Annotated in this window: 108 protein-coding genes (1 of these 108 cut by a window edge); 80 read left to right on the forward strand and 28 right to left on the reverse strand. The window is 43.8% G+C overall.

Features of this window, described 5'->3' with window-relative positions:
* Positions 1 to 342 precede the first annotated feature (342 nt).
* The gene (locus AC04QZ_RS00340) at positions 343 to 1,089 is read right to left on the reverse strand and encodes a hypothetical protein (protein ID WP_478356081.1); all 747 of its coding nucleotides are present in this window, start codon (positions 1,087 to 1,089) and stop codon (positions 343 to 345) included.
* Positions 1,090 to 1,099: 10 nt separating this feature from the next.
* Positions 1,100 to 2,602 (reverse strand): hypothetical protein, encoded by a 1,503-nt coding sequence (locus AC04QZ_RS00345; protein WP_478356082.1) that lies wholly within the window; start codon positions 2,600 to 2,602, stop codon positions 1,100 to 1,102.
* 667 nt (positions 2,603 to 3,269) lie between these two features.
* Here AC04QZ_RS00345 and AC04QZ_RS00350 point away from each other — a divergent pair.
* The 18 genes from AC04QZ_RS00350 to AC04QZ_RS00435 all read left to right on the forward strand — a co-directional run bounded on the left by AC04QZ_RS00350 (position 3,270) and on the right by AC04QZ_RS00435 (position 19,695).
* Positions 3,270 to 3,635, forward strand: a complete 366-nt coding sequence (locus AC04QZ_RS00350; protein ID WP_478356083.1) for a cupin domain-containing protein — start codon at positions 3,270 to 3,272, stop codon at positions 3,633 to 3,635.
* Positions 3,636 to 3,892: 257 nt separating this feature from the next.
* Entirely contained in the window at positions 3,893 to 4,792 is a 900-nt protein-coding gene (locus AC04QZ_RS00355; protein WP_478356084.1) for a YwqG family protein, read from the forward strand.
* Between the two features lie 22 nt (positions 4,793 to 4,814).
* A complete protein-coding gene (locus tag AC04QZ_RS00360; protein ID WP_478356085.1) occupies positions 4,815 to 6,257 on the forward strand; it encodes a ligand-binding sensor domain-containing protein in 1,443 nt (480 codons plus the stop codon).
* 410 nt (positions 6,258 to 6,667) lie between these two features.
* Entirely contained in the window at positions 6,668 to 7,363 is a 696-nt protein-coding gene (locus AC04QZ_RS00365) for a hypothetical protein (RefSeq protein WP_478356086.1), read from the forward strand.
* A gap of 339 nt (positions 7,364 to 7,702) precedes the next feature.
* Positions 7,703 to 7,975 (forward strand): DUF4134 domain-containing protein, encoded by a 273-nt coding sequence (locus AC04QZ_RS00370; RefSeq protein WP_478357411.1) that lies wholly within the window; start codon positions 7,703 to 7,705, stop codon positions 7,973 to 7,975.
* A 2-nt stretch (positions 7,976 to 7,977) separates the two neighbouring features.
* Positions 7,978 to 8,301, forward strand: coding sequence for a DUF4133 domain-containing protein (locus AC04QZ_RS00375; RefSeq protein WP_478356087.1), 324 nt, complete (start codon positions 7,978 to 7,980; stop codon positions 8,299 to 8,301).
* 250 nt (positions 8,302 to 8,551) lie between these two features.
* Entirely contained in the window at positions 8,552 to 11,029 is a 2,478-nt protein-coding gene (locus AC04QZ_RS00380) for a TraG family conjugative transposon ATPase (protein WP_478356088.1), read from the forward strand.
* Between the two features lie 356 nt (positions 11,030 to 11,385).
* Entirely contained in the window at positions 11,386 to 11,760 is a 375-nt protein-coding gene (locus AC04QZ_RS00385; protein WP_478356089.1) for a hypothetical protein, read from the forward strand.
* Positions 11,761 to 11,778: 18 nt separating this feature from the next.
* Positions 11,779 to 12,477, forward strand: coding sequence for a conjugal transfer protein TraI (locus AC04QZ_RS00390; protein WP_478356090.1), 699 nt, complete (start codon positions 11,779 to 11,781; stop codon positions 12,475 to 12,477).
* Positions 12,478 to 12,940: 463 nt separating this feature from the next.
* The gene (locus tag AC04QZ_RS00395) at positions 12,941 to 13,552 is read left to right on the forward strand and encodes a hypothetical protein (protein ID WP_478356091.1); all 612 of its coding nucleotides are present in this window, start codon (positions 12,941 to 12,943) and stop codon (positions 13,550 to 13,552) included.
* Positions 13,553 to 13,640: 88 nt separating this feature from the next.
* A complete protein-coding gene (locus AC04QZ_RS00400) occupies positions 13,641 to 14,252 on the forward strand; it encodes a TerB family tellurite resistance protein (RefSeq protein ID WP_478357412.1) in 612 nt (203 codons plus the stop codon).
* Positions 14,253 to 14,576: 324 nt separating this feature from the next.
* Positions 14,577 to 15,797: a conjugative transposon protein TraJ gene (traJ, locus tag AC04QZ_RS00405; RefSeq protein ID WP_478356092.1), complete on the forward strand. Its 1,221-nt coding sequence runs from the start codon at positions 14,577 to 14,579 to the stop codon at positions 15,795 to 15,797.
* Positions 15,798 to 15,814: 17 nt separating this feature from the next.
* Positions 15,815 to 16,429, forward strand: a complete 615-nt coding sequence (traK, locus tag AC04QZ_RS00410) for a conjugative transposon protein TraK (RefSeq protein ID WP_478356093.1) — start codon at positions 15,815 to 15,817, stop codon at positions 16,427 to 16,429.
* Positions 16,430 to 16,690: 261 nt separating this feature from the next.
* Positions 16,691 to 16,912 carry a hypothetical protein gene (locus AC04QZ_RS00415; RefSeq protein ID WP_478356094.1) on the forward strand — a complete coding sequence of 74 codons (222 nt, stop codon included), beginning with the start codon at positions 16,691 to 16,693 and terminating at the stop codon, positions 16,910 to 16,912.
* Between the two features lie 10 nt (positions 16,913 to 16,922).
* Positions 16,923 to 17,951, forward strand: coding sequence for a conjugative transposon protein TraM (gene traM / locus AC04QZ_RS00420; protein WP_478356095.1), 1,029 nt, complete (start codon positions 16,923 to 16,925; stop codon positions 17,949 to 17,951).
* A gap of 28 nt (positions 17,952 to 17,979) precedes the next feature.
* Entirely contained in the window at positions 17,980 to 18,960 is a 981-nt protein-coding gene (locus AC04QZ_RS00425; protein ID WP_478356096.1) for a hypothetical protein, read from the forward strand.
* A 72-nt stretch (positions 18,961 to 19,032) separates the two neighbouring features.
* Positions 19,033 to 19,209 carry a histone H1 gene (locus AC04QZ_RS00430; RefSeq protein ID WP_478356097.1) on the forward strand — a complete coding sequence of 59 codons (177 nt, stop codon included), beginning with the start codon at positions 19,033 to 19,035 and terminating at the stop codon, positions 19,207 to 19,209.
* A gap of 177 nt (positions 19,210 to 19,386) precedes the next feature.
* A complete protein-coding gene (locus AC04QZ_RS00435; RefSeq protein WP_478356098.1) occupies positions 19,387 to 19,695 on the forward strand; it encodes a hypothetical protein in 309 nt (102 codons plus the stop codon).
* Between the two features lie 134 nt (positions 19,696 to 19,829).
* Here the strand turns inward: AC04QZ_RS00435 and AC04QZ_RS00440 are convergent, their stop codons facing one another.
* Positions 19,830 to 20,186 carry a winged helix-turn-helix transcriptional regulator gene (locus tag AC04QZ_RS00440; RefSeq protein ID WP_478356099.1) on the reverse strand — a complete coding sequence of 119 codons (357 nt, stop codon included), beginning with the start codon at positions 20,184 to 20,186 and terminating at the stop codon, positions 19,830 to 19,832.
* A 191-nt stretch (positions 20,187 to 20,377) separates the two neighbouring features.
* On the opposite strand from AC04QZ_RS00440, the gene AC04QZ_RS00445 reads away from it, so the two are divergent.
* The 3 genes from AC04QZ_RS00445 (at position 20,378) to AC04QZ_RS00455 (ending at position 22,173) form a co-directional block, all read left to right on the forward strand.
* The gene (locus tag AC04QZ_RS00445) at positions 20,378 to 21,172 is read left to right on the forward strand and encodes an SDR family oxidoreductase (RefSeq protein ID WP_478356100.1); all 795 of its coding nucleotides are present in this window, start codon (positions 20,378 to 20,380) and stop codon (positions 21,170 to 21,172) included.
* Positions 21,169 to 21,516 carry a nuclear transport factor 2 family protein gene (locus tag AC04QZ_RS00450; RefSeq protein ID WP_478356101.1) on the forward strand — a complete coding sequence of 116 codons (348 nt, stop codon included), beginning with the start codon at positions 21,169 to 21,171 and terminating at the stop codon, positions 21,514 to 21,516. The genes AC04QZ_RS00445 and AC04QZ_RS00450 overlap by 4 nt, the downstream gene beginning before the upstream one ends.
* A gap of 228 nt (positions 21,517 to 21,744) precedes the next feature.
* Positions 21,745 to 22,173 (forward strand): hypothetical protein, encoded by a 429-nt coding sequence (locus AC04QZ_RS00455; RefSeq protein WP_478356102.1) that lies wholly within the window; start codon positions 21,745 to 21,747, stop codon positions 22,171 to 22,173.
* A 232-nt stretch (positions 22,174 to 22,405) separates the two neighbouring features.
* Here AC04QZ_RS00455 and AC04QZ_RS00460 read toward each other — a convergent pair whose 3' ends face one another.
* Both AC04QZ_RS00460 and AC04QZ_RS00465 read right to left on the reverse strand, forming a co-directional pair.
* Complete coding sequence (locus tag AC04QZ_RS00460) at positions 22,406 to 22,720, reverse strand: hypothetical protein (RefSeq protein ID WP_478356103.1); 315 nt, start codon at positions 22,718 to 22,720, stop codon at positions 22,406 to 22,408.
* 85 nt (positions 22,721 to 22,805) lie between these two features.
* The gene (locus tag AC04QZ_RS00465; RefSeq protein ID WP_478356104.1) at positions 22,806 to 23,246 is read right to left on the reverse strand and encodes an Hsp20/alpha crystallin family protein; all 441 of its coding nucleotides are present in this window, start codon (positions 23,244 to 23,246) and stop codon (positions 22,806 to 22,808) included.
* Between the two features lie 503 nt (positions 23,247 to 23,749).
* Here AC04QZ_RS00465 and AC04QZ_RS00470 point away from each other — a divergent pair.
* Positions 23,750 to 24,511 (forward strand): DUF72 domain-containing protein, encoded by a 762-nt coding sequence (locus AC04QZ_RS00470; RefSeq protein WP_478356105.1) that lies wholly within the window; start codon positions 23,750 to 23,752, stop codon positions 24,509 to 24,511.
* Here the strand turns inward: AC04QZ_RS00470 and AC04QZ_RS00475 are convergent.
* Positions 24,504 to 24,920 (reverse strand): hypothetical protein, encoded by a 417-nt coding sequence (locus AC04QZ_RS00475; RefSeq protein ID WP_478356106.1) that lies wholly within the window; start codon positions 24,918 to 24,920, stop codon positions 24,504 to 24,506. The two genes, AC04QZ_RS00470 and AC04QZ_RS00475, sit on opposite strands and share 8 nt — an antisense overlap.
* A 165-nt stretch (positions 24,921 to 25,085) precedes the next feature.
* Positions 25,086 to 26,213, reverse strand: coding sequence for a Gfo/Idh/MocA family protein (locus AC04QZ_RS00480; protein ID WP_478356107.1), 1,128 nt, complete (start codon positions 26,211 to 26,213; stop codon positions 25,086 to 25,088).
* A gap of 365 nt (positions 26,214 to 26,578) precedes the next feature.
* Between AC04QZ_RS00480 and AC04QZ_RS00485 the strand changes: the two genes are divergently transcribed.
* Complete coding sequence (locus tag AC04QZ_RS00485) at positions 26,579 to 27,031, forward strand: hypothetical protein (RefSeq protein WP_478356108.1); 453 nt, start codon at positions 26,579 to 26,581, stop codon at positions 27,029 to 27,031.
* Between the two features lie 57 nt (positions 27,032 to 27,088).
* Here AC04QZ_RS00485 and AC04QZ_RS00490 read toward each other — a convergent pair whose 3' ends face one another.
* Positions 27,089 to 27,667, reverse strand: coding sequence for a GNAT family N-acetyltransferase (locus AC04QZ_RS00490; RefSeq protein ID WP_478356109.1), 579 nt, complete (start codon positions 27,665 to 27,667; stop codon positions 27,089 to 27,091).
* A 228-nt stretch (positions 27,668 to 27,895) separates the two neighbouring features.
* Here AC04QZ_RS00490 and AC04QZ_RS00495 point away from each other — a divergent pair, with 228 nt between their 5' ends.
* Genes AC04QZ_RS00495 through AC04QZ_RS00505 form a run of 3 tightly spaced genes read left to right on the forward strand, consistent with a single transcriptional unit; the run spans position 27,896 to position 30,249 of the window.
* Entirely contained in the window at positions 27,896 to 28,324 is a 429-nt protein-coding gene (locus AC04QZ_RS00495) for a S24 family peptidase (RefSeq protein ID WP_478356110.1), read from the forward strand.
* Positions 28,308 to 29,552, forward strand: a complete 1,245-nt coding sequence (locus AC04QZ_RS00500) for a Y-family DNA polymerase (RefSeq protein WP_478356111.1) — start codon at positions 28,308 to 28,310, stop codon at positions 29,550 to 29,552. Before AC04QZ_RS00495 ends, AC04QZ_RS00500 begins: the two co-directional genes overlap by 17 nt.
* Positions 29,553 to 29,568: 16 nt before the next feature.
* A complete protein-coding gene (locus AC04QZ_RS00505) occupies positions 29,569 to 30,249 on the forward strand; it encodes an SOS response-associated peptidase (RefSeq protein WP_478356112.1) in 681 nt (226 codons plus the stop codon).
* Between the two features lie 184 nt (positions 30,250 to 30,433).
* On the opposite strand, the gene AC04QZ_RS00510 is transcribed toward AC04QZ_RS00505, so the two are convergent.
* Complete coding sequence (locus AC04QZ_RS00510) at positions 30,434 to 30,730, reverse strand: hypothetical protein (protein WP_478356113.1); 297 nt, start codon at positions 30,728 to 30,730, stop codon at positions 30,434 to 30,436.
* Between the two features lie 267 nt (positions 30,731 to 30,997).
* On the opposite strand from AC04QZ_RS00510, the gene AC04QZ_RS00515 reads away from it, so the two are divergent.
* Both AC04QZ_RS00515 and AC04QZ_RS00520 read left to right on the forward strand, forming a co-directional pair.
* Positions 30,998 to 32,116 carry a zinc-dependent alcohol dehydrogenase gene (locus AC04QZ_RS00515; protein ID WP_478356114.1) on the forward strand — a complete coding sequence of 373 codons (1,119 nt, stop codon included), beginning with the start codon at positions 30,998 to 31,000 and terminating at the stop codon, positions 32,114 to 32,116.
* A 145-nt stretch (positions 32,117 to 32,261) separates the two neighbouring features.
* Positions 32,262 to 32,810 carry a DUF4142 domain-containing protein gene (locus tag AC04QZ_RS00520; protein ID WP_478356115.1) on the forward strand — a complete coding sequence of 183 codons (549 nt, stop codon included), beginning with the start codon at positions 32,262 to 32,264 and terminating at the stop codon, positions 32,808 to 32,810.
* 210 nt (positions 32,811 to 33,020) lie between these two features.
* Here the strand turns inward: AC04QZ_RS00520 and AC04QZ_RS00525 are convergent, their stop codons facing one another.
* The 3 genes from AC04QZ_RS00525 to AC04QZ_RS00535 form a co-directional block, all read right to left on the reverse strand.
* Positions 33,021 to 33,524, reverse strand: a complete 504-nt coding sequence (locus tag AC04QZ_RS00525; protein WP_478356116.1) for an RNA polymerase sigma factor — start codon at positions 33,522 to 33,524, stop codon at positions 33,021 to 33,023.
* 160 nt (positions 33,525 to 33,684) lie between these two features.
* The gene (locus AC04QZ_RS00530) at positions 33,685 to 34,056 is read right to left on the reverse strand and encodes a response regulator transcription factor (RefSeq protein ID WP_478356117.1); all 372 of its coding nucleotides are present in this window, start codon (positions 34,054 to 34,056) and stop codon (positions 33,685 to 33,687) included.
* A 153-nt stretch (positions 34,057 to 34,209) separates the two neighbouring features.
* Positions 34,210 to 34,638 (reverse strand): hypothetical protein, encoded by a 429-nt coding sequence (locus AC04QZ_RS00535; protein ID WP_478356118.1) that lies wholly within the window; start codon positions 34,636 to 34,638, stop codon positions 34,210 to 34,212.
* A gap of 314 nt (positions 34,639 to 34,952) precedes the next feature.
* On the opposite strand from AC04QZ_RS00535, the gene AC04QZ_RS00540 reads away from it, so the two are divergent.
* The 3 genes from AC04QZ_RS00540 to AC04QZ_RS00550 all read left to right on the forward strand — a co-directional run bounded on the left by AC04QZ_RS00540 (position 34,953) and on the right by AC04QZ_RS00550 (position 36,862).
* On the forward strand, positions 34,953 to 35,231 hold the full coding sequence (locus tag AC04QZ_RS00540) for a hypothetical protein (RefSeq protein WP_478356119.1): 279 nt from the start codon (positions 34,953 to 34,955) through the stop codon (positions 35,229 to 35,231).
* A 167-nt stretch (positions 35,232 to 35,398) separates the two neighbouring features.
* Positions 35,399 to 36,238 carry a universal stress protein gene (locus AC04QZ_RS00545; protein WP_478356120.1) on the forward strand — a complete coding sequence of 280 codons (840 nt, stop codon included), beginning with the start codon at positions 35,399 to 35,401 and terminating at the stop codon, positions 36,236 to 36,238.
* Between the two features lie 57 nt (positions 36,239 to 36,295).
* Positions 36,296 to 36,862, forward strand: a complete 567-nt coding sequence (locus tag AC04QZ_RS00550) for a hypothetical protein (RefSeq protein WP_478356121.1) — start codon at positions 36,296 to 36,298, stop codon at positions 36,860 to 36,862.
* 68 nt (positions 36,863 to 36,930) lie between these two features.
* On the opposite strand, the gene AC04QZ_RS00555 is transcribed toward AC04QZ_RS00550, so the two are convergent.
* Positions 36,931 to 37,383: a pyridoxamine 5'-phosphate oxidase family protein gene (locus AC04QZ_RS00555; protein WP_478356122.1), complete on the reverse strand. Its 453-nt coding sequence runs from the start codon at positions 37,381 to 37,383 to the stop codon at positions 36,931 to 36,933.
* Positions 37,384 to 37,445: 62 nt separating this feature from the next.
* On the reverse strand, positions 37,446 to 38,282 hold the full coding sequence (locus tag AC04QZ_RS00560) for a universal stress protein (protein ID WP_478356123.1): 837 nt from the start codon (positions 38,280 to 38,282) through the stop codon (positions 37,446 to 37,448).
* Between the two features lie 373 nt (positions 38,283 to 38,655).
* Between AC04QZ_RS00560 and AC04QZ_RS00565 the strand changes: the two genes are divergently transcribed.
* The 4 genes from AC04QZ_RS00565 (at position 38,656) to AC04QZ_RS00580 (ending at position 41,094) form a co-directional block, all read left to right on the forward strand.
* Positions 38,656 to 39,063: an Hsp20/alpha crystallin family protein gene (locus AC04QZ_RS00565; RefSeq protein ID WP_478356124.1), complete on the forward strand. Its 408-nt coding sequence runs from the start codon at positions 38,656 to 38,658 to the stop codon at positions 39,061 to 39,063.
* A 146-nt stretch (positions 39,064 to 39,209) separates the two neighbouring features.
* Positions 39,210 to 39,728 carry a sigma-70 family RNA polymerase sigma factor gene (locus AC04QZ_RS00570; RefSeq protein WP_478356125.1) on the forward strand — a complete coding sequence of 173 codons (519 nt, stop codon included), beginning with the start codon at positions 39,210 to 39,212 and terminating at the stop codon, positions 39,726 to 39,728.
* A 147-nt stretch (positions 39,729 to 39,875) separates the two neighbouring features.
* Positions 39,876 to 40,544, forward strand: coding sequence for a BON domain-containing protein (locus tag AC04QZ_RS00575; RefSeq protein ID WP_478356126.1), 669 nt, complete (start codon positions 39,876 to 39,878; stop codon positions 40,542 to 40,544).
* A 121-nt stretch (positions 40,545 to 40,665) separates the two neighbouring features.
* Positions 40,666 to 41,094, forward strand: coding sequence for an Hsp20/alpha crystallin family protein (locus AC04QZ_RS00580; protein WP_478356127.1), 429 nt, complete (start codon positions 40,666 to 40,668; stop codon positions 41,092 to 41,094).
* A gap of 196 nt (positions 41,095 to 41,290) precedes the next feature.
* Here AC04QZ_RS00580 and AC04QZ_RS00585 read toward each other — a convergent pair whose 3' ends face one another.
* From AC04QZ_RS00585 to AC04QZ_RS00595, 3 genes are all read right to left on the reverse strand, one after another.
* On the reverse strand, positions 41,291 to 42,349 hold the full coding sequence (locus tag AC04QZ_RS00585) for a response regulator (protein WP_478356128.1): 1,059 nt from the start codon (positions 42,347 to 42,349) through the stop codon (positions 41,291 to 41,293).
* Positions 42,346 to 43,998: a sensor histidine kinase gene (locus tag AC04QZ_RS00590; RefSeq protein ID WP_478356129.1), complete on the reverse strand. Its 1,653-nt coding sequence runs from the start codon at positions 43,996 to 43,998 to the stop codon at positions 42,346 to 42,348. Before AC04QZ_RS00590 ends, AC04QZ_RS00585 begins: the two co-directional genes overlap by 4 nt.
* A gap of 332 nt (positions 43,999 to 44,330) precedes the next feature.
* Complete coding sequence (locus AC04QZ_RS00595; RefSeq protein WP_478356130.1) at positions 44,331 to 45,209, reverse strand: universal stress protein; 879 nt, start codon at positions 45,207 to 45,209, stop codon at positions 44,331 to 44,333.
* Here AC04QZ_RS00595 and AC04QZ_RS00600 point away from each other — a divergent pair.
* A complete protein-coding gene (locus AC04QZ_RS00600) occupies positions 45,190 to 46,296 on the forward strand; it encodes a universal stress protein (protein WP_478356131.1) in 1,107 nt (368 codons plus the stop codon). The two genes, AC04QZ_RS00595 and AC04QZ_RS00600, sit on opposite strands and share 20 nt — an antisense overlap.
* Before the next feature lie 226 nt (positions 46,297 to 46,522).
* Here AC04QZ_RS00600 and AC04QZ_RS00605 read toward each other — a convergent pair whose 3' ends face one another.
* On the reverse strand, positions 46,523 to 47,554 hold the full coding sequence (locus AC04QZ_RS00605) for a glycoside hydrolase family 130 protein (RefSeq protein WP_478356132.1): 1,032 nt from the start codon (positions 47,552 to 47,554) through the stop codon (positions 46,523 to 46,525).
* 385 nt (positions 47,555 to 47,939) lie between these two features.
* Here AC04QZ_RS00605 and AC04QZ_RS00610 point away from each other — a divergent pair, with 385 nt between their 5' ends.
* Together AC04QZ_RS00610 and AC04QZ_RS00615 are read left to right on the forward strand one after the other, a co-directional pair.
* Positions 47,940 to 48,812, forward strand: coding sequence for a universal stress protein (locus AC04QZ_RS00610; RefSeq protein ID WP_478356133.1), 873 nt, complete (start codon positions 47,940 to 47,942; stop codon positions 48,810 to 48,812).
* A 32-nt stretch (positions 48,813 to 48,844) separates the two neighbouring features.
* Positions 48,845 to 49,339 carry a hypothetical protein gene (locus tag AC04QZ_RS00615; protein ID WP_478356134.1) on the forward strand — a complete coding sequence of 165 codons (495 nt, stop codon included), beginning with the start codon at positions 48,845 to 48,847 and terminating at the stop codon, positions 49,337 to 49,339.
* A gap of 207 nt (positions 49,340 to 49,546) precedes the next feature.
* Here the strand turns inward: AC04QZ_RS00615 and AC04QZ_RS00620 are convergent, their stop codons facing one another.
* A complete protein-coding gene (locus tag AC04QZ_RS00620) occupies positions 49,547 to 51,922 on the reverse strand; it encodes a phosphoketolase family protein (protein WP_478356135.1) in 2,376 nt (791 codons plus the stop codon).
* Between the two features lie 60 nt (positions 51,923 to 51,982).
* A complete protein-coding gene (locus AC04QZ_RS00625) occupies positions 51,983 to 53,443 on the reverse strand; it encodes an MBL fold metallo-hydrolase RNA specificity domain-containing protein (protein WP_478356136.1) in 1,461 nt (486 codons plus the stop codon).
* A 284-nt stretch (positions 53,444 to 53,727) separates the two neighbouring features.
* Between AC04QZ_RS00625 and AC04QZ_RS00630 the strand changes: the two genes are divergently transcribed.
* The 3 genes from AC04QZ_RS00630 (at position 53,728) to AC04QZ_RS00640 (ending at position 56,448) form a co-directional block, all read left to right on the forward strand.
* Complete coding sequence (locus AC04QZ_RS00630) at positions 53,728 to 53,967, forward strand: YgaP family membrane protein (protein ID WP_478356137.1); 240 nt, start codon at positions 53,728 to 53,730, stop codon at positions 53,965 to 53,967.
* A 191-nt stretch (positions 53,968 to 54,158) separates the two neighbouring features.
* Positions 54,159 to 54,881: an LOG family protein gene (locus AC04QZ_RS00635; protein ID WP_478356138.1), complete on the forward strand. Its 723-nt coding sequence runs from the start codon at positions 54,159 to 54,161 to the stop codon at positions 54,879 to 54,881.
* Between the two features lie 91 nt (positions 54,882 to 54,972).
* On the forward strand, positions 54,973 to 56,448 hold the full coding sequence (locus AC04QZ_RS00640; protein WP_478356139.1) for a L,D-transpeptidase family protein: 1,476 nt from the start codon (positions 54,973 to 54,975) through the stop codon (positions 56,446 to 56,448).
* Positions 56,449 to 56,915: 467 nt separating this feature from the next.
* Here AC04QZ_RS00640 and AC04QZ_RS00645 read toward each other — a convergent pair whose 3' ends face one another.
* Positions 56,916 to 57,395 (reverse strand): universal stress protein, encoded by a 480-nt coding sequence (locus AC04QZ_RS00645; protein ID WP_478356140.1) that lies wholly within the window; start codon positions 57,393 to 57,395, stop codon positions 56,916 to 56,918.
* Between the two features lie 304 nt (positions 57,396 to 57,699).
* Between AC04QZ_RS00645 and AC04QZ_RS00650 the strand changes: the two genes are divergently transcribed.
* The 14 genes from AC04QZ_RS00650 to AC04QZ_RS00715 all read left to right on the forward strand — a co-directional run bounded on the left by AC04QZ_RS00650 (position 57,700) and on the right by AC04QZ_RS00715 (position 70,689).
* Positions 57,700 to 58,263, forward strand: coding sequence for an HdeD family acid-resistance protein (locus AC04QZ_RS00650; RefSeq protein ID WP_478356141.1), 564 nt, complete (start codon positions 57,700 to 57,702; stop codon positions 58,261 to 58,263).
* A gap of 221 nt (positions 58,264 to 58,484) precedes the next feature.
* The gene (locus AC04QZ_RS00655) at positions 58,485 to 58,853 is read left to right on the forward strand and encodes a helix-turn-helix domain-containing protein (RefSeq protein ID WP_478356142.1); all 369 of its coding nucleotides are present in this window, start codon (positions 58,485 to 58,487) and stop codon (positions 58,851 to 58,853) included.
* 184 nt (positions 58,854 to 59,037) lie between these two features.
* Positions 59,038 to 61,548: a cation-translocating P-type ATPase gene (locus tag AC04QZ_RS00660; protein WP_478356143.1), complete on the forward strand. Its 2,511-nt coding sequence runs from the start codon at positions 59,038 to 59,040 to the stop codon at positions 61,546 to 61,548.
* A 268-nt stretch (positions 61,549 to 61,816) separates the two neighbouring features.
* Entirely contained in the window at positions 61,817 to 62,683 is an 867-nt protein-coding gene (locus tag AC04QZ_RS00665) for a universal stress protein (protein WP_478356144.1), read from the forward strand.
* A 26-nt stretch (positions 62,684 to 62,709) separates the two neighbouring features.
* Complete coding sequence (gene adhP, locus AC04QZ_RS00670) at positions 62,710 to 63,744, forward strand: alcohol dehydrogenase AdhP (RefSeq protein WP_478356145.1); 1,035 nt, start codon at positions 62,710 to 62,712, stop codon at positions 63,742 to 63,744.
* 311 nt (positions 63,745 to 64,055) lie between these two features.
* Positions 64,056 to 64,637 carry an HD domain-containing protein gene (locus tag AC04QZ_RS00675; protein WP_478356146.1) on the forward strand — a complete coding sequence of 194 codons (582 nt, stop codon included), beginning with the start codon at positions 64,056 to 64,058 and terminating at the stop codon, positions 64,635 to 64,637.
* Between the two features lie 80 nt (positions 64,638 to 64,717).
* Complete coding sequence (locus AC04QZ_RS00680; RefSeq protein ID WP_478356147.1) at positions 64,718 to 65,395, forward strand: response regulator transcription factor; 678 nt, start codon at positions 64,718 to 64,720, stop codon at positions 65,393 to 65,395.
* Positions 65,392 to 66,648 (forward strand): sensor histidine kinase, encoded by a 1,257-nt coding sequence (locus AC04QZ_RS00685; protein WP_478356148.1) that lies wholly within the window; start codon positions 65,392 to 65,394, stop codon positions 66,646 to 66,648. Before AC04QZ_RS00680 ends, AC04QZ_RS00685 begins: the two co-directional genes overlap by 4 nt.
* 6 nt (positions 66,649 to 66,654) lie before the next feature.
* Positions 66,655 to 67,326 (forward strand): cytochrome b/b6 domain-containing protein, encoded by a 672-nt coding sequence (locus tag AC04QZ_RS00690; RefSeq protein ID WP_478356149.1) that lies wholly within the window; start codon positions 66,655 to 66,657, stop codon positions 67,324 to 67,326.
* Positions 67,327 to 67,677: 351 nt separating this feature from the next.
* Entirely contained in the window at positions 67,678 to 67,830 is a 153-nt protein-coding gene (locus tag AC04QZ_RS00695; RefSeq protein WP_478356150.1) for a hypothetical protein, read from the forward strand.
* A gap of 30 nt (positions 67,831 to 67,860) precedes the next feature.
* Complete coding sequence (locus AC04QZ_RS00700; protein WP_478356151.1) at positions 67,861 to 68,289, forward strand: thioredoxin family protein; 429 nt, start codon at positions 67,861 to 67,863, stop codon at positions 68,287 to 68,289.
* A 7-nt stretch (positions 68,290 to 68,296) separates the two neighbouring features.
* A complete protein-coding gene (locus AC04QZ_RS00705) occupies positions 68,297 to 69,229 on the forward strand; it encodes an FAD:protein FMN transferase (protein ID WP_478356152.1) in 933 nt (310 codons plus the stop codon).
* 2 nt (positions 69,230 to 69,231) lie between these two features.
* Complete coding sequence (locus tag AC04QZ_RS00710; protein ID WP_478356153.1) at positions 69,232 to 69,462, forward strand: DUF4266 domain-containing protein; 231 nt, start codon at positions 69,232 to 69,234, stop codon at positions 69,460 to 69,462.
* 15 nt (positions 69,463 to 69,477) lie between these two features.
* The gene (locus AC04QZ_RS00715; protein ID WP_478356154.1) at positions 69,478 to 70,689 is read left to right on the forward strand and encodes a DUF3570 domain-containing protein; all 1,212 of its coding nucleotides are present in this window, start codon (positions 69,478 to 69,480) and stop codon (positions 70,687 to 70,689) included.
* Positions 70,690 to 70,695: 6 nt separating this feature from the next.
* On the opposite strand, the gene AC04QZ_RS00720 is transcribed toward AC04QZ_RS00715, so the two are convergent.
* Complete coding sequence (locus AC04QZ_RS00720; protein WP_478356155.1) at positions 70,696 to 71,061, reverse strand: helix-turn-helix domain-containing protein; 366 nt, start codon at positions 71,059 to 71,061, stop codon at positions 70,696 to 70,698.
* Between the two features lie 554 nt (positions 71,062 to 71,615).
* Between AC04QZ_RS00720 and AC04QZ_RS00725 the strand changes: the two genes are divergently transcribed.
* The 5 genes from AC04QZ_RS00725 (at position 71,616) to AC04QZ_RS00745 (ending at position 75,280) form a co-directional block, all read left to right on the forward strand.
* On the forward strand, positions 71,616 to 71,999 hold the full coding sequence (locus tag AC04QZ_RS00725) for a DUF3606 domain-containing protein (protein ID WP_478356156.1): 384 nt from the start codon (positions 71,616 to 71,618) through the stop codon (positions 71,997 to 71,999).
* A gap of 5 nt (positions 72,000 to 72,004) precedes the next feature.
* Positions 72,005 to 72,775, forward strand: a complete 771-nt coding sequence (locus tag AC04QZ_RS00730) for a DNA-formamidopyrimidine glycosylase family protein (RefSeq protein WP_478356157.1) — start codon at positions 72,005 to 72,007, stop codon at positions 72,773 to 72,775.
* Positions 72,776 to 72,913: 138 nt separating this feature from the next.
* The gene (locus tag AC04QZ_RS00735) at positions 72,914 to 73,543 is read left to right on the forward strand and encodes a hypothetical protein (protein ID WP_478356158.1); all 630 of its coding nucleotides are present in this window, start codon (positions 72,914 to 72,916) and stop codon (positions 73,541 to 73,543) included.
* Positions 73,544 to 73,707: 164 nt separating this feature from the next.
* Positions 73,708 to 74,496, forward strand: a complete 789-nt coding sequence (locus AC04QZ_RS00740) for an SDR family oxidoreductase (protein WP_478356159.1) — start codon at positions 73,708 to 73,710, stop codon at positions 74,494 to 74,496.
* A 160-nt stretch (positions 74,497 to 74,656) separates the two neighbouring features.
* Positions 74,657 to 75,280 carry a class I SAM-dependent methyltransferase gene (locus AC04QZ_RS00745; RefSeq protein ID WP_478356160.1) on the forward strand — a complete coding sequence of 208 codons (624 nt, stop codon included), beginning with the start codon at positions 74,657 to 74,659 and terminating at the stop codon, positions 75,278 to 75,280.
* An 80-nt stretch (positions 75,281 to 75,360) separates the two neighbouring features.
* Here the strand turns inward: AC04QZ_RS00745 and AC04QZ_RS00750 are convergent, their stop codons facing one another.
* The 3 genes from AC04QZ_RS00750 to AC04QZ_RS00760 form a co-directional block, all read right to left on the reverse strand.
* Positions 75,361 to 78,591 (reverse strand): error-prone DNA polymerase, encoded by a 3,231-nt coding sequence (locus tag AC04QZ_RS00750; protein ID WP_478356161.1) that lies wholly within the window; start codon positions 78,589 to 78,591, stop codon positions 75,361 to 75,363.
* A 15-nt stretch (positions 78,592 to 78,606) separates the two neighbouring features.
* Positions 78,607 to 80,016 (reverse strand): Y-family DNA polymerase, encoded by a 1,410-nt coding sequence (locus tag AC04QZ_RS00755; RefSeq protein ID WP_478356162.1) that lies wholly within the window; start codon positions 80,014 to 80,016, stop codon positions 78,607 to 78,609.
* 89 nt (positions 80,017 to 80,105) lie between these two features.
* Positions 80,106 to 80,843, reverse strand: coding sequence for an ImuA family protein (locus AC04QZ_RS00760; RefSeq protein WP_478356163.1), 738 nt, complete (start codon positions 80,841 to 80,843; stop codon positions 80,106 to 80,108).
* 58 nt (positions 80,844 to 80,901) lie between these two features.
* Between AC04QZ_RS00760 and AC04QZ_RS00765 the strand changes: the two genes are divergently transcribed.
* Positions 80,902 to 81,546 (forward strand): alpha-ketoglutarate-dependent dioxygenase AlkB family protein, encoded by a 645-nt coding sequence (locus AC04QZ_RS00765; RefSeq protein WP_478356164.1) that lies wholly within the window; start codon positions 80,902 to 80,904, stop codon positions 81,544 to 81,546.
* Positions 81,547 to 81,659: 113 nt separating this feature from the next.
* Here AC04QZ_RS00765 and AC04QZ_RS00770 read toward each other — a convergent pair whose 3' ends face one another.
* The gene (locus AC04QZ_RS00770; protein WP_478356165.1) at positions 81,660 to 82,697 is read right to left on the reverse strand and encodes an IS110 family RNA-guided transposase; all 1,038 of its coding nucleotides are present in this window, start codon (positions 82,695 to 82,697) and stop codon (positions 81,660 to 81,662) included.
* 661 nt (positions 82,698 to 83,358) lie between these two features.
* On the opposite strand from AC04QZ_RS00770, the gene AC04QZ_RS00775 reads away from it, so the two are divergent.
* Positions 83,359 to 83,943 (forward strand): DUF421 domain-containing protein, encoded by a 585-nt coding sequence (locus AC04QZ_RS00775; protein WP_478356166.1) that lies wholly within the window; start codon positions 83,359 to 83,361, stop codon positions 83,941 to 83,943.
* A gap of 22 nt (positions 83,944 to 83,965) precedes the next feature.
* Here the strand turns inward: AC04QZ_RS00775 and AC04QZ_RS00780 are convergent, their stop codons facing one another.
* Positions 83,966 to 84,328: a M12 family metallopeptidase gene (locus tag AC04QZ_RS00780; RefSeq protein WP_478356167.1), complete on the reverse strand. Its 363-nt coding sequence runs from the start codon at positions 84,326 to 84,328 to the stop codon at positions 83,966 to 83,968.
* Here AC04QZ_RS00780 and AC04QZ_RS00785 point away from each other — a divergent pair.
* A complete protein-coding gene (locus AC04QZ_RS00785; protein WP_478356168.1) occupies positions 84,319 to 85,380 on the forward strand; it encodes a PCMD domain-containing protein in 1,062 nt (353 codons plus the stop codon). The genes AC04QZ_RS00780 and AC04QZ_RS00785 overlap by 10 nt on opposite strands.
* A 7-nt stretch (positions 85,381 to 85,387) precedes the next feature.
* Complete coding sequence (locus AC04QZ_RS00790) at positions 85,388 to 86,131, forward strand: porin family protein (RefSeq protein ID WP_478356169.1); 744 nt, start codon at positions 85,388 to 85,390, stop codon at positions 86,129 to 86,131.
* 423 nt (positions 86,132 to 86,554) lie between these two features.
* Here the strand turns inward: AC04QZ_RS00790 and AC04QZ_RS00795 are convergent, their stop codons facing one another.
* Positions 86,555 to 87,814, reverse strand: a complete 1,260-nt coding sequence (locus AC04QZ_RS00795; RefSeq protein WP_478356170.1) for a YncE family protein — start codon at positions 87,812 to 87,814, stop codon at positions 86,555 to 86,557.
* Between the two features lie 560 nt (positions 87,815 to 88,374).
* Between AC04QZ_RS00795 and AC04QZ_RS00800 the strand changes: the two genes are divergently transcribed.
* The 16 genes from AC04QZ_RS00800 to AC04QZ_RS00875 form a co-directional block, all read left to right on the forward strand.
* A complete protein-coding gene (locus AC04QZ_RS00800) occupies positions 88,375 to 91,647 on the forward strand; it encodes an endo-alpha-N-acetylgalactosaminidase family protein (protein ID WP_478356171.1) in 3,273 nt (1,090 codons plus the stop codon).
* Positions 91,648 to 91,793: 146 nt separating this feature from the next.
* Entirely contained in the window at positions 91,794 to 92,369 is a 576-nt protein-coding gene (locus tag AC04QZ_RS00805; RefSeq protein ID WP_478356172.1) for an RNA polymerase sigma factor, read from the forward strand.
* A 102-nt stretch (positions 92,370 to 92,471) separates the two neighbouring features.
* Complete coding sequence (locus AC04QZ_RS00810; RefSeq protein ID WP_478356173.1) at positions 92,472 to 93,623, forward strand: FecR family protein; 1,152 nt, start codon at positions 92,472 to 92,474, stop codon at positions 93,621 to 93,623.
* A gap of 213 nt (positions 93,624 to 93,836) precedes the next feature.
* The gene (locus tag AC04QZ_RS00815) at positions 93,837 to 97,166 is read left to right on the forward strand and encodes a TonB-dependent receptor (protein ID WP_478356174.1); all 3,330 of its coding nucleotides are present in this window, start codon (positions 93,837 to 93,839) and stop codon (positions 97,164 to 97,166) included.
* An 18-nt stretch (positions 97,167 to 97,184) separates the two neighbouring features.
* On the forward strand, positions 97,185 to 98,834 hold the full coding sequence (locus tag AC04QZ_RS00820; RefSeq protein ID WP_478356175.1) for a RagB/SusD family nutrient uptake outer membrane protein: 1,650 nt from the start codon (positions 97,185 to 97,187) through the stop codon (positions 98,832 to 98,834).
* A gap of 97 nt (positions 98,835 to 98,931) precedes the next feature.
* Positions 98,932 to 100,308: a TlpA family protein disulfide reductase gene (locus AC04QZ_RS00825; RefSeq protein ID WP_478356176.1), complete on the forward strand. Its 1,377-nt coding sequence runs from the start codon at positions 98,932 to 98,934 to the stop codon at positions 100,306 to 100,308.
* Between the two features lie 39 nt (positions 100,309 to 100,347).
* Positions 100,348 to 101,694: a TlpA family protein disulfide reductase gene (locus AC04QZ_RS00830; RefSeq protein ID WP_478356177.1), complete on the forward strand. Its 1,347-nt coding sequence runs from the start codon at positions 100,348 to 100,350 to the stop codon at positions 101,692 to 101,694.
* A 6-nt stretch (positions 101,695 to 101,700) separates the two neighbouring features.
* Positions 101,701 to 103,806: a S9 family peptidase gene (locus tag AC04QZ_RS00835; protein WP_478356178.1), complete on the forward strand. Its 2,106-nt coding sequence runs from the start codon at positions 101,701 to 101,703 to the stop codon at positions 103,804 to 103,806.
* Positions 103,807 to 103,881: 75 nt separating this feature from the next.
* Positions 103,882 to 104,817: a retropepsin-like aspartic protease gene (locus AC04QZ_RS00840; protein ID WP_478356179.1), complete on the forward strand. Its 936-nt coding sequence runs from the start codon at positions 103,882 to 103,884 to the stop codon at positions 104,815 to 104,817.
* Positions 104,818 to 104,832: 15 nt separating this feature from the next.
* Positions 104,833 to 105,492, forward strand: coding sequence for a hypothetical protein (locus tag AC04QZ_RS00845; RefSeq protein ID WP_478356180.1), 660 nt, complete (start codon positions 104,833 to 104,835; stop codon positions 105,490 to 105,492).
* 161 nt (positions 105,493 to 105,653) lie between these two features.
* A complete protein-coding gene (locus AC04QZ_RS00850) occupies positions 105,654 to 106,223 on the forward strand; it encodes an RNA polymerase sigma-70 factor (protein ID WP_478356181.1) in 570 nt (189 codons plus the stop codon).
* A gap of 79 nt (positions 106,224 to 106,302) precedes the next feature.
* Complete coding sequence (locus AC04QZ_RS00855; protein WP_478356182.1) at positions 106,303 to 107,463, forward strand: FecR family protein; 1,161 nt, start codon at positions 106,303 to 106,305, stop codon at positions 107,461 to 107,463.
* A gap of 204 nt (positions 107,464 to 107,667) precedes the next feature.
* The gene (locus AC04QZ_RS00860; protein ID WP_478356183.1) at positions 107,668 to 111,093 is read left to right on the forward strand and encodes a SusC/RagA family TonB-linked outer membrane protein; all 3,426 of its coding nucleotides are present in this window, start codon (positions 107,668 to 107,670) and stop codon (positions 111,091 to 111,093) included.
* Between the two features lie 32 nt (positions 111,094 to 111,125).
* The gene (locus AC04QZ_RS00865) at positions 111,126 to 112,952 is read left to right on the forward strand and encodes a RagB/SusD family nutrient uptake outer membrane protein (protein WP_478356184.1); all 1,827 of its coding nucleotides are present in this window, start codon (positions 111,126 to 111,128) and stop codon (positions 112,950 to 112,952) included.
* A gap of 44 nt (positions 112,953 to 112,996) precedes the next feature.
* Positions 112,997 to 114,502 carry an arylsulfatase gene (locus AC04QZ_RS00870; protein WP_478356185.1) on the forward strand — a complete coding sequence of 502 codons (1,506 nt, stop codon included), beginning with the start codon at positions 112,997 to 112,999 and terminating at the stop codon, positions 114,500 to 114,502.
* A gap of 41 nt (positions 114,503 to 114,543) precedes the next feature.
* Positions 114,544 to 115,343 carry the 5' portion of an alpha-N-acetylglucosaminidase gene (locus tag AC04QZ_RS00875; RefSeq protein WP_478356186.1) on the forward strand. It continues 1,366 nt past the right edge of the window, so 800 of the gene's 2,166 nt are visible here — the first part of the coding sequence; the start codon lies at positions 114,544 to 114,546; its stop codon lies beyond the right edge, outside the window.

The following is a 115,343-nucleotide window of genomic DNA, read 5'->3' on the forward strand; positions in this document are numbered from 1 at the left end:
TTGGGGAAGGCTGGATTAGCATTTCTGTGATCAGATGTTGGCGATTATCGGGTGGCCGGCGAGGAGGATGGCTTAAATCATGAAGAAGAAAGCGAAGTTTATCGTCCATGCCTGTAAGGCCGCGGGCAAATAACGATCTGTTATATCCAAATACCATAATACGAAACGCATCCCCTTATTCAACCGTGAAAATAGGGTAAGGAAGTTATGCTAAGTGCTATGGAAGTCAGACTTTTGTTTGGTATGCGAGTATCGGCATACTGTCACGTCTCCCTTAGGCATGTGGATAGAGAAAAGCCTGGGGTATACAGCATTAGCTTCCCCCTCAGCCGGATACTTGTGCTATGGATGGTTGTTAGGTTTATCCCTGGGTACATAATCCCGGTATTTTACAGCCTGATAAACATTCTCCAGATAGGCCAGCGAAGGTTCTGGTGATGTGGTCAGATAATCGATCGCCCATTTGATAAAATTCTTGTTCTCATCAGTCAGGCCATCACTGTCCAGGTATTTTTTCATATCGATTACGTGGCGCTGGTTATCACCGTTCCTGATAAATTTACTTTGGGTGGAAGTTAGGGAAAGGTTGTTTAGCAGAAACCTGGAGGCAATCTTAAAGTCGCCCACTTTGGCCTTATCGTATTTGTTGTAATTCTTTTGGTCTACAACGGGCAGGTTCCTGAAGTTTTCCGGTAAAATACTGTCTTTGTTTTTGAACAGGCTATAGCGGATGACGCGGTAGAGGTCGATTTTTTTGATCAGGTGCTGGCGCAGGCTGATATTGGCCTCGGTGACCGTTAAATGCTTGTAGGGAAGAGACGCTGCGGATAAGCTGAGCCTGTCTTTTTTTACTGCTCTTTTTAGCGCTTTGAGGTATCCCTTGCCTGGCTCTTTTATTTTGTCGACCGCTGACCTGTACTGTTTTAGCGCAGCATCCCTTTTGATATCGTTTCCCCTGGAGCTTTCATAAGCTATCTTTAGGGTGATGAGTTTCTGGACATCAGCATCAAGCTGATCCTGCAGGGTCTGGCTATAGGCCAGACCCTGCAGGATCATTATGAAGAAAAAGGTGAGATATATTTTTTTCATTTTCACAAATCTACTTTTTTCTCCAGTAAATACGGGAGGGATGGGTTCCCGAGCCTACTGCAAATGTCGGAGAGGGGCTGCCGTAAGATGCTGGGATGTCCCTGGGATGATGTTCTATGATCTGATAGGTTCCCATTTTGCTGCTTACTTTGGTCGCGTAACCATCTGCATCAACTTCAATCACCACGGCTGAATGTGTCCAGCCGACATTTCCGTTATGCTCCTTATAGTACATTACCCTGTCGCCGACCTTGATGTTCCCGCTTACCTGCTCCCAGTCTTTTGATTTTAAGGATACCGAATTGACCCATTTGGGGTTTTCATCGTCAACTTCGCTTGCATACTGCAGTCCAAAGGCATGGTAGTGGCAGTTAAATGCATCCAGGTTTATCGTTTTTACCCCATTTGGATAAGTATAACGTGGTGTAGTTTCTGTCAGGCTGCTGAAATTATCACTGCCATCGCTATTGGTTAATATCGGTCTCCAGTGGTAGCTGGCAGGTTCCCGGTCACGTGGGGTGGTGTTCTGATACCTGATCGCATCGTATATGTTGTCCAGAAGTTCAAGCGAAGTATTGGGCGCGGTAATCAGGTAGTTGACCGACCACCTCAGGAACGCCACATTTTCCTGTGTATTGCCACCGTTATTTTCAAGATAAGCAACCATTTTATCGACCATAGGCTCATTTAACGAATTATCGATAAAAGACCTCAAAGCAGTCTCGAAAGGCTGCAAACCCAGGGCGAGCGTCAAAAATTGTGAAGAGGAAAGTACCGGTGTAGGTCCAGGTGTTGGACAATTCCCACATGTAGGTACAGGGATATCACTGCATGCAGGAACACTCATCGATCCGTCAGGGTTCACGATATGCGGGTCGACATAGTTTGGGTCGGGATTACAGTTCAAGGGGACATAATCATTAGGGTTGGGCGTACCTCCGCCACCGATACCGTTACCTGGACTAGGGCTTTCGCCACCACCTCCTTGCGTAGGCGGTTTGTCCGGTCCGTCAGGGAATTTGTCGTCAATTACCCATACCGTCAGGTTTTTGCCACAGGAGGTGACCCCACAGACATTGCAGGTCATCCAGTCGCACGGGCCCGAGGTGCAGGTACATACCCCAGTCTTATACCTGATGCATATTGATATGTTCCCGCCAGGGACCAGGATCGGCTCCTCTGCCACCGACATTAATTTCCCGTGTGATCCGCCAGATGATTTTGAAGATCTGTTTAGGGAAGACTGGCGGGGAAAAGAGAGTTTTTTGATGGGTTTACCATTCCAGTCGCTTACGTAGACTTCACCATGATAGGTATCCCGCGCCCCGTAAAGCCAGGATGAGTCGGGTTTGAGAAATACCCATTCGGCATGTATACGCTGGAGGCTATCCCGGTACATGAGCAGGTAGTTTAGCGAACTCATCGGCATTACATCTTTTTTGGAGCCCACAACTGCAAGGGCCTGGTCGAAGTCGATCGGGATTTTTACTGATGTCCCGCTGGAGATCATCATCTGGTATGCCTTTTCCCAGATGGGCTGTTTGTTGTGCTTGACATCCTCAAGCGTAGCTATTTGTTGTCCTGATGTCCCAGGGGTGGTACCCATCAGTTTTTTTGATTTCGCGAGCTGCTTGAGGTTGGCATCGAAATACTGTTTCGCCTCGGCAATGGATAGCGGGTTTTCCAGCACACCGGCGTTTGGTTGTAAGATATCCTTTTTACAGCCTGGTCCAAAGAGCAGGCACAGCAGGATCAGGCCGGCCATAGCCGCGCCTAGCGAGAGCGTTAATCTGTTTCTCATAAGTTGTTTTTGTTTTTTCGGTTAAAGTCTGAACTGGTTAACCGCTTGTCAATCAGTTCAGATCGTTAATCAAAGCTAATAAAAAGAATAACATATGCAAATTTTAGATTACATGGCTGTAGCCATTGGTATAACTGAACTGTACTTTGAAATCGTCAAAGATATTGCTATTTCTTCTATTCAACATTCACCGGGCCTGATCACCCAGGCATTATTTCGCCGGTTTTTCGCCAGATTAAATTACCTTTACAGGAACCCTTTTGTTGGGACAGCCGGATTGCGGGACTGTTCGAAAGGATGATGAGTTCCGGGTGAGAAATACCGGAATCTTTGTCCGTCGACAGATGGCTCTTTGCGAAGCCGGGATTTTATAAACGACTTGTCTGCCATAAAAATGAATAAAAATATACCTCAACTTACCGTAATTGATATCGAGCAGGAAACAGCCGGTATCAGCAGCTATAAAAATATCCCGCTATCCTTCTTTAATGACCACGTGGTAAGAGTTGGAGTAATGACGGACTCTTTCTACTGGCACTATCATCCCAATAGTGATGAAACCTTTATGGCCATAGAAGGTAACTTGTTAATTGATCTGGAAGACCGCGCGGTTGAGCTGAAGCCGGGGCAACTATTTACCATTCCTGCAATGGTTAAGCACCGTACCAGACCAGTCGGAGTGCGTTCGGTGAACCTTACCTTTGAGCTTGCAGCGATGGAAACGGTCAAATGTGATATCACCTGATCATATGGTTTTTGCATGATTATATACCAGGCCTGACCAAGATACCGGCAAATAATTTTGAGTAATTAAATGAAATATATCTTTCGTAATCTATTTTTTATCTAACCCGCTCAAGTAAACATGACAGGAACGCTGGCCCGGCTTATCGCTTCGAATTTGAAGACCAATAAGTCCCGCTTCGAAATGACAATATATCGTCAGCACTTTACAGCGCAATCAACAATATCATTGTTGCCGTACTCAACGCTTAAAAACAAATGACAAGACCAGAATTACACCAGAGGCTAACAGTCCGGGGACTGGGCGGAGAGTTGGAAAAACTCTTACAATATTCCAGGGACTGCATCAGGTTATATCCAAAATCAGTGGCGGAAGCGGATATCGCTTTAGGTTCTACCAAGATCGGCGGGATGCCAGACCTTCCCCCGGGGCTTGAGTGGCCGATTGAAATGATTACCACGACTACTACTGAGAAAAGATTCCTTTTCCTGAACAGAAAAAAAAAGATTGAGACCCCGAGATCCCTATCTTTTATCGCCCAGATCAATTTTGCTGAGCTTTGTGGTTTTGATACGGGCAGCACGCTCCCAGATAATGGAATACTATATTTTTTCTATTGCCAGGACCAGATGGCCTGGGGATTCGACCCGGCTGACCAGAACAGGTTTAGGGTGTTCTATCATAAGGGAGATCTTTCTTTGTTAGAGAGAAGGAGTTTTCCACGCGATATTGATGCAGATGCAAAGTTAATTGCCTGCGGAATAGGAGCACGGTCGGAAATCAGCCTGCCACCTTATTATCATCATGTTTATGATGAGATGGGTAAGGACAGCGCCGAACAGATCATGGATAGCCTCGAAGGACAGAACCTTAATAAGTTGCTGGGACAGCCTGATGTGATACAGAACGAGATGGAGCTGGAATGTGAGCTGGTGACCAATGGGCTTTTCTGTGGTGACCCCTCAGGCTATAACGATCCAAGAGCTGCCCGGCTGGAACCCAATGCCAAAGACTGGCGGCTGTTGCTCCAGATCGATAGCAATGAGCAAAATGATTATATGTGGGGAGATAGTGGGAGACTATATTTCTGGATCAAGGAAGCAGATCTCGAGGCAAGACGCTTTGAGAAAACATGGTGTATACTGCAATGCTATTAACATAAAATAAAATATAAAAACCGTGAAACAGATACTATACATTATTGCAATAAGTTTTTTTCCAGCGCTGCTGAAGGCGCAGAGCCTTTACCCCGAAAAGTTTGAAGATTGCAAACTGTCTGAATTCTGCCTGGACTGCGGAACTCCCCAGGCGCAGCCACCTAAGACTGTATTTCAGAATATCCTGCGTGGGATCGGCGAGAAAAACCTTGCCACGCTTAAAGGAACCATAGAAATGCAGATCCTAATCGACCAGCAAGGCAAGCCCTGCCTGCTGAGCATCGATAACAAGACCAATCTGGGTTCAGCTGAACTCGGCATCAAACAATCGGTCAATGCTACTGAAAACTGGACACCTGCAATAGATGGCTTAAAAAAGCAGAATAGTTCTGTATCACTCATCATGGAATTCGAGGGAGGGAAATTCCGTGCGAAACGCCGGACATTTAACTTCACCAACCAGTCCAATATGAAAGCTGCCGGCACTCCGGACCGGAAGGGAAGCGAGCGGGGTGAGCTGAGTGAGCGTTGGAAGGTATTTACCCAAAGCAACTCAGAACTGCCATGGGATATGAGCAGGGCTGTGGCCACCGATTTGAAGGGTGATGTCTGGATCGGAACTGATAACGGGGTAGTGAAAATATCGGGCAGTAAATGGCAGCACTTTAATTCTAGGAATACCATTATTTCGGCAACGCAATACAATAAGGCCCAGACTGAATCGGTTAGGGATATGGTGGTTGATCAAAAGGATAACAAATGGTTTGTGATCGGGTATGATGTTTACCGCTATGATAACCGTACCTGGACCAGATTTGATTCGCTGAATTCACCCATTAACTGGGCAAGAAAGATCGTAATTGATCCTAAGGGGAATATTTTGTTTACTTCATGGGAGGGGGTAGCCAGGTTTGACGGCAGCAAATGGAGTGTGATGAACAAGAAGAACTCGAAGTTGCCATCTGACAGGGTTCTGGGAGTGTTTGTGGACAGTAAGGACCGCACCTGGATCGGTACTTTTGAAGGTAACGTCGTTATTGAAAAAGGTAAGACCACAGCATTAAACGATAAATCCTCACCGCTATCGAAGGCTTATATATCCAAGATGTGGGAAGATAAAAAAGGTAATCGCTGGTTCTCGTTGTATAATGAAAAAGGTACAGGGGCAGGAATGTATATGCTTTCGCCAGATGGAAAATGGGAACGTTTGTGGAAGGATAACCCTACAATGTTTGCCGGAAATAGCATCAACGATTTTTTTCTGGATGAAGAAAAAAATATATTATGGCTTAGTCAGAATAACGTTGGCATTATCCGATATGATATTGAAAGCAAAAAGACTGAAATTTACACCACCGAAAATTCCAATGTTCCCAGTGTCAATATTGAGCAGATCACAAAGGACCGAGAAGGAGCCATCTGGGCGGCAACTTTTGCCGGCATAATCAAAACAGATTTAAAATAAGGCAAAAAGACACCGTTATTTTGCCAGGCAAAAGTTTAGCTTTATCGGCAGTTTAGGTTTTTCAAGGCCTCAAACAAAATAAATAACATTTCTTGACAGCAAAATGCCACCCATAGCGGTGGTTTTTTTATGTCCGAAATTTCCAGTCATTGGTAAGAGGGGAATGTTATTAGCGCATGGAAATATTTTCGTTAGCTCCAGTTTCCTTCGATCCGGTGTCTTTTTAGGTAAAAAGGTGGTTTTGCCGGGCCAATCTATATATCCGGCAAGAGCTTCTTTGCTCAATTAAGGCTGAAAGAAAAATATGTGAGGGTACTAACCTTTTTATACCTGTTAAGCCTCAGTATCTGGGCCAATTTTGTTCTGTCGGAAGGGCAATGGAGCCAGACCCGTCAAAACAATTCAAAACTATGTTGGGGCAATTTACATGGGGACAGTTTTTATGCTGTTACGGGGCAGTAAGCCTGCTGTGGTATCTGGGACTATTGTTTACCGCATACCGAAAGGAAGCCCTTGGACTTTTGGGTATGGGGGAGGATCTTGATCGAAAAGATGGACTTCTAAAATTTAAGTCCGAAAATGATCAGATGCCTGGTGATAAACCTGGTTCCAGTCAGGCGCAAAGCAGAAATTTTAATACGGAAACCATAAGCTTGGCTGGTGATGGTAGCGCGGAGCGTGTGTCAGATGCTGACCAGAAACCAGGATTAAACCCGGTCAAAAATAATCAACATGATAAAAGTGCTCCAGAAAATCATGACCTGATGGGGAGGGTTAAACCCCAGCAGGGAATGGAAAGGGTAGAAAGCGGGAAGCTGGCTTTTGCGCCTGTTGCGAAAGCTGATGATGCAGGTAATCAGGTGTCTGGCAGCGGAGCTGATAATGGGGGCCTTTATGAGGACCTCACTTCAGGCATCAGGGAGATTTATGGGATACTGGCCGCTCATGATGGCAATAAGCAGGATTTTTTTGGAATGGTCTCAGAGTTAAAGGCTCAGTTTGGTCCGGTAGGTTCAAGTCCTTGTATCACAAGGGTAAATGCATTTATCAGAGAGAGTGCGCCATTTGCAATCAGTCAGGATGAACTGGAAAGCCTGTGGGATTAAAATCAATTACTCTTTTCTATTGCCTGCATTTTTTGCGACCAGGATTATGCCGGGCATGAATCAATAGTTGAAATGCTTTTGGGGTGCAGGCTTGAACCTGGTTCTTTTGGGTTAGCAGTTGAGAACAGGTTCATGCCGGGCAATAAATAAGGGTAATGTTTTAAGGATTATTGCTTGAATGGAAACTGGATTATTCCTGGTAAAAGAAGTATCGGATAGGTAAAAGTTGATAAAAAATTAGGGGAAATTATTTGATGGGTTTAGGGTATGGGATTTAGATACAAAGTGAAAAGGAAAGAAAAGCGCGGATATTTTTTAAGGGTAATCTACATTTTTTCGATGCTACTGTTGGTATTGGCAATAGGGGTAAGGGCGCAGGATGGCAATGCCGGAATACAGGAAGCGGCAAATAAGGTGAAGGGGTATTTTGATACGGGCTGCGATCTGATGTATGCTATCGGTGCAGTGGTGGGCATCATAGGCGCGGTCAAGGTCTTCAACAAGTGGAATGCGGGAGAACCCGATACGAATAAAGTGGCCGCGGCATGGTTTGGGAGCTGTATATTTTTGGTGGTCGTGGCCACTGTTTTGAAATCATTTTTCGGGATTTAGGGATGGCAAGGGTATTCCAGATCAATAAGGGCGTGTCGAGGCCGATCGTTTTTAAGGGATTAAAAGCGCAGTATATCGCTTATCTGGCCGTTGGGCTTGTGGGTTTGCTGATCACCTTTGCGGTGCTTTACATTTTGGGCTTGTCGCTATTTGTGGTGTTGCCGGTGATATTGGGCTTGGGTACACTCCTGTTTTATGGGGTGTTTGCCTTGAGCAGGCGTTTCGGGCAGTACGGGCTAATGAAGTACCTGGCGAGGAGGTCGCTGCCTAAAGTGATTGTTTTCCGATCGAGGAGGGCTTTTACTTCGCTAAAAGTGAAGATATGAGCTGCATAAATTTTCTTCTGAATGCCTAAAAGATAGTTTTTTTGGACTGGGTTCAAACCTGGTTCTGACCCATAGCGAAATAAAAGCTTGGGATGTCAAATGATTCTGCGTGGGTTTAACACCGGGTTATGGCCTGGCAAATAGAAATGATATTCAGATAAGGGTTGGGGATGTGGAGTTGGCTAAGAGCCGGATACAACCTGGTCAAAAAAAATAAATGATAAATAATTAAGGTTTAAGTATCCATTTTATGATCGAATCAGCGAACATATTTCCCATCTATAAGATAGAAAACGGCTGCATCCTTTCGCGTAAAGGGGATATCACCTATGCCTATGAGCTAAGGCTGCCGGAGATATTTTCCCTGTCGGCTAGTGACTATGAAGCCTTCCATGAGGTGTGGGTGCGTGCGATCAGGATATTGCCGGCTTATTCAGTGTTACACAAACAGGACTGGTTCATGAGGGAAAAGGTGAAAGCGGATTTTGAGGCTTGCGGTGATGCATTTTTATCCAGGTCTTCAGAGCGGTATTTTGCCGAGCGGGAATATCTTGAGCATAGCTGTTTTTTGATGCTGAGCAAACGTCCTTCCGGGAAAAAGCTTTCCAGTTCTGCTTACAGCAATATCCTGCGCAAGAGTTTGGTTCCGGTGCAGGCAGTGGAAACTAGAGCGATAGAAGATTTCAGGGACAGGTGCAACCAGTTCTGCCAGATTCTGGTGGATAGTGGTTTTATAAGGCTTGAGGCTTTGGGTGATGATGCACTGGCCGGAACCGCTGTAAAGCCTGGCCTGATCGAAAAATACTGCTTTTTGTTGGGCCAGAATGAGATGAGCGTGGTGCGGGACATCAGGGTGAAGGATGGCCTGGAGGTAGGGGATTTGCCTTTGGAATTATATACGCTGGGCGAGGTGGAATGCTTGCCGGCTATCTGCGGGAGCAGGATCGACTACGATGTTTATTCGACCGATAAAAGCAGGTTTTCGATCGGTTTTGCAGCGCCTTTGGGGCAGCTATTGGATTGTGAGCATATCTGTAACCAATATGTCTTTGTGGGTGACGCGCAGGAAACGATCAAGAGGCTCGAAGCTAAAAAACTGCGTCTAGGTTCGCTGGCAGGTTATTCAAGGGAGAATGCGGTAGCTAGGGATGCGGTAAATGATTACCTGTCGGAGGCTGTGGCGATGTCGAGGATTCCGGTAAAGGCACACTTTAATGTGCTGGCCTGGTCAAGGGATATATCGGTGAGAAGGGAGATCAGGAACAAGGTGGCATCGGCCATGTCGAGCATGGATGCGGTAGCAAAGCAGGAAAGTGACGGGGCGGCGCAGATCTGGTTTGCAGGGATACCTGGGAATGGAGCGGATTTTCCGATGAATGACAGCTTTGATACTTTTCCAGAGCAGGCAGCCTGCTTTTTTAACCTGGAGGGTAATTGCCGCTCGTCGCTTTCCAGCTTTGGTATCCGCATGGGCGACCGGTTGTCTGGAAGGCCTTTGCATGTCGACCTTTCTGATGAGCCGATGAGAAAGGGATGGATTACCAATAGAAACAAGTTCGTTATTGGTGGCAGTGGCAGTGGGAAGAGCTTTTTTACCAACCACCTGGTGCGCAGTTATTTTGAGCAGGGCACACATATGCTGATCGTTGATGTGGGCCATAGTTACCGCGGTTTATGTGAGCTGGTGGGCGGCTATTACTTTACATACGGTGAATCTGATCCCATAGCCTTTAATCCTTTCTTTTTGGGAAAGGGGGAAGTGTTGGATACCGAGAAGAAGGAAAGCCTGAAAACGCTTTTGCTTTCGCTATGGAAGAAAGAAGATGAGGCATATAGGCGGTCAGAATATGTTGGTTTAAGCAATGCGCTGACGATGTATTTTGAGCACTTGTCCGTTTCTGCTGACATATTTCCTTGTTTCAATAGCTTTTATGAGTTTTTAGGTTCTCTCTATTCTGAGGCCTTAAAAGATAAGGGTGTGAGTAGCCGTGATTTTGATATCCAGAACTTCTTGTATGTGCTTGGGCCGTATTATCGGGGTGGAGAGTTCGATTATCTGCTTAATGCCCGGGAGAATCTGGACCTGCTGCATCAGCCTTTTATCGTTTTTGAGCTCGATGAGATCAAGGACCATCCCATACTCTTTCCGGTAGTGACGCTGATCATTATGGAGTCTTTTATTTCCAAGATGAGAAAGCTAAAAGGTGTGCGTAAGATGATCTTGATCGAGGAATGCTGGAAAGCGATCGCGAAAGAGGGTATGGCGGAATACATTAAATACTTATTTAAAACTGTCAGGAAGTTCTTTGGAGAGGCGGTGGTGGTGACGCAAGAGATCGAAGATATTATTTCCTCTCCAATCGTTAAACAGGCCATTATCAATAATGCTGACTGTAAGATACTGCTTGATCAGAGCAAATACCAGAACAGGTTTGAGCAGATTCAGGCGCTGCTGGGATTGTCGGACAAGGATAAATCATTGATCCTTTCGATGAATAGGGCTAATGAGCCCGGCAGGAAGTATAAAGAGGTGGCTTTTGTGCTTGGTAACCATTCGCAGGTATATAGGACGGAAGTATCGCTAGAGGAGTATTTGACCTATACCACGGAAGAGTCGGAGAAACTGAAAGTTTATGAATATGCGCAGCGGTATGGATCTATACGTAAGGGGATAGAAAAACTAGCGGCAGAGATGCGGGAGGAGAGCCTGAAGGGAAAGCCATCATGATGCCGATAATGGACGACAGTTATTTTTTGACCAGGTGTGGGCTGGGTTCCTTTCTGGTGGGATTAAACTAAGATCGTTCTGGCGGGAAAAATAGGTGTTGAATGATTTTTTGCCAGGAAAGAGCAGGGCTTCTTTAAGACGGATGTTGGAACCAGGTTTAAGCCTTGTAAATGATAAATCATATGTGCTGGCTTTCCTTCTGATGGGGATAGCATCAAGATCGTTCTGGCAGGAAAAGACAGCTGTATTATGATTTTTTGCCCGGAAATAGTAGGGTTCCTTTAAAGCGCATGGTATTGCCAGGTTTAAACCCGGTGAAAAAAATATAGGTAAGTGATAATTGGTAATTGAAAGATATGAAAAAGAACTTTTTAAAGCTCGGTTTGATGCTGGCTTTGCTTCTGGCGGCCTGTAATGTGATGACAGGTGAAAGATCCATTGAAGGAAAGTACGTGAACCATAGCGAAGGAAAATACAGCATTGCAGATGATACGCTGGTGGTAGAACTGGGTGAGAGCAATATGGTGCATATTCATCGCAGGACAGGATTTAGAAGGTTGACCAGTGGCAGGCCGGGCAAAAAAGAATATGCATTGGAAGAATGGAAAGCGATCTGGAACAGGGATGAAGGAACATTGAAGGAGTTGCGAAAGGGACGGTTATTATATCTCGATCAGGATTCAGCCCGGCTCATATTGGGAAAACGGGTGTACGAAAAGGTAATTGTGTAATTAAGCAGATGGTATAACATGAATTGGATCAGGAAGATGAAAAAGTATATGGTGATCCTGCCGGTGAGCGCGATGACGCTGTTTGTGGCGGTGCCCAAAGGTGCAAGTGCACAGATTGCGGTGCTCGAGGTGATCAAGGCAGGGGTGAAGAAAGTGATCAAAGCGGTGGACCTGAAGGTGCAGCGCTTGCAGAATGAAACGATCTGGCTACAGAATGCGCAGAAGGTACTGGAAAACCAGTTATCCAAGCTCAAGCTGACCGAGATCGCGGATTGGACGGAGCGGCAGCGGAAACTTTATGCGGAGTATTACGAGGAGTTATGGAAAGTGAAAGCGGCGATCAGTTATTACCGGCAAGTGAAATTATTGACCGATAAGCAGGTGGCCATAGTCGATGAATATAAGTGGGCCTGGGGGCTGTTTTCCAAAGACAAACATTTTAGTGTGGAGGAGCTGGAGAAAATGGGACAAGTGTACTCGGTGATACTCGAAGAGAGCCTGAAAAACCTCGATCAGATCCTGCTGGTGGTGAATGCTTTTAAAACGCAGATGAGTGATGGGGCGAGGCTCGAGATTATTTATAAAGCTGGTGAACAGCTGGAAGATAACCTGCGTGACTTAAAGCAGTTCAATACCCGTAACGCATTGCTGAGTATAGACCGCGCGACATCAGCTGATGAGGTGGTGGTGCTGAAGGAACTGTATGGGGTAAAGTAAGGTGTGGGGGATTCTCCTAAAAATATTGATGATATGCCTGGTGGATCTGGGTTTGTTTTCCGGCACAGTACAAGCGATAGGATGGTCCGCGTGCGGTTTACAAGCCCAGTGAAATCCAGGTCAATGCTGGGGGATGTTATCCGGCTTTTTGCTGGTATAGGTCTTATGTCTTTTTTTTTCGATATGCCGGGAGAAATACCTGGCCAGTCAAGATAAGGCGCATATTGAATGCCTGGTTAGTAGATGTTAGGCTATGTTTTTTATGCCAGGATAAAATACCTAGCCAGTAATCATAAAGCGCATGTTGAATGCATGGCTAGCAAATGTTAAGTAAAGTTTTTTTATGCCAGGAAGTAGGACCTGGTTCTCGAAAAGTGGAAATAATATGTCAGGAAGAACAGGGTTGGGTCAGAAACCGGGATTAAGACCTGGTCAAAAAATAAGGGCAATAGGCGTTTGCTTCATGCTATTCATAGTATTTGGCATGGGTAGCTGGGCTAATGGTCAGACGTTTGGTGAATTTTTTAACCAGAAGAAAACGCAGCGTAAATACTTCATCGAACAGCTGGCTGCGCTGAAACTATATGCCGGCTATCTGCAAAAGGGTTACCAGATCGGAAGGGATGGGATACAGGCCGTGCGGGATATCTCGAATGGTGAGTTTGGGCTGCATAGCGCTTTTATCTCATCATTATCCAGGGTAAGCCCGGTGATTTCCCGGCACAAAAAGGTAGCGGAAGTGATTGCCATGCAGCTGGAGATGGTATCGGTGTTTAAGGCTTTGGCCAGGATGGATCATCTGGAGCCTATGGCGCTGGCCTATATCGCTTCCGTAGGGGGCGAAATACTGGAGGCATCCCTAGCTGATGTGGAGGTGTTGATGATGATTATTAGCTCAAATAGGCTGGAGCTGGATGAGCAGGAGCGGCTCAGGAGGTTAACAGAACTGCATGCTTCTGTTGAAGAGAAATACCGCTTTGCTCGATGGTTTAGGGGCGAGGTGATCTTGTTTAATAAACAGAGAGATAAGGTGTTGAATGATCTGAACGGAATAGGAGGTTTATATGGGAATTGAGGTATGGGTTTGGTTTGAGGTGTCTTATCGCTGGGTGGGCTGGTTACCTGCCTGGCATAAGATTAAGGGATCGGTGCTGTCTTTTGTTATGCCTGTTTTGCTGTTGTGTTTTCTTGCGCCAGGTAAGGTAAGGGCGCAAAGCGTGGAGGTTGAGCAGCTACTGATCAATGTGGAGAAACTGACCCAGTTCAAGAACATCCTGGAAGATATGAAGAAAGGATATGAGGTGGTATCGAAAGGTTATCAGGCCGTTCGGAATATCTCACAGGGGAATTTTTCGCTGCATGAAGTCTTTCTGGATGGGTTGATGCTGGTCAGTCCGGAGGTCAGGAAATACCATAAAGTGGCCCGGATTATTACTGTGCAGGGAAGGATTGTCTCTGAATATAAGGCAGCCCTGAAAGGCTTCAGGTTATCCGGCGTCTTTAAAGATGGGGAACTGGATTATTTTTCCAGGGTTTACGCAGAGCTGTTTCAGCAGAGTTTGTCCAACCTGGATGCGCTGACTACGGTATTGACGGCATCAGAACTGAGGATGAGTGATGATGAGAGGTTGAAGGTGATCGACAGGCTGTTTTCAGCGGTGGAGGATCAACTGGGTTTCCTGAGGAGTTTTAATGGTGAGGTGGTGCAGCTGAAAGTGCAGCGGGAGCGGGCAAGAACATCGATTACCGGCATGCAATCGCTGTATAAGCAGTAAGCTTGTTTGTTATCATTTTCCTTTAATTTTTCTTTTCTGCCTGGTTTGGACCAGGTTCCGTATGGCGGGTAAAAGAACCAGGTGAGAACCTGGGAACAGAGATAAAGTATTAAAAAATGGCAGATGATGATATTATACCTGGATGAGCGGGGTTTGGTTTTGGCGTTAAACTGGAACCAGGTTTATAATCGGGCGTAATATTAAAATGTTCAAAAATGGTAGATGATAACTTTATGCCTGGAAGAGTAGGGTTTTGTTTTGGAATTATGTGGGAACCGGGTTTATAACCGGCTATAAAAAAGATAATAAGTAGAGGTAGAAAAGATGAGAAAGAAGAACTATAACCCTGGAAGGTACGGGCTCATGGCCATTGTGTTCGTATTAGTGATGTTGGGCAGCCCTGCCATGGCGCAGGGCGTAGCGGGAACCATCAAAGGCATGCAGCCGGTACTGGACAGGGTTTATGCAGAGATGCTGCCGATGTGTTCCAGGTTGATCGGTGTGGCTAGGGGCCTGGCCGGCTTTGGGGCGATGTGGTATATCGCGCACCGGGTGTGGCGGAATATCGCATCAGCCGAGCCAGTGGATTTTTATCCGCTGCTGCGTCCTTTTGGTTTGGGGATGTGTATCATGATGTTTCCTGCCGTGATCGGGATCATGAACGGGGTCTTGCAGCCAACGGTGTCGGCAACGGGGCAGATGGTATCCGACAGCAATGCTGCGATTGAAAGGCTATTGAAAGCTAAAGAAGAGGCCATCAAAAAAAGTAAATACTGGCAGATGTATGTCGGGGAAAGTGGGATGGGTGATAGCGATAAGTGGTACAAGTATACCCATCCTAAAGACCCCGGTCGTGATGAGGAGACTTTCCTGGATGGGCTCGGGAATGACCTGCAGTTCTGGATGGAAAAACAGAGTTACAATTTCCGCAACTCGGTGAAGACTTGGCTGAGTGAGGTACTCGAGGTACTTTATGCGGCGGCAGCGCTGTGCATTAATACCATCAGGACGTTTTTTCTAATCGTGCTGGCCATCCTCGGGCCACTGGTATTTGGTTTTGCAGTTTTTGACGGATTCCAGCAGACCCTTACCATCTGGCTGGCACGGTATATCAATATCTTTTTGTGGCTGCCGGTGGCCAATATTTTTGGGAGTATCCTTGGCAAGATCCAGCAGAATATGTTAAAGCTTGACCTCTCGCAGATCCAGGCGCAGGGTGATACTTTTTTTTCTTCAGCCGATACCGCGTACATGGTCTTTTTGATTATTGGTATAGCGGGGTATTTCTCTGTGCCGAGCGTAGCGAGTTTCATTGTGAATGCCGGTGGCGGTAATGCGATGTTGAGCAAGGTGAATTCAGTCGTTAGCGGGACGGTATCTAGTGGAACCAGGATCGTCAGCAGTGCTGGCGGGATGGCGATGGATGCTTATGGGGATATGGCCAGAAGGCAGGCAGGGGGCTATGCTTCAGATGCATCCGGAGATTACTTTAAAGATGGTGATGGGGGATCTGCGCAGCAGAAAAGGATTTCAGGTAAAAGTTAAAATCGGGGGAGAAGCTTATGTTCATGCAGCTAAAAAATATAGATACTGCCTTTAAACATGTAAAGGTGTTAAGCGTAGGTTTTATGATGGTTAATTTTCTGTGTATGGTGTTCTGTATCTACCAGAGTTACCATATGGTGGGGCTTTCCCAGAAGCGGGTTTATGTGCTCCATAACGGGAAGGTACTGGAGGCATTGGCAGAAGATCGGCGTGCAAACCTGCCGGTAGAATTGCGGGACCATATCCGCACCTTTCACGATTATTTTTTCTCGGTCAGTCCTGATGACGGCGCGATCAAAAGGGATATGGATAAGGCACTTTATTTAGCCGATGAATCAGCGAAAAAAGAGTATGATAACCTGCGCGAATCGGGCTTTTATAACCGCATGATCGCAGCCAATATTTCCCAGGAAATCGAGGTGGACAGCATCAGTTTATCGCTGGATAATTACCCCTATAAATTCACCTGTTTTGCCACTGAAAAACTGGTGCGCAGCAGTGGCATTTCTTATCGCAAACTGGTGACGGCAGGAGAGGTCAGGACGCTGGAAGATAGAAGTGATGAGAACCCGCATGGCTTTTTAATCCAGAAGTGGCAGACGCTGGAAAACCTGGATTCGGTCGTGAAATAGCATGTCAATCTATGTAGGATGTTGTCATTGTCAAATTGCCTGAAGTACATAAAGTATTTAATAGCAATGCTTTATATTAAATAATATTGTTTTAGGTAGCAGTAACTCATTACAAGTGGCTGTATAAAAGTTGATTATATAATATAGTTCTTGTTTTTGTGACCAGGTGAGATCCTAGCTTAAAAAGAGATGGTTTGGTACTATTAGGTTATAAGAACAAGTAGTAAAATATTTTATGGAGTTTATATAAACTGATCATTGATGATGAAATTTTTTCAATCACGGCCGGGTGACGACCAGGTCAAGCACAAGCCGGTCAGCAAGGTGGTTGATCAACTTTCAAGAATAGAAAGGCGGATGGCGGACTGGTTAAACCGGAAGGCGAAAGACATTTCGGGGAGGATATTGCTCGCAGCACTGGTGATATTCTGTTGTCTTGGAACGCTGGTTTGCTTGGCGTTGATACTGGGAAAAATCAAATAAAAAAATGGATATGGAAACAGTAAAAAGGAGGGATGCCAGGCAGATATTACTGGTGCTCCCAATGATGGCTTTGCCCTTTGTCGCGCTGGGCTTTTATGCGCTTGGTGGAGGCCAGGAAAACGGGGAAATGATGGCGACTGCAAAAGGGATCAATACCACCCTTCCCGATGCTAAATTAAATGAGAAAGAGCCCTCGGGTAAGATGGATTTTTATGCAGTGATGCAGGCAGATTCTGCAAAAAAGGCAAGGTCTGAAAATTATGTCTCAGCGGTTAGAGGAAGCAGTCATGGGGATGAGCAGGCAAAGGAACTTGAAACCAAATTATCGCTCTTGCAAAAGACACTGGCCTCCCCGCAGGAGGATCTAAAAAGCCCGGACCGCTCAAGGGTTTTACAGGTGCCGGGAATGGAAAAGGATGTGGACCGGCTGGAACTGCTGATGAAAAGTATGCAGGAAAATAAGTCCGAGGATCCGGAAGTGGCGCAGCTGAATTCGATGCTTGAAAAGATCATTGAAATCCAGAATCCGGGAAAGGTAAAAGACCAGGCATTACCAGGTGCAGAAAAAGAAAGCATGTTCGCTGCAATTCCGGCTTTGATCCCGGAAAAACAGAAGGTGAGGGAAGGCGGGGTGCTTCATTTGATTTTAGCGGATAGTACTGTCCTGAGCGGGGTAATGGTGCCAGCCGGCCATGAATTGTATGGGATCTGTAAGTTTACCAGCCAGCGACTTCTCATCGATATCAAAACCGTGCGGATGGGAAAACTGATCCTACCGGTAGACCTGAGCGTTTACGGGATGGACGGGATAAGGGGGATTGAGACTGCTGAGGCGGTGGTGGGAAATGCGGCTTCGGGCGGAGCTGATGAGGCGGTACGCGGGTTACAGCTGACCAGTTTTGATCAGTCTTTAGGGACGCAACTGGCTGGAGCCGGGATTGATGCCGCCAAGGGACTTTTTTCAAAAAAGGTGAGAAGTATTAAAGTGCGTGTGCAGGGAGGGATCCAGGTACTGCTCCGGGATAATGGCAAAAAATAAACGGTAAAATTTCTAACCAAAACAAAAGATGATGAACGAGAACAACATTAAGGGCCTGCGGGAGGAACTCGCAGGACTTGGTTTCAGTCAGGCAACAGCGGACAGGATGCATGAGAGCATCGCGCTGGGCATGACCGCTTTTAGCCTTCGCGAACAGGTGAAAGGTTTGAAAGACCCTTTCGAGGTGGACCTGTATTTCAGGCAATCCAATAAGTCGGAATATTATTATTTCAATAAGTTTGAGGTGACGCAGACCAAGGGCTGGAGCCTGGAAGAGGGAGATCAGTATTTTGTGCTCATCCCTTCAGCTGAAGGCAAGCTGGAACTTAAAGTGCAGACGCCCAGGGTAGCGGAAGCGCTGGATGAATTTAAAAAGCCCCACCAGACCGCAAAACTTGGTTTTGGCAGGTCGCTGGAAGATGCCCAGTTGATTGTGGAGAAAGTGGATGGAAAACTCTCACAGATTCCCAGCGCCTTTATTGCTACCTACCGTAACCCGCCAATGGCGCAGACGATGTGGGTGGATCGGGGGCGTGGGTTCAGTGTTTCACAGGCGGTGAACCTGATGGAAGGCCGGAGCGTTTACCGTGATGATTTGATGAGCCAGGCCGGTACGCCCTATAAAGCCTGGGTGAAGCTGGATATGGATGCAGAAAGGGACAGGTATCAGAATTATACCTTAAACACTTACAATGATCCTTCCTATGGCTTTGACTTAAGGAGCCTGCTTGGCAGCTATGCGATCAACGGGATGGAAAACCGTACCATCTCCGAGGGGATCGTTGCTGCATTGCAGAATGGTGACCGCGCCCTGGTGTCCATTGAAAAAGGTGGTAAACTTATGCCTGTTTATCTGGAAGCAACGCCCCGTTTCCTTCAACTGAACCTTTATGATAAAGAGGGTAAATCACTAAAACGCGAGGATTACCAGAAACAACTGGTACACAAGACAGGAAAAGAAAAGACCAAACAACAGAAGCAGACGGTTAACCGGCAGATGGGAATTTAACGGAATTTATTACTTTAGCCTGCTGGTTTCAAACAGATCAGCCTATTACAGGATATTTAATCAAAATCAAAAATGGAAAAATTCGGAAAAGTTAAGGAGCTGGTGGCTTCAGTTGAGGCAGATGCGGTGAAGTTTTATGAAAACGGGAACGGTGCTGCAGGTACACGTTTGAGAAAAGGCATGCAGGACCTTAAAACCCTAGCGCAGGAAATCCGTGCAGAGGTAACAGAGAAAAAGAACGCAAAATAAACATGAACTGTTTTGGGGAAATGCCCTGGCCAATCTTTGGCCGGGGCATTTTTGTTTTACAGGGAAGAAAGATGATATAGCCACAGGTTTTACAGCCGCCTAAAATTATTTACACTCATTTTCAGTGTATTGGACGAGCAGGCTTGCAGAAGTCAGGGAGGCTGATATATTTGCGGGATGACGGTAACCGTATTAGCGATACTAGAAACTGATTTCGTGCCTGCAAAGAACCTGGCCAGGGTGATGAACGACCGTCTGGAAAGGGCGGCGAGGGAATTAAGGGACAGCCACCTCAAGGCACTTTATGGACGCGGGTTCTCCTGCGAAGACCTGGTCATTTATATCAGCTACAACAGTAAGTACAAAATCCGCTACCGGATTGTAAATGATGTTCCGGCAGATATCGAGTATTTTGTGGCCGAAACCTGCGGCAGGCTGGGATATATGCTTTGGAGGACCGTTCCGATCGAGGTGTTGGACAGATAAGCAATCAGCCTGGATTACAGGTGAGCGCAGGGTAGCCTTGCAGCCATCCTGAATCCATGCTGTAGAAAAAGCTAGCCATTGGCTACAGTCGTGGAAGCTTTTGGTGACATATGATCCAATTTGTATTGGCTAGCTTAGCCATTTTCTTTTAATATAACAGATCGTAATCTTGTTTCATTATCATCGCCCCACTGACCCAGTGCAGCAATTATGGGAATTAGCGTTTTTCCAAAATCACTAAGGCTATATTCGACTTTTGGAGGAACCACTGCATAGATAACTTTTGTAATCAATTCGTGCTGTTCGAGTTCCTTTAACTGCATATTCAAAACCCTTCTTGAGGCATCCTGTATTTTACGTTGCAATTCGCTGGGACGTTTATGCCCCTCATTTATAAACCATAACAAACGAACTTTCCATTTTCCATAAAGAACTTCGCCAATAAGGTCAAGTCCGCAATTCAGGTTCAAAGGTATTTTTCTCTCGTACATTCAGCAAAGCTAATCCAATGTTCCAAATTGCACAATAGGGGATAAAATTATCCCTATGCAATTCGATTTTCCCTCATTGTCAAAAGGTTGCATACTTTCTAGATTTGTACCAAAATAAAAGATGATGAAACAGATATCCAACTTTAACAATTATTTAACAGGCGAAAATGCCTTGAAAACCGGAGGTTCAAATGGAACAAACTTTTAATTACAACAATGAGTTATCGGGCAGGATTGCCCTGGTAACTGGAGGTACAAAAGGTGCCGGCAAAGCTATAGCGGAGAGACTTTTAGGGGCTGGCGCAACGGTCATTATTTCTGCAAGAAATCAGGCGGAAACAGAAAACAGCAAACTACATTTCATTGCTGCAGATTTAAGTACGGCGGAAGGTTCAAACCAATTGGTAAGCCAGGTGCTTTCGGCTTATGGAAGGCTGGATATATTAGTTAACAACCTGGGTTCATCGACAACCCCTGCTGGTGGATTTAATGCACTAAATGATAGGGATTGGGAATCAACATTACAGGCAAACTTACTTGCTCCGGTTCGTTTGGACAGGGGGTTTTTACCACAGATGATTGATCGTAAAGACGGCGTTATCATTCATATCGCCTCAATCCAGGGCAAATTACCACTCTACGATTCTACTTTGCCATATGCAGCTTCAAAAGCAGCGTTGCTTAACTACAGCAAAAGTTTATCAAATGAGGTTACACCAAAGGGCGTACGTGTACTGGCTGTGTCACCGGGATGGATAAATACCTCAGCATCTGTGGCCTGGCTGGGTGAAATTGCCAGAAACTCAAAAATTTCTGTTGAACAGGCTCAACAGGGCGTGATGGACGCCTTGGGAGGAATTCCATATGGAAGACCCGCAGAGCCTTCGGAAGTTGCGGAATTGGTTGGCTTTTTGGTTTCACCAAGAGCAAGCTATCTTACCGGGACAAATTATATAATCGACGGTGGAACTGTACCCACTATTTGATCACCTTAAAATATAAAAAGACGAAATTACCAAAGATCCTATCTGAACTAGTAAGGACACAAAACAATTTCGATAGTGTCGCTTACGCAAATTGTTTTTCCCAAACTGCAGTTGTCCATGATGATGGCAAAACACATAAGGGAAAGAAAGAGATAGAAGAGTGGATTGCAGATGCCAACGAAAAATATAGCGCTACAATGGAGCCGCTCGACTTTCAGGAAAATGGTTCAAAAGCCATACTTAAAGTGCAGGTTGAGGGAAACTTTGAGGGAAGCCCGATTGTATTAAACTATCACTTAGAAATTTCTGATGGTTTAATACAGTCAGTAAACGTAACTGGCTAAGCAGCAATGGCTGCCAGGACTGGCTATTTCGGCAAAATTGTACGTCCATTCCCCATTTAGGCTGACAACTTTTTTCGCTTGCAAAGTGAGGGTCTGTTCCGGGCCAGACTGTACGCACTGGTAAGTATCAGGCTTTTCTTTGTAAATTACTGCTTTTGATTTGTTAGGTTCAGGCCAGAATAGAGGCTCACGCGTTGCGGTATTGGATGGGATTTGACTCTCTTAGCGGTGGACTGGACCACGAGCCGCAAAATAGACAATGGTTACTTTTTAGTTGAAGGATCCAAAGACCAGGTAAACTTTTACACAATAGATTCTATCGCTGCTAAGCGTGTAAACGGCACAAATAATAATAAAATTGCCTATTCTAGCAGAAAAAATGAAATCTCCCGCAATACCCCGCTGCAGATGGGATTGTCATTAATAATGGGGGGTATTATGGTATTGTTAGGACTTGCCGTCATCAAAAACAAACATCAATTCAGCATGATCATCTTGCTACCGGGCATCGCGCTTTTAGCAGCGATCTCGGGCTGTAAAAAACAAGAAAACTTAGAGCAGCTGAACAACCGCGAAACCCTATACGTAAGGGTCGTACATGTAGATGATATTGGAAATAAAACTTTTAGTCCCGTTGTAACCCTTCAAAATAAGTAAAACTGTATGCCTATCAGCGAAAGCTGGTAGGCATTTTTTACTTACGGCCTGCATCATCCTTTGGCTATGTCGAAAAAAAATATTTTTATCATCAGAGATAATTGATCATCAGTTAAAAATTCTGCTTTCTGAAATGGCTGATGCAGTGTACTCTTTCCTGAGGTACTATTATTTTTTGATATATCGTTATTGATATTTGCCTTTTTAACATCTGGTGGTTGCCTCTTTTTTATCAGGCCAATGATAATGGATCGATATTTCCATTTTCCAGATGGGCAATTCGGAAAATCTCCCTGGAAATAATAGCAATGTTTTCCTTGAGTTCAACCAGGCAGCAGTTGATTATACCTATGGGAACAGGCAATCCCAAAATTTCTTCCATGAATTCTATTTTTAAAGCATATCCAGGAATATCTTCGGGGCTTCCTTTTAAGATTGAAAAAATTTCATTTGCTACCTTTCTGTCGCTTCCAAGTGAAAATTTACCATAAACGATTTTTCCGGATGGACCTGCAAGGCTAAGGTTGAGGGTAAATCGGGTATCCATAATGCTTTATTTAGAAATTAGTTCGTAATGACTCGTAATGACATATAGATAATAAAAAGTGCCGCGTTTAGCGGTACTTTTAGGACTATTGTATTTCGATCTGTCTGGAGACGGCTTTGGCTTCCTCCTTTTTAGGAAGGTGGAGTTTGAGTATGCCATCTGTATAACTGGCCTGGATACGCTCAACTTCCGCGCTTTCCGGAAGGGTGAATGATCTGGTAAATGCCGAGTAGCTATATTCCCTTCTGTTATAAGTTCTGCCTTCGTTATTGTTTCCAGAGAGCTGTTCAGTGGAAATCGTTAGTATGTCCCTGTCTACGGATACCTTAAAATCTTCTTTCTTTAAACCCGGGGCTGCAAGTTCGATGTGGTAGGATTCATTTGACTCTGAAATGTTGACAGCTGGCACGCTGCTTAAACGGCGATCGGTAAAAAAGGTGTCGCCTAGTACAGATTCGAAAATATCATTAAAGCCTGGCAATAATGAACTGTTCTTTTTTTCTGGATTGAATTTAACCAATGTCATAGTGTTTTTTCCTTTTAATGTTTTAATAATAAATGGACTATAAATCAATTAAGTTATCGCTTTAACCTTCTTTTTGAAAGGTTACAATGTGTGGTTATCAAGTGCTGTGCCAAGGCTCTCCGCTGGGATGTTGAAGCATTTTTGCTGAAATATTTTCTTTTTTTCTGAAATTTTTTCAGTGCTGGTGCTGAAATTTTTTCAGTTTTTGAACATCATCAATGATTTATGGAAGTTGTGCTAAGGTAGCAAGGTGGTGTTTTTATGCTTTGGGGTGCACCAGTCGTTGGAAATAGACAATGCGTTCTGAGTGATGGAAGATTAACATATCGATCTGGCCCAATAAAGTGGGATAACAACATCCGGAATTCTATAGGGTGGAACTTTTAAACTAAAGTAAAAGCAGTAGGTGGTTTCCAGATACAAATTTTGCCTATTGTTCATAAAATAAGCTGAAAACTATTTACCCAACAATTTAGTGTTTCTTGGTGTTTTGCTAATAAGCAATGGACAAAAAAACAGAAGGTTATTATTCGGGTACCAGTGGACTGCTATTACCGGTACCCAATAAATTGCACTATCCTGAGGAATTCAGGGAGCGATCAAGACTATGCTATTACGGCTCGCTGATGAACAGCATCGAAATCAACAGCTCTTTTTATAAAATCCCGATGGCGTCCACCGTGAAAAAGTGGCGTGAAGAGGTTCCAGGTGATTTCCGATTTACCTTTAAACTTTTCAAGGGCATTACCCATTCACCAAAATTGGCATTTGATCCTTTGGATATCATCCGCTTTATGGAAGTAATCGCCAATGCCCAGGATAAGAAGGGATGTGTCCTTGTCCAGTTTCCACCGAGTATAAGGATAGGGGATTTCGCCCAACTTTCCAGATTGATGTTTAGTCTCCGTGAGTGTGATCCGGAAAATCAATGGAAGATTGCATTTGAATTCAGGCATGCTTCACTTTATGTGGAAGAGGTGATGGAGTTATTGGCGGAAAATGGCCTTGGCATTGTCACTCACGATAAGAGATCTGCTGCGAGTCCACTGGATGACTCCGATTGTAGCTTCCGTTATCTGAGGTTTCATGGACCTGGAGGCAACTATAGGGGCAGTTATAGCGAAGATGTGCTGGCGGAATATGCCAGTTATATTGTTGAATGGCTATTAGAAAAAAAGGACGTCTTTGTTTATTTTAATAACACGATGGGGGATGCTTATGGAAATCTTAAAACCCTAAGAAGATTTGTTAGTGATCTTATTTAGTTTTTTTAATCCGCTCAAGCTTTTTTTGTACTACTGGCAATCTTTTTTGCCATCTCTTGATGATCTCATTTTCAACGATTGGAAGTCCTTTTTTGCCGAGTAGTCCAAGGCTCACTGCAAGTTCCCTTGTGTCTCTGGCTTTTTCAGGGTTTTCGTCAATATAATGTTGTTGCCGGGTTTCAATTTCCTGCTGGAGGGCGTTGCTTGCATTTTCAATCAATGAAATTTCTTTTGAATATTCGTGCAGTTTTCGATAAGTCATGATCAGACGATTATTCGCTTCGATGTGGGCGGGGTTGCCCTTTAGCAAAAGCAGGTATTGCTTAACAGCCTCTTTTAGCTGGCCATCTTTTTCTGCCTGTCTGCCCAATTCAAAATATTTCGCTTCCCGGATTCTTTTACTGCTCATCAGATTAAGATATTCTACCAGTAATAACAGTTGATTGCAGAAAGATGTTTGAGGATGATATATTCACGATTATTTGCACGCTTAAGGCGGTATTTTATATGTTTTGGATGCCGTCTGGGCGAATCGACTGGAAATAAAACCCGGCTATTGATCTATCCTGACTTTTTATGTTTTTATTATTTTCACTGGTTTTCCTGTTTTAGCGGATTTATAGATCGCTTCCATAATGACATGATCACGTAGGCCTTCTTCAGCTGGGGTTTTGGGATCTTGTTTGGTCAAAATACACTCCGAGAAATGGTCCATTTCCGCTCCGAACTGGTTTGGCTCAGGCACACTAATGGTTTCCTCTATTTCCTCTTCGCCTTCGGCCCTTGAGGTTTTCAGTTGTTGGCCTTTGTAGGCAAAGGCCCTGTCCATAAACATCCAGCCCCTTTCGGCATGTATACGCATGGTTTTTACCTCCCTTATTTTGTAATGTGCCATGCAGCTTGCGATCAATCCTTCATCAAATTTCATCTGCCAGGAGATTAGCTCCTCTGTGTCTTTGAATAGGGGATCCTTTGGGGTGGAATATTGATAGGCAAATACTTCTATTGGTTCCTTTCCAAGGATAAACCGTGTGGTGTTTAAACAGTAGATTCCTATATCCGGCAGCGCACCTCCACCGGCCAGTTTGGCTTTATGCCTCCAGTGGTCCGGGTTAGCACTGCTCTGCCCATTTACTGTTTCAACATACCTCACCCGGCCAAAGCGTTCCTTACTGACCATTTCTTTTAATTTTAGGGTATGGGGCTGGAACTGCATTCTGTAGGCGATCATCAGTTTTACCTTTGCTTTATTACAGGCTGCTATCATCTTGCGGCACTCGGCCGATGAATTAGCCATCGGTTTTTCACAAAGGATATGTTTTCCCGCCCGGGCGCCGCGGACTGTAAACTCCATATGCATACTATTAGGCAGGATGATATAGATTACCGAAACATCCGGATTGTTTTTTATTTCATCGAAACGCTCATAGCTATAGCAGGCAGCCGGGCTTACACCATATTGCAGCGCCACCTTTTCCATCTTTTTATGATCGCCACTGACCAGCGCGGCAAGACGGCTAAACTTACAGCCTGATAAGGCAGGAAGGACTTCTTCAAGTGCGAGGTGGCCAAGGCCAACCACGGCATATCCTATCCGCTGGTTTTCAGGTATTGGGGCAGGGGGTGGAGGAGTTGATTTATCTGCACTGGATTTCCATTTTTCAAGCTTAACTGGTTTATCTGCATTTTTTGCTTTATCCATGAGTGTTGGTATATTTGTCGTTTTATTACAACCATTAAGTTTGGATAAGGTTTGCCGTTTTCTGTTAGCGGGGGATAATCCAAACAGGGTTTGCCTTGCAACACAGGGAGGGAATTGGCTATTGCTTTGTATCCACTGCTATATCATTATCGATGCTTTCTACCTATTTTGTTTTAGCCGGTGAAAATTTTGAACGCTGCGGGATAGTTTTGTAGCCACTTTTGAAAATATCCACTTTATTTAAATCTTTCTTTAATAGATAATGTTATTTAATCGCTACTCGATTGCAAAATGGGCTAATTGAACTAACCATGAAGAGGAACGGGCAGGATTTAGGATAGGCTTTGGATTAAAACAAGTTAAGGATGGAAAAATTAAAAAGTTTATTGGCAGGGCTAGGTGGAGCTGTAGTGCTCAATGTCCTGCATGAGGGTTTGAAAGGTCGTGATGATAATATGCCCAGGATTGATTTGCTGGGTGAAGAAGCACTTAATAAAGGATTGGGCTGGCTTGGCTCGGGTATTGAAGATCCTGACAAACTTTATCAGGCCACACTGGCAGGGGATATAGCTGGAAATGCTTTATATTACAGCTTGATCGGCACTGGGGGCAATAAATATGTCTGGCCTAAAGCCATTCTTTCCGGACTTGCTGCAGGATTGGGCGCGATCGCTTTGCCGGCACCAATGGGACTTGATGAGCGCCCTGTAGCGCGGAATACAAAAGTAAAGCTGCTCACCATCGGGTATTATTTAGCAGGGGCATTAGTTACTGCGTTTATACTGTCCAGGACAAAAAAGGCTGATCCAGTTATTTAAACTATAGTAATTTTAACCGGTGCAAATGAGATTGATATCCGCTGGCAAAGCCAGCCATTAAGCTTGATTACCTTGCGGGGCGAGCTGCATAGCGGAAGGGTTTATTTCATAAAAGTCCTGAAATATATCAAATTGGCCTTGATAGGTAAATTTTGCATTTATAAGCACTTTTGTTGCGGCTGTGTTTTTTCTGTGGACAACCGCACCGATATGACTGATTCCCTGATCAGAAAGACATTCTATAACCACGGGCAATAGCTCAGTCATGATATAACAACCCGTAGCCGAGGAAGAAAGGTAAAATTCTATAAAATAGGGATAGGCTTTAAGTTGATAATGTTCCATTGCTAAATCCGGGCTGATGAGTTCAATGATGCCGATGACCTTTTTTGCAGATTTACTGGTAATGAAATGAAAGAAATTCTTTCCGCTGTAGTGGCTTAGCAACCTGGATTTTAAAAAACCTTCAGCCTGGGGAATACTTTCAAGCCGTTTCTTAGGGATAAACTTTAGCGTGAGCTCATCAGAAAGGATTTCGAAAACATCATTTGACAGCTCAGCTAGCCTGTCCATTTCCTCGGGCCGGAATGGATGGATAATAAGGTGCTCATTTTCAAAACTTATTGGTGACAACATAGACAGCGCCAAAAATAGTAATTTATGGATGAGCTGCAAGTATTTGGATTCCCCCGCTACGCTTTTCGATATGTCTTGCTAAGCTTAGGCCAACCAATGATCTACAGTGGTAGGGATAAGTAAAGGCAATCTGCTTAATATTCCTGCCGGTTGTGTTTTAAATAAGCTCCTGATTTTAAATGCTAAAAATTTTAGTATAATTTTGTAGTGCATTAAGGCAATGGGTTTATGATCAGGTCGTTTGAGAAAAGAGCAGAGCAGAAAATTTCGGGATTCCAGTCTCCGGCGGCAGACTATCTGGAAGGCAGGTTGGATATTACAGAAAAGTTAGTCGTTGATCCGCATTCTACCTTTTACTTTCAGATGCAGGGTAATGCAATGTCTGCCTATGGGATAAATGATGGAGATATATTGGTGATCGATAAGTCCCTTAAAGCCCTTGAGGGTGCTGTTGTGGTTGCTTTCATTAGTGGAAACTTTTCATGCCGCTTATACCTGATCGAAGAAAATGTCCCTATGCTCATTAACGGCCTGGATTCAGTTAAGGAAACAGAAATAGGGCTGCTGCAAATCTGGGGCGTTGTTTCGGCAATCTGCAGGAATGTATTACCAAAAACATTAAGGGTAGGGAGGTACAATCATGTTTGCGCTTTGTGACTGTAATAACTTTTACGCTTCGGCCGAAAGGCTTTTCCGCCCCGAACTTAACGGTAAACCAGTTGTTGTGCTAAGCAATAATGATGGATGCGTGATTGCCCGGAGTGAAGAGGCTAAACAATGTGGCATCAAAATGGGCGATCCTGAGTTTTTGGTCAGGGACCTGATCAAAAAGTTTGATATCCAGGTATTCTCAAGCAATTATGTTTTGTACGGCGATATGAGTGAGCGGGTGATGAACCATCTTGGCAGGTGGTTTCCACGCCTGGATGTCTATAGCATAGATGAGGCTTTTGGCTGGCTTGGCGGGGTGGCTGACCTGGAACGCTATGCGCCCGAAATCAGGAAATCTGTTATCCACAATACAGGGATCCCGGTATCGATTGGGGTGGCGCCAACTAAAACACTGGCCAAACTGGCCAATAAACTGGCCAAAAAGAACAATGGCGTTATGGTTTTGGACAGTGAGGAGAAGATAAACCATGCAGTGATGGATTTTCCGGTGCATGAACTTTGGGGAGTAGGGAGACAATATTATAAGAAATTCGAGGAGCTAAAAATAAAAACGGTAGCCCAGCTGCGGGATATGCCCGAGATGTGGTTCAAGCAGCACATGACTGTAATGGGGCAACGGATGTGGAATGAACTCTGGGGGAAGCCAGCCATTCCTTTAGAGGAGGTCAGAGAAGCCAAAAAAGGAATTACTGTCAGCCGCTCTTTCAGGAACTATATTGAGCAGCCGGATGTCCTTGCCGAGGCGGTCACGCTGTATGCCTCACGCCTGGCTGAAAAGCTGCGGGCCCATAAGCTCCGCTGTCTATATCTGCAGGTTTTTCTCTATACCAATAAGAATAGGGAAGATCATCCCCAGCATTTTCCGGTGCACACCCATAAATTGCTGGTGGCTAGTAATAATACTTCAGATCTGGTCAAAATTGCGGTCACTGTAGCAAAAAAACTCTTCCAGTATGGCAATAAATACAGAAAGGCCGGGGTAATTGCTACTGGCTTGGTTCCCGAAAGCGAGCTCCAGCTGAATATGTTTTCAGATCATGATGGTGGAAAGAAAGACTCGGTATCGGCGGTGCTTGACAGGCTGAACCTTGCCTACGGCCGCGGGACCATACGCATGGCCACTGAAGGATATGAGAAAAAGTGGCGTTTAAAGCATGAGTACCTTTCAAAAGGGTATACTACGCGCTGGACTGACATTATAAAAGTGAAATAAAAAAGAAAGGAAAGATATGTGTGGAAGGACACTGATTGGGGAGAGCATGACAATGGCTGCAAAAGCCGGGGTAATCCTGGGTGGTGAATCGAAAGAAAAAGATACCAATCGTCCCCCTGGGACAGATATGCCGGTGATACTGGATGCCAGGCCAGGAAAACTGCATTACGTAAAATGGGGACTTATTCCAGCTGATTCGAAAGAGGTACCTAAATTCAGTACGACTTACTGCCGGATTGAGACCATGTTTGCCCTTCCAAGTTACCGTACGCTGATTGGCAGGAGGCATTGCGTGTTTGTGGTGGAAGGCTTTTATGAATGGGACCGCAATAGTAAGGTTAAACAGCCCTATTTCTTTGAACGTGAAGACCGTGAGGTATTATTGCTGGCGGGCTATTGGGACAGCTGGAAAGATCCTAAGACAGGCATTGTTATTCCATCCTGCACGATGATTATGCAACCTGCAAATGAATTTATAGCCAAAATCCATGACCGTATGCCCTGTATCCTATCACAAGCGGAAAGCGCAATGTGGCTTGACCGGGAACTTCCGGTAGCGGAGCGTCTAAAGGCGTTGCACCCGGTAAGTAATGAGCTTTTAAGGGGATGGCAGGTTGATCCCAAAATCAATAATGCAAGAAATAAGGATGAAGATAACAATAGGCGATCTGGGCCTGACCTGACACTTTTTGATTAACCATGGCTAACATACCGGCAATATCGGGCCTTGATCATGGCTGTGATCGCTGATGATCTTCTCATTAGATATTATCGCAGGAACGGTGTTGGATGTTTGAACTCCGCGCCGTTCCTCTAAGACCAGCACCTGCTGCATTTACGTGTAGGGATGGAGCAGGTGTTATGAATTGAAGCGGTTATCGCTACTCTATTTCACCATCTGCCAGCCCATCCAGAAACCAGCCCGATCGATATTCAAATTTCGCAGACGCAGATTTTGATTCATTGGTGACTTTGCCGGTGAAATCGTGTGCAATATCGCCTTCGCTTTCCAGTATCTGTTTCGCGGCCAGTGCGTATTCATTTAGATCCAGTCCATCTTTGATGATATACGTTAATTCTCCATTTTCACTCCACACAGATTCTATTATCCCATCTTCGAACTTTTGCTTTAGCGCCTGTAAATCTTCTTTGGTTATGTTCTTTGGTCGTTGTTCCATGTTGATACTTTAAAATATAACCTAAAAACAAATAATTGCGGCTTTGGTTCGGATTATTTTTTCAGCTCGTCAACTATCAGGAATTAAATTAAAGGCCGTTATGGCGAACAGCCCTATTTCTTTAAAATGTGAAATTGACTAAACTATAGCTGATTTTTTATTGTTGCTTCTTTAAGGCCGAAGGTGGTTATCAAGGCTTAACAATAAAGCGTATCTAAAATCAAGACTATGAAAGCAGCAGTATTTCACAAACCTGGAGATATCCGGGTGGACAATGTACCTGATCCGAAAATTCTGGATCCCCGGGATGTAATTTTGAAAGTCACCTCAACTGCGATCTGCGGGTCGGACCTTCATATCCTGAGCGGCGCAGTACCACAGAAAGACCCATTGATTATGGGACATGAATTTATGGGGATAGTAGAAGAAGTAGGCGCTTCGATCACCAATCTTAAGCGTGGAGACCGCGTCGTAGTTCCGTTTCCTATCTCATGCGGTAAGTGTTTTTTCTGTACCCATGAGGCATCTCCGGCTTGCGAGAATTCGAATTTTAAAAACTACGGTCCCAATGGCGATATGATGAGCCAGAAAGGTGCCGCGCTATTTGGATATACTGATCTGTATGGCGGCTATTCAGGTGGACAGGCACAATATGTCCGCGTTCCTTATGCCGACATCAGTCCGCGGATTGTTCCAGAGCATCTTAGTGATGAGCAGGCATTGTTCCTAACGGACATTTTTCCTACAGGTTGGTCGGCCATTGATTGGGCTCAGCTTAAGGGAGGAGAGGTGGTTGCCATTTTTGGATCAGGACCTGTTGGTCTGATGGCCCAAAAGGCTGCATGGATAAATGGTGCCAGCAGGGTAATTGCCATTGATCCCCTGGATTACAGGTTGGAAAAAGCTAAGGCAGTAAATAATGTCGATATCCTCAATCCACATAAAGTCGACGTAATAGAGGCCATAAGGGAAATGACTGGTGGCCGGGGAGCTGACCTCTGCGTAGATGCCGTTGGCTTTGAACCGGAACGTAATTTTTTCGATAAGGTGAAAGCGACGGTACATTTTGAAAAAGGATCGATTAAAGTGCTGGAAATGTGTTTTGAGGCTGTCCGCAGGATGGGAACAGTATCAATTATGGGCGTCTATGGTTCTCCTTATGACAATTTCCCGCTTTTCAGGATTTTTGATAAGGGAATTACCATTAAACAGGGACAGGCACCAGTACTGAATTATATTGATAAGCTTATCGGACTGGTGAACGAGGGGAAAGTGGTGCTTGATGACATCATTACCCACACACTTCCGCTCGAAGATGCTGCACACGGCTATAAGATTTTTGATAATAAAGAAGAGGACTGCGTTAAGGTCGTTTTAAAGCCTTAATTTAATGGAATTTAGCCTGGCAACAAGCCAGGTTAAATTTTATATCCTCTTAGTTAAACTTCGCCTTTGCCTGCCCTTTTCCGGTTTCTTAGCAACGTATTTTTAGTCAGAAGATAAAAGGCTTTTGCGGATAAAACAGACCACTATGGATACTCAATATTCATTTCAAACCAACCTTTTCTCGTTCAACTACAGGGGCATAATGCAGGCATTTTTCTGCTGCTGGTTGCTTTGTACATCCTGCCATAAGGAGGATGCTGGGGAATACGCGTTCAGCGCTGAAGCCTTCTATGCAATGGCGGTTTCTGAACAGAAGTACCAGCAGCTTTTAAATGAGGAGCTTTCCAAAATTACCAGTGATGTGCGTTTTCCTGAAATAGCAAAACAAAGGACAGAACAGTCAAAAAAATATATGTCTGAGCTGAATTCGCTTGTCGGGGTATTAGCCGAAGATTCATCCACGGCCATCGGTGATGAAAATCTGGAAAGACTGATCAGATTGAAAAAATTGGCAGGGGATAATTTTAAGAAGGAACTGGTGAGGATGACCATTGAATCGGATCAGCAACTCATCTCGATTCATGTAAGGGCCATTTCCCCAACAGGCGCCAAAGACCCCAGGTTAAGGGACTGGGCAGAACAAAAGATGCCCACGCTGACCGAAAACCTTGCAGGGATACAATTGCTTAGATAGATTAATATATCCAGTGTCTTCATGTCCCGCTATGATTTTAGCGGGTAAGCTATTCGCCAAAAGTTAATTTTCCCGGTCTGTTGAACGACAGTAAGTGGTCCAGATGGCATATTAAAGCATATAAATTATTTTATTAATAAAAAGGCAGGTGCTGTGGCACCGGATCAGTGGTTTGAATGCAGAGATAAATACATCGTTTGAACTTGATTCTTACCGATAAATTTTTAGCGTTTTTTTAAGTTCAAGCCTCGCCTGGTGGATATGTGTTTTTACTGTTCCCAGTGGTATTCCCAGTTCATCGGCAATTTCGTGGTATTTATAACCTTCAACATATCTCACAAATGGCAAACGGTATGCTTCGGGTAGGCGGTGGAGCGCATTGTTAATATCCTGCATGGCGAACTTATGTTCAGCTCCGTTACGTGACGCGTTGCCCGCAAGTTGTGCGCTACTGAGTTCTTCCTCGATGGTAATGATTGAATTTTTCTTTGCTTTTTTACGGTAATCGTTGATGAAGGTATTCCGCATGATCACAAATAGCCATCCTTTAAAATTGGATCCCTGCTCAAATCCCTCTTTAAACCTTAAAGCCTTGATCAATGTATCCTGAACAAGGTCGTTGGCATCTTCTGTGTCCCTTGTGAAATTCATGGCGTGGGCGTAGAGTTGATCGGTATGGGCGGTAACCATGTTGCTGAATGTTGTGGTCTTCATAGATATTTGGTTTTATAGGTTTATAGATAACTGTTTATTTTTAGAATAGTTTTAGCTGATGCTAATTTTAAAATGATTTCTTTGTTTAATCTGGCGAGAAAGCATTGTTTTTCTGTAGCTGCTAAAGGGGATTATGCTCTTTAAGCTTTTCTTAAGAATGTTATCCTGAAGTGTATAGCAGCGTTTTTACTGTTTTGATCAGCTTCAGATAGTCGAAGGGTTTGAGCATGATGGCGTCCGGCAAGCATGGAATGCGCGGGATTTCTGATTCAAGCATAGCGGTGATGAGTAATATGGGAATGTGACTTGTGTGTGGGTTTTCTTTGATGGAATTACAAAATAGCCTTCCGTCGCCAGTAGCAAGTAAAATGTCCATTACGATCAGGTCGGGAGAAAAGCGTTTTATAGACTGATCAATAAGAGCGGGTTTGTTGATGCTCTCCACCTCAAAATCTTCCGATTCAAGCATCTGCTGGATAACGTCGGCATTGCTGAGGTCATCTTCGATGATCAGGATTTTAAACATGTTCATTTCTGGTCTTGTATCCTAAGTTAGCGGGATTATTGCAAAAAAAACAGCGGAAATAATTTTAGGTATTTATTCTGCGGTAATCCGTATTCATTTCTAGTCTGGCAGAGCCCGGTGAAAATCCTATAAGTTTTGGGTTTAGCCTGTTTAAGTGCATTACATCCATTTGGCTGCAAATTGATAAAATTCAATTTTCATTTCCCTGAAAAGGCTTTCCTCATTCAGAAACTGTTCATTCAAACGGTAATTTTCCGATATCAGTGATTCATCTAAGAAACCTGAATTTGCACTGACCTTGCCTGAAATGGCATGCAGATTGTCGTTGAGTAAACTTCTGATCCCGCTGATCTGTTCCTTATGGATAATAATCAGGTTCTGAAAATGCTCTACCTGAATAGAGACTTCTAGACCTGTATTTGCAGATCCGATTTCTTCAAGGCGTTCCTGGAAAATGTTTAATTCTTCACTATATAATGCAAGTGCCCGTAGTGCATCACTGTGGACATTGGAAATATGCTTAATGCTGATCTGTTTCATGTTGACAATATCGAAACGGATTTGGAATGGAAGAATGATTTGCATCATCAGGATTTATGATTTAAATGTTTTTCTTATACGATAAAAAGTGCAGATCTGATTACCAATCCGTGTATTTCGGTTAATGCGTCATTGAAGACTTGAAATTGTGTGTCTGTTGATACTGAATAGCTTCTTTATTGCTAAGTCTAACCCAGGTAAAAGAATACACCATCGGCAAAGATAATGCTCTTGTGATCATGGGGGCAGGGCAGTCAGGGGTGTTTTCGCATGTGCTCCTTGGGAATGATGTGCGTGCATTTATTCAAGATTCAAGCATTCCGGTGTTGATTCATACCCCAGACGGGGGAGTATAAAAGTAAATGAGAAAGTTATATTCGCAACCGATTTTAATAACAATGACCTTGCTGGCTGCAGCTATCTCTGTTTTCTATTTAACGGGCGGTAATGTATTTGGACTGTTGGAGCAATGGAGCAAAATTCCAAAAGCGGGCTGGATCGCCCTTTTTGAACACCATAGACCGGTATTTGTTTCCATTTTTAAAAAGAACACTTTAAAGGCCGCCATCTCTGAACAAAAAATGCCGCTGTTGATATTCCCGGAAAACTTTCAAAAAGGTGATATTTTCTTTAAGCAGTAAATGACCGGTTAAAAAGTAGTTTTTTTATTGTGGGCCTCGTAAATGGCCTGTGCCAAAAGAAGGCTAATAATCTTCCGTTTTTTATCCTAATTATCATTGCCGGGCATGACAGCGGTCATTACTTTTCATTCTTGCGGAGTCTATCTTTAATCAAAAATATAAGAGGTATGAAAAGAATTGCTGCTGTTTTTGATGGTTTGGACTTTGCAGGATCAACCATGGACTTCGCTATCGGATATTGTAAGAAATCGGACGCGCACCTGGTGGGTATTTTTCCGGAATCTTTTCTTTATCACGAGTATGACTTTGCTGAATTGCTTGGGAAGAACGGCATTTCCGCAGTGAAAATCAGGCATGCAGTTATGAAGGAGAGCGAAAAAAGGGCCAGGTCACGAAAGCTGTTTGCCGATGGATGTAAAAAGGCAAAGATAAGTTATTCCATTAGCCACCCCGAGGGTATTACTATTGACGAGGTGCTAAAGGAAAGTACTTTTGCCGATATGATCCTCATCGCTAAGAGCGAAAGGTTCAGCACCATAGGGACACAGCTGCCTTCAACCTTTACCAGACAATTGCTTTCAGATTCCAGATGTCCCGTACTGCTCCTTGATGATCGCACTGAAAATCCCAGTCGCGTTGTACTTCTCTACGACGGCAAACCCGGATCGGTATATGCCATCAAATTGTTTTTTTCACTTTTCGCCGCAGGGCAGGATACATCTACAGAACTCCTATATGTCACAAGTTCAGATCCGAAGGCGGAAATTCCGGATTTTGAAAAAATAAAAGCCCTGGTAGAATGTCATCGCCCGGGTGCAATTTATACCTGCATATCCGGGCCGGAGAAGCAGTCAGTCATTGATTACGTGCAGGGACTTGGTCCGGGGACGCTGACTGTGGCGGGCGCATATGGCAGGGGAAGTACATCCCGTTGGTTTATACCCAGTATAGCAGATGGCCTGATTGCCCAATGCAAATGTTCGCTGCTGGTTGCGCACAACCGATAAAGGGAGAGGATGCTCCGATGATTCGGAAGATCTGCTACACAATAAGAACCTTTAGAGATGAAAAACTCCGGATACTCATTCTTTTTAATTTTGATTCTTGCCCTATCACCACCCTCTGCCGCCAGAGCGCAGCAGGACAGTAGCAGGCAAAACCCTGGATACATTCACTTAGGGGCCCATTTGGCATTGCCTTTAGGCAATATGATAGGGGAGTATAAACTTCTTTTAGGGGGCGCTATCCAGATTGATTTTCCAGTTAAGCAAAGGGTTGTCTTTTTGACCGTAAATGCAGCCTACCAGGAGCTTATCCGGGAAAACAAAGCATCTTCAACCTTAAAAAATCCAAAGATCCTGCCGCTGAAGGTGGGCTTAAAATTTTTGCCTGTTGAACAGATCTATTTACAGACTGACTTAGGGGCCTCCCTTGTACTTAATAAAACGCTTACCTCTTTTGACAGAACGGCGGTACTGGTCTTCTCTAATGAACTGGGTTACCGTATAGCTATTCCAGGAGGGAATGTTGCAGAAGTAGGGCTGGTATTTCATAGAAACGCTGCCTTTATTGTTGATGGGACTTCACATAGTTTTTTTGGGATAAAGCTGTCATTCGGCCTTGCCTATTAATTTATATCAGGTATTGATCAGATTGCCTTTGGTGGTTATAGGGATATCTTGATCTGAAAATTGCTCAATTAGCTGTTCTCAAAGCGGCCGCTTTTCATGACAAGAACAATTTTATAGAAAATGAGCTGCAGATGCAAACCCAGGTCTTCCGCTCTTCCAGTGAGCCCATGCGAAGTGTGATCAGGGCCGGGCGCTGAAAAAGGGCGGATACGCGCTTTCAATGCTTCCATGCAATTACCCTTTTCCTCCATGTCGGAAATCTCCTCAAAACGTCCCCATGCAATCACACTCTGCCAATTGAAAATGTTTGTGATCTGGTCAACCTGAAAGCATACCACAGGATTTTTGCGCATGATGGAAATCTTTTTCCCCTCTACACTATGGGCAATGATTTTCTCTCCATCGTAATAATAGTTTATCGGGACAATATACGGAACGCCGTCATTACTGCATGCAATCCTGCCGGTAACCTGACTGCTCAAAAGGTTTTCGATCTGCTCGTCGTTTAGTTCTCCTAACATCGTGTTTTGACTTTCTGGGTAAATAACATCTTCTCAATAAGGCTTTCAGTGTACAGCTACAATTATTCATGCTTGGCAAAAACCAATAAAGGCATCCTTGCATAGAATGAATACTGTCCGGCATTGGAGGGAAACAGGAGTTTGTCAAATCCGGAGCGCTCGTGATGGGAGAAAAGCGCAAGAATGGAGCTATGCCCTTTGTTTATGGTCTGATGGATATCTTCTATTACCGACCTTTCTATGTTGCGGTTAACCTGGATGAATGTTATTGGATAACTATATTTTTCTCTCACCCTCAACTCAAGTTCCGCAGGGCTGCTCATCCCTTCAAACGGTAGTTTCATATACAGCATCTGGATTTCTGCACCTAGGGGAGATGCAAAATCAACCAGATCCGGCAGCTCGCGCTCAATATCCTGAAGGTCGGTTGCATAGATGAGGTTTTTTATTTTCCTGTGGCGGTATCTGCTGGGCACTACGATCACCGGGATTTTGGAACTGGCCAATAGTCTGCTGGTGTGGGTGCCGAAAAGTTTTTTTACCGTGCCCGCTCCCCGGGTAGCAATCAGGATATACTCGAACTTCTCTGTCCGTGCATAATCACTTAGGGCGTCAACTACCTCCGCTGAATTAAGTACCACAGATTTGAACCTGAAAGGTTCCAGATCGATGGAACGGCAGATTGCAGAAACAAAGGCGCCGAGTTCTCCGGTGAGCTTATCCATGCTCTTTTTTAAAAACCTGCCGTAAGCCTCCTGCGTCCAGCTAAAAGGTTTGGGGATATGATTTACCTGTACCACACTTAAGGCACAGCCTTTAAGTTTGGCCAACCGCAGTGCCATACGCACAGCTGACTTTGAATTGTCAGATAAATCAGTGGTTACCATAATTTTTTTCATCTTTTTTTTCTGGTTTTTAACGGCAGCTTCTTTCTCCCTTTTAAAGTGCCCCGGATCAACATCAATTTCAGAAGTTTATCCCTATACTTTGATGATTTATATCACTTCCCTCAATGATCCTGATCTGAAGGGATATGCGCAAAAATCATCACATGGCCAATCTTGGTTTTAACTCCAAAGCCTTAAAAGAGATGATATTTTGCAGTATATGCGATAGCGGGTTTTTCATCGGATTATAGAATGGACATCCTTTAGTTGCCCTTGCCGGAAAATCTGCAGGTAGCATCGCGGCCGATGAGCAAACTCATAGCAGATAATGACGGGTATCAATTAAACCCGGTTTCAGGGAGGGTAACTTTATATAAAAAAAGCTATGTCAGTCACAGAAAATTTAAACAAAAAAGAGATAGGCTCTATGGTACAGGATTTTTGGGATCCTGAATTCTTTGATGAGCCTGCTGAGCCAAAGAAGGCCGTAAATGTTATAGAAAGGGATACCAAATTTAAAGTCGAGGTGCTCGCACCAGGGTTTCGAAAAAAAGATTTCTCTGTGAATGTTGAGAACGGGGTACTCAATATCCTTGCCGAACACGAAGCAGGCGATGAGGAAAATTATCTGAGAAGAGAATTCTCACGCTCTTCTTTCTGCGGGGCGTTCAGCCTTCCTGAAAATGTTTCTCCCGAACATATAAGCGCCAAATACAGGGATGGTATTCTCTCTTTGACACTCAGAAAGACCGGCAAACTGTCTTCAGTGAAAAAGCATGTGAAGATTTCCTGAACAGGCAATAATTTTAAGCCGGGGTTACGATAGGATAGTCCCTTGACCCCTGGCTTATGTTTCCCTCATTCGCATCATTAAAGCACATGAGGGAAATCATCGTATAAGTGTACCGGATTTTGGATTTTGGCATCAAAATGTAAAACATGGAAAAGCCGATAGATTCTTTTACCGAACGTAAATCCTTTGAAGAACTGCTGCTGGCAGAAGTCAAGGCCCTAAAAAGTATGGCCAGGCACTTTGTCAGTGAGCAAGATGAAATGGAGGATTTAGTTCAGGATACCCTGCTCAAGGCATTGCGATTCTATAAGAAGTTCTGTATAGGCACAGATATCCGCAAATGGCTGTATACCATCATGAGAAACACCTTTATTAACAGGGTCAACAGAACTTCCAGAGTGATGGAACACCATACGCAGATTGAAATAGCTTCCAGAAACAGCTGTTCGGTAAGCACTGTCTTCTCGAAATTTATCTCCGATGACCTCCATCGGGTGATCAACAGTCTTCCTTATCCGCTCAGACAGGCGATAACCATGTACAATGCAGGCTATAAATACCGTGAGATTTCCCTGGCAACTACCCAGCCCATCGGAACAGTAAAGACCAGGGTCAGAACTGCACGTCTGATCCTTGAAAAGAAATTTTCCTTCACTGCCCTTTGAATTTGTAGACCCACGGATTTTGGTTACCTATCCTTCCATCCCGCTAATGAATATCATCGGCTTTACTGAGCAGGGTTCTTGAAGGCTTAGCGTATAATCGCTCTCTTTGGATATTCAAATTAAACAGTACACTTTATTTTAAAAGTTATGAAAACAGACAATCAGATTCAAAAAGATGTTCTCGATGAGCTCAAATGGGAACCTTTATTAAATGCAGCCGAAATTGGTGTTTCCGTGAAAGACGGCATCGTCACATTATCGGGGGAGGTAGATAGCTATTCCAAAAAGCTTGCTGCTGAGCATGCAGCAAAAAGGATTTCTGGTGTGAAGGCAATAGCCGAAGATATTCAGGTCGGTTTGGCTCCGATTTATCGTAAAACAGATGCTGAGATCGCCTCAGCAGTGGTAAATGCACTAAAATGGCATACTGCAGTGCAACAGGAAAAAATCAAGATCAAAGTGGAAGACGGTGTGGTGCGACTGGAGGGACAAGTGGACTGGGAGTTTCAGAAAAACAGTGCCCGTACGGCTATTGAACATTTACTGGGCGTAAAATCAGTAATCAATCTGATCACTTTGAAACCCAGGGTTACCTCCTCGGAGATCAGTCGTCAGATTTCTTCTGCCTTTACCAGAAATGCCATTTTGGATGCGGCAAACCTTAAGATTTCCATTCAGGGTGATAAAGTGGTACTCACCGGTACTGTAAACTCCTTTGCCGAAAAAGACCAGGCAGAACATGCCGCATGGTCTGCCCCCGGGGTAATGCGCGTGGAGAGCCACTTAAAAGTGGTGGAGCCGGAATTTGCCTTCTGACTTCGTGCCGCTTATTCCGGTAACTCAGAGCGGATGACAGGTAAGTTTTCCGCTATCAACAATTTTTATCCCTGCTGGCAATCAGCCGGCGGGTTTTAACAAAAAAATAAAACATATCGTCATGACAACATTAACAAAATCAACACTATATCCAGTTGTACAATCTTTAATGGATGAATTTTTGAATCCACATATGTTTACCGGGGCTTTGGGCGCAGGGTGGAGCGTTCCGGCAGTCAATATCAGCAACACCAAAACAGGTTTCCGTTTGGAGCTGGCAGCACCCGGATTTGATAAAAAGGATTTCAAGATCGAAACCCAGGGTGAGTTGTTGATGATCAGCGCGGAAAAAGAATCGGAAAAGGTAAAAGATGAAGATAACTATACACGCAAAGAATTCTCTATGTCCTCCTTCAAGAGAACATTTAATCTGCCCGCAGATATACTGCTGGAAGAGGTAAAGGCCAGTTACAAGGATGGCCTGTTGGTACTTGAACTCACGTCAGGTGGTAAAAAGCTTCAGGATAAAAGGCAGATAGCCATTGAATGATGGTTATAATACAGCTATGATTTCCAGATACCCAAAATAAACAATCAGCGCAGCTTCCGGTCTTCCGGTAGCTGCTTATTCCGGGAATTGTCTGTTAGCTTTGTAAAGATTTTTTTTCACTGCGAATAAATAACGGGCAAATAGGCAAAAGAGGTGTTTAAGGTATCTTTATTGCTGCATCATGCCTGGCTAAAGATCAGTTGTGCATATGTCTTAGTTTATCGATCTGTTCAATATGGATGACACTATCGGTAATGCTAATGAGTCGTTCATCCTTGAACTCACCAAGCATTCTGATCATCGACTCCTTGGCCACACCTGCGATAGCAGCCAGATTCTCCCTTGTCAGGTCAATTTCGAAGGTTTGCTGCTGTTGAGGATTGTATTTTTCGTAAAGGGTGATGAGTGTATCTGCAACCTTTTTGCGCAGGGAGTTATATGCAGTGGCCAGTAGATGTTCCTCACGTTCAATCAGGTTTTTTGCAAGAACGGAAATGAATTTTTTCATCACCTGGGGGTTACTGCCCATCAGTTGCTCAAACTCCGCACGGGGAATCACCGCAAGCTCGGTATCTTCTAAAGCCTCGGCAGATTCGCGGTAATTCCTCCCTTCAAGCAAAGGCAGATAGCCAAAAAAATCGCCTTGGTTGTAAAGCCCTATGATAAGCTCCTTCCCATCCTGGTTCCGTTTGTAGGTCTTGACCTTTCCTTTGGTCAGATAAAATAACTTGGAAGGAAGGTTTCCTTCAGTATAAATAATCTGTTTTTTCTTGTACTGGTTCTGGCTGCGGTTTTCTTTGAGCAGATCAAGATGGTCTTTCCCGCCGTTAAGGGTGAGAAGTCTGTCCATGCCGTTTATCCCTGTGGCCATCTCTTCCCTTAGAGACGCCGCCCTACGCAACCGCCCGTCTATGGCATTGATTACATCGGTTCCGTCGAAAGGCTTTATGATATAATCATCTGCACCCATTTCCATGCCTTTTCTCACCTCAATACGTTCAGACTTTGCTGTAAGGAAAATAAAAGGGATGTTCGCAGTTGCCTGGTTTTTTTGAAGCATGAGCAGTACGCCATAGCCATCCAGAATGGGCATCATGATATCGCAAAGTATTAGATCGGGTCTTCGCTGAAGCGCGATTTCTACACCCTGCTTTCCGTTTTCAGCCTGGTCGACTTTATAGTTGGCCAGCTCAAGGATCTCTGAAAGGTTCTCCCTGATGTCCTGATTATCCTCGATAACTAAAATCCTCTTCATAATTCGGTCTGTTTTGTTTTTACAAATTCTATAGTAAATTCCGTTCCCGATCCCAGTTCACTTTTACAGGAAATTTTTCCGCCCATTAAATCAACATATCTTGAGACAATATGCAGTCCCAGGCCCGTCCCCTGGATATTGTTGGCATTGCTTCCGCGAAAAAACCTTTCAAAGAGATGATGCATATCCCGCTCAGGGATGCCCAATCCCTTGTCACTAATTTTAATGGTTATCTGGTTTTGGTCAACTGAACTGCATATATCAATGTAGCTGTCTTCAGGGGAGAACTTGATGGCATTGGAAAGAAGATTGATGATGATGTGCTTGAGCATGACCTGATCTAAATACACACGAGTCTCTCCCTGATGAGAAAACCGGATGAGATGGCCTTTCTTTTTCAGGGTCTCAATTTCAGTAATCACGGTTTTAATATAATCAGCTAGCTCAAAACTACTGTAATGCGGTTCTGCCTTGTTTTCCTCAATTTTCTCTAGGGATAGAAAGTCGTTTAATATATCCGTCAAAGACTGTACCGTGGAGGCTATGCGGTTAACGTGGCTTTCCCGCTTTTGCTGCTGATTTTCAGTGGTATATTTTGATATCAGATAGGCAGAAGAGAGTATAGTACTCAAAGGGGTCCGGAATTCATGGGAGGCCATTGAGACAAACCTGGACTTGAACTCACTCATCTCCCTTTCCTTTTTCAGGCTCTGGAGAATTTCTTCTTCAGCTTCTTTCCGCTTGGAAATGTTCATCGCAATGCCTAGATAACCCTCGATATCCCCGGTTGCGGCATGCATCGCTGTAATGGTAAGTGAGGCCGGAAAACGGCTTCCATCTTTTCTAAGGTATTCAATTTCACGTTCATTGGCCAATCCCAGGTCAGTTTTTATTTTTAGTGCCTCAAAGTCGGCAGCAACTGTTAACTTAAGTGATTTTGTAAGTTCGTCCGCACTTTGCTGAAGTGTTTGGACAGAATGAAAGACTGAGGGACTAAGTTTATCGATGATTTCTTCGGCAACATATCCCAGCTCCCTCTCGGCAGCCGGATTGAACATTTTTATCATTCCAGCTGAATCGGTAACATATAGGATTACCTCTGCGTGGCCCCAGATACTCCTCAAAAAAGTGTTTGCCCTGTTGAGCTCCACATCCTTCAGCTCGGTTTCGGTGATCAGCTCTGCTAACTGCTTTACCGTGCTTGTCAGTGAGCGCGTCCTGCTTAACACTTTGGCCTCCAGCTGTTCGTTTAAGAGTTTAAGTTCCAGCTCCGCTTTTTTTCTTGCTGAGATATCACTTATAAACCCGATGACAAATTTTCCCTGATCTGTCTGGTAGCTGCTCAGGCTAACCTCGACGGGAAATTCCGTTCCATCTTTTCTAAGTCCGAAAAGATCAAGCCCCTGTCCCATAGGCCGTGACCTGGGCTGCTTGATATAGCCCTCAACATGATGTTGGTGCCTGTCTGTAAACCTGGTCGGAATAAGATCTTCAATCGCCTTGCCGCTAAGCTCCTGCGGACCATAGCCGAACTGTTTTTCTAAAAATGGATTGGTAATCACGATACGCCCGCTGTCATTGGCAACAATAATACCCATAGAGGCATTGTCAAATAAGGGGTCGAAACCAATTCCCGTAGTTTTGTTCATCTTTTGGTTGAAAGACATATTAGCCTACTTCATAAATATACAAAAATTAATCACCGGGATTCCTGTGAGGTGTAAATCGTCCGCTCATACACAGTTTTTATTCAACTGATGATATGCAGATAGCTACTGATAGCTAAAATTGTTTCTTTTTTTTACACTTATTAATGACCGGGATCATTCGGGCCAATGATGATCGTCATATTGTTTTAAAAGATGTGATTTAAGCGGACCATCACCAGCGCTTATGTTTTTTTTCGGGATGTACGGAGCCAAGGTTTTATAGGCTGCGAAATTGCCAATGCAGGATCAAGCCAGCAGGTTTAAAACTGTTTCTATGCTCCTGCGCCTGTACGCGGCCGCCATGCCGGTTTCCAATGTTCAGGCAAGACCAGGATGGCCCCACGGTGCTTTTTAATAATTGCATAGCAGTGAGAGGAATGAAAAATCTCATGGAGCACCCCATGGGTCCTGTTCACAAGAAGTAAAAGATTATCTTTAGATGGAGGAAACATACGGTCGATTTCACGGGTGATCGAAGGAGATTTTAAAAGATGAAAGGGGATATCGCTGAATTTACCTTTCCGCAACGCGCGCTGAAAAGATGCTATACGTTCTTCTTCATTAAAATCAGCAATTAACCCTGGACTGCCCATTACGTAGCTGAGCGACAGGCTAGCTTTAAATCTTTTGCGGACCTTATCAATGGATTCAAGCAGAACGATGTCCTTTTCATTGAGGTTGGAAGCGAAGTTTATCCTGCATCTGTCCGGAAGGAATTCACTGGATGATAATATAAGCAGCGGACAATCGCTGTTTCGCATGGCAATGTGGATATGGTTTGCAAAAAGAAAATTATTTTTATGCCTTTTGTGCCTACCCATCACAGCAAGGATGATTTTTTCGCCCTGCTGGATGTCGTACAGTATCTCAGATATCGGGGCAATGGTGTTTATCGTGTGGATTCTGGTTTGCCTTTGTCTGGTTTTTATTAGCTTTAAAAGTCTTTCCTTTTCTTTTTCAAGCGAAACTGCAGCATACTCCTCAATTTCCTTATAGTCCATTTTTAAAGGTTCAGCGAGAATAATCTGGGGCAGGTGATAGCTGTGCAGCAGCAGTAGCTCAGCCCCAAAATGTTCGGCAATGTTTAGCGCAGTTTGAGCAGCATTTTTCGCAGCCCTGGAAAAATCGGTCATGACCAATATTGTTTTCATCTGGCTAAACTATGCGAAAGGCTTTAGTTTTTGGATGACCACGGTCAGCTCCGGTAATAATCCTGCCCATGGCTTCTGTTGTTTTATTTCCAGTATCATCGGTACCGCTGATTTCCCTCACCTGCTCCCAAATTTGGTTTTATCAGATTTATATCTTCAAAATAGAATAGTTGTTATGTATAAAATATTGATTGCCACAGATTTTTCCAAGGCAGCAGCTTCTGCGGCAGATTATGCGCTACGGATGGCATGCTCATGCGGAATGAACCTTTCCATAGTCCACATCTACTCGGTTGGCTTAGCAATGGTAGCAGAGGGGACCATGGTTTCCCAGGACAGCTTATATGACCTTGCCGAAAAGGATTCATTGGAGAGATTGTCTTCACTGGAGGCAAAACTTAACCAGGATGCAGACCAGTTGTGCAATGATGGCTTTAAGCCGCTCATTGAGGTTTTCTCAACAATTGGTGTTCCTGCGGCCGGGATAAAATCCTTTTTCAACCGCAAGGATATGGGTATGATTGTCATGGGAATCAAGCCTGAGGAAAGATATTTGGGAACTTTGCCCGGAAGTACGATCCGTAAGCTGATCAAATGGACCAGTGTGCCCGTGCTGCTTGTTCCCGCGGACTTTCCTCCTGTACCGATCCGGCAGATTGTTTTCGCTACTGACTTTGGGGATAGTGAGGTCACAGCACTTGATTTTTTAGCTCAAATCGCGTCTGCTTATCATTCAGATCTAGTTATTTTTCATAACAGGGTATCTGTTGAGAGGGGACGACAGTTCCTGCAGAAAGAGAAAAAATTTCTCGACAAGGTAGCCCGGGAAATTGACTACCCAAAGGTTTTTTACAGGTACAAACAAAAGGATAGCCTTGAGGAGGCATTAGCGATATTGGATAAAAACGCTGAAGCAGATATGCTGGCAATGGTACACAAAAAGCACAGTATGATAGAAGAACTCTTCGGGGGAGATAAAACCTTAAGAATGATTTCCAGGACCCGGGTGCCCTTGATTATCTTTCCCCTGGGCTTCGCTACCAGCCCCGGTCCCGCCAGCTCAGGCGAAAGGCAATTGCATAATTAAACTTTCCGGAGAATTTTAGTCAATTACCGGCAAATGCCTTCCTGCCGGGCTGATCGGCTTTGAGGTATAAGCAACGAAGGCGTTTTTTATGGGGCAGCTATTGAATGAATTTGATATCCGTTCATTCTACAGTACCAGATTTTTTCTTTATCAAGCAAGATTTCAAGATAATAAATAGATCAATCATACAGGGGCATTTGTTGAATGGAATGATCATCGTGATCCTTTATAGATCACGGAAACGCCAGAGTTCCACGCAAAGACCTTTCAGATCAACCGAGGCACAGGCGATGCAGGAGTCTGCAGCTCCGTAATAAATGTAGAGCCTTCCGGAAAATACCGCCGCGCCGGAAGGAAAACAGACATCATTGACCTCGCCATTACATTCCCAGTTCTTTTCAGGATAAAACAGCGGATAAGGCAGACGGGAGATTTCCCGCTCGGGATTGTCCAGCTCGAGTAGTGCAGCGCAGGCGCTGTACCGGTAGCCATCGGGTGTATCACATACGCCATGATAGATCACCAGCCACCCCCATTCGGTTTCGATCGGCGGGCATCCGCCACCAATGTAGCTTACCTCGTGAGCGAACCTGGGACGTAGCAGGATATGTGTCTGAAAGTGTTTCAGGTGATCTTCCCAAAAAGGCTTGTCAAAATCCGAAAGATTGACCCCACTGGCCAGTTGTATGTCCGGTTTTATCCTGTGCATGAGATATATTTTACCATTAATCCTTCTTGGAAAGAAAACCAGGTCTTTATCCCAGACCAGTAGAGGCCTGCTGCCCTTGGACAAGGTTTTGTCGTGAGCATACCTGGCATATTTTGGATTCAATGCGCCTGATTGTTCCGCAAGCATTCTAAAAGCCGGAAAAACAATTTTTGGGACAATAATGCCGTAACGCACAAAAGTCTCCAGATCTGAAGATACCGCAACTGCACCAAGTGCATTCATTCCGTCAAAAGCGGTATAGCTTAGAAGATATGTGCCGTCTATTTTTACCAGCCTGGGATCTTCAATTCCCGCGCTTTCTTCTTCTCCTAAAGGAGTTATAAGTGGTGCTTTGTCTCTTTGGGTGACTTTGAGCGGGCCTTTCAACATACATTTGCCAATCGTTGAAATCCCGGATGCATTAACGGCCCGGTATAGCATCACCATGTTCTCTCCTTCCTGGAGAACTGCAGGGTTAAGTACTGCCCTGGATTCAAAGGGCTTGTCTGTAGGGTAGAGTAGGATGCCTTCCTTTCTGATCTTGATCATCGTTTTTTTAGATATGGGAATTTCTAGAGGCTATAACCATATTCATAAAGATATTCCCTCAGGGATGTCCTTTCAATGAGCATAGTTAGGGTAGAGACTGATCCAAATCACTTCTAATGGCTCGGTCAGCTTTTTTTTAAATTTCCCCGTCTTCCTAAAAGTAATCCGTGTGTTAGTGGGATACAAGTGATCGGGGGCCTTGTTTAGGTTTTTCTTGCCTGGATGTCTTTAATCATCCTTTTAACTAATTAAGATCATCTCCCGGTATTCCCCTTAGGTATTAACTTTGGGAAAGCCCTGCATGATGGTAAATAAAGCGATGGAAAATAAATGGACCATGACAGATGAGCTTAAATGCGGTTTTTAGTAAAAAAAACAATAAGAAATGAAAAAAATCCTTGTTCCGACCGACTTTTCGGCCCCCGCTGAAAATGCGGCAAAATATGCCATTTCCATGGCGAAGGTGTTAGATGCACGGGTAACTATCGTCAATGCTTTTGTCCTTCCCGTACCTGTTTCTGTAAGCGGTCTTTGGCCGGTTATGGATACTGCGGACCTTGAGGGGAGTATTGGCGGTGAACTCGATCTCATGGTGAAAAAACTACTCGATGATTCCTGCTCGGATGAACCGGCCAGTTGTCCTATGGTAGACTACCGTTGCGCTGAAGGCCCGGTACTTGCTGTGATAGGACAGATTTCCGGACAGATTGATACTGACCTGGTCGTAATGGGGCTGTCCGGAGCGGGCGGGCTTGTAAATTTTATCTTGGGCAGTAACAGCATGGCGATTATAGAAAAAGGTGATCGTCCAGTACTTCTTATCCCTTTCGGTGCCCGATACCACGGGATAAAGAAAATAGTCTATGCCGGGTCACTCACGCCGCAAGATATAAAGCCATTGGAATACCTTTGTAAACTTGCATCATGGTTTAAAGCTGAACTCTGCGTGCTGCACATCATTGAGATGAGAAAGGATCTGGGCACCGGTATGCAGGCAATCTGTGAGGATTTTATCGGCCAGATGAGAATACTTACAGGCTACAATAAAATCCGTTATGAACCGGTCTGGAACAGCGATATCGATCAGGGGCTAGAATGGATAGCGGAACAGGAAGATATTGACATTGTCTCGATGCTCCACAGGAAGCATAACATACTCGATAAAATATTCAGCGGAAGCAGAACCAAACGTTTTGCCAGGTATACCACCACACCCTTATTGGTATTTCCTCCAGACTATATTGAAAAAAAAGCGTGATAAAATTACGCCCAACCTTAAAAATACAAACCATGAAGATAAAATATCCTTACCTGCTCATCCTCTCTCTTCCGGTTTTGATGATGTGCCGCAATAGCCCGGAAAATAAAAATATCGAAAAACTCGTACAATCACCGCCCAGCTGGGACTGTTTTATGGCAGTGGATGGCAAAGATTCAGCTTTTTTAAAAATCAGTACCTCAGGAAAAAATGTGGTAAGCGGGCACCTTTGGATTCTCTATTCCAACCACAAAAAAAATGAGGGTAGAGTTACCGGTAGCTACCAGGGGGATACGCTTTTTGTTACCTACAGGTTTCGCTCGGACGAACCTGCAGATGCCGTTTTTACCAATCCGCTGGCACTGTTGAAGAAAGGGGATTCACTGATCCTGGGAACGGGTAAAATCATGAAAAACCTCGGGCGCGTTTATCTGGACAAAAAACAGGGCATAGATTTTAAGCGCGGCAAGTTCCGCTTTTATAGTGTCAGCTGCAATGAAAATTTAGGTAACCTTTCCCAAAGGTGATCTGATTTGAATGCCCTGTGTGTTTTTTAGATTCGTATGATCCTTTTGACTCTTTTGTATCAGGTCAGACAGGGATTACAAAAATGCCGGACTTTTTCCTCTCCCTGGAGCTTAAAATATTCTTTGAAACCCCGATAGGGATTTTTCATGATAAAAGCGGCAGGCAGTTGTTGATTTCTACAACTGCCTGCCGCTTTTTTATAAATGCTATTCACCCCAGACCCAACCGGCGATTTCGGGCATATCTTTTCCGTATCTCTGCACGTAATGTTTGTGTTCCAGGAGCTTATCCTGGAGCTGCTGTTTGAGATAATCACCTTTGCTTCCCAGGTTTCCCAACCTGTCAATTGCCTCGATGACCAGGTGGAAGCGGTCAATCTTGTTCTGTACCCTGAGATCAAAGGGGGTGGTTATGGTTCCTTCTTCAATGTATCCCCTAACGTGAAGGTTCCTGTTTGCCCTTTTGTAGCTCAGGCGGTGCACCAGCCACGGATAACCATGAAAGTTGAATATGATATGTTTATCTAAGGTAAATATCGAATCATAGTCAGCATCGCTAAGTCCGTGCGGATGCTCAAGCTCAGACTGCATTTTCATCAGATCAACTACATTTACCACACGGACCTTCAGTTCCGGAAAATGCTTTCTAAGAATGGAAACTGCTGCGAGCAGCTCCAGTGTTACCGTATCCCCGCAGCTTGCCATCACGATATCGGGACCTGATTGCTGGTCATTGCTGGCCCACTGCCATATGCCAATGCCTTGTGCACAATGTATTTCCGCCTCCCTTATCCCCAGCCACTGGGGCAGGGGGTGCTTGCCCGCAACAACGACATTTACGTAGTTTTTGCTGCCAAGGCAATGGTGCATCACACTCAGCAGGCAGTTTGCATCAGGAGGAAGATACAGTCTGACCACGTCTGCTTTCTTACTGGCCACATGGTCCAAAAAACCGGGGTCCTGGTGGGTAAAGCCGTTGTGGTCCTGCTGCCAGACATGTGAGGCCAGCAGGTAATTTAGTGAGGCGATATCCCTTCGCCAGGGAAGTTCCCGGGCTACCTTCAGCCATTTGGCGTGCTGGCTGAACATCGAATCCACAATCCTAATGAAGGCTTCATAGCTGTTGAACATGCCGTGTCTGCCCGTAAGCAAATATCCTTCAAGCCATCCCTGGCACTGGTGCTCACTGAGCTGGGCATCCAGAACGCGGCCGGAAGGGGACAGAAATTCATCCTCCTCCATCGACAGCGCGTCCCACTGGCGGTCGCTGACCTCGAAGACCGCACCTAACAGATTTGATAGGGTCTCATCGGGGCCGAATATCCTGAAATTCTTTTCATTAAGTTTGATAAGGGCGGATAAATAGTTGCCCAATGTTACAGTTCCCTGTCCCTGGACGCTGCCCGGGGAAGAGACTTGCAATGCAAACTCCCTAAAATCCGGTAACCTGATTTCCCTGAGCAGCAGCCCTCCGTTGGCATGGGGATTGGCGCCCATTCGTTTATCGCCTTTTGGACAGAGTTCTGCCAGTTCCGAAATAAGCTTTCCGTTTTGATCAAAAAGTTCCTCTGCACGGTAGCTTTTCATCCACTGTTCTAAAAGTTCCACATTGCCGGCATGTGCCTGGTCAATGGGTATGGGGACCTGATGGGAGCGAAAGGTTCCTTCATTTTTTTTTCCCCCTACTGATTTTGGTCCTGTCCATCCTTTTGGCGAGCGAAGGATGATCATCGGCCACAAAGGCCTTTTATGATCTCCTTTCTCTCTGGCATTTTTCTGAAATGTCCTGATCTCGTTGATGGCCTGTTCCATAGCCAATGCCATTTTGCGGTGCATGTCCGCAGCTTCGTATCCTTCAACAAAATAGGGCTTCCATCCACAGCCGCGAAAGAACTGTTCGAGCTCTTCATGCGGAATGCGTGCGAGCAGGGTGGGATTGCTGATCTTATAACCGTTTAAATGCAGAATGGGCAATACCGCCCCGTCACTTTTTGCATTAAGAAACTTATTGGAATGCCAGGCTGTAGCCAGGGGTCCGGTCTCCGCTTCTCCATCCCCGACAACACATGTGGCGATCAGGTCCGGATTATCAAAAACCGCCCCGAAAGCGTGGCTCAGCGAATAGCCAAGCTCTCCACCCTCGTGTATCGATCCTGGCGTACTGGGCGCAACATGGCTGGAGACGCCTCCGGGAAAGGAAAATTGGGTAAAGAGCTTTTTCATTCCCTGCTCATCCTCGCTGATGTCGGGATAGACTTCACTATAGCTTCCCTCCAGGTAGGTATTGGCAACAAGTGCAGGTCCGCCATGTCCGGGACCGGATATGTAGATCATGTTTAGATTGAGTTTCTTGATCACCCGATTTAGATGCACGTAGATAAAGTTCTGGCCGGGGGAGGTTCCCCAGTGTCCCACCACCATCGGTTTTACGTGAGACAACTTCAGGGGTTCTTTGAGTAGCGGATTATCATAAAGATAGATTTGTCCCACAGAGAGGTAATTCGCTGCACGCCAGTACGCATCCATTTTCTCCAAGAGTTCATCGCTTAGCACAAAAGTGCTTTGGCTGGTCTGTATTTCCATTTTGTTTTTATTTTTTATAGTGTGGTTTTCGATCCGGTAATATCTTATCTGCTCTGGTCCTTATTTAAATAGTCTATTCTTTTTTTTAGGCTGAGTGCCGGGCGTATCAAATAACTTGATTTTTTCCCCCTCCCTGCTAATACGGGCCTCAAAGCCCAGTGTAACCCTTATCTTAACCCTCAAGGATTCCTGGGCTCCGGGTTCGCCGTGGACCAGAAAGACCTGGGTTTCTTTTTTTGATGATGATTTCAGCCATTCAATAAGTTCATGCTGATCGGCATGTGCGGAAAGGTTGTTCAGCGAAACCGTCCTTGCTCTTACCGGAAAATATTGGCCGTCTATGCGTATCTCATGGGTTTTTTCCAGCAGTGCCCGCCCGCGGGTACCCTCAGCCTGAAAGCCCGAAAGGATAAGGCAGTTACGCTTATCTCCGGCATAATGTTTTAGGTATTCCAGGATCCTGCCGCCCGAGAGCATGCCGCTGCCAGCAATGATTATCTTGCTTTTTTTGTTTTTGATGATGCCGATCGTGTTTTCATGTTTCTCATTGATGATGAGACCTTTCATCATCATCCTGCACTCATTTTCACTTAAGGTACTCCACTGCGGATAACGCAATAAGATATCGGATGCTGCTGCAGCCATAGGACTGTCCAGGTAAACCGGGAGGGACTGCGGAATTTTGCCTGCCTGTTTGAGCAAATATAAAATCCTGATGATTTCCTGCGCCCTGCCGACTGCAAAGCAAGGCATCATCACATTGCCGCCCATTTCAAGGGTGCTGTTGATGGCATCCTCCAGTTCGCTTTCAGCTGATTGCGTTCCATGGAGCCTGTCCCCATAAGTGGATTCCATAATAACCGCGTCCGCGGGCGCTCCGTGCTGGGGAGCATCCAGAAAACCCGAGTGTGTGCGTCCAATATCGCCTGAAAAAAGCACTTTCTTATCTGATACGGTAAATTCTATGGAGCATGCCCCGGGAATATGGCCCGATAGCTGGTACTCCATATTCACCTGTCCTGCAATATTGATCTCTACCCCAGGCTCAACAGTTACAAACTGGTGTAGGCAGCGTTCGACATCGGTGAGCGTGTATAGCGGTTTTGCAGGATGGTGTTTTGAATAGCCGTGACGGTTAGCCTTCCATGCATCTTCTTCCTGGATTTTTGCACTATCTCTTAAAATAAGTTCAGCAAGCTCCCGGGTGGGAGCGGTCATGTAAATCTTCCCGCTGTATCCTGCCCCCACCAGTCTTGGGATATAACCGCAATGATCCAGATGGGCGTGGGTAAGGCATAAGGCTCCAATGCGTTCGATATCAAAACCCGGCGCTTCCCAGTTTTTTATCCTTAGCGACTTGATCCCCTGGAAAAGTCCGCAATCAATGAGAATGTCCACCTCAGGGGTATAAAGGATATGTTTCGACCCGGTCACGGTCTGTGCCGCACCGAAGGATGCAAGGTAGACAGCGGTACTGTTATCAGTTGAACCGTCCCGCTTGGATTTGAATGTATGTTGCATTGGCTTAATATGAGTATACTCCTAAAGTTAGTAATGCCGGTCTTTCGCTCAGCTGATTGGGATCATTGGTATCAATGATTAGCGTCAGCTGAAGTCTTCAGTTCTCTCCATAACCTTTTTTTGATAGATCAACAATCATCATCACCCATGACCTGGCTCATTTTAGCTTTACGTATTTTTAGTGAATTTGGTGATCAAAAGAATAGGGGTTTTCATATTGTTTATTGAAATCCGCTGCAGACCTTGATTTAGCTTAGTGTTAAGCAAATAGAATTCCTGAAGTAATGATAAAGTATATTGGAAAAATTAGGACGATGGAAATGAAAACAAATATGGGACTATTAGATAGGGCGGTAAGGACGCTGCTGGCAATTGCAATATTGCCGGCATACATTTTTGGTATTATTAATGCAAGTGCCGAGTTGGCGCTGATCAGTATTGCAGGTATGCTGTTGTGGACCGGAATCTTCGGGTTTTGCCCCTTGTACATGGCCCTTGACATCCGGACCAATAGGCACAGGTAGACAATTTTCGGTCGATGTTACTTGCATTTAAATCGTAGGCAATTAAATGATTCTGATCGGGGCACTGCAAAAATATACACCGCTTGTTCTAAAAATTTTCTCTCTACACTTATCTCCATAATTTCAGGCAGTTCAGCGGATAACCTGTACCATGTTTAATAGAATTGACCACCTTTCATTTAACCAAAAATATGAACAGTAAATCCGAGATTGAATTTCTGGAAGGTCCGCATTCCAGAATAAAGGAATTTATCTTTGTCATCAGGACAATGGTCGATCTGGTGAGAGGGTTTAGGGGACTTCATTTTGTTGGTCCCTGTATTACCTTCTTTGGTTCGGCACGTTTTTCCCAGGATCATCCGTACTACCAATTTGCCAGAGAGGCAGCCTCTGTTTTTGCAAAGCTTGGTTTTACCATCATGACTGGAGGTGGACCGGGGCTGATGGAGGCCGCAAACCGGGGCGCAAAAGACGTAGCTGGGCGCTCGGTGGGTTGCAATATCTCTCTTTCAAGGGAACAGAAACCCAATGTTTACCTGGATAGGTGGGTCAACATGAATCATTTCTTTACCCGTAAAGTGCTTCTTGTAAAGTACTCCTTTGCTTTTGTTGTCCTTCCCGGCGGATATGGGACACTTGATGAGTGCTTCGAGGCCCTTACCTTAATCCAGACCCGCAAAATCCATGATTTCCCGGTAATCATATTCGGAAAAGAGTTTCACAAAAACCTATTTGGCCATATTGCTCAAATGCGTGAGAATGGGACAATAAGTGAAGCCGACCTCAGTCTTTTTCTAATCACCGACGATATTTCACAGGCCGAGGAGTTCATCAAGCTGCACAGCATCAAAAAATTCGGCTTGCAAAAAGTAAAAAAACTCCGTCCCTTTAGCTGGCTGTTTGAGCGGCAGTGACCCTGAGTGTCGATAATCAGTGCCCGTAATGATCCCGATCATTATTTATAACGCGGATTCTTGGGAGCTTTACCAGATAAGACAGTTCATTATGAAAACTCAGAACTTTTATTTCCTGGAAAATATGTTAAGGAGAAAAATTATCTCCTGTGCACTTTTATGCGGCTTTTCAGCTTCAGTGGTTGCATCCGTGCCATCGGTAAGGAATACCAATCACTCAAAAGCTGAAATAGCCCTGGCTGATTCCACTTATGTTAAAACTGCACTTTCTCAAATATCGCCCCAGCTGAACTATCCAAAACTGGTTGGGCAGTTCTACAAAAACCAGAGATTCTCAATTATATGGGTCAAACCGGATACGGTGAAGTCGGAGATTTACAAATCGATGCTTCTGATGGACTGTGTACTCCAGTTTGGATTGAACAGAGATGATTTTCATCCCGGTAAACTGACCTATGATCTTTTAAAGCCATTGGTGCAGGTACGCTCAAATCCACAGGAGAAGGGGAATTTTGATGTTTATTTAACCGATGCGCTCATTACCCTGGTCATCCACCTGCACTATGGCAAGTTTAATCCCGTGTACACCTCGGAGGTCCTGGAAGGGGGAAAGCAGAGTGGCTTTGATCCGGTGGCACATTTAACCGCTGCCCTTCATGCAAGGGACTTCATGGAAACGGTAGTCTCGGCGCAGCCAAAAATGCAGATGTACAGGCTCCTGCAGGATTATCTCCATCTGGTGAAAGGACAGTATATCGAGGATTGCTACGAATTTCCTGAAGGTGATGCCAGGAAAATGGCGATCAACATGGAAAGGATGCGCTGGATAAATTCCGGCGAGGATTATTATATCCATATTAATATCCCATCATATTCACTTAAACTTCTGCGGGGGGATAGCATCATACTTTTCAAGACCGTAGTAGGAAAACCTTCCACCCCAACACCGGAGCTTGAAAGCCAGGTTAACTACATGACCACGGCACCTGAATGGAAAGTTCCCCAGAAGATTTTTGCAAACGAACTGTTGCCTAAAGCGTTAAAGGATTCCAGTTACCTGAACAACAACCACTATGGGATTTATGATCTAAAAGGTAATTATATTGTCATTACCCGGAAAAAACTGCAGGAGATATCCGCACACCCCGGTCTTTACCTTGCAAGGCAGTCACCGGGATGTGATAACGCACTGGGAAAAATTGTCTTTAGATTTCCAAACCGTTTTGATATTTACCTGCACGATACACCGGAACAAAAACTTTTCAAAAAAGAGTCAAGATCTTTCAGTCACGGCTGTGTCCGGGTAGAAAATGCAGACCGGCTGGCCAAGTTACTTCTGGAGTATGATGGACCGGCCGGTAGGATTCCGAAAATGAACGAATCACTGGAGAAAATGCAAAGAAGAAATTTCGCTTTAACTCATCCGGTACCTATAAAGATCACTTATTTTACCTGTGAGATCGATGATGGCCTATTTAGGTCTTACCCTGATATTTATAAAAGGGACGCCGCCCTGGAACAAATGATGTTTCCCTCAAAGGTTCAGCTTGCGGGAACCAAAAAATAGCGCAGGCGGATCCAGAAGAGATGTGATCGGTGAGGCTGACGCAGAAAAAATGGACCTTGTTGTTTGGGTATGACCACGGTGCCGAGTGTCAATAGGATAATCGGCGGGAGTATGGTAAGATCAGCGATAGAAATTTGTGAACTTCCGCTGCTTATCCGCGGATTGTCCAAATACCGGGGTTTTAAAACTCTCCTGGCCTCAGATCTTCATGCGGGGGACATTGCCTATATTGCTGTACGGCAGAAATGAACCGGCCTTGATGCTGATATGCTGTTCTTGCATAGTAAAGCTCCCAGAGAACCCGACCCGCAACATGACTGGGAAATCAATGGCGCTTTAAGCCAGCGCTCGGCGGCCTGCAAATTGCAGCGGGAAACATCAGTTTTGAATTCTTATTATGCGTGGACAGCGGATTATTCAGTGACTATGCCGTTAAGGGTGCCTTAAATTTCTCACTCCACCGGGATTTAAATCTCCAGGCCCATCTTTTCGGGAATGATGAGTACCGGACGATGTGTTTTATAAAGTATCTCGTCTATTTCTGTGCAGAACAGGTAGTCATTGTCCCTGGCAGGACGTCCCCCCATGACGATCATAACGATATCTTCTTTTTCAAGTATTCCGCAAACGTTGTCCGACAAACTGCCCTCACCCGAACAGCTTTTGATCACGGGCTGGAAAATGCCCCCTTGATTTATTTTTAATAGCTCCAGCAGCCTTTCCTTTTCACTTTCAAAATACCTGTCGATCTCTGATAGGTATTTAGTGTTCTCCATCTGGGCATTTGACTGCTCATTGCCCGTTATGGGGTAGGCGTGCAAAAGCATCAGGTTCAGCCCAAGTTTCGCAGCCAGTTTTAGTGCTGCATCTGTAGCGTTTTTATCCCTGTTGCTGAATTCTGTAAGCATTAGGATCATTTTTGTGGATGCTTTTTTCCTGGTGTTCATGATTTTCCGTTTTATATATTAAATATGGCTAAAAACAATGTGGCAAATGCTGACTGGTATCATCCTGCTGATTGATCAGAATCATAGCTGGTTCGGGGAAGATGCATTAATTTCGTATACGGTTCAGGATTTATGCAGAAAACCCCGGTAAATTCATTATGACCAGTTAAAGCTTTATTTACGATAATTATTTTGACTGTCTTTCTGGATTTTTTTCAATAGTCAATTTTGGCAAAAACTTAGTATATACCCTAGCTCCCATATGCATATTTCTTAGGCGCCAGGGGCTTAAAGTTTATAATATATGAAAAACGAACATTCAGCAAGGGGCATAATGCCAATTCTTCCGATGATGTTGATTTCAGGGATATTGATGGTGATGATAGGTATTTATATACTCATAAGTCCCTCGGAGGCATACTTTTCATTAAGCCTGATATTGGCCACGGGCTTAGGTTTATCTGGTTTTTTTCATTTATATCTGGCATTTATATTTCGCAGAAGGGTTTCCGGTTGGTTATGGCTGCTGAGCGGGGCAATCATAGATATTGCATTAGCAGTTTACCTGTTTTATTTCCCTATGCTGACCATGATCCTCTTACCAGTATTGATTGGGATCTGGATGTTATCGAATGGTTTTATGGAGATCGGAAGGTCCCTGAATACCACAACCTATTCAGGACGGCATTGGTTTGTTTTCCTATTGCCTGGCCTTATCATCCTCGTTTTCTCTTTTTTAATCCTTGATAATCCGCTTATGGGCATGATCAACATTGTCTCCTGGATGGCCCTTTTATTCATTAGCTCGGGTCTGTTGAGAATCTTTTTTTCGTTTAAGTTATTCAACGCTGCAAATGCACTTCGCTAATTTTTTAAATCTGAAGTAACGTGTAGACTTTAAATTAAGCTAAAACAACTTGTGTCAATAATCACCGCTTTTGTGTAACTGATCTGGTGGGTTGAGCTTTTGACATCAAAATCATCTATGACAATGACTTAGGTCATCCTTTCCTTTTTAGCCAAGCGATAAATTTGAAATGACATACCTTTTGTTATGGTTTAAGGCAGCTAAATCAAACTTCGATAATTATGGCCAAAAATTACGGGGCTCTGCTGGAACGGAGTGTACGCAGGAGCGGTTTTGGGATATCTGAACTGGCGCGCAGGTTAAATGTATCCCGGCCAACGGTATATCAATGGTTCAGGGAAGAAAATCTTGATGCCTTGACCATCCTAAAGATTGAAAATACCATTGGCGTAAATTCTGTTATGGCTTTAGAGGAAATATACGGGTTTTCAGTGCGATCTATTGAACCCGAATTAGATATATGTACTTCACTGGTCGCAGAAGATAAGGAAGTCAGATACTGGGTAGAGCGCTACATCGGATTATTGGAAAAATACAACGGAGTGTTAATGCGTAAAAAAATACAAAATAAATGTGCCAGGGTTTGGTGAATATCCCCTGTGACGCCTGTTTTTTCAAAGTCATCATGCTTAGTCTGGCTTTACTTTAGTATCGCTTGTTCCGTTTCTTTAAACCCAGCAGATAGCTGAAAAGCGGCAAGGTAAAGCCGATCATGGCGTTTTTAATCTGAATTAAAATAGTGTTATAAAACCTTGCAAAAATGATCCACCGATAATGAAGATGAATACTTTTGGGCTTAGCGGTTTGAGCGATAATCAGGTGAATGCCTCCCGGGAAAATTACGGCACAAATATCTTGTCTTATAAAAAGGAAAATGCCTTCTTGGATGCCCTGAAAAGAATTATAAAAGAGCCAATGGTTATCTTGCTGTTGGCCGCTTCCCTGATTTATTTTCTCACCGGGAAACCTGGTGATGGTATCTTTCTTTCCCTTGCCGTAGTGGTTGTGGCAACCATCTCGCTCTATCAGGATTCGCGGAGCCGAAATGCCCTGGAAAAATTACAGGATTTTTCGCAGCCCAAATGTAGTGTGATCAGAAACGGGACGGTGATGGAGATCAGTTCAGCAGACCTGGTCATCGGGGATTTCCTGATGGTTGAAGAAGGGAAATCAATAACGGCTGACGCAGTGATTGTTCATTCCAATGATTTCTCTGTCAATGAAAGCGTACTCACCGGTGAGTCCCTTCCCGTGTACAAAGACGGTTCATCAGAGGAAAATTTAATTTTTCACGGGACCACCGTCGCAAGCGGCCTTGCTATTGCCACAGTACAGGCAATAGGAAATAAAACCCGCCTGGGCGTGATCGGGGAAAGCCTGGAGTCGATAAAAGATGAAAAAACACCACTTGAGCTACAGATTAATAGTTTTGTTAAAAAAATGGTAATGGTTGGCGGGGTTGTATTCCTCGCTGTGTGGTTAATAAACTACCTCCGCTTTCCACATATTCTGGACAGCCTGATTAAGGCCCTGACACTGGCAATGAGCATTTTGCCGGAAGAAATCCCTGTAGCATTTACAACCTTTATGGCACTGGGCGCCTGGCGCATGATGAACATGGGGATCATTGTCAAACAGATGAAAACCGTGGAGACCCTTGGCAGTGCCTCGGTGATCTGTACCGATAAAACCGGAACCCTGACCGAGAACAGGATGAGCCTGACAAAAATATATGCACTGCAGACCAATCAAATCTTTGATATCGAAGATCATCTTTTAGATTCGGCCACCCGGGAAGTCTTAACCCTGGGCATGTGGGCCAGCGAACCCATACCCTTCGATCCAATGGAAGTCGCCCTACATGATGCCTACCTTAAAAATTCGGCAAAAGATGAGCGCGCTGAGTTCCATATGGTTCATGAGTATCCGCTGGGAGGGAAGCCACCAATGATGACCCACCTGTTTGAAAACTCCCATGGGCAGCGGATTATCTCAGCAAAAGGCGCGCCGGAGGCGCTTATGATGGTAAGTCATCTCAGCGGGATTCAAAAACAAAACGTCAACGAAGCGATTTTTTCTTTAGCTAAACAGGGGTACCGCGTTTTGGCGGTAGCACAGGCAAGCTTCGAAGGAGATAATTTTCCAAAAAACCAGCAGGAATATGAGTTTTCATTTAAAGGTCTCCTTGCCTTCTATGATCCACCAAAGAAAAATATCAGCACTGTGCTGGACGCCTTTTACGCAGCGGGTATCGCTGTTAAGATTATTACGGGGGACAATGCACAAACCACAGGCGCCATCGCAAGGCAAATTGGTTTCAGGGGGGCTGAAGATTGCCTGGGCGGTGATGAGCTGATGCCCCTGTCTTTAGCGCAGCTCGGTAATAAAGTCAAATCTGTAAATGTTTTCACCCGGATGTTTCCGGAGGCCAAGCTAAAGATCATCAATGCCATCAAGGACAATAAAGAAATAGTTGCCATGACCGGGGATGGGGTGAATGACGGACCAGCATTGAAAGCTGCGCATATCGGTATCGCAATGGGTAAAAAAGGAACTGAAATTGCCAAGCAGGCAGCCTCGTTGATTTTGCTCGAGGATGATTTATCCAAGATGGTTGATGCGGTGGCGATGGGCAGGCGCATTTACGCCAATCTGAAAAAGGCTATACAGTACATTATATCCATTCATATTCCCATTGTACTAACTGTGTTTATTCCATTGGCAATGGGATGGATTTATCCCAATATCTTTTCACCTGTTCATATCATCTTTTTGGAGCTGATTATGGGCCCAACCTGTTCGATAATCTATGAGAATGAGCCGATCGAGAAAAATACAATGCTGCAAAAACCCAGGCTCCTGACGGCAACCTTTTTTAGCTGGAAAGAATTATCTACAAGCATGATTCAGGGCCTGTTCATTACTGCCGGAACCCTTGCGGCCTATCAGTATGCGGTAAATGATGGGGCGGATGAGCTCATCACCCGAACCATGGTGTTCAGCTGCCTGATATCCGCAAATATATTACTCACGCTGGTCAACCGCTCTTTTTTCTACTCGCTTTTTACTACCATCAGGTACAAGAACAACCTAGTTCCCATCATGATAGCCACTACCGTTGCTATATCAGGTGCGTTGATTTACGTGCCCCTCCTGGCATCGTTTTTTGGATTCCAATCCCTTAGTTTATCGAGACTCTTAATCAGCATTGCCCTGGGATTTGTTTCTGTCGCATGGTTTGAACTTGTCAAATGGAGAAATAGGGCATCTGAGCAACAAAAATAAAAAGCCTGGGTTTAGTCCGCCGGAAGCTCCCATCATCCCTCTTGCTTTTTTTGGATGATAGAAAAAAGCGACGAGCGGCAGCCTGCATGTTGAGCAGACTTTTAGTGAAGGTAATGAGATATATCGGTCTTGAATCTGCTCCACTGATCAAAAACATATTCAGATATGATAAATATCATCACTGGAAAAAAGGCAAATTCTGAACTTGGGAGCATATCGCTGGCCGGGGAGTTGCCCGGCCAGCGAAAAACTGATAAATATCCAGACCATGAAAACAATACTTGCTTTGACCGATTTTTCGGAATCCGCTGAAAATGCTTCACGCTATGCATTTGAACTCGCAAAAAGGGTTAAGGCCAACCTGATACTGTGCAATGCCATTACCGTTCCACTCTCACAACCCATCCCTGGCGGTATGGTCTGGCCGATGGATTATGATTCGGTCATTAGCCAGAGCAAAAGAGCGCTGAAGGACTTTGCCAATCTGATCGCTGAAACCAACGGCCTTCCCGGTAAAGCTTTTCCCAAAATTTCTGTGAAAGCAGCGGTCGGTGATCTCTCGGATTTAGTGCGTGAAGCAGTTCTGAACGGTAGGGTTAATCTGGCAGTGATGGGGCTTTCCGGTTCCGGGGATATGAGGAGGTTTTTTTTGGGCAGCAGTACCAGGGACATGATAGATGCCGCGCAGCTACCCTTGATGCTCATACCGAAAAATGTAAAATTTAGCCCTTTTACCAAGATCGCCTTGGCAACTGATCTGAGCACAGCGGACTTTGAGGCTATTCAATCCCTTTCGGGGCTGGCGGCAGCATTCAATGCAGAGCTGCTTATTGTCCACGTTGTCGAGAATGGGGCAGGGCCCGAACGAACAGGAAAGATCAATGACTTTATCGCACAGCTTAGGACGGACATCAACTACGATAAGATCTATTATAAAAATGTATATAATAAGGATGTCGAGGGAGGGTTGGAATGGCTCAACGGATATGGACATGTGGATTGTCTGGCCATGATCCACCGTCCGCACGATTTTCTGGACGGAGTGCTAAAGGGGAGTCATAGCCAAAAAATGGCCAGGCTTACCGAACTCCCGCTGCTCGTATTTCCCCAGGGGCATAAGGCCGTTGTCTGGTAAAAATCTCTAGACTAAATATATCCGAAATGATTCCAAAAACAATGAAAGCCGCCGTGATCCACAGCTTTGGATCACCCCTGCAGATTGAGCAGGTCAAGGTCAAAGAACCCGGAGAATATCAGATATTGGTGAAAGTGCTTGCCTGCGGGGTTTGCCATACCGATCTCCATGCCTGTAGCGGCGACTGGCCCGTCAAGTCCAAGATACCGCTTATTCCCGGGCATGAGGCCATCGGAGTCGTAGCAGCTCTTGGGCATGGAGTAAAGAATATGAAAGAAGGCGATGTTGTGGGCGTACCATGGCTTTATAGTGCATGCGGATGCTGCGAATTCTGCATAACTGGCTGGGAAACCCTTTGTGATGACCAGCAGAACGGCGGCTACAGTGTCGACGGAGGCTTTGCCGAATATGTGGTCGCAGATAGCCGATATGTAGCCAGGTTTCCTTCCTATGTTAATTTCTCTGAAATGGCTCCCATCATCTGTGCGGGGGTAACGGTCTATAAGGGCCTGAAGGAAACCGATGCCAAACCAGGGGAATGGGTTGCAATCTCAGGGATCGGCGGGCTTGGACATCTTGCCGTTCAATACGCCAAGGCAATGGGTTTTCAGGTCGCAGCAATCGATGTTGCGGATGACAAGCTGGAACTGGCGAGAAAGCTTGGTGCCGATCTCACCGTCAACGCCAGCGAAGAGGATCCTGGTGCAGTTCTGCAGAAGCAGACAGGAGGCATGCATGGCGTGCTTGTTACCGCAGTATCTCCTATCGCTTTTTCACAGGGTCTTTCCGCGCTTAGAAAAAAAGGAACCCTTTCGCTTAACGGGCTTCCGCCTGGTAGCTTTGATCTTCCCATCTTTGAAACGGTTCTGAAAAGACTCACAGTCAGGGGATCTATTGTGGGTACCCGGAAAGACATGCAGGAAGCCATTGATTTTGCCGTAGACGGAAAAGTCCATGCATGTATCCATACCGCAAAATTGGAAGACATCAATCAGGTATTTGATAATATGAAAAAGGGAGATATCAGTGGACGGATTGTACTGGAAATAGCGAAAGAATAGACTTGTATGGTCGTGGGATTTATGGCTTAAATATTTTCATTACAGCGTACCCGTTTACCGGAAACTGGTAATGGAAAAGTACACTAGAAACGGACGTTTTATAAATCATGAACCGCCCGTTTTTTTTTTATGCCTTTTTTTATTGAAATTTTCTATTGCTGACTACCGGAAAAAAAATTGGAACGCCAAAACTTTACCCACCCATTATCATTGAAGTTAATTTTCGCAGGGCATGGGGATAATTTCGGACAACTTCAAAGTGTCTTTAGATTTGTTGGCTATTATTACTGCGTTTAAAGAAGGAACACATTATGGAAGAGCTGATAGAAAAGGTAAGTACTTACATTGAGAAATTATTTGCGGACAGTCTTCCAAAGACCATGTATTTCCATAACCTGGAGCATACCATCAGGACACTAAAGGCTGTCAGGGAGATCGGAAGCCAAAGCGGGCTTAATGATCAGGAAAAACATATACTGGAACTTTCCGCACTGTTTCATGACGCTGGTTACACGAGAAAGTATATCGGACACGAAGAGGAAAGCGTGCGGATTGCGGCTGATTTTTTAAAACAGGAAAATGTCGGTCAGGAAATCATTGATTGGGTCTGCAACTGTATTCTCGCAACCAGATTTCCACAATTGCCAGGCGAAAAACTGGGCATGATCCTATGCGATGCTGATCTCTATCATTTTTCACTCGATGATTACCTTCTTTTTGCAGAAAATCTAAAAAGGGAATGGGAGGTTATGCTGAAACGCTCCTATGATAAACAGCAATGGGATGCGCTAAATCTTAATCTACTGTACAACCATGAATATTTTTCCCCCTATTCCAAAAATAAGTTTCAAGCGGGAAAAGAACTTAATATTGATAGGTTATCTGCTCTCTGAACGCTTTTAATATAGTTTTGGCCTGTTTTTTTTGTCCAACTTCAAGATCTCTTCAGTATCTTATACCATATTTGCCCATTATGAAAATTCTCATCATCGAAGACGAGCTGGACCTTCAGCGCAACATCAGCCAATATCTAATGGCTGAGGGTAATCTTTGCAGCATGGCTTCAACCTATCTTGAGGCACTTGAGCGGCTGGGTTCATATGAGTATGATTGCATACTGCTGGATCTGACCCTTCCCGATGGCGAGGGACTTCAGATCTTAAACTATCTAAAGAGGATGGACAGAAAAGAAGGGGTAATTATTGTCTCTGCGAGAAATTCCATCGACCAGAAAATTGAGGGACTTAGCCTTGGTGCTGATGATTACCTGATCAAGCCCTTTCATCTCTCGGAACTTAACGCCAGGATCCTCGCTGTGGTGCGACGGAAGAGTGCACATGGTGAGCGCCATATTGAATTTAATGAAATACGGATTGACCTTGACGCTAAAGAGGTGCATGTAAAGGGCAAGCTAGTCTATATGACAAAAAAAGAATTTGACCTTCTGATTTATTTTGTTTCCAATAAAGGTAAGGTTATTTCTAAATCTGCTGCGGTAGAGCATATTTGGGGAGATGATTCCGATATGGCCGACAGTTTTGATTTCATTTATACCCATATTAAGAACATCAGGAAGAAACTGACCGATGCCGGGAGCATGGATTACTTTCAGTCGGTATATGGCGTTGGATATAAATTTACGCAAGGATGAAGCTATTTACCAGATACAACAGGATACTGATGATCATCAGTCTTTTCGGACTGCTGCTGATCGGATTTCTTTTTTACAAGATGCTGGCCTACTATCTCGATCAGCAGATAGACCATGACCTGGCCGAAGAGGTAATGGAGGTAAAAGAATATTCAGCAGAAGGCAATTTTTATCAGCCACATGAATTTGAGGATCTTATCGTTCAGTACAAAAAGATAGAAAAAGCTAGGCCTTCCAGCAGTTATGCCGATACGCTATTTTACAATCCGGTAAAGCACCGGCGAGAAACCGCAAGATACCTTAAAACCGAACTCGAACTCATCGGGCAGCCCTATCAGGTTTTAGTCATCGCCTCAAAATCCGAGCGGCAGGAGCAGATCAGGAGCATCTGTTTGATTATCCTCATACCGGTTTTGCTACTTTTTGCCCTGGTGTTATTAGTGAACAGGATTTTGCTGAAAAAAATCTGGACGCCTTTTGAGCAGCTCTTAAAAAATATTATGGCATTCAATATTAATCATGAAAGACCCTACCAACCCGTTGAAATGCCCGTTGCTGAATTCAGGCAGCTTAACCAGGTATTGGTCGAGCTTTCGGGGAAGGTGAAGTCTGATTACAAGGAGATTAAGCTGTTTACAGAAAATGCTTCCCACGAAATGATGACGCCCCTGGCCGTGATCAATTCGAAGCTTGATAATATGCTTCAGTCTAATGTTTTGGGAAAAGAAGACGGAGAAACACTGATTGAGCTTTACAAGGCAACCTCTCGATTAACAAAACTTAACCAGTCGCTGCTGCTTTTGGTTAAAATTGATAACAATTTATTGCAGGATGAGGAAAAGATTAACTTAAAATCGCTTATTGAGGAAAAGCAGATTTACTTTCAGGAACTAATTACCGGGCGTAATATTTCTGTAGAAACCAACTTAGCCGATGTAAGCATTTATACTAGCCGGCAGCTGCTTGAAATATTGATCAATAATTTATTTAGCAATGTGATCAGGCATAATTACGATGGTGGGAAAATCGAGATTAGTTTGGACGGGGAAAAAATAATATTTGCCAATACAGGTCACAATAAGGCACTTGACCCTGAAAAAATATTCGACCGGTTTTATAGGGATAACGCCTCAGAAGGAACTGGTTTGGGGCTAGCTATCCTGAAACAGATCTGCAACCGGCAACATTATCAGCTTGATTATTCCTATCATCAGGACCTGCACACCTTCACCATAATATTTAACCCACAATAAAATTATATGGCCATTATAGCACCCACGAACAAAGAGATTGGCGAAACCGGAACAGCTAAGAAATATGCTGCCTCAATAAGGTTCTGGCACTGGGTAAATTTTGTCATCATTACAGGATCCCTGCTCACGGTGCTGGTCAGCTCCACGCTTTTCGACCGCGCTCAGGGAGATTTTGTTAAAGGTGAGCTGATGAATGCAGGAGCTTCTATCAGCGATAAGCAAGCCGGTGTGGTAACGCATGGCCTTGAAGATCAGGTGTGGCGCATACATATCTATTTTGGCTATGCCCTTGCTGCTTTTTTTCTTTTCAGAGTAATTGCCGAATTCTTTCTGCCTACTGCGGAAAGAATTCTTCCCAAGATCAAAAAAGCTTGCCAGGCTTATTTCATGCTAAAAAAAGAACGCGAGGCAGCAAAGCATGAGCTAGTGGTAAAAGGACTTTACATCGTTTTTTATCTCTTGTTGCTGATCATGGTCATTACCGGCTTATTGCTTGCTTTGGAGGATTATAGCGGCATCCCGGAAAATATTAACCATGGCATAAAAGAATTTCATGGCTTCTGCATGTATATGATACTCGGTTTCATTGTCCTTCATCTAGCGGGCGTATTCTTAGCTGAGCATAAAGATGGGAAAGGAATTGTTTCTGATATGATCAACGGGGGTGAACAGAAATAGCATAATGAATTATTGTCGTAAAAATATGTAATTAAAAATGAGTGGGTACCCTTAAGAAAACTGTTTGAATGCTTCTTAAGTTATTTATTAACAAATATTTAACAGCTTTTATTCAAAAACTTCAGAATGTCTTCAGATTTAGTCTATAGTTTTGTTATAAAAGATCAGATCTTCGCCCAGAGGTGCTGCTGGAAGTCAAGATTTATAAGGAATAGGAAAGGTAATAACTTTTTATAGATAGAATTTTACAAATATTTTTTTTCGGCCATTGCTGCTGGTTATCAGATGGTTATCTGTAGATGTGCTGGCTAAGAATTTTAATGTATTGCTCATATTTTCTATAAAAAGATCATGAATAGAAAAATTTTTTTGAATAGTATCGGTATAAATGCTATTCCCGCTACACTGATTAACTGCCTCAACCATGGAATGCCTTTGACTGAAAATGGAGAATTACCAGCAAAACAAGCGTCCCGTTCATTAAGCCTTTGTGTTGCCAGCTAACAGAAACTATTTAAATATTTATTCTTAGTTATGAAATTACTTCTTGTTGCCCTTTTTGGGCTGTTCGCTGTCCCGGCATTGTGGATGGGGAATTTTTCAGAGGCACAAAAACAAGCAAAAATTACACATAAACAAATCCTGATCAATTTTTCAGGTTCTGATTGGTGCGGCCCATGCATCCGTTTACGCAAGGAGATTTTAGAATCTGAAAGTTTTGAGCAGTATGCCGCGACTAATCTTGTATTGGTGAGGGCAGATTTTCCCCGGCAGAAGAAAAACCAGCTTACAAAAGAACAGATTAGACTTAACGAAGCACTGGCTGAGTTGTACAATAAAGATGGTAAGTTTCCTTTCACGGTTCTGGTGGATGAAAATGGGAAGGTGCTGAAAAGCTGGGACGGATTTCCTGAGGAGAGCGCCCGGGATTTCGTTTCTGAAATCGATAAACTTAAAAAATAATTTGAGCATGGCTAAACCAGTTTCTGTTAACCGGGTACTCAAGCTGATGGGAAACCGCTTTGAGTTTACGGTGATTGCTGAAAACGAGCAGGCGGGGAACCTTGCTATAGACGCTGCCATTGCGGAAGTGAGGAGGATAGAATATCTGTTGACCACTTTCAGTGATCAGAGTCAAACCAGTCTGATCAATGAAAACGCAGGTTTAGCGCCCGTAAAAGTAGATGTTGAAGTGATAACGCTTATAGAAAGGTCGATCAGGATATCAGAAATTACCGATGGTGCTTTCGATATTACCTACGGGTCGATAGATAAAAGGCTTTGGAATTTCGATCAAAATATGACCAGTTTACCCGATGAACAGACAGCTCTGGCATCCGTTGGGTTAATAGATTACCGCAATGTGATTCTTGACAAAAAAAACGCTACTGTTCTGCTTAGAAATAAAGGTATGCGTATTGGTTTCGGTGGGATAGGAAAAGGTTATGCTGCTGATAAAGCTAAACTCATTCTTCAGCAGATGGGCATAAAGAGCGGAATTGTGAATGCTGCAGGTGATCTGGTTACCTGGGGGACACAGCTTAGTGGCCATCCATGGACGGTAGGTATCGCAGATCCCGAACAGACCGATAGGCCATTTTCCGCTCTTAAGATCAGTAACATGGCTATTGCCACCTCGGGTAGTTATGAAAAATATGTCACTATAGCCGGGAAACGTTACTCGCATACAATCGACCCGAAGACAGGGCTTCCGGTAAGTGGAGTGAAGAGCGTGAGTATTATTTGCCCCAGTGCTGAACTGGCTGATGCCCTGGCCACACCTGTTGTGGTAATGGGTGTAAAAGTAGGCCTCGAGCTGATTAACCAGATTAAACAAGTGGCCTGTATTGTTATCGACGATAATGACAGGGTTTTTACCTCAAACAATATTAATGTGATATAAATATGAAAAGTTCCAGAACATTTTTTCTCCTGGCAATCACCGCATTTTCGATGACCAGTTTTTTTAGCGCCTGCAGTAGTGTAAAACCCTATCAAAAAAGTAAGCTCAACGACGCCGATATGATTCTTTCGGCCCGTAAAGCACAAAAGTTTGAACAGAGTTTTCAGCTTTACCGCGAGGGCGCCTCAGGTGCCAACGGCGGCAAAAGTGGTGGTGGTTGTGGTTGTAACTAACAACAGGATTAGATAATGAGAAAAATATATCTTCACGTGCTTTTTATGTACTTCGGTATATTAAGCACTTATGCACAAACCAGGCCTGAGCCTGCAAAAGCAGACAGTAGCAAATATCAGTCGCGGAAGTTGAAAGTTGATGAGATCAATCTGGTTTCTGCCTATTATCATCAGGATGGTAATAATTCGGCAGTAACAGGTGGTATTGGTACAGAAAAACTCAGTGATTTCGCCAATACCATCGATCTTCAGATGTCCAGGTTTAATAAAAGAGGTAAAAAAAATACCTTTCTTTTCGAACTGGGTGTAGACCATTATACTTCAGCTTCTTCTGATAAGATCGATCCAAGCACCATTTCTTCAGCTTCTTCGGCCGATACCCGTATTTATCCCTCACTAAACTGGACCCACTCTAATGAGGAAACAGGTAATTCCTTTGGGTTTACAGGATCATATTCAACAGAGTTCGATTACCAGTCGATGGGCGCTGCCTTTAATTTAACCCGGTTATCGAAAGACAAAAATACCCAGTTTGATTTTAAACTTCAGGCATTTTTGGATCAATGGACGGTCATCTTACCAATAGAACTTCGAACTGGAGATACCGGTAGGGGGCACGAGGAATATGATACCGCACCAAGGAATTCGTTCAGTGCATCCTTCTCCCTCTCGCAGGTGATCAACCAGAAATTTCAGGTTTCTTTAATTTTGGAACCATCTTATCAAAAAGGATTGTTGGCCACCAGGTATCAACGTGATTATTTTACAGATGGTTCGATGCGCGCAGAAACCCTGCCCGATAAGCGTTATAAGTTACCAATCGGTTTGCGGATGAACTACTTTTTGGACGACGGTTTTGTCGTTCGTACATTTTACCGATATTATGTGGATAACTGGGGCATAAGGGCACATACTGCAGAACTTGAAATCCCCGTTAAGATCAGTTCCTTCTTTTCTATAAGTCCTTTCTATCGTTACAACAACCAGGTGGGGACGAAATACTTTGCAGCTTATGGTCAGCATTTGCCATCTGAGCAATACTTTACCAGTGATTATGACCTATCAACACTAAGCAGTAATTTTTATGGTGCAGGTATCCGTTTTGCTCCACCAAAAGGCGTTTTCGGTTGGCAGAGATTGAATATGCTTGAATTGCGATATGGTCATTATTCCCGGTCAACAAGCCTGGTTTCCAATATCGTATCGTTAAATTTAAAGTTTAAGTAAGCAGGTTTATCTAAACTGGCCTTTTTCCAATAGCGAAATTGTACTGAGATGAACCTTATTTAACCTTTCCTGAAGTTCGAGGGCTTTGCTCTTTTCAGTGAGCAAAGCCTTTAACCGCTCAACCTCAGCTGCCAGACGCTTTTTTTCCTGAAGCTCGATCTTGGAGAAAACCTTTCCACTTTCGTAATAACTGAAAAAATTGTAATTCAGGAATTCACTCACGCGGACCAGCGTCAGGATATCGATCGTGGCGGCATTCAGCATTTCCTGTGCCTTTGTTTTGCTGATCTCAAGCGCGGCAGCAATGTCTGAAACAGAGATATCTTTCTGCTTCATTTCCTTCCAGATCATTAAGCCTATATGCACACTCATTTTGTATAAGGGATAATTTTAAAGCATTGAAATTACGGAAAGCATGATGATTTACTTTTTTTTTGTGGTAATGATAATTAGTCTAAATATCTTTTTGTGTCAGATTGTTTAAAGCGAATATTTCAATCTGCCTGCTTATCAATGCTAATGGTGGTGAAAGAATATTGATTGGTTTAGAGCTGTTTTTTAGAGCAAGAATCTTGTAGCAAAAATCGCGGTAGCATATGATACTCTTCCAACAGATCAGCAAACAATTTCTTTAAATAGAGATCAGTGTTAGCGGAGAATGAAATGTTGTTGAGAGTCGTCCGACCCAAAAGAAATTGAAAGTTATGTCAAAAGCAAAAAGAAGAAGGTTTAAAATATTTCCCGGCCCTTTTTGATTTTTATAAAACAATTGAGCGGGAAATCTGTCTTTATAGCACATTTACCAGAATGAAAAACAATGATCTGAGAAGGTCAAGGCGGAAGTCCAAAAGGACCTCCGCCTTTTTTAATTCCATTCTTCAAACTTTCCGCTGATCAGTAATGTTGAATTATAAATACGAAAGATTATGCCATGGTACAATGGGGATTATCCGCCATCCTATAAAAACCAGCCTGAAGCTTTAAGGGAGAAAGCTGTTGAGATAGCCAATGCACTTTTAGCGCAGGGAATGGAAGAAGGAGCGGCAATTGCAGCCGGTCTCAAAAGGGCGCGGAATTACCTTCAGGAAGGTCAGCTGGGCGAATCGGATGGGCAGCATGAAATAGAAGAAGACAGAGATGAGCTTGAAGCGGGAGATTTTGCATCCAGCGAGGGAAGCATCGATAGCGCAGATCCCAAGCAGTTAGCTTACTGGGCAGAACAATTTCAGATTAGCACCGAGGAACTTAAGGCAGCCGTTGTACTCATGGGCAGCGATCTTTCAGAAATCAAAAAATACCTAAAATCCTAATCCTTATGGCTGAACTCCCTGATCTTGAAGTCTTCTCGCGCATCCTTACCCGCAGGTATGGTGGAAAGGTACTGAAAAACATCGATGTAGAAGTGGCCGGCAAGCTTAACGTTTCTGCTAAGGAATTAAAAGGCCTACTGGAAGGACATAAGCTAAACGCTGTAAAACGCTCCGGCAAAACTTTGCAGTTTCATTTTGGAGCAGGACGCGTACTGGGCTTACACCTGATGCTTCGAGGGGAACTAGTGGCACTCGAAGATAAACCACCGAGGTTCCCGATACTGCTCTTTACTTTCAAGGGAGGTGAGGGTTTCGCCGTAACAGATATGCAGAAACAAGCAACCCCGACACTCAATCCAGCTGAAAATGATGTGCCCGATGCACTTGAACTGGATTATAGTTCATTAAAGAAAATCCTGAGTGGAAAAAAAACACTGATCAAAACGCTTTTGATGGACCAGAAAAAGGTGCGGGGTATCGGGAATTCCTATGGCGATGAAATCCTTTACCATGCCGGGATCTCGCCTTTCTCTGTTGCGGGATCAATTCCGGAACAGGATGTGAAGCGGTTACATGAGTGTATACATTCGGTCTTGAAGGAGGCAATCAACAAAATCGCGAAAGAAAATGGTGATGAACTGCGCGGTGAGCTCAGGGATTTTATGGAAGTGCACGGAGCGAAGATAAAGGAGACCAAAAAGGGAGAAGAGGTTTTTTCAGAGAAAATTGGTGGAAGGACCAGTTATTATACCAGCTCTCAGAAACTTTTCGGATGATCCAGGGCCAGATTTATTTGACCATTTGAAATTTAAGGCTTCCTGAGTTTGTAACAATAGGTCATAAAAATCATCTATAATTCGCACCGCAATAAAAGGTGCTCAATGATACAATAACCCGATCACTGCTGCCCATATATGGAACAACTTAAACCCTATCAGAACATTTCAGAAGCAATAAATCATCTAGACAATGGCGGACATTTTTTTAATCTATTTACCAAAGCGGATGATGGAGAAATAAATGTCGGTGAATTAGCAAAGGTTGGCGGGATTTTTAATGAGCGACAACGCCTGATCCTGTTTTTAGAATTTTCCATTTCTAAACTTTCCAAGAAAGATCAGGTGGAGATCATTTCAAAATTGGATGATCGGCTAAGGAGTGCGTTCTTAAAGCATAAAGCGCAGGAACTAATGCCTGCTGAGGCAGAAAAATTGGGCCTGCTAGGCGCGAATGCGATTATAACAGGCGTTGCTAAGCTAAAAGAATCTAAATCAGAATTTCAGGGTTTGATATTGGTTCCGATTTCGACAGGGAAAGCAGTGACATTTGTTCCCATACCCATCAGGGACCAATATGATATTTATGAGATCCGCGAGGATCAACAGTCTGAAGCGTTCTTAATTGCCCATTATCGTGGAAAATCAACGTTACCCGCAGAAAAAATAAAAGTGGCCGGTGTGTTTAAACAAGTTGAGGTCACTGTTGATGGGATCAAACGCAATCAAAAGTTCCTCGAGTTAAACTATTATGCTACATCAGATTAGAAACGAACTATCACCATATTGGAAAATTATGCTTGCTATTTTCTAATCATTAATATTGGCAGAGGGTTTGGGATTAAAAATGGCATATCTATTGGGGATAACTTTAATTAACCGGGAAGCCTTTGATAGGCTTTGTGAGGTCCGGGAGGATAAAAATTAATATAATGAGGATAGATTTAAGGGGTAAAACGGCATTAGTAGGAGCCAGTTCTCAAGGGCTTGGTTTTGCCAGTGCGGTCTCACTTGCCAGGTGTGGTGCAAGTGTTTTTCTAATGGCCAGAAACGAAGAAAAACTTAAAATTTCGCTATCAAGCCTCCCTGTAGCGTATGCGGAGCAAAAGCATGGATACCTGGTTGTTGATTTTTCTGACTTTTCATCATTCAAAAACACGGTCAGGATTTTTTTTGAGAACCATAAAATTGATATCCTGGTTAATAATACCAATGGCCCAAAGTCGATGACTGCTGCTGATGCAGACCTGGATGCCTATCAAGCTGCTTTTGACCTGCTGTTTAAAACGGTGGTCGAAACAACGATGCTGGCTGTTCCGCAGATGATCAGTGCTGGAACAGGCCGGATCATTAATGTCGCCTCCACATCAGTGGTTGAGGCCATTGCCAATCTTGTACTTTCAAATTCCATCAGAAGTGCCACCGCTGCCTGGGCGAAAACCCTTTCAAATGAACTTGGTCAATACAATATCACGGTAAATAATATTTTGACTGGAAATTTTGACACGCAAAGAATTGAAAAACTCATGGACGAGCAGGCCGCTGAAAAGGGCATTTCAATTTCACAGATCCGAAGTCAAAGAGCTGCTGTGATACCGATGAAAAGATTTGGAAAACCAGAAGAGTTTGGGAACCTGGTCGCTTTTTTGGCTTCTGATCTGGCCTCTTATATCACCGGTACCGATATACCAATAGATGGAGGCCTTCTTAAATCGCATTAATATTGATCATCAGCAAATATTGGCGCCATGGTGAATGTCACGAAATCCGGAAACTTCATTTTTTTGTTATTGATATATTTAAATCAGGCCGGCAATAAAAAACAGTGACTTATCTTTCCTGAAAATTGAAGGGCAGGGAAAAAAAAGATAAGTTTGCGCAATGAGCAATTTAAACAGTCAGGATAATCTACAGGAACTTTACGGGAATATCGATATATATCTTTTTGATCAGTTACTGAAAGGTACTTATAAGGGCTGTGCACGAATTTTGGATGCTGGCTGCGGTAGCGGGAGAAACGTTCAATTTTTCTTGAAGCAGGGTTTCGAGGTATTTGGTGTGGATAAAGATCCGCAGGCAATTGCTGCGCTTCAGCAGCTTGCCTCGGGGTTTGGGCAGGGTTTGCAGGCAGATCATTTTATGGTGGCAGAAGTGGATGAGTTGCCTTTTGGTGAGAGTAGTTTTGATCTGGTCATCAGCAGCGCGGTTCTGCACTTTGCCAAAAACCTGGATCATTTCGAGGCGATGTTAAGCTCAATGTGGCGGGTACTGAAAAAGGATGGTTATTTTTTCTGCAGGCTGGCCTCCGATATCGGGATTGAATCTTCGCTCCACTTTGTGGGCAACGGGCGGTATATTTTGCCGGATGGTTCGGAACGTTTTCTGGTCAATCAGGAAATGCTGCTCAGATTGACCAGAAAACTTGGTGGCACGCTTCATGAGCCCATTAAGACCACTGTGGTGCAGAACATGAGGAGCATGACCACCTGGTGCCTGAGAAAATAAGATTTTCTAATGTGATGGTTTCGCTTCCTGATTCTATGTTGTGGCGTGAATCATCTGAATTGCTTGTAGTTAGCTCATGCTTACTTAAAGTTCCTGCCTCCTGGAATAGCTGATGTTGTTTGGGTGTTCTTTTCCGGGCGATCCTTTTGGCCAGTGGGATAAGGGGCAGTTCTTTCATCTGACCTTGAAAAAGCTACGGCTGGAAAATCATTCTGATCAGCCCTGTCGATCGAGCGAAGTAGCCTGGTGAGGTCAAAGCACCGTTTAACAATCACGTGGATCACTTCGCCTTCAATCTGCAGTTTGCCTTCGACCATCAGTAGTCTGGACTGGATGATTTCTTTACGGAACTTTTCAAACAGGTTTTCAAATACCACCAGGTTGGTAAATCCGGTTTCATCTTCTATGGTAATAAAACATACGCCTTTGGCTGTTCCGGGGCGCTGCCGGACCAGCACCAGACCTGCTACTTTGACGCTCTGGCCGTCTTTTGCTGATGCCAACGATTTGGTCGGGAGGACATGGAGAAGACTTAGCTGTTCGCGCACAAAGCTTACCGGATGTGCTTTTAATGAAAGGGAAGTGGAGGCATAGTCCTGTATCACGTGTTCGCCTTTGCTCATTAGTGGCAGGGTGGCCTGTGTTTCCAGACTGCTTTCAGAGGGCTGGTTTTCAAAGAGTGCCACGGGGCGATCGGCCATGGCGGATACTTCCCAAAGGGCAGCCCTTCTGTCCAGGCCTATGGAACCGAAAGCATCAGCATCGGCAAGCCTTTCCAGCGCAGACAGGCTAACGCCTGCATCCATCAGCTGGTGGATGTGGCCATATCCTTTTTTTCTGCCTTTATCCAGTAATTCGATATCTTCAGCTTTCATGCCTTTGATCTGCCTAAACCCTAATCTGACGGCATGGTATTTCCCGGATTTCTCTTCCAGCAGATTATCCCAGGCGGAATAATTGATGTCAATGGGCCTGATTTCCACGCCATGTTTTTTGGCATCGATGACGATCTGTGCAGGTTGGTAAAAACCCATGGGCATGCTGTTAAGCAGGGCTGTTGCAAATACATCGGGATAATAACATTTTAGCCAGCAGGAAACATAGACCAGCAGGGCAAAACTGGCGGCATGGCTTTCGGGGAAACCGTAACTGCCGAATCCTTCGAGCTGTTTGAATACCCGTTTGGCAAAGTCCTCGGTATAACCTTTGCCGGTCATGCCGCTGATGAGTTTTTGCTCAAACTTGGTGACCATGCCTTTGGCTTTAAAAGTGGCCATGCTTCGGCGGAGTTCATCGGCTTCAGCAGGGGTAAAGCCTGCGGCAACAATGGCAATTTTCATGGCCTGTTCCTGAAAGAGTGGGACCCCGAGCGTGCGGTGCAGGATCTCCTTTAGTTCTTCAGAAGGGTAATCTACCTTTTCTTCACCGTTACGTCTTTTTAGGTAAGGATGGACCATGTCTCCCTGAATGGGACCGGGACGGACAATGGCCACTTCGATCACCAGGTCATAAAATTTTTTTGGCCTCAGGCGTGGAAGCATCGACATCTGGGCACGGCTTTCAATCTGGAAAACGCCTAGGGTGTCGGCATGACTGATCATTTCATAAACCTTTGGATCTTCTACTTCGTTGATCTTGCCCATGGTTAGCTCCAGGTTATAATGCGCTTTGGCCAGATCAAAACCTTTTCTGATGCAGGTGAGCATGCCCAGGGCAAGTACATCGATTTTGAGGAAGCCGAGTGTATCGATATCATCTTTGTTCCACTCTATATTGGTCCGGTCTTCCATTCTGGCGTTCAGGATGGGGCAAAGGTCAGTTAGTTTTCCGCGGGTGATCACAAAGCCGCCGGTATGCTGGCCCAATTGTCTCGGAAAGCCCATCATCTGGGCGGTGAGGCTCAGGACTTTCCGAAGCAGCGGATCATTGGGGTTGAGGCCCTGCTCGGTCAGTTTTCCGCCTTCAAACCATTCATCGGTAAACTCCCATATGGAGCTTGAAAGGCGGTTAATGGTATATACCGATAAGCCCATTACTTTGCCCACATCACGGATAGCCCCTTTTTGTCTTTGCTGGGTGACTGTGGCCACAATGGCGGCCCGGTCGCGTCCGTATTTCTGATAAATATACTGGATTACTTCTTCCCTTCGTTCATGCTCGAAATCCACATCGATATCGGGCGGTTCGTTACGGGCAGAAGAAATAAAGCGCTCAAAGAGCAGATCAAATTTGGTGGGATCGACCGAGGTAATGCCTAGGCAGTAGCAGATGGTGGAATTGGCAGCTGAGCCGCGGCCCTGGCACAAGATGTGCTGGCTCCTTGCAAAACGCACGATGTCATAAACGGTGAGGAAATAAGACGCGTAGTTCATTTCCTCCACGAATTTCATCTCATGGCTGATGTTATCGGTTACTTTTTTTGGTAGTTCGTCGCCGAAAAGCTCATGTGCGCCTTTCATGGTCAGGTACTGGAGTTCCTGTTGTGGAGTCCTGCCTTCTGAGGTAATTTCTTCGGGGTAAATGTATTTTAAGCTATCCAGGCTGAAGGTGCATTTTTGTGAGATTTTTACGGTATTTTCAAGTGCCTGCGGATATTGACGGAAAAGCCTTTTCATTTCCGCTTCGGGTTTTAAATGCCGCTCGGCGTTTTGGAAAAGCAGGTAGCCAGCGTTATGGATGGTGCATTTTTCCCTTACGCAGCTCAGCACATCCTGCAGTTCGCGTCTGTTTGGGCTGTGGTAATAGACATCATTGGTCGCGGCCAGTGGAATGCCTGTTTTTTGAGAGAGTTCTGCCAGGCGGAACATTCTCTTCTGGTCTTCGCCCTGATAAGTCCTGTTTATGGCCAGGTAAAGATTTTCTTTTAAGGCATTTTGATAGCTTTGAAGGTCTGCATAAAAGTTCAACTGGAAATCAAAGCCTTCTGAGAGATGCTCGGGCGGAATGGCAATAAAAATAATGCCTTGGGCATATTCAAACACATCTTTTTTATAGAGTTCGCAGCTGCCTTTTTCGGTGCGCAGGTTACCCAGGCTAAGTAAGGCAGACAGCCTGCCATAGCTTTCAGTGTCTGTGGGATAGGCAAGCAGGGATGCACCGTCCACCAGGTTTAGCCTGCAGGCCGGGATAATTTCTATGTTATGTTTTCTGGCCTGGGCATGTGCACGCACGATTCCAGCGAGGGTGTTATGATCGGTGATGGCGATTTTTTTATAACCCATTTTTGCGGCCTCTTCTACGAGTTCTTCCGGGTGGGAGGCGCCGCGAAGGAAGCTGAAATTGCTGGTAACCTGGAGTTCGGTGTATTCCATTGTTCTTTTTAGTTTCTAAGCAAAAAATCCATGTATAAACCAGGCCGAGTTTTCGGCTGCATAGTGGCCTGAACGGAAGAGCCAATAACGGTTCCCTTTGTCATCTTCTACAGTATAATAATCGCGGTGTTCCCCTTCTTCCAGCCACCAGGCGCGTTCCAGTCTTTCCGGGCCATCTGCTTTTTTAATGCTGTGGCGCTCACCATTGTAGATGAATAGCATTGGGGGGTAATCGGGTATGGGTGCAGTAACCTCGATCCGCTCAGGCCTGGAAAGTAGCTGTATGGGACGGTTCAGTGGGTTGTGGAAGCTAATTTCATTCATCTCAGTTAAATCTTTAGCCTGTTTAGCCGCTCTTTCCGGCCAGTAGTCTGCCCTTGGCAGGTATCGGCGGATGGCATTGTTGCCCACTTTCCCAGCCACGCGGTCTAGTAACTCGGCCAGTGGCTGGCTGTCAAGACCTGCCTGCCCGGCCCAGATCTTTTCCTGCTGGCGTTCCATCTTTTCGGTTTTTTCGGCGCTAAGGGAGAAAAGTTCGATACCCATGCCGGGCGCAATGCCGGAAATGTTCAGTGCAAAAAGTTTCATCAGGTGGATGGGATCATCACTGGGCCTGCTGGTGCCTATAGCTGTGGAAATTGTTTTTCCATCTATCCGGTAACCTTTTAGTTCTGCTTTTCTAAGTCCCAGTCCTTCATTTTTAAGTCTTAGGCAAAGTTTTTCCAGTAGTTTTTCGATGGCAATTTCGATGGCTTTGGCGGTGCGGATGGGTTCCAGGCAAGCCAGCCGCTCTTCATATTCCTGGATCAAGGTAATCGGGCTGAAGGCCTCGGGCTCATCACCCATGGCCTGAGAGATCCGAAGTAGCAGGTTCTCACCAAACCTGCGCCGAAGGACGCTGCGTTGCATTTTAATGAATCGCTCAATCTTACTGAGTCCCAGTTTATGTAGCTTTCCCGTGGTTTCAGCAGCGATCCTGAGTGCTGCTGGGGGAAGGGGTAGTAAAGCAAAATGCTGCTGGTATTGATCTACGATTTCAGCGCCATTTCCATAACGGGACAGTGCCCAGGCCGCACCAATGGTATCTGCGATCGCAGCTTTTACGGTGTAACCTGCTGACTGGAGTCTGGCGGTGATGTGTTTTAGGTAGGCTTCTTCTCCGCCCCATAAATGGCAGCATCCGGTGATATCAAGCAGGATACCCTCTGCATCGGTAGAGGATAGCGGGGTATAGCGGATGGCCCATCTGGCCAGGCCTTCGAGCAGTTTCTGCTGCCTTGTAGGCTTTTCATCAAAGACTTCGAGTTCATGCACAATGGCCCGGGCATCGGCTAGGGGAATTCCTTTATAAATGCCCTGGGTATTTGCATTTTGGTTTGCGGCGACAACCATCATACGCCCATGGCTGGCACCTGCGCAGACCATCGCCCGCGTTTTCCATTCGGGGCGGCGGATAGCCATCCAATCCGTTAGCAAAAACGGAAACCATATACTTAAAAACCGCTTTGCCATCTTTATCCTGCCTGTAGTTCATGGAGTGGTAAAACCCGGGTGTTTTCGTTTTGTAGATTTTTAAATGTGCTGCCTGACCAGCAGATCTCAAAAGTGCCGCCCTGCCCGTTACGCACTTTGAGCAATTCTGCCCTCCAGCTGGGCTGGCCGACACCGGGCATACCCTGGGGTAATATGCTGGGCAATGGGCTGATTTTCCAGCGGGCAAGACAGGTGGTATTCGAAAGTATTCTGGGGTTTTCCCTTAAAAATAGGGCGGTTACCTTGCTTTTTTCAATCACCAGCTGGAATCTTCTTGATGTCGCAAAATTTAAGTCCGGGATTTCGGAAACCACGGCTGCCAGTCCTTCACATTTTAAGGCTTCTTCGGTCACCCACAACAGTTCTTTTTCGTTCTGGAGGTCAATGAAGATAATGGAGGCAGCGTTTAGCGAAAACCTTTGTACTGCGGGAGGAAAGAATTTCCTGGAGGCACTGATCCAGATGCAGGGACTACCGTCTTGCATCAGCGGGGAAAGTATGCCACTGATAAAGCCATTACTGGCGGCAGTCTGCTCAGGGCTTTCACAGATGAATTCATGGATGCCTTGCAAGGGAAAGATGTGGCCGGGGAAAGCCGGTGCAAAAAGCTCGAAACCGCTGATGTTTTGTTGGTTACCGGATGCGGATTTAAAGCCCTGCATGGAAAGGATTTGTTCCCTTAAGTCCTCAATGAGCTGTTTTTTTGCTGCCTGTTCCATGATCAACCTCTTTTTTTGTGTTTACATGGACAAATATAATACTAAAAATATTAGTATTTTGAAATTATTTTGCACATTTGTATTGGATATGGAACAGTTGAGTTTTTTCAGGGAATCGGGGCAGAGCCCGGGGCTGCCAAAGGATGTGCTGGAGTATATTCCCGGATTTATTGATATAACTGAGGCAAACCTTTTGCTTTCAGGCTTTATTTCAGACACGCCATGGATACAGAAAAAAGTGAAGATGTATGATAAGGAAGTGATTACCCCAAGGCTTTCTGCCTGGTATGGTAATCCCGATGGCACAGATTATAATGCCCTGGGGAAATCAGTTCCACTGCCATGGACAGCTGAACTTCTGAAACTAAAATTTTTGGTGGAAAGCGCTTCAGGGATTAGTTTTAACAGTGTGCTGCTGAATTATTACCGGGATGGGCAGGATTCTGTGGCCTGGCATAGTGATAACGAGACGGTAATGGGGTCGCATCTTGTTATTGCATCGGTTTCTTTTGGGCAGGTGAGGGCTTTTGATATCCGGCGAAAAACTGACCACAGCGAAAAATATACCGTGCGATTGGAGCATGGTTCGCTGCTGCTGATGAAGGGGGATCTCCAGACTAAGTGGGACCATAGGATCGCAAAATCAACTAAGGTAATGGGACCAAGGGTCAATCTGACTTTTAGAAAAATTGTCGGGACTTAAAATTCATTTATGCCTGCATGATTTTAACGATGGATTAATCAATCAAGCTTCTAAAACATCGGTTCTATTAATAGTGGAGAGTAAAATCTGGTTTAACATGCAAGCTCATAATGTTAATCCCCAGAAGGCCTGTATTCATGGTTTTTCTCGTATAACCGATTGTTTTTTACGCAGGCATATACCCTTGATGCCATTTTGAAGCGGATGGCATTCAACACCGACATTTTGTGTTTTCCTTCTATATCCGTTTTACGGTGATAATATGCTTTAATATCCGGGACAAACCTTCCGGCAAGAACTGCGGAGGTATGTAAAAGCGCTTTCATTTTTTTATTGGCAATCTTTGATACACGGGTTTTCTTACTGACCGTGGTTCCTGATTTATAGGGGAATGGTGCTATTCCGGCATAGGATGCAAACTCTTTAATGGTTCTAACATTTTTAAATTCATTGGTGCAGATCAGGATTTCCAGGGCGACCACTGGTCCGACACAGGGGACTGATTGCATTAAGGTCATCAGGCGGTTTGTTTCTTCATCTGATTTCCATGTCGCTTCAATTGAATCTTCAACATCTTTGATATCCAGACTAATCGCATCGATACTCCTGTAACAAAGTCTGTTACGCTCTTCAATTAATCCTTTTTTTACAAAATCTGCATGCTCTTTTAAGGGAACCCTTATTGCGATGTAAAGGGATTGTAGCCGCTTTCTCAAAGTGGATAAGCCGGCCAGTTGCTCGAGGATTGGCCGCCTGGGTATCCTTAATCTTAATACGTCCCTGGATTTGTAGAGGTAGAGGGCAATTCTTTCAGCATCTTTTTTATCAGTTTTACCTCTTACTGTACCCATGGAATTTTTAATATGAAGAGGTGAGTCTACGACGGTGTCGATTTTAAGTGCCTGCAGTTTTTTTATCAGATGGTTAGTATATATACCGGTATTTTCCATTCCCACTACAACGTTTCGGGTCGTAAACTTCAATAATGCTTTCAAGTGCGCCAAATGATCTTTGATCGATTGTAGTTCGTTAGGTATGGTATCGTGCAACAAAATAGTTCCATGGACCATGACGGCAATATCCAGGGTTTCTTTTGATATGTCAATCCCGATGAAATAGACATACTTTTTTGTTTTATTCAATGCATTCATAGGCTGGTTCGCTTATGGCCCCATATTGAACGGTCAGGGATTTATAGTACGCTAGGTCTTACCTTTAGTAATTTTTCTGTGTCACCTGACCGGTCCTTTTAATTTGTTTTGATCATTAATTTATCGGGTCTCTTACTCAATTATTGGTCTTTCCTAAAAATATATATAAGTCTTCTCCCGATAATCATGGCAAATCAGTTAAAAGTTCAATGGGGTGTTATTTGTATCTGAATTATTCCATGCGGCCTTCATGTCGCTTTAAAACAAATTTATCGATCAATGCTGATTTAATCAATGATTTTTTCTGGTATTATTTTTTCTGGTCCCTGGGTGGGGATTAATAAAAAGAGAGAAGGCTGTAGCCGATTTTTAAGGATTCAGCCAATAGCTTGGCATCGTTAAGTGCCCCGGTAATATGGAAAGTTTAATCGCTTTCAAAACCATATGGAATTGTGGCTTGTTCTTTTTCATGTAGTTGCCAGCTCATATGCTTTTGTAGCTCATATTAATTCATTTATTGATGCAGGACTTTAAAACTTTCGATTTTCACAGGATCTTTTTTGGTGATCTACCTTATGGTTTCCTTCTGGAGATCATTTTCCGTACAGCGGTAATGTATGCCTATACGATATTGCTGCTGCGTTTTCTTGGTAAGCGGAGCATGGGGCAGTTATCCACCCTTGAGCTGGCCATCATCATCTGTTTTGGTTCTGCGGTAGGAGATCCAATGATGGGTAAGGACGTGCCTATCCTTCATGGTATTCTGGTGATTACCACCGTAGCGGTGCTGCAAACTGTGGCGGAGTGGACAATCAACAGAAATAAACGTCTTGAGGTCTTTATGGAAGGCCGTGCGGACTGTCTGGTAGAGGACGGACTGATCGTGACCAGTTCACTTGACCGGAACAACCTGAGCCATGAAGATCTTTTCCGGTTTTTGAGAAGTAAGGATGTCGAGCAGCTTGGGCAGGTAAAACGGGCTTTTTTTGAGACTTCAGGACTGGTTTCGGTCTGGTGTTTTCCTAAACCCGAAATTGTCCCGGGGCTTGGGATTCAGCCGATGGATTACCGGCCCGATGGGCACACGGTAACCTGCGGTGATAGGGTAGAGAAAAGAGGCTATTATAGTTGCAGGTATTGTGGCTTTACGCTATTAATGCAGCAGGGGACAAGGTTTACACCCTGCGTGAAATGCAATGAAAAAGATTGGAGCAGCTCTATTCGGCCTGAAGTAAATTTGGCATAGGGAATTGCGAAATGCTAGAGGCTCATGTGGCTTGCAAGCGAGCAAAAAAGTACAGTGTTGAGGTGCGGCTATCGATGACTGGTTGAGCTGATGAGAGGCGAGCAATATCTGCAGGGCTCATATTTGGTGAAGGAAAGCAGGTCTCGTAACGAGATCCACCTAATTTTGTTATCTTTTGGGAATTTCCGATGGGATCTGCGGCGTACATCAGAATTGATTCGATATCTAATGGCGTACCAATAGTTGTATAACTTGTTGCCGAAACCTTATTATGGTTGTATGCACCACTTGGATCAATATTATCATAATTCACAATGATATAATCACAGTGGTTTTTTGCGAAATTTTTATTTTTGTATTGGTTAAATTTAAGGCATGAAAACATATTTATTTTGTTTTATTATCATATTATCCCTGGCTTCCTGCATTAAGGACGCCCCGAAAAATCCTGAAGCTGATATTGTTTCGTTTATCCTCGATCCAAAAGAGCTCACCGGAAATACTTTTATTGACCAGGCAAACAGAAAAATTTTGCTCTTCCTGACAAAGGAAGCATTTGAACAAGGTGTGATGCCAACTATTAAGGTGTCGGATAATGCGACAATTAGCCCCCTCTCAGGAGCAAAAATAAATTTCAGTGCTTCTGGACAGGTAACCTATACGGTTACGGCAGAACGCTCAGAGAATAAAAAAACCTATACCGTCCAGGTAATCAATGTGGGTGATTGGAATTTTGAATTTGAAAAATGGGGACAAAACAGTGATGATAAATGGGAATATCCTTTAGAGGATAACCTTACAACGATTTGGAGCTCCGGGAATGAGGGGGTAGCAATATCCGGGGTCGCCAAAGATCCGCTTGCTTACCCGACAAGGTCTACGAATTTTGGTTATCAGGGAAGCCGGGCAGCGGAAATGGTGACGATAAAAGGAACTTCACTTTCTGCCTTCGTAGGGATATATCTTTACGCAGGTTCTTTGTTTATCGGTAACTTTGACCCTTCATCAGTATTAATACAGCCCCTTGCCGCAACAGAATTTGGAGAACCCTATGTTGGTCTACCTGACCGGTTTACAGGGTATTATAAATATAGCCCTGGGGTCAGTTTTCAGGATGAAAATCAGAATATTGTTCAGGGTAAAACGGATGAGTGTTCGATATATGCCGTATTATTTGAAGGTACTGAACGGCTGGATGGTACCAATATACTGACTTCCGACCGTGTTGTCGCCCGGGCGGTCCTAAGCGATGGCTCAGCGAAGACAGATTTTACCAAATTTGATATCCCCTTCATATATAAACAGGGGTGGGCCGCTCAACCCGGAGCTAAACTGATGATGACCATCGTTGCATCATCGAGTAAAGAAGGTGACCGGTACCGAGGCGCATTAGGTAGCAGGTTAGTTGTCGATAATTTAGCGGTAATCCCAAAATAATAAGAATATGCGCAAATTTTTAATTATAGTGATTATCAGCTTTAGGATAAATATGGCTTTCGCACAAGAAAGCAGTGGAGATAAGGTCGCCAGATTCAGCCATAGCGTGTTCATCGGTTATAATTTTGGTGGACTGGCACCGGTATCTTTCCCGGAAAACATCAGGGCAATAGACAGTTATTCACCAGGCTTTTCTCCTGCTGTTGGTTATGAGATTGTCCTCAGGATGAGTGACCATTGGGGCATTGGAACTGGTCTGCGTTTGGATCGCAAAGGGATGAGCGTAAAGGATAGTGTCCAATATTTTCATACCGAGGTTTCCGTAGACGATGCGTCTGTGGAAGGGGATTTTAGTGGGACAAATACCACTAGTGTTAAAAATATGTATTTGTCGCTTCCAATCTATGCAGTTTACAATACCAGTAATAATTGGAAAATCAAGTTGGGATTCTATACAGCCAGACTGCTAAAATCATCATTTTCCGGAAGCGTTTCGGATGGTTACTTGAGGAAAGGGGATTCGCTGGGGGAAAAGATTACCATTACCAGTGCAAGCTTCAACTTTGATGATAAACAACGGAGAGTCGATTTTGGGCTTTTTGCCGGGGGTGAAAAATTAGTTTACAAAGATTTCTCTGTTAAAGCGGACCTTCAGTGGGGATTAAGGCCCATCTTTGCTGATTCATTCAGTGGTATCTCATTTAATATGTACAATATATACGCAACATTTGGCATATCCTATCAATTCTAGATAACAGTATAGTGTTATTCCAGATCACCTAACCACTATTTTGCGCTTAGGTTTAAAGCGATGTTTAAAGCGCGGGCTTTCTTGACAACTTAGCTAAAGTTGGGGTGAAATAATTTCCTATGTGATCAAAAAATCTGATATTGCGCAAATCATCCGCTCCGGCGGGCGGATCGAACTTTTCCGCGAAATACTTAACCAGCTGAGACCAGACAAAAAGATCAGGTTGCGATGAGGGCAACTCCGGCAGACCATTATAATGAAATAACAATACTACCTTTTACCTTCCTGATGGATAATCAACCGGGAGCTGAAGCCATTGGTCTCACTGGAACCGTTGGGGGAAACATTGCGCTGTTATAAAGTGAATCCAGGGATAATCCGCAGTTTAGCTTTAATTCCCGATGTCCTCTGCAGTTTAAGCTGTTACCAGAACAAAGGTTTTGGTTCAGTTTTCCAAAAAAGTATCCTGAATTCCTCCAAATGGTTGCCGTTTCCCAGGGTATGGCTGTCCTGTCCCTTACCTAGGCTGAGCTTGTGGAGCATTCCGGAATAGGAACCCACCCAAAGCGTCTGTTCGTCATTGGAAATGGCCATCCCGCTAATGCTGGATCCCAAATGATGCCTCCATAAAGACTTTCCAGCATTGTCAATTGCCCTGATATAACCATGGGCGTCACCAAGTATGTAATATCCTGAAGCTGCCACTCCCGAATAAACACGCATCTGGTCATCCAGGAGAATAAAATCCCCATTTTCTTCATAAGGAGGTACAAAGATTCCGTTCAATTTATCAGTATCTACGCCAATGCTGATCCCGTTGTAGAAATGGCAGGAATTGGTCAGCAGCTGGTTACCCTCTTTGGAAAACAGACAGTAGTGCGGGTAGGAGGATTGTGGGCCGATTGTCCCAATCTGCTTTCCTGCGGAATCGAGGATGCGGTAGTCGCTACATTGATCGGCTACTACGATGAACTGGTTGTCATCAGACAGGGTGGCATTTTCCATATCAATGTTCGGGCTCCATTCCTCATCATCCTCATCCATTACCGGATGGATCATTTGTTCACTTTTATCAGAGAGGATAAAAATGCCTTCAGCGGTTGTAAGCAGGATTTTTTTGCCATCGTTGAATGGGACCAATTCGGTAATGCCGTGAGCGGAATCCTCGCTGAGCGTAAATTCTGTAATGATTTCGCCCTGCCAGCCTTGGGTGGTTGTAATCTTGTTTTTTACAGCAATGGCAAATACTTCTCCTGCTTTGGATTTTCCGACGGCGCGGATATTTTCATCCAGTTCCAGGAGCTCGTCGCCATTTAGCAAAAAGGCTTGCCGCTGCTGATAGGGGGACCCGGTGAGAAAAATGATCTTTTGCCCTTCGATGAATTGAAGTTGACAGATGCTTTGTGAATTATTATCCATCAGGCCGATCAGGGGAGCATGCGCGGGTGGGAAATCCTGTCTGAATTTCTGGGTTTCACCCTTTTCATTAGCTTCTTTTAGTAAGGCCAGTATCTCCTGGGCAAGGTGTTCCCTGCCATCGCTCGGATCTTTGCCTTTCCAGTTATCCCAGCCATGTTCTTCCGCAAAGCGGACCATTTCGTTTACGGCGCTGGCATATTCAGCCCCCTTTGTTTGCCATTCCTGTTGAATGTTGCTTTTTTTTCTCTTGAAAAGATTAAACACGGTATTGTTTTTAGTTTTTCTGATATAGAAATTATGTACTAAGGTAAAGTATTTTATGCTGATGAACTGGTTCGTAAAATTAATACTGAAATTAGTTTCCTTTATAATGAGGATGATAAATGATGGGTTGTTTTAGCAGTTGTTTGAGTTGTTGTTATTTGATATTTTTTAGGATGGGGGTTGTTTGTTTTATCGGCCGTTCCCTGCGCGCCGGGCCATATGGGTCTTTTGGTTCGCAATGATGCCACATATGTCCTGACAGCAAGGTTCTCTGTTAACCGGGATTAACTTGATAAAGGTAAGACAAATTAAAAGTAGGCTTAGTTTCTGCGTGGTTTGTCAAACGATTGCGTAGTAGATTTATTGGTGAATGGTAGAATATTAGCTCCTGATTGGCTATAATTGGCCTCATTTGAAATCCTTTTTCCAAAAGTGACTACTGATTTATGCGCTATTTAATATTAAAGAATTTTTGCCTGGTCCTTTTTTTTATCTTTCAAATTGCTGGCTTAAAAGCTCAGCAGTCCCTCACCGATAGTTTGTCGGTTACATACGCCCGGATGCCTAAAGAAGATGAGCATTTTCTGCTTAAAGCCGCAAAAGGAAAGGAAGCGATGCTGGTATTCAATAATGGGGATCAAAAAAGGTATGACTTTGTTATCGAATTTGATGTATTACCAAAAAATTCGGGTTCTAAATTTGGCGTAATCAGTAGATACCTGAACAACGCGCAGTGGGACTATACGGGCTGCGAGCTGACTTCAGATATTTTGACGAATTCTCATTGGTATGTAAGAACGCCCTTGCAAAAAAAGGAAATAGCTATTGAAATATCCAAGTTCTATAAAGATTACAAAAGGCATGTGCTGATTGAATATATCGGGAAAACTGTGGCCGTTTATCTGGACGGGGAACAGATCGCGCGCAGCACGGTTTCAATCATGGGCGATCAAGCTGGTTATACAGGTTTTAGTGCCCATGATGGCGCGGAGATAGAGGTGAGCAAGGTAAGGATCTCGCCTGTTAAAAAATTGAATGTAAAACAAGCACAGCCTTCTTCGATAAAACTGGAATCGGATAAAATGGAAGTTATTTTTTCAAATGCTTATCCAGTTGCCTATCAATACCGGATAAAAGATGGCAATGTCCGTTTACCTGGAGCAAAAAAGATATCCAATGGTTTGGTGATCAACGGAAAAAGATATGCTGCCAGAACCAGGGTCATTAAATACCAGGGGAGGGTGGTTTATCTGTCGGAAATACCGCAGATAAATGTAGGATTGACCACAGAGTTTACTCTTCATGGGACGATCCTTGAAATGAAAGTGACCCGGATCGAGGAACGAGGTCAGGTGAAGGTGAAAACGATCGCTTTTCCAGACCATGATATTGTTTCGATGAGTACGAAAGACCAGGGTGGAATACTCTCCATTGCCCATGATGTGCATAACGATGAGTTCATACCGCTAAAGAGTCGTGTCACTGATACTACCGCAATGTATGCCTCAATCGCAATACTGAACAATGAGAAGGTTGCAGTTACAATTGACAATAATTCAATTTATAACGCCAAGCAGATCATGTACCGTACGGCGAAAGAAGGGAGCGATTATTTTACCTCTCTTTTTAGTAATGAATGGATCTATAGGGGCATCAATAATGAGCTCCTATCGCTACCAGAAATGAAAATTATTTTTTCTGGGGATAGCAATGGCGATGGGAAGGTGGACTGGCAGGATGGGGCTTATGCCCTTGCCAAAGTATATCCCGAACCTTATGGGGCAGCGTTGGTCAGGAATTCTTATGCGACCATTACCATGAATTTTGCCAGCGGCGGGCAATATCCCTTTTTGCGACAGTTAGATAATATCAAAAAGTTCAATCTGGCCACTGATGGTTTTGGGCAGATGCTGGAACTTAAAGGCTACCAGTCGGAAGGACACGACAGCGGCCATCCGGATTATGCAGGTAATTATAACCGCAGGGCCGGAGGGCTTTCGGATTTACAGTATCTGACTGCACAAGCTAAAGGCTACAATGCCAATATCGGGGTCCATATCAACCACAGCGAAGCCTATCCGGAAGCTAAAGCCTATGACCATGAAATTATCACGGACATCCCGGGCTGGTCATGGCTGGACCAGGCTTATCTGATTAATAAAGAGGCCGACATCAAACGGGGCACTTTTGTACAGCGGATCGATCAGCTAAAAAAGGACTTGCCCGATCTGGCTTTTGTTTATATCGATACCTACCGAGAGCATCGCTCAATTGCAGATTTTACAGCGCGGCATTTCAATAGAAATGGCTGGCCGATCTGGACGGAGGATCCCGAAATATTCTATCGGGAAGCAATATGGACACATTATCCCCCTGAATCGAAAAGCCTGATCTCCCGTTTCGTTCAGCATAAGTTTCGTGATGGCTATGCCGCCCATCCTTTGTTGCTCGGTGGATATTCGCGGGGTGCCGAAATCGGCTTTATGGGCTGGCAAAAAGGAAGAGACTTCAATCAGGTACTTTACAATTTCTTTATCCAGCAGCTTCCTTACCGTTTTCTGATGTATCATGACCTGAAAAGTATCGGTGAGGGAAAGGCGGTATTTGAGGATAACCTGGTTTCCCAGACGGAAAACGACGTAAATAAACTCTTCCAGGATGGACATTTAATAAAAGATGGTGATAAAGTATTTATTCCATGGAATCCGAATACAAAGGAAAAAATCTACCACTACAATACCAAGGGTGGGATATCTACCTGGACACTGCCTGACAGTTGGGAATCGCAGCCTACGGTTAGTCTATATAAACTTACTGCACAGGGGCGTGAATGGATTGCAGACCTGCCTGTAAATGCGCAGCGGGAGGTTACCATAACGGCTTTGCCTGCGCAGGGTTATGTGGTTTATAGAAAAAAAGTAGCAACTGCCTACCTAATGAGTTGGGGAGAAGGTGGGCCAATTTCGAATCCAGGGTTTGATGGTGGTTTATCAGGCTGGTCAATCCAGGGCAAAGCGGTACAGGTGGTGAAAACACCATATGGGCAGGATGTCATGCAGCTTAAGGGAACGGGTAATGCAGGCCAGTTTTTGAAACTCGAAAAAGGAAATTCTTACATGTTGTCGGTCTGGTGCAGGGTAGAAGGAAAGGGGAATGCTGCGCTTTCCATCGGAGATAATTCCTATTCTATAAATGAAAGTGCAGTAATAAACTTTACCGATAATACTGACAGGTACGGAACAAAATTCCAGCGTATCAAAATTCCTTTCCTTTACCATGGAGGAGAGGCTAATGTAAAACTTTCCTTTAAAGAACATACTGCGGGTTCGCTGGTACAGTTTGATGATGTAAGGATTGTAAAAACGGCAGGGATAAAAAAAACGGAACATGATTTTTATGAAGATTTTGAGCATGTTGACGAGGGCTGGGGGCCATTCATTGCCAGTAACCCCAGTGCCTATAAAACGCATTTATCAGCGTATCATAAGGGCTATACCGAGGATACCATTGATGGCAATTATTCATTAAAAACCTGGCAAGAGGGAAATGGGGAGGTTTACCGTACCTCACCATCAATGGTGCGTTTTAAACCCAACAATTCTTACAAAGTCAAATTTGCTTATAAAGCAACAGAAAATGGAGTTTATAAAATTATCGTCCGTTCGGTAAAAGATAATAGGGAGCTAATCAATGCCGCCCTTGATGGTGCCACCGTATTTTCAGGAGAATTTACCACAACAGGCCAGGATGACTACTATATCGCCATCACCAAAAAAGGTAATGGGATCCTGGTCATGGATAATTTTTCAATTGATGGAGATCTTGACCACTAGAAAATATTTGATCTGTTCTGGGAAGGTGCTATAATGACCTTCCCAGTTTAAGGTGTTGTATCGTTTTTACCACAAGAAAACTTCTAATTGATATTATAAGTGGAAATCACCCAAATACTTTCTATTTTTACACTGAAAGCAATTTTATGGTGAGCTATACTTCTTATAATGATGAAGAACTTCTAAACTTATTAAGGTTGCAAGATAAGTCTGCCTATTCCGAAATCTATAAACGGTACTGGCCGATTCTTTTCAGGCACTCACGCAAGCTTCTCCAGAATGAGGAGGAATCCAAGGATGTTGTTCAGGATACCTTCATCAGTTTATGGTCTGCAGCTCCTGCATTGCCTGCCTATGCAGTTCTGGCACCTTACCTATACTCAACGGTCAAAAACAAGATCCTCAACATATTCCGGCATAGAAAAATACAGGATGCCCATATTGAGCAGCTCGGATTTTTTGTTGGTTCGAATTCAAATATTACCGACCATCTGGTGAGGGAAAAACTGCTTGCAAAACTTATTGAAGAGGAGATAGAAAGGCTTCCAGCCCGTATGCGTGAGGTTTTTGAGCTTAAAAGAAAAGCAAACCTGTCTTACAAGGAGATTGCCCAAACAATGGATATATCTGAACTTACCGTAAAAACGCAGATGAACAAAGCCATTACAGCTTTACGTGCCAAATTTGGTGATAGCCTCTCGGCATTCCTTCCGTTTCTCTAGCGGTTAGGGAATTTACATAGAATTAATTTTTTTTTAACATGCTTATACAACATTGGCTTTTGCCGGGTGTAATACCATTATACTGCCTATAGAATTTTAAAGATGAAAGATTTTAATCCGCAACAACTCATTGGAAAATACCTCGAGGGGAAGTGCTCGGAAGAGGAGAAAGCTGCCCTGGATACCTGGTACCTTAGTCTAACGGAAAACCGTACCGATAACCTGACTGAGCCCGGGTATGAACATTTAGAAACTGAAATGTGGAATGTAATAGAAAAAGCGGCTCATCCTCATCAGCAAACCAAATACCTGAAACTTGGTCAGTACAACTGGATAAGGTATGTGGCAGCAGCAATCGTGCTCTGTATAGTGGGCGTTGGAATCTTTTTATACTACAAAGAGAATCAAATGGCTGACGTAGAGGCTACGGGATTTGCCAATGATATAAAACCGGGAAAGGACAGGGCCTATCTGACGCTTGCAGACGGAAAAAGAATAGATCTCAGCGGAGCAAGTGCCGGGCAGTTAGCTGAGCAGGCCGGTATAGTGGTTAAAAAATCAGCTGACGGCCAGTTAGTTTATACTGTAGCCGATCAGAAATTAGCTTCAGTTCAACAGTTCAACACCATTGAAACGCCAAGGGGAGGGAAATACCAGGTTAATCTTCCCGATGGGACAAGGATCTGGCTGAATTCTGCCTCATCCCTTAAATATCCGGTATCATTTGCTCACCTGAAGGAAAGGAAGGTTGAGTTGAGCGGTGAGGGTTATTTTGAAGTTGCCAAAAATAAGGATCAACCATTCAGGGTGATCAGCGGCAAACAGGAAGTAGAAGTGCTTGGGACTCATTTTAATATCAATAGTTATAGCGATGAGCCTACAATACGTACAACACTTCTTGAGGGAAGCGTAAGGGTTACCCCAAAGGGCAGCACCGGAGCAAAAGTAATTAAGCCTGGAGAGCAGGCTTCCTCAGATGGGAGTTCAATTATCGTGTCCCAGGCTGATATTGAAGCAGATACAGATTGGAAGAACGGTGATTTTATATTCAGGGATGAAAATATCCAAAGCGTAATGAGGAAAATTTCCAGGTGGTATGATGTAGAGGTGATCTATGATGATAACATCGGTCAGAGCAGTTTTGGTGGAACCATTTCCAGATCAAAAAATATTGCCGCCGTTCTTCATGTGCTGGAAGAAACCGGTGGCGTTCACTTCAAGCTTCAGGGAAGGAGGATCACCGTGATGAAATAATTACCAGAACGGATGGCCATAAAAAAACCAGGAGTGTTCCACCACCCCCGGTAAGATCTTGGTCTATTCTTTGAAAAAAGTGCTAACTATCAATCAACTATAAACCAAACTCTCCACTGCCTAAAAGCAATGGAGCCAAACAAATGTATGAATTTTTACATGCTATTTAAGCGGATATTTTCCGCTAGGGACAAAATATTAATTCTCCGGACCATGAAGTTAACTATACTTCTTTTAACCGTATTCTTATTACAGATAAAGGCGGCAACTTTTGCACAGAAGATCAGCTTCAGTGGAAAAAACGTTGCTTTAACTGAAGTATTCAAAGTGATCCGGGCGCAAAGTGGTTATGATTTTGTATATACCACGCAGCAGATTAGGCTGGCAAAAAAAGTAAACATCGACTTGCAGTCGGCTTCATTAACCGAGATTCTCGACAAATGCTTCGAAAACCAGCCTTTAACCTATTCTATCTCAGAAAAAACGGTCATTGTGAAACCTAAAGCTGAAGTGCCGAAGATCTTTCCCGGTATTACTAATCCCTTTCAGGTAATCAGGGGAACGATAAGAGATAAAAGTGGCAAAGCCCTGTCAAATGTGAACGTTTACCTTATTGGTACATCTACTGTTGTAGTTACCAATGAACAGGGCGAATTTTCCATCAATGCGGGTAGCGGATCGAAACTCAGAATTCTCTTAACGGGCTACCAGCAGTTAGATATTAATATTACCGATCAGCTGACCCTAAACCTGACACTGCAAGAACTTGATATGAACCTGTCTGATATTGTGGTAGTGGGCTATGGACAAACCAAAAGAGAAAACCTTACTACGGCTGTGACAACCATCTCTGCAGATCAGATCACCCAGATGCCGGTAACCAATCTCTCTCAGGTATTTGCCGGTCGTCTTCCGGGCTTATTGTCCCGCTCAAGTTCTGGCGTGCCGGGAGGTGATCAGGCCAGCCTACTCATCAGAACCACAAACGGTTCTGAAGCGCCATTACTTGTGATAGATGGGGTACCCAGGTTTTCGACAACGAACAGCTCTGGTCAGGTGGGACTCTCTGATATCGATCCAAACGAGGTGGAAAGCATCAGTATCCTCAAAGATAATGCAGCTACTGCCGTTTATGGGGCCAGGGGTGCAAATGGAGTAATTATCGTCAGCACCAAAAGGGGAAAAAATGCGAAGCCAGTATTTTCATACGCAGGCAATTATACTTTCAGTTCACCAGGAAAGATGATCACTAACTTAGACAGTTATGGTTATGCGATAGCGCAAAATGAATATTTTGTAAATAGTGGACTTGCTGCGCCATATTCACCAGCTATTCTGGAAACCATTAAAAATCAAAGTAACCCTTATGTGTATGCCAATACAGACTGGGTAAAATTATTAACAGAAAGAAAAGCATTTGTACAGAACCACAGCCTTAACCTGACAGGGGGAACTGAGGGAGTGAAGTATTTCATTAGCGGTAATTATAGCGATCAGGACGGGATGTACAAAATTAGCAACTATAAGCGTTACACGCTTCAAAATAATCTTGACATTACCATCAATAAAAATTTCAAGGCACAGGTAAATTTAGGTTTCCGTAACGCTACCCAAACCACCCCTAGTGGAGGCGATCCAATGAACATTGCGATAAATGCGTCACCGTTGGCTCCTGCGAGGAATGAAAACGGGAGTTACGGCAGTGCACCAAGCGGTGGCGCGGTAAATCCTTTAGCTGCAATTTCAGAGGAAGCAGGTTATGCCAAAAATACACTCAGTTACTTAACTGCCAATGGGAAGCTGACTTACCAACCTACTTATTTTCCCGGGTTCTCTGCCTACGCAAACTTCTATGTGGAAAAAGGGTTTACCAGGGGCAAAACTTATGTGGTGCCGGTACCTTTGTACAGACTGGATCCGACCTCACCAACAGGTTACCTGCAAACCGGTGGTTCGGGATTGCCCAGTGTAGCTGATGCAACTTCGGATCAAAATACCTATAGCACTGATCTTGCCTTAAATTACCAGAAAACTTTTGGAAAGCACAGCATAGATTTTCTGACCTTATACAATGTGAGCGAAAGTAGTGCTAATTCAAATACGGATAAAAGGTTAAACCTGGTTGCACCTGGTTTGGATATCTTAAATCTAGGCTCAACCATTGGAGAGACCACTTCTGGAACCCGCAATCAATTCGCGCGTCAAGGGGTTGTAGGTAAATTGGATTATGATTTTGATAAGAAAATATTGTTGCAGGCCAGTTTCCGCTTAGACGGATCCACACGGTTTGCGCCAGGCCATCGCTGGGGATTTTTTCCTGGTGGATCTGCCGCATGGGTGATCTCTAAGGAGGATTTTTTTAAGCCACTTCTTTCGACAGTATCTTCACTGAAACTAAGGGCTTCCTATGGCTTAACCGGGGATGACAATGTTGGGGCTAATACCTATTATTATACCTATAGGGTAGCCAATACAGGTACGAGTAATACATATGGCTATGTATTTGGCACTGCTTTCACACCAACATTTGTGTTAAACAACTCCACTTTGCCAAACGAAAACATTACCTGGGCTAAAAACAGACAGGTCAATTTTGGGCTCGATGCCAGTCTTTGGCATGGGCGGTTGGGTGTCATGTTTGACATATACCAAAAAGACCGCTATGATATCCTGATGTCCCAAACCTATAACCTGCCCAGTACTTTTGGGATCAATGGCCCGATCCAGAATTTTGCAAAGTTAAGAAACAGGGGGCTGGATGTTGAATTAAGTAGCCAGAACCACCTCAATGAAGATTGGACTATCGGGGCAAATTTGAACTTTACCTATGTACAGACCACTGTCCTGGATTATGGAACAAAAGACTTGCCTGATTACCAGCGGCAGGAAGGCTATTCGACCAATACACAGGTCGGCTATGATGCGGTTGGGATTTTCCAGAATACCCAGGAGATTGCCGCATGGTTTGACCAGGATGGGTTAAAAAATGCAACCATCAAACCTGGAGATATCAAATATGCCGACCGTGATGGCGACGGTAAATTGACGCCAGCTGATCAGATCCGGATTAACAATTACGGATTCCCGCCGATCAATTTTGGCTTTGGCTTTAATGTAAACTATAAAAACTTATCGTTAAGTACGTTTTTCAATGGTGCATTGGGCGGATATATCAAATATGCCCAGGCCTTAAACTGGCAATTTACCTATGACAACGCCTGGAGACCGGGTAATGAATCTGCCATCTATCCAAGACTGGCCAGTTCGGCAAATAATTCCCTAAGCAGCAACGCTACATTAATAAAGGATGATTTCTTAAGATTAAGGGACCTCAGGTTGGGGTATTCCTTACCGGCCAGATGGCTTAAGGCGGTTAATATTAAAAGTGTGAAAGTTTTTGCAGAAGCAACTAACCTCATCACATGGACTACAGTACTGGGCGGGATTGATCCGGAAACACCAAATTTGGGTTCCCAAGGTGCATCGGGAGGATTTTATCCCAATCAAAAAAATATAGGCTTTGGCTTAAACGTAAATTTTTAAGGATATAATAATATTATCATGAAAAATAAGTGCATATTGATCGGGTTTCTTTTCATTGCAGTAGGCATATTTTCCTGCAAAAAGGACGTATTGGATATTAAACCAACTGATCAGATTAACGACATTCTGCTCTGGAGCAGCCAGAACATGGTTTTGACCTATACTGCGAACTTCTATTCACAGCTTAATTCCGGCTTTAAAAATATATATCCAAATGGGCCTATTCTAACCGGGCAAATGCTGGCAGATTTTACAGACGAGGCAACAGTGAACAATACTGTGCTAGCTAGCTTTTGGAATGGAGCTTACACTTCAAATACCTCTCCTGTAAATACCTTATGGACCAGTACAACAAACGGGCGTTGGTTATTTATCCGTAGGGCAAATATATTCTTGTCTAAAATAGATGCCGTTCCTGGAGATGCTGCGTTAAACCAGCGCATGAAAGGCGAGATCAAATTTTTAAGGGCTTATTATTATTTCGACTTAATGAACTGGTTCGGCACTGTAGCCATCCTCACTACCGCACAAAATGAGATAGATGATTCGGCATTCATGAAACAGAACACTAAAGAGGAATGCACTGACTTTCTGGTTAAGGAATTGACTGAAGCCGCAGATTTATTGCCGGTAAGTTATCCCGCGGCCGATTTTGGCCGGATCACCAAAGGCGCTGCCCAGGCTCTTCTATGCAGGGCGCAGCTTTATGCAGGTAGGTGGAAAGATGCGGCCGCTACAGCGAAAACTATTATGGATGCCAATACCTATTCCCTTGTAACTAGTTATGCAGATATCTTCTCAAAAACAAATAAAACGAATAAGGAGGTGATCCTTTCGGTGCAGGCGAATGCCAATTCAGCGGAGTTTTCCCATTCATTCGATTTGTTTAATCAACCACCTACTTTCGGCGGGAGGGCAGGTACCTTGCCTACTCAGAATTTAGTGGATGATTATGAAATGCAGGCTACAGGTTTGCCGATCACCAATGCAGCATCTGGTTATAACCCGCAAAATCCTTATGCTGGTCGCGATCCACGTTTCGCCGCAAGCATCCTGTATGATGGGGCTACTTTTCGCGGCCGTGCAATGGAGATGTTTACAGGAGGTACAGATGTTAACCCTGCAAATGCCCAGGTAGCAAGCTGGATTACCAATACAGGTTATTATTTAAGGAAATTTGTAGATGAATCCCTGGTTCTAACCGATGCTAACGCAGTAAGCAGCCAGAATTGGGTCATGTTCCGTTATGCTGAAGTATTGCTGAACTATGCTGAGGCACAAAATGAAGCCACAGGCCCCGATCAAAGTGTATATGATGCGGTGAACGCGGTTAGGAAACGATCCAATATGCCTGTTCTGGCTACTGGCTTAACGCAAGAAACCATGCGTACAGCTATCCGACATGAGAGAAGAATAGAACTGGCTTTTGAAGATGCGCGCTACTGGGACGTTAAACGTTGGAAACTGGCCACCACGTTATTTAATTCGGCGACCAATCCCTTAAGGGCGATAACCATAACTAAAAATGCAGCAACAGGGGTTAAAACCTACACCCAGAGAAATTTGACCACAGTACGGATCTTTCAGGACAAGCATTACCTGTTTCCTTATCCATTAACCGAAATGACCAAGCCAGGTAATTTGATGACACAAAATACCGGCTGGTAAATGCAGGTTTAGCAGTAGCTAAATGTGGTTTTAAAAGGCCATGTTCAGCTACTGCTTTATCCAAAAATTATTAATCAACGTAAATAACCATAAGATCATGATCAAAAAGATATCGCTATGCATACTATTTGTAACCCTCTCTCTTGCTGTTTTAGCCCTAAAGCCCGTTAGGATTGCCGGCTTGTTAAAAAATACCAATTACCTGCCTGTAAAACTATATGCGGTGGTAGATGGACGGAATGTGGAGATTGCAACCGCAAAACCCACCACAACAGGTAATTTCGGTTTTCAGTTTTATCCTGAATACGAAGGCCTGTATAGCATCGGTACAGGGACCGGGCTGCGTCCGGATCACATCAATAAATTCTATTTCAAACCTGGTGATGAACTCAGTGTAGAAATAAACGATTCTACTTATGTGCTGACCGGAAAAACCAACAGCAAGGAGAATGTGATTCTAACGCAGTGGCACGACCAGAGTTATCAGGTTGAAAAGAACGCAATGACAACTTTTCGTCAAACTTTTGTGACGTTTTTTCCAAAACTGGAAGCATTGAACAAGCAGTCAAAAGTCTTTTTAGATGGCAAATATTCTGGCAACCCCAGGTTTGATAAACGGATTAAACAGATTGTAGAGACAGATATGGCGCTTTACGCCAGCAATTTTTTAAACACCCCTAGGACAGCTCATCCGTCTCCGGAAGAGTATAGTCCAATATATACTGGTTTGAAAGTGAAAAATTTTGCTGCCAATACGCAAACCTTATATTCTTATCCATTCGGGATCAGGTTGCTTGAGAGCTTAATTGCTTTAGAGATGCGTGTAAAGGGAACAACCAGGAAACAAGGTTTAGATGGGCTGGAGCAGACCTTAAGCCTGGTTCCCAATGATACCTTAAAGGGTGAACTGGTATTGACGAATGCTGGCTATATAAAAAATTTTGATGCTTACAGTGCATTAATGGCTTCAGCGGGTAAATACATTTTAACCGCTAACCAAAAAGCTAAAGACCATGGATTTATTGCGCCACTGGCTAGCCTAAAAAAAGGTGATGCAGGCCTGGATTTCTCTTATGCCGATAACAAAGGCAAGACAGTTAAGATGAGTGATTTGAAAGGCAAAGTTGTGTTGGTCGATGTTTGGGCTACCTGGTGCGGGCCTTGTAAAGCCGAAATTCCTTCGTTAAAAAAACTAGAGGAAGAAATGAAAGGAAAAGATGTTCAGATTGTGAGCGTTTCTGTCGATGAATTAAAGGATAAAGGGAAATGGGAAAAGATGATTGTCGATGAAAAACTGGGCGGTTTGCAATTGTTTGCCGGAGGCAGCGGCAACGATTTATCAAAATATTATAAGGTGAATACCATTCCACGTTTTTTGGTATTCGATAAGAACGGAAAGATTGTTAGCGTAGATGCACCAAGGCCGTCTGATCCAGCATTAAAAGGTCTGTTGGAATCTGAATTGACGAAATAAACCACTAAAAAATCAGCAAGAAATTAAAATAGAACAACGATGAAAAAAATATTTGCCCTATCAGTATTGCTATTGATAGCATTACAGCATTACGCTCAGGTAAGCCAGGTCTCAGGATTGGTGAGGCCAGGTTCCAGCAGTTACAAGGAAATCGCTTTGATGAAAATTGAAAACGGCGATGTGAAAGTTATATCTACCACGACACTGGGCGAAGATGGATTCTTCGGATTTGCTTTTAAGCCAACCTATGAAGGCTTATATGCAGTTGGCTCTCCTGAAATTTTAAAAGGACAGTTTCCGCTTTACCTAAAGCCGGGTGATAATGCATCCGTAGCAATTGACAAGTATAGCTACACTTTTACCGGACAAACTACACCCGAAAACCAGGTACTTGGACGCTGGGAAATTCTTACGCAGGATGTTAAAAGGATGTCGGTTTATTTTAATTCCGGTAACAGTTCATATGTTCACTTTTTTCCTGAGCTGACGAAAGTGGCTGGCGAACGTGATGCATTTCTCAAAAGTATCAAAACAAAAAATGTAAAATTTAACAGCTTTATGCAGCAGTTAACCGGTTTTGACCTTGATTTTTACGCCGTTAATCTGTTAAGGACCCCTCGTACCGCCCATCCGGTAAAAGACGAGTATCCAGCCTATTACAGTACGATTGTCGTGCCCAGTAAGTTTAAAAATGATGATGTGCTGGACATCTTATATGGCAAAAGGTTTATGGGCATGTATGCAGAATTTGCTGCCGGGCCGAAGTCTACCATAACGGATCGGCTGGCGGTATTGGGTACTGACAGGCAAAGGGGAGAATATGTCCTTAGCACTGAAGGAAATGGATTAAGAACGTTTGAGAAGTACCAGGCGATGGTTGATTCCTATGGGAAATACATGGTTACCTCAGATCTCAAAAAAAGGATTGGAGAGCTAAGCGAAAAATTATATACTTCTAAGGCTGGCGGAGATGCCTCAGACTTTGCATATCCTGATAAAGATGGTAAAGTGGTGTCATTAAGCAGTTTAAAAGGCAAAGTGGTACTGGTAGACGTTTGGGCAACCTGGTGCGGGCCATGTAAAAAAGAAATACCATCACTAAAGGCCATGGAAAAGGAAATGCACGATAAAAATGTGGTATTTATGAGCGTCTCTGTAGATGAGGATAAAGATAAGGCAAAATGGCTCCAAATGATAAAAGATGAGCAATTGGCAGGTGTGCAATTATTTGCCAGTGGTTGGAGCAAAATCACTAAGGACTATAAAATAACCGGGATACCAAGATTTATGGTATTCGGTAAGGACGGTAAAGTGGTAACTGTTGATGCACCAAGACCATCCGATCCAAAGTTAAAGGCCTTACTAGAATCTGAATTAAGCAAATAAGTAAAAATGAGAAAATACATCCTGCTGCTGCTGGCAGCGCCAACGCTTTTGTTACCGGTTATCGTTCAGGCGCAGGCAAGAAGCATCTCGGAAGATTACATCAAAAGGGCCTCTGTCTTCAGGTGGGCCGATGACAGCCATTATTTCACATTCAAATCAGCAAAAGCTGGGGAAATAGATCAGCAGGTTAATATTGATGTTTTAACTGGGGAAGAGAAAATCGCTGCGGCTAAGTCGGCGCCCAAAATGTTGTTTTTCAACAATAAGAAAAAGGGCGAGGTAACTGTTAAGTTTAGAAGCGGTGAGGTCGATACCCTTAAGGGCATCAAAAATCCTACGCTTTCACCCGATTCAAATTTGATAGCCTTTACCAAAGACAACGACCTGTATATACTCAACTTAAACTCCAAAGCGAAATGGAGGGTTACAACAGATGGTTCTCGAACAGTTTATAATGGCTATTCATCGTGGGTATATAACGAAGAAATATTGGGTCGGGGAATGGATTACCGTGCATTTTGGTGGAGCCCTGATAGCAAAAAAATAGGATTTATGCGTTTTGATGATACCAAGGTCCCACTTCATTATTTGACTGATGATTCTGGTATCCACGAAAAGCAGATCCAGCAACGTTATCCTTTGCCTGGCGATACCAATCCGGAGGTTAAAATCGGCATCGCAGCAGTTGACAATCAACAGCTGGTTTGGGCAGATTATGATGCCAAAAAGGATCAATACTTTGGGGCACCGGTGTGGACGCCAAAAAGTGATGCCCTTTGGGTACAATGGATGAACCGCGGCCAGGATACACTAAAGGTTGAAGCGGTAAATGTTCAGAGCGGTAAGCGGAACCTTATTTATACAGAAACCCAGAAAACCTGGATCTCTATTGATGATGAAATGCGCATTACCTTCATCCCAAATAAGAATGTGTTCTTACTGATGAGCGATAAAGACGGCTGGATGCACCTGTACGCAAACAGTATTGATGGAAAAACATCCAAGCAGATTACCAAAGGGAACTGGACTGTCACCGAGATTAATTATATCAACCCAAAAACAGGAACGGTGTTTTTTACTGCTAAAAAGGAAAATTCAACACGTTTGGACTTATATAGGGTTAATTTGGATGGAACTAATTTTAAGCGGCTAACTTTTGGAGCATACATGCACCGTTTCGAACTTTCTCCAAATGCTAAATATTTTATTACCACCTATGGTAACGCCACAACGCCTACAAGGGTTGCATTGCTGGACGATAACGGCAAGATGATACGCGAGCTTTTTAATAGTAAGGGAAAAGATTATGATAAGATAGCGGCGGCCATGCCAAAATCCGAAATCATTAGGGTGAAGAGTGCCGATGGATTATTTGATCTGCCTGTAAGGATTACCTTTCCTGCAAAATTTGACCCTGGCCAAAAATACGCTTTGATGGCAAATGTTTACGGTGGCCCCAATTCCGCTTTTGTGAGGGATGGTTTCACCGGCGGGTTCTATACCGCACAAGATACTGTAAAGAAAAATATAATCCGCATCCAGATGGATCACAGAGGTTCCGGACAGTTTGGTAAAGTTGGCCAGAATTATATGTTCAGGGATCTTGGTCATTGGGAAATAGAAGATTTTAAAGCGGTGATCAATTACCTGAAAATTAAATATCCATGCATCGATACCACCAGGGTAGGTATTCAGGGCTTCAGTTATGGTGGTTATATATCTGCAATGGCATTGCTAAAGGCGCCTGAGGTTTTCACTGTTGCACTCGCCGGCGGCAGTGTTACAGACTGGCATCTTTATGATAGTGTTTATACCGAACGTTACATGGATAAGCCATCTGAAAATTCCAACGGCTATGAAAGCTCAAGTCTTTTCACTTATGTGAAAAACCTGAAAGGACACCTTAGCCTTGCACAGGGAACAATGGATGATAATGTGCATATGCGTAATACCATAAAATTGATGGATGCGCTTCAGGAAGCAAGAAAACAGTTTGAGGTAATGTTTTATCCTGGCGCTGCCCATGGCTGGTATTATTTGCAGAATAAAGCCGCACAATACAATCAGATGAATAATGACTTTATTGAAAAATACCTTTTGTCTCAACCTTAATGAGTAGAAATAAATTCCCGGAAGATTAGCGCTTAAACTTTCGGGATTTTTTTACTTACAATACAAAAAAACACCATGATTAAAATCAACATTTGGATCGCTTTTACATTTTTCTGTTTTATTTTGTGTCCTATAATAAACTTTGCCCAGATTGAAACACAAAGTTCGGGCACTAGCGAATCTAGGCTTGTTGCGCAGATTCCTTTTGAATTAGTAAATGGTTCTATCATACTTACTTTAAAAATAAATAAATGCGAGAGGCCCTTAAAAATGCTTTTTGACACTGGTGCCAATGGGATGGCAATGAGCCAGTCTTTGGCCGACTCTATTGGGCTTCAAAGTTCTTTCACAAAGGATGCCTCGGTTGTTGGCGGCACGGCAAAAATTGAAATTTCCACTGGAAATAGTGTTTACCTTGATACGATGACTTTGTTTAACCAGAATATAGCCATTTTTAAAACAGTAAAAAGAGGAACTGATGGGATTATCGGTCATTCTCTTGTGAAAAAATATATCACACACGTCGATTTCGATAGAAAACTGCTTTCACTATATACTTTCGGTAATTTTAAGCCATACAAAAACGGTAGGGTGGTACCACTGACGTACCGGTCATCTGCTCTGTTGGTTCAGGGGAACCTGAGTATCACAAAAGAAAAACCGGTTTCTGGTTTTTTTGTGTTCGATACTGGTGCATCATATCAACTCATCTGCTTTAGGCCATTCGTAATAAAAAATCGTTTACTAACCAATGGTTTTATTCCTCAATCTCAGAGTAGCACGGTTAGCATGGGTGTTGCGACGCCGACTTTTTCCGGTAGTGCCTATTGCTTCTCACTTAACGGTATGGATGATGTGAGGAATATAAATGTTGAGCTTATGGCTGGAGGAAATCCTGATGCTGCATCCGGGAATGTTCCAGATGGATCCTTAGGGATTCGGTTCATTTCAAAATATAACTTCACCATCGACATTTCCAAAAATGCGGTTATCCTTTATCCCCGTAGTTAACCCACTTTAAATTTAATGAAATTGTATCATAAAATCTCTGTTGACGCCGTTTGCTTCGCTGATGTAGATGCATTTCAAAAAGTATTTAGTAATATCCAAGAGATCGAAGCATGCAGGCGCTCGTATCCTTCTCTCGAAAAACGTGTAGATTTTATGGCTATCGGAGAAATGCTTGCCTCTTTTAGATATTACTATGCGGTTTATATGGAGATAGCTGATTTCTACATGAAGCTGACTGACCATAAAAAAACAATCAGTTTGTTGAAATGCAGGGAGCTGATCGAGGAATTTAATAGGGTGCATAGTGACTTGTCAAATTTAGTAAGATACATGAAACGCCTCCCTGTGGATGACCACTATAGATTGCAAAAAGTTAGGCTTTGGTTAAAAAATATTTCATTAAATGCTATTAGCGCTGCAGAGGTTAAGGCTGTTTTCGACAAACGGTTAGCTGCTATACCAGACGAGCGTCGACTCCGGTTTACCTTTCTGGAGCAGCTTGAAAGGAGTTTAAGCTTATCGATTGAAAAGCATTTACGTGAATTTTTACAGCTATTCCCCTTTGGTTTGAATATACTTAGCCTTTGCATTTCGGAATTGCAGGGCTATTTATCGACGATAATGGAAGAATTCTTTGTGATAAATAAGATTGAGCCATCACCTGAGTTAAGCTAAATGTTACGCTCAATTGAAACCGTATTCGTCTTTTATAGCCAAAAAATTGTTGATGTTTATCGCATTGATTTATGAGGATTCAGACCTTCGTGAGCGGTAGTAATTTGCTGGTTTGATAAAATCACCATTATTATCTACCTTAACTTTCTCTAATAATAAATATGTCCCAGCGTTACAATGCACTTTCAAATCAGGAACTGATTTTGATGATCCAGAAGGATGACTATCATGCATTTGACGTAATATACAGCCGTCACTGGCCAAAAATATATGTATCCAGTTTTAACATTTGCCGGGACAAGGACATGGCAGCTGAAGTTTGCCAGGAAGTATTTATATGGTTGTGGGAGCATCGAAACAAGATTAATATTGTTTCAACGTTAGAGGGGTATCTTTTTGCGGCAGTCAAGTTTAAAATTATTAGTCAGGTCAGAAAGGGTGTGGTAAGAAAAGATTTTCTTGATAAAATATCTAACGTCCAGAGAGAATACCGTATTGATGATGAAATAGAAGTAAGAGAACTGAATACCTTCATTCAGCACTTCACCAATACCCTTCCTGAAAGATGCGCCCAAATCTTTAAAATGAGTCGATATGAGTTCATGAGTAATAAAGAAATCGCAATCAAACTTGGGGTCTCTGAGAAAACAGTCGAAAACCAGATTACCATTGCATTAAGGAAACTTAAAGTCAGTCTTGGACGGCTCAGTTGCTGGTTCCCCTTACTATAATTTTCATTGAGATTTTTTTTCAACATCGTTTGGGGGCTAGGCCGCTATCAAACGCCATACATATATCAAGCCAGATATTATGGACAATGAAGAATTTTTAAGCTTACTAGATAAAATCAGATCGGGATCAGCAAATCAGGATGAGATCCGACTATATCACCGCTTTTTTATGAGCTTTCAGGAGAATATTTCCTGGAGGGAAGAAGAAATGGGCGATAAGGATGCTATCGAGAAAAAGATGCGCCACAATATTCTTAGCGCAGTAAAAAGACCGGTGTGGAGATTGAAGTTGCCGCTAATGATAAAGTTTGCTGCTGCGGCTGTATTGCTGCTTACGGTGATTTCAATTCTGGTAAGGGTTATTCCAATAAAAAATAATGCTCAAAATCAATCAGTAGCCTATAAAGGCAATGAAAGGACCAACAAGAATAAAAATGTAACGCTTGAGCTTGGTGATGGCCGGATAATAGATCTGGATACTTTTAACACTGGTAAGATTTTAAAGGAAGCCGGGGTACAGATCAAGAAAGCCGCAGACGGACAGATTGTATATCAGGTATTACCTGCTCAATCTTCAAAACAAGCTGGTATAAAAAATATCATCTCAACCTCAAGGGGAAAACAATATCAGATCAATCTGCCCGATGGAACAATTGTCTGGTTAAACGCCGAATCGTCTCTGAGTTATCCAACTGCTTTTGCGGCCAACCAAAGGGTGGTAGAACTGAAAGGAGAGGCATTTTTTAAGGTTGCAAAAAATAAGAAACAGCCATTTATTGTAAATAGCAAGGGTCAGGAGGTTAAGGTTTTTGGAACGCAATTCAATTTAAGTGCTTATCCTGAAGATGACAGGATCACAACAACATTGCTTGAAGGTAGTGTGCAGGTAAGGGATAAGATAAATAAAAGCGGCGTGATGCTTGTTCCCGGAGATCAATCTTTCTTTTGGGATCATCGAAAAGAGATTCCGGTCAGCCATTTGAACCCTGAAGCACTTGAAAATGCTATTGCCTGGAAAAGTGATTATTTCAGCTTTGATAATGAGGATATATTGTCCATCAGTAAAAAACTTGCCAGGTGGTACGATGTAGACTTTATATTTAAAGGGAAGGTGACAGAAGAAGAATTTAACGGTACCATATCACGCAGTAAAAATCTTATTCAGGTTCTTGATATGCTTCAGAATACTGGAGAAGTTCGTTTTGAAATTCAGGGAAGGAGGGTCTTTGTAATGCAGTAGATCTACATCAAGGCCTAAAAAAGCCAGGAAGCCCGAAAGCTCCTGGCAAAGGATTGGGCCAATAAAAAAATAATTTATTCATCAAGCACTAGTCAGCATCTGGACAATGGGAGACTATGCTTAAGCCAAACCAAACAAATGTACAATATTTACAAATCAAACTCGCACCCTTTGATCAAGGAGGGAGCGAAATTTATATTGGTTATGAAGTTGACCACTTTATTGCTTGTTGTAACAATCTTACAGGTAAGCGCCACCTCTTTTGGGCAGAATGTTACTTTGAAAGAAGTAAATAGCCCTATCAGGAAAGTTTTTGAAAAAATCAGGGCACAAACAGGATATGACTTTCTTGCAACAAAATCTGTTTTGCGCAGCTCAAGTCCTGTAAGCATCAACGTAGCGGATAAACAGCTTTTAAATGTATTGAACGAGATATTTCAGTATCAGAATCTAGATTATAAAATTAAAGACAGATCGATCATCATCACCAGGAAAAAGGCATTAGCGCTTTTGCCGACCGAAAGATCGACATTCTTTGCTGATTTTTCGGGTAAGGTTGTCGGAGAAGATGGGCAACCGATTGTTGGAGCAACAATAATGGTCAAAGGTACCGCAATAGGGGTCGTCTCGGACAAGGACGGTAAGTTTACCATAAGAAATATAGATCTAAAATCTATGCTTATTGTTTCTTTTATTGGTTATGCCAGCAGGGAAATTCCCGCGGCATCACTTTCGCAGAAACCGATCCGTCTTACTGCGGTAACGAGCAATCTGAACGATATCGCAATAGTGGGTTACGGAACACAAAAGAAGGCAAATTTAACCGGGGCTGTTAGTTCAGTAAAAATGGAAGAGGTTTTGGGAAACCGGCCTGTAAGTACCACTGCTTCACTTTTGCAGGGAACAGTTCCTGGCCTGAGGATAAATATTGGCTCGGGAGAACCTGGTGCGGGTTCAAGTTTCAACGTTCGGGGCGCAACGGATATTGGCACCTCAGGTAATACCATCAATTCTGGAAGCCCTTTGATATTGGTCGATAACGTTCCTTTTAATGGGAGTTTAAATCTATTGGACCCAAACGACATCGAATCTGTGACAGTGCTTAAAGATGCTGGTGCTGCGGCCATTTATGGAGGTCGATCTGCTTATGGAGTGATCTTGATCACAAGTAAAAAGGGATTGAAAAACCAAAAAGTTCAGGTGAGCTACAATAACAATATTACTTTCGTATCACCCCAGAACCTTCCCAAAAAGCCAACTCCTTTGCAAACGGTACAATCTTACAAGGATATGGGCACAACAGGCTATTGGTCTGGGCAAAATGTGGACACCTGGCTGAATTTATTAAAAGATTATCAGGCTAATCCAAATAAATATGCCGATGGCTTTGCTTATGTAAATGGCATCCGTTATCCCCTTGCCCAAACAGATGTGCTGGATGATTTACTGGGCAATTCTGCGGTACAGCAGATGCATAACATCTCCATAACCGGGGGTAGTGAAAGGAGTTCCTATAGAATTTCGGCAGGTCTGACCGATGAACCGGGTATTCTTGCGCCGGAGGCAAAACAGGATAGCTACAAGAGGTATAATATTAAGTCTTTTATTTCCTCAGATATTGCAAGCTGGTTAACCGCGCAGCTTGATGCAGGATACGCAAAATCAACAAAAACATTTCCAAGCTCGGTAGACCAGTTCGGTCAGGCAGCTAACCTGCCATCATATGTTGCGGTGAAAGACACCGTTACAGCAACCAATGGAACCAGGGGCGTAAATGGTACACCCCGGCAATTGGTTGGGCTTGGATCGCCTACGGTTACCGGTCTTAATGATTTAAGGCTTACGGCAAGGGCAATAGCAAAGCCAATTGCCGGGCTTACTTTAACCGGAGAATATACCTATGAGAATTTAACCCCAAATGAGACCTTCTACAATAAGACCTATTCATTTGTCAATACAAGCAACTTTCAGCTATCTAATGGTGGGACAGGAGTGTATCGTCTGACTAATGGAGTTACCGATTACAGGGCACTGAATATCTTCGGTAATTATAGCAAATCTCTAGGTAATCACAACTTTGAACTCATACTGGGTTTTAATCAGGAAAATAATGCCACCACGCAGGTTAGTGTTCAGAGAGACGGAATGATCGCGGGGGAATTACCCTCCCTTACCCAGGCAACAGGACCAACGATTGCGAACAATTCAGAAAGTGCATATAGTTTGAGGGGGTATTTCGGCCGTTTTAATTATAATTATAAGGGTAGGTATCTGTTAGAACTTAATAGCAGGTACGATGGGTCTTCAAAATTTCCTTCTGGGCATCGCTGGGGTTTTTTCCCCTCTGCTTCTGCAGGATGGAAGATTTCTGAAGAATCTTTTATGCAAAACTTAAAACCTATTCTTAATGAGTTTAAGTTAAGAGGCTCTTTTGGCGAGGTAGGAAACCAGAACATTGATCCCTATCAGTTTGTGGCTGTGCTCTCTGGGTACAATCCAGAGTGGCTAAATGGAACTTCCTCATTGCTTAATTCTTTAAATCCGCCCGGACTGATCAGTTCTAACTTTACCTGGGCAAAAGTACGAACCCTCAATCTGGGTATCGACTTTGGTTTGCTTGATAATAAGCTTACAGGCTCTTTTGATTGGTATCAACGAGATACCAGAGACATTCTGGCGCCGGGAGAAATCCCATTGCCGGCGGTGCTGGGTACTGGTGCTCCCTTACAGAATACAGCCGCAGTTCGCTCAAAAGGTTATGAGATCCAGGTCAACTGGAAAGATAAAATTGGTTCGGTCAGTTATAGGGTAGGATTAAACCTTTATGATTCTCAGGGTGAGGTAACCAAATTCGATGGTAATTCTTCGAATTTGCTAAGTAAATATTATGTCGGTCAAAAAACCGGCGAGATATGGGGATATACTTCTGACAGGCTTTATACTTCAGACGATTTTGTCAGTGGAACCCTTAACGCAAACCTGACCGGCGGAACACTTAAGCCTGGTGTAGTAAAGTTTCAGGGGCAGAATCCCAATCCGGGAGATATGATGTACAAAGATCTGGATAATAATGGAATCATCTTTTCGGGCAACGGTACCCTTTCAAATCCAGGCGACAGAAGTATAATCGGAAACAGCACCCCACGTTATCAGTATGGTATACTTGGGGGACTAAACTGGAGGAATTTCGATTTTTCATTTGCAATTGCAGGTGTAGGAAAACAGGATTTATGGCTTGCAAATCCTTTGACCCTTCCAAATCAGTATGCTTTCGGGACAATATATGCCCATCAGCTGGATTATTGGACACCAAATCGGCAGGACGCCTTTTTCGGGCGGATTTATGATCAGGCTGCAGGCAATCAGGGCTTCAACCAACAGTTGCAGACCAGATATTTACTTAATGGTGCTTATCTGAGGATTAAGAACTTAAGCCTTTCTTATTCGGTATCCCAGGAACTGATCAAGAGAATACATTTGAGCAAGCTTTCCGTATTCTGCAGCGTAGAAAATCCCTTCACTTTTCAACACCTTCCAAAAGGATTGGATCCCGCTTTAGATGGAAAACAATACGGACTTGGTTATCCTTTCATGAGGATGACCTCTATCGGATTGAATCTCTCATTCTAGTGGTAAAACTGAACTTATTTAAATCTTTAAAGATGAAAAAATATAAAATAATATTCATGTTGCTGGTTCTTGTGACAGCAGCCTGTAAAAAAGATTTTCTTGATAAACTTCCGACCATAGCGCTCACCTCTGAAACCGCTCTGGTAACGGATGAGAATTTTAAGACTTACTCATGGGGGTTATACGACTATTTTCAGGGTTATGGCAATTCTGGTGCCGATTATCCGCCAGCGCTAGTGAGCCAGGAATTTAATTCTGACAATCTGAGTAAAACCTTATCAGGGAATATGTCCCCGTACGCATATCAGACCAAAATTGTGCCTACCAGCAATGATGCAACAACCTGTCAGGTAATCTCACAATGGAATTTTTCTTATATCCGTAGAGTGAACGTCATGTTGGATAAAATTGATGGTTCTACCATGACCCAGCAGAACAAGGATCACTGGAGAAGCGTAGGTTATTTCTTCCGTGCTCTAAGATATTATGATCTGATTGCTGCCTATGGCGATGTGCCCTGGATTGAAAATGCGCTAAGTGATACCACTACCAGTGTACTCTTCTCCGCCAGAACACCACGTGACCAGGTAGCGAAGAATATGTTAGATAATCTGATCTGGGCTGAATCGCACATCCGGCTTTCGACTGCCTCTGGTGCAGAAAAAAATACCATTAACGAAAATGTGGTAAGGGCTTTGATTTCCAGGTTTGGGCTTTTTGAGGGCACCTGGAGGAAATATCATGGGCTCGGGAATGCGGATGTTTACCTGCAGGCCTGTAAGCTCTACTCAGAAAAGTTGATGACTACCTTTCCATCGATCATCTCAAGTTATGATGATGTTTATAACTCAGAAGACCTCTCTGGAAAGCCCGGGATAATACTCTTTAGGCAATATGCAGCCAACTTAAGGGGGCATGCAAACCCGAGGTTTGCCGGCAGTACCTCATGGTATGCAGATGTTTCCAAGGATGCAGTGGAGAGTTATTTGTGTGTCGACGGCAGGCCAATTTCAACCAGTGCTGTATATTCAGGAGACAAAACCATGTATGACAGTTTTAGGAATCGGGATAGAAGACTTTACTTTACCGTGGTACCACCATATAAAGTGAATGCCACTGGAGCTGTTTTCACGGCAACAGCCAATCCTGCAGATGCTGAATATATTAATCTTGTCAATAATATACCCGGAAATACCAATAAAAGACTGCCGCAATTAGCGCAAAGCCCTACCTGGACTACTGGAAATGTGATTGGCTCCTCGCCACACTTCAGGAATTTTAATGGTGGTCAACCACAATGCGTTGGCGAACTTGGCTATTATTATTGGAAAGTATCCAATAAAATACCTTTTGACAATTCTACCAATTCTACAAATGACTGTCCGCTGTTCCGTATTGAGGAAACCATGTTAAACTACGCAGAGGCTATGTATGAACTGGGTTTATTCGATCAGGTGGTCGCAAATAATACCCTGAATAAACTGCGTGCAAGGGCGAATGTAGCAAGTATGAACGTTCAATTGATAAATGCTGGTTTTGACCTGAACAGAGATCCTTCTGTTGACCCGGTGTTATGGGAGATTAGAAGAGAGCGCAGGGTTGAGCTTATGGGCGATGGTTTTCGGTTCAATGATCTGAAAAGATGGAAAAAAGGGACCTATCTCAATAAGCAGGCACTTGGGATATGGGCTAAAAACGCTGATTTTGGTAATAAATTGATTATTAATGGCGGGGCTGCTGAGGGCTATGTGAAATTTTACGACGTGCCATTGGGTTGGTTGGAAAAATACTATCTAGAGCCTATTCCCCTTCAGGAGATTACACTCAATCCACAATTAAAGCAAACTAAAGATTGGTAACAAATGCGCCGGATACTCCGGCGTATTTTAATTTGAACGAGCATATGAAATTGTTTAATGTGGTTGCAAAGCTGTGTTTAATCGGTGTGTTATATTTACCATTTGCAGGAGATGCACAATTGAAAAGATCAGAAAAGAGAAAACCAAATGTAATTTACATTTATCTCGATGACATGGGGTATGGGGAGCTGGGTTGTTACGGGCAAAAGAAAATCAGGACCCCAAATATTGACCTTTTGGCAAAAGAAGGTATGAGGTTTACCCAGCACTATACTGGCGCACCGGTTTGTGCACCCGCCCGGGGAATGCTCATGACTGGTAAACATTCCGGGCATGCCTATATCAGAGGGAATTATGAATTGGGCGGCTTTGAAGACGATAAAGAAGGCGGGCAGATGCCACTTCCGGAGGGGACATTTACCATTGCCAAGCTGATGAAAAAGGCGGGTTATACTACCGGAGCGATTGGTAAATGGGGATTGGGAATGAACAATACCAGTGGAAATCCGAACGATCAGGGATTTGATTATTTTTATGGCTATCTGGATCAGAAACAGGCGCACAATTTCTATCCTACCCATTTGTGGGAAAACGGTAAATCTGTTCCGCTAAACAATCCTTACCTATATGTTCATCAGGCAATTCCTCAAAACTCAGGCGATGAGGCGTTTGAAAAATATAAGGGTAACGAATATTCAGTGACAAAAATGAGTGAAAAGGCACTTTCATTTATCAATAGGAATAGACAAAAGCCCTTTTTTCTATATCTGCCCTTTACTGGTCCGCATGTATCCCTTCAAGCACCCGATGAAGCTGTTAGCGAGTACCTGGGGCTATTTGAGGAGGCGCCCTATTACGGTCAGGGCGGATATGCGCCTGCGAAATATCCCCGCGCTACCTATGCAGCAATGATAAGCTACTGCGACAAACAGATTGGAAAGATAATGGCCCAATTGAAAGCGCTAGGATTAGATGAAAATACCCTGGTGATGTTCTCAAGCGATAATGGAGCAACCTTTGATGTCGGCGGGGTAGATACTGAATTCTTTAATAGTGTGGATGGGTTAAGGGGCCGTAAACAGGATTTATATGAGGGTGGAATCAGGATGCCTTTTATTGCAAGATGGCCAGGCAGGATCAAGGCAGGTAAAGTTTCTGGGCTTATTTCAGCCCAATTCGATATCATGGCCACTTTATCTGAATTGACTGGTACCCCCGCTCTATCAAACGACGGTATCTCGATTTTACCTGAGATGACAGGAAGAACTGGTCAGCAGCGGCACCCTTATCTTTATTTCGAATATCCGGAAAAGGGTGGCCAGCTCGCCATTCGCCTTGGAGACTGGAAAGGCGTAAAGAGCAATATGATCATCGATAAAAGTGCCAGGTGGGAGCTCTATAATTTGAAAGAAGACCGTGCCGAAAAGTATGATCGTTCAAGCGAACATCCAGAACTGATAGCCCGGTTAGATGCAATTGTAACGAAGGAACATTTAAATGCTCATATCAGAGAATGGGAATTTGTGAACCCAAAATTCCAGAAAAAATAACTCAGCACGTCGTCGCTGAGCTGAACCGATTAAAAATTAACATGCGAAAATATTATAAGATTTTAGTGGTTTGCTGTATTGCCCTTACGATGAAGAATGTAGCAAGAGCAGGGAGTGGCCTGGGGATACAGGGAATTATTAACCGCCAGTTTCCGTTTTTAAAAAATAAAGTTTTCATAAAGGTAAACAGCGATGGCCAAAGTGAGCTGAATGACAGTTTTAACCTGTCTACCAGAAACAATTCTCTTTACATTAAAGCAAATTCTTTATCAGCAGCCTCCTGCGCACTTAATTATTACCTCGAAAATTATTGCCATATGAGTATTTCCCATAACGGCGATAACCTTGCCAGGATAAAAAAACTTCCAGTAGTCGAGGGAGACATTAAGGTGGTTTCCAGATTCAAGTACCGCTACGCATTGAATTATTGTACCTATAATTATTCCTACAGTTTTTATAGCTGGAAAGATTGGGAAAGAGAGCTCGACTGGATGGCTTTGCGCGGCGTGAATTTAATGTTGACCCCAATGGGTACCGAGTTGATATGGAAAAATGTATTAGCTTCTAACGGATTCAGTGAGAAGGAAATTTCTGATTTTATACCTGGGCCTGCATTCAATGCCTGGTGGCTGATGGGGAACCTTGAAGGTTGGGGCGGGCCGGTAAGTGATCGCATGATCACGCAATGGTCGGTTATGCAGCAAAAGATACTGGCTAGGTTAGGTGAACTTGGCATAAATCCGATTCTACCTGCCTTTACAGGGATTGTGCCCCATTTGTTAAGGAAGAAATTTCCGAATGCCAAGATTATAGAACAAGGTAGATGGGCAGGTGGTTTCCA

It is taken from the genome of Pedobacter folensis (assembly GCF_056490665.1).

Bases quoted from the DNA above. Each gene is read 5' to 3' on its own strand.
- AC04QZ_RS00340 (WP_478356081.1), bottom strand. From the start codon at position 1,089: ATGAAAAAAATATATCTCACCTTTTTCTTCATAATGATCCTGCAGGGT.
- AC04QZ_RS00345 (WP_478356082.1), bottom strand. From the start codon at position 2,602: ATGATGATCTCCAGCGGGACATCAGTAAAAATCCCGATCGACTTCGAC.
- AC04QZ_RS00355 (WP_478356084.1), top strand. From the start codon at position 3,893: ATGACAAGACCAGAATTACACCAGAGGCTAACAGTCCGGGGACTGGGC.
- AC04QZ_RS00365 (WP_478356086.1), top strand. From the start codon at position 6,668: ATGTTGGGGCAATTTACATGGGGACAGTTTTTATGCTGTTACGGGGCA.
- AC04QZ_RS00370 (WP_478357411.1), top strand. From the start codon at position 7,703: ATGCTACTGTTGGTATTGGCAATAGGGGTAAGGGCGCAGGATGGCAAT.
- AC04QZ_RS00375 (WP_478356087.1), top strand. From the start codon at position 7,978: ATGGCAAGGGTATTCCAGATCAATAAGGGCGTGTCGAGGCCGATCGTT.
- AC04QZ_RS00380 (WP_478356088.1), top strand. From the start codon at position 8,552: ATGATCGAATCAGCGAACATATTTCCCATCTATAAGATAGAAAACGGC.
- AC04QZ_RS00385 (WP_478356089.1), top strand. From the start codon at position 11,386: ATGAAAAAGAACTTTTTAAAGCTCGGTTTGATGCTGGCTTTGCTTCTG.
- AC04QZ_RS00390 (WP_478356090.1), top strand. From the start codon at position 11,779: ATGAATTGGATCAGGAAGATGAAAAAGTATATGGTGATCCTGCCGGTG.
- AC04QZ_RS00395 (WP_478356091.1), top strand. From the start codon at position 12,941: ATGCTATTCATAGTATTTGGCATGGGTAGCTGGGCTAATGGTCAGACG.
- AC04QZ_RS00400 (WP_478357412.1), top strand. From the start codon at position 13,641: ATGCCTGTTTTGCTGTTGTGTTTTCTTGCGCCAGGTAAGGTAAGGGCG.
- traJ (WP_478356092.1), top strand. From the start codon at position 14,577: ATGAGAAAGAAGAACTATAACCCTGGAAGGTACGGGCTCATGGCCATT.
- traK (WP_478356093.1), top strand. From the start codon at position 15,815: ATGTTCATGCAGCTAAAAAATATAGATACTGCCTTTAAACATGTAAAG.
- AC04QZ_RS00415 (WP_478356094.1), top strand. From the start codon at position 16,691: ATGATGAAATTTTTTCAATCACGGCCGGGTGACGACCAGGTCAAGCAC.
- traM (WP_478356095.1), top strand. From the start codon at position 16,923: ATGGAAACAGTAAAAAGGAGGGATGCCAGGCAGATATTACTGGTGCTC.
- AC04QZ_RS00425 (WP_478356096.1), top strand. From the start codon at position 17,980: ATGATGAACGAGAACAACATTAAGGGCCTGCGGGAGGAACTCGCAGGA.
- AC04QZ_RS00430 (WP_478356097.1), top strand. From the start codon at position 19,033: ATGGAAAAATTCGGAAAAGTTAAGGAGCTGGTGGCTTCAGTTGAGGCA.
- AC04QZ_RS00435 (WP_478356098.1), top strand. From the start codon at position 19,387: ATGACGGTAACCGTATTAGCGATACTAGAAACTGATTTCGTGCCTGCA.
- AC04QZ_RS00440 (WP_478356099.1), bottom strand. From the start codon at position 20,186: ATGTACGAGAGAAAAATACCTTTGAACCTGAATTGCGGACTTGACCTT.
- AC04QZ_RS00445 (WP_478356100.1), top strand. From the start codon at position 20,378: ATGGAACAAACTTTTAATTACAACAATGAGTTATCGGGCAGGATTGCC.
- AC04QZ_RS00460 (WP_478356103.1), bottom strand. From the start codon at position 22,720: ATGGATACCCGATTTACCCTCAACCTTAGCCTTGCAGGTCCATCCGGA.
- AC04QZ_RS00465 (WP_478356104.1), bottom strand. From the start codon at position 23,246: ATGACATTGGTTAAATTCAATCCAGAAAAAAAGAACAGTTCATTATTG.
- AC04QZ_RS00470 (WP_478356105.1), top strand. From the start codon at position 23,750: ATGGACAAAAAAACAGAAGGTTATTATTCGGGTACCAGTGGACTGCTA.
- AC04QZ_RS00475 (WP_478356106.1), bottom strand. From the start codon at position 24,920: ATGAGCAGTAAAAGAATCCGGGAAGCGAAATATTTTGAATTGGGCAGA.
- AC04QZ_RS00480 (WP_478356107.1), bottom strand. From the start codon at position 26,213: ATGGATAAAGCAAAAAATGCAGATAAACCAGTTAAGCTTGAAAAATGG.
- AC04QZ_RS00485 (WP_478356108.1), top strand. From the start codon at position 26,579: ATGGAAAAATTAAAAAGTTTATTGGCAGGGCTAGGTGGAGCTGTAGTG.
- AC04QZ_RS00490 (WP_478356109.1), bottom strand. From the start codon at position 27,667: ATGTTGTCACCAATAAGTTTTGAAAATGAGCACCTTATTATCCATCCA.
- AC04QZ_RS00495 (WP_478356110.1), top strand. From the start codon at position 27,896: ATGATCAGGTCGTTTGAGAAAAGAGCAGAGCAGAAAATTTCGGGATTC.
- AC04QZ_RS00500 (WP_478356111.1), top strand. From the start codon at position 28,308: ATGTTTGCGCTTTGTGACTGTAATAACTTTTACGCTTCGGCCGAAAGG.
- AC04QZ_RS00505 (WP_478356112.1), top strand. From the start codon at position 29,569: ATGTGTGGAAGGACACTGATTGGGGAGAGCATGACAATGGCTGCAAAA.
- AC04QZ_RS00510 (WP_478356113.1), bottom strand. From the start codon at position 30,730: ATGGAACAACGACCAAAGAACATAACCAAAGAAGATTTACAGGCGCTA.
- AC04QZ_RS00520 (WP_478356115.1), top strand. From the start codon at position 32,262: ATGGATACTCAATATTCATTTCAAACCAACCTTTTCTCGTTCAACTAC.
- AC04QZ_RS00525 (WP_478356116.1), bottom strand. From the start codon at position 33,524: ATGAAGACCACAACATTCAGCAACATGGTTACCGCCCATACCGATCAA.
- AC04QZ_RS00530 (WP_478356117.1), bottom strand. From the start codon at position 34,056: ATGAACATGTTTAAAATCCTGATCATCGAAGATGACCTCAGCAATGCC.
- AC04QZ_RS00535 (WP_478356118.1), bottom strand. From the start codon at position 34,638: ATGATGCAAATCATTCTTCCATTCCAAATCCGTTTCGATATTGTCAAC.
- AC04QZ_RS00540 (WP_478356119.1), top strand. From the start codon at position 34,953: ATGAGAAAGTTATATTCGCAACCGATTTTAATAACAATGACCTTGCTG.
- AC04QZ_RS00545 (WP_478356120.1), top strand. From the start codon at position 35,399: ATGAAAAGAATTGCTGCTGTTTTTGATGGTTTGGACTTTGCAGGATCA.
- AC04QZ_RS00550 (WP_478356121.1), top strand. From the start codon at position 36,296: ATGAAAAACTCCGGATACTCATTCTTTTTAATTTTGATTCTTGCCCTA.
- AC04QZ_RS00555 (WP_478356122.1), bottom strand. From the start codon at position 37,383: ATGTTAGGAGAACTAAACGACGAGCAGATCGAAAACCTTTTGAGCAGT.
- AC04QZ_RS00560 (WP_478356123.1), bottom strand. From the start codon at position 38,282: ATGAAAAAAATTATGGTAACCACTGATTTATCTGACAATTCAAAGTCA.
- AC04QZ_RS00565 (WP_478356124.1), top strand. From the start codon at position 38,656: ATGTCAGTCACAGAAAATTTAAACAAAAAAGAGATAGGCTCTATGGTA.
- AC04QZ_RS00570 (WP_478356125.1), top strand. From the start codon at position 39,210: ATGGAAAAGCCGATAGATTCTTTTACCGAACGTAAATCCTTTGAAGAA.
- AC04QZ_RS00575 (WP_478356126.1), top strand. From the start codon at position 39,876: ATGAAAACAGACAATCAGATTCAAAAAGATGTTCTCGATGAGCTCAAA.
- AC04QZ_RS00580 (WP_478356127.1), top strand. From the start codon at position 40,666: ATGACAACATTAACAAAATCAACACTATATCCAGTTGTACAATCTTTA.
- AC04QZ_RS00585 (WP_478356128.1), bottom strand. From the start codon at position 42,349: ATGAAGAGGATTTTAGTTATCGAGGATAATCAGGACATCAGGGAGAAC.
- AC04QZ_RS00590 (WP_478356129.1), bottom strand. From the start codon at position 43,998: ATGAACAAAACTACGGGAATTGGTTTCGACCCCTTATTTGACAATGCC.
- AC04QZ_RS00600 (WP_478356131.1), top strand. From the start codon at position 45,190: ATGACCAATATTGTTTTCATCTGGCTAAACTATGCGAAAGGCTTTAGT.
- AC04QZ_RS00595 (WP_478356130.1), bottom strand. From the start codon at position 45,209: ATGAAAACAATATTGGTCATGACCGATTTTTCCAGGGCTGCGAAAAAT.
- AC04QZ_RS00605 (WP_478356132.1), bottom strand. From the start codon at position 47,554: ATGATCAAGATCAGAAAGGAAGGCATCCTACTCTACCCTACAGACAAG.
- AC04QZ_RS00610 (WP_478356133.1), top strand. From the start codon at position 47,940: ATGAAAAAAATCCTTGTTCCGACCGACTTTTCGGCCCCCGCTGAAAAT.
- AC04QZ_RS00615 (WP_478356134.1), top strand. From the start codon at position 48,845: ATGAAGATAAAATATCCTTACCTGCTCATCCTCTCTCTTCCGGTTTTG.
- AC04QZ_RS00620 (WP_478356135.1), bottom strand. From the start codon at position 51,922: ATGGAAATACAGACCAGCCAAAGCACTTTTGTGCTAAGCGATGAACTC.
- AC04QZ_RS00625 (WP_478356136.1), bottom strand. From the start codon at position 53,443: ATGCAACATACATTCAAATCCAAGCGGGACGGTTCAACTGATAACAGT.
- AC04QZ_RS00630 (WP_478356137.1), top strand. From the start codon at position 53,728: ATGATAAAGTATATTGGAAAAATTAGGACGATGGAAATGAAAACAAAT.
- AC04QZ_RS00635 (WP_478356138.1), top strand. From the start codon at position 54,159: ATGAACAGTAAATCCGAGATTGAATTTCTGGAAGGTCCGCATTCCAGA.
- AC04QZ_RS00640 (WP_478356139.1), top strand. From the start codon at position 54,973: ATGAAAACTCAGAACTTTTATTTCCTGGAAAATATGTTAAGGAGAAAA.
- AC04QZ_RS00645 (WP_478356140.1), bottom strand. From the start codon at position 57,395: ATGAACACCAGGAAAAAAGCATCCACAAAAATGATCCTAATGCTTACA.
- AC04QZ_RS00650 (WP_478356141.1), top strand. From the start codon at position 57,700: ATGAAAAACGAACATTCAGCAAGGGGCATAATGCCAATTCTTCCGATG.
- AC04QZ_RS00655 (WP_478356142.1), top strand. From the start codon at position 58,485: ATGGCCAAAAATTACGGGGCTCTGCTGGAACGGAGTGTACGCAGGAGC.
- AC04QZ_RS00660 (WP_478356143.1), top strand. From the start codon at position 59,038: ATGAAGATGAATACTTTTGGGCTTAGCGGTTTGAGCGATAATCAGGTG.
- AC04QZ_RS00665 (WP_478356144.1), top strand. From the start codon at position 61,817: ATGAAAACAATACTTGCTTTGACCGATTTTTCGGAATCCGCTGAAAAT.
- adhP (WP_478356145.1), top strand. From the start codon at position 62,710: ATGATTCCAAAAACAATGAAAGCCGCCGTGATCCACAGCTTTGGATCA.
- AC04QZ_RS00675 (WP_478356146.1), top strand. From the start codon at position 64,056: ATGGAAGAGCTGATAGAAAAGGTAAGTACTTACATTGAGAAATTATTT.
- AC04QZ_RS00680 (WP_478356147.1), top strand. From the start codon at position 64,718: ATGAAAATTCTCATCATCGAAGACGAGCTGGACCTTCAGCGCAACATC.
- AC04QZ_RS00685 (WP_478356148.1), top strand. From the start codon at position 65,392: ATGAAGCTATTTACCAGATACAACAGGATACTGATGATCATCAGTCTT.
- AC04QZ_RS00690 (WP_478356149.1), top strand. From the start codon at position 66,655: ATGGCCATTATAGCACCCACGAACAAAGAGATTGGCGAAACCGGAACA.
- AC04QZ_RS00695 (WP_478356150.1), top strand. From the start codon at position 67,678: ATGAATAGAAAAATTTTTTTGAATAGTATCGGTATAAATGCTATTCCC.
- AC04QZ_RS00700 (WP_478356151.1), top strand. From the start codon at position 67,861: ATGAAATTACTTCTTGTTGCCCTTTTTGGGCTGTTCGCTGTCCCGGCA.
- AC04QZ_RS00705 (WP_478356152.1), top strand. From the start codon at position 68,297: ATGGCTAAACCAGTTTCTGTTAACCGGGTACTCAAGCTGATGGGAAAC.
- AC04QZ_RS00710 (WP_478356153.1), top strand. From the start codon at position 69,232: ATGAAAAGTTCCAGAACATTTTTTCTCCTGGCAATCACCGCATTTTCG.
- AC04QZ_RS00715 (WP_478356154.1), top strand. From the start codon at position 69,478: ATGAGAAAAATATATCTTCACGTGCTTTTTATGTACTTCGGTATATTA.
- AC04QZ_RS00720 (WP_478356155.1), bottom strand. From the start codon at position 71,061: ATGAGTGTGCATATAGGCTTAATGATCTGGAAGGAAATGAAGCAGAAA.
- AC04QZ_RS00725 (WP_478356156.1), top strand. From the start codon at position 71,616: ATGCCATGGTACAATGGGGATTATCCGCCATCCTATAAAAACCAGCCT.
- AC04QZ_RS00730 (WP_478356157.1), top strand. From the start codon at position 72,005: ATGGCTGAACTCCCTGATCTTGAAGTCTTCTCGCGCATCCTTACCCGC.
- AC04QZ_RS00735 (WP_478356158.1), top strand. From the start codon at position 72,914: ATGGAACAACTTAAACCCTATCAGAACATTTCAGAAGCAATAAATCAT.
- AC04QZ_RS00740 (WP_478356159.1), top strand. From the start codon at position 73,708: ATGAGGATAGATTTAAGGGGTAAAACGGCATTAGTAGGAGCCAGTTCT.
- AC04QZ_RS00745 (WP_478356160.1), top strand. From the start codon at position 74,657: ATGAGCAATTTAAACAGTCAGGATAATCTACAGGAACTTTACGGGAAT.
- AC04QZ_RS00750 (WP_478356161.1), bottom strand. From the start codon at position 78,591: ATGGAATACACCGAACTCCAGGTTACCAGCAATTTCAGCTTCCTTCGC.
- AC04QZ_RS00755 (WP_478356162.1), bottom strand. From the start codon at position 80,016: ATGGTCTGCGCAGGTGCCAGCCATGGGCGTATGATGGTTGTCGCCGCA.
- AC04QZ_RS00760 (WP_478356163.1), bottom strand. From the start codon at position 80,843: ATGGAACAGGCAGCAAAAAAACAGCTCATTGAGGACTTAAGGGAACAA.
- AC04QZ_RS00770 (WP_478356165.1), bottom strand. From the start codon at position 82,697: ATGAATGCATTGAATAAAACAAAAAAGTATGTCTATTTCATCGGGATT.
- AC04QZ_RS00775 (WP_478356166.1), top strand. From the start codon at position 83,359: ATGGGGCAGTTATCCACCCTTGAGCTGGCCATCATCATCTGTTTTGGT.
- AC04QZ_RS00785 (WP_478356168.1), top strand. From the start codon at position 84,319: ATGAAAACATATTTATTTTGTTTTATTATCATATTATCCCTGGCTTCC.
- AC04QZ_RS00780 (WP_478356167.1), bottom strand. From the start codon at position 84,328: ATGTTTTCATGCCTTAAATTTAACCAATACAAAAATAAAAATTTCGCA.
- AC04QZ_RS00790 (WP_478356169.1), top strand. From the start codon at position 85,388: ATGCGCAAATTTTTAATTATAGTGATTATCAGCTTTAGGATAAATATG.
- AC04QZ_RS00800 (WP_478356171.1), top strand. From the start codon at position 88,375: ATGCCTAAAGAAGATGAGCATTTTCTGCTTAAAGCCGCAAAAGGAAAG.
- AC04QZ_RS00805 (WP_478356172.1), top strand. From the start codon at position 91,794: ATGGTGAGCTATACTTCTTATAATGATGAAGAACTTCTAAACTTATTA.
- AC04QZ_RS00810 (WP_478356173.1), top strand. From the start codon at position 92,472: ATGAAAGATTTTAATCCGCAACAACTCATTGGAAAATACCTCGAGGGG.
- AC04QZ_RS00815 (WP_478356174.1), top strand. From the start codon at position 93,837: ATGAAGTTAACTATACTTCTTTTAACCGTATTCTTATTACAGATAAAG.
- AC04QZ_RS00820 (WP_478356175.1), top strand. From the start codon at position 97,185: ATGAAAAATAAGTGCATATTGATCGGGTTTCTTTTCATTGCAGTAGGC.
- AC04QZ_RS00825 (WP_478356176.1), top strand. From the start codon at position 98,932: ATGATCAAAAAGATATCGCTATGCATACTATTTGTAACCCTCTCTCTT.
- AC04QZ_RS00830 (WP_478356177.1), top strand. From the start codon at position 100,348: ATGAAAAAAATATTTGCCCTATCAGTATTGCTATTGATAGCATTACAG.
- AC04QZ_RS00835 (WP_478356178.1), top strand. From the start codon at position 101,701: ATGAGAAAATACATCCTGCTGCTGCTGGCAGCGCCAACGCTTTTGTTA.
- AC04QZ_RS00840 (WP_478356179.1), top strand. From the start codon at position 103,882: ATGATTAAAATCAACATTTGGATCGCTTTTACATTTTTCTGTTTTATT.
- AC04QZ_RS00845 (WP_478356180.1), top strand. From the start codon at position 104,833: ATGAAATTGTATCATAAAATCTCTGTTGACGCCGTTTGCTTCGCTGAT.
- AC04QZ_RS00850 (WP_478356181.1), top strand. From the start codon at position 105,654: ATGTCCCAGCGTTACAATGCACTTTCAAATCAGGAACTGATTTTGATG.
- AC04QZ_RS00855 (WP_478356182.1), top strand. From the start codon at position 106,303: ATGGACAATGAAGAATTTTTAAGCTTACTAGATAAAATCAGATCGGGA.
- AC04QZ_RS00860 (WP_478356183.1), top strand. From the start codon at position 107,668: ATGAAGTTGACCACTTTATTGCTTGTTGTAACAATCTTACAGGTAAGC.
- AC04QZ_RS00865 (WP_478356184.1), top strand. From the start codon at position 111,126: ATGAAAAAATATAAAATAATATTCATGTTGCTGGTTCTTGTGACAGCA.
- AC04QZ_RS00870 (WP_478356185.1), top strand. From the start codon at position 112,997: ATGAAATTGTTTAATGTGGTTGCAAAGCTGTGTTTAATCGGTGTGTTA.